Genomic DNA, 115,343 nt, shown 5'->3' with positions numbered 1-115,343 from the left:
CTTTGGGTGCTAGTGGTATCGGTGAGATTCACATGGTTGATTTTGATGAAGTTTCACTTCATAACATTCATCGCCAGATTGCTTTTAAAGTCGGTGATGAAGGTAAAAATAAAGCTGTTATAAATGCTCAGCTTATAGAAGAAAGATGTCCTTACGTTAAAGCCATTGCTCACGAATGTAACTTTGAAGAGTTTTCTAAAAAGAATATTGATGTAGACCTTATCATAGATGCTACTGATAATCTTCCAAGTCGTGGTGAGATAAATGCGTACGCGAAGAGTAAAAATCTACCTTGGTTATACGGAAGTGTTGAAGCTTTTCATGGGCAGGTATGTTTTATAGAAGAATCATCTTTTACGGATGCATTTAAGATTATTAAAAAGACACCAGCTGGGATTGCAGCACCTATAGTTATGCACATTGCATCTCTACAGGCGAACTTGGCTTTAAGATATTTAGCTGGACTAAGTGTTAAAAAAGATACTCTTTACTATCTATTTTTTAACGAAGAAGGAGAGCTAATTACTCAAAAATTTGGACTTCCAAAACAATAGAGTTGAAAGAATTAGTCTTGTTTGTGAATTATTTTAAAAATAGATGATTGACAATCAAGTTTCTTTTTAAGTTTAGTAGCCTCATTTTCAGTAATCATATGATCTTTTAACGCTTCATCTATTACAGTTTGTGAAAGGTAAGCATGTTTCATAATATTTAATTCCTTTATAATAAGTATAAAATTATACTATACTTATTATAAATTCAAGATAAATGGATGAATGATAATTCACAAACAATAAAAGCTAGAGTTTAGATATATAGTCCGCTAGTACTATTATCTGTTCATCATTGAGTTTAGAAGCCTGTCCTTTCATAATGCTCTTCATCGTCCCACCATAAGATCCATCTTTATAGCCGTTTAGTGCCAGTTTAATATCTTGAGGACTCCAGCCTTTTATTATTTTTGATTTTCCAAGGGCTGATTTTTCAGCATTTTGACCATGACAACTTGCACAAGCGTTGAACAATGTCTTAGCATCTAGAGCTGCTGATGCGACTGGAGCATCTTTAACTACAACCTCTTTTGGTGCAGTTAATATCTCTACCATAGGAGCTGATTTTACAGGGGCACTATCTTGTAAAACTGTTTTAGGTTGACTCTTTTGAACTTCTTCTTTAGACTCATTACTACATCCTACTACTAAAAAAAGTGCTAATACTACTGACAATACTATCTTCATAATTGACTCCCTTTTGCTTTTGTATAAGGATATCGTTAAAGTGCTTCTAATACATTTAAGATATAATTGCAATAATTTAAGATAAGCGATAATATATGAATTTTGAACCATATCCATTTGAAAAACTAAATAATTTACTTAAAAACATTGTCCCTAACCCTGACTATGCTCCATCAGCTTTAACAATTGGTGAGCCACAGTTTGAGACTCCGGCATTTATACAAAATACACTTTGCGATAATGTTAGCTTACTCAAGAAATATCCAAAGACTTCAGGTGAAGAAAATCTAATTAAATCTCAAATAAGATTTGTTAAAAAGAGATTTGGTGTTGAGTTAAAAGATGAAGAAATTATTCCTACATTTGGAACTCGTGAAGTACTTTTTAACTTTCCTCAGTTTTTACTTTTTGATAAAGAAAATCCAACTATGGCTTTTACAAATCCTTTTTATCAAATATACGAAGGTGCAGCTATAGCTTCAAAAGCTAAGATGCTGCTTCTAAACATGGATGAGGGTAATGACTTCAAACCGACGATAGACGAAGAAGAACTTAGTAACTGTGATCTTGTAATCATAAACTATCCAAACAACCCTACATCTGCAACACTATCTCTTGAAGAATTAGGTCATTGGGTTTATCTTAGCCTAAAGCATGACTTTGTTTTAATAAATGATGAGTGTTACAGTGAGATTTATACAGACAAGCCAATACCATCACTTTTAGAAGCTTCTATCCATGTTGGAAATACTAGCTTTAAAAATATACTCGTAGTAAATTCTATCTCAAAACGCTCATCAGCACCAGGACTTCGTTCAGGTTTTATAGCGGGAGATGAAAAGATTTTAAAAGAGTATATGAAATACAGAACGTATGTTGGTTGTGCATCTCCACTTCCTCTTCAAAGTGCAGCAGCAGTTGCATGGAGTGAGGAAGTACATGTTGAAGCAGCTAGAAAAATATACAAAAAAAACTTTGCTATTGCAAAAGAGATACTAGGTATTAAAATGCCGGAAGCTACTTTTTATATTTGGTTAAGAGTTGAAAGTCCTTTAGAATTTACAAAAAAACTATATAAAGAGTACAATGTAAAAGTATTACCCGGTGAATACTTAGCAAGAGATGATTCTAAAGGTGAAAATCCAGGAAAAGATTTCGTAAGAATAGCTTTAGTAGAAGACGAAGAAAAAACAAGAAATGCGTTAACAAGAATCAAGGAGTGTTTAGCATGAGTGTAGAAGATTTAAAAGCCAAAGTATTAGAGGCACAAAAGAACTCTGACATAGCTTCACTTTATGTATTAGAGCAACAGGCATATGATACATTTGATGAAGATACATTACAAGGCTTTTACACTAACATCCTTGATCTAGCCTTAGAAAAGCTAACAGATACACTTGAAGCTCATAGAGTAATGGACATAACTGAAGTTCAAGACTTTGCAACTCTAAGAGCACTTTATGAGTACGCTATGGAATACTATCACTCAGGAAACATCTCAGATGCAAGTGCTCTATTTGAAGTACTAAGCGGACTTACAAAAGATGAGCAATTTTCTAATGCATTAAAATTTCATTGGATAGCTTCTTCAGAAAATATTAATCTTGACGATTTTATGACTAAGATAGCAGACATGGATGCTACACAAAACGCGGGTACATTTTATATAAGTGCTTTCACAAAAGAGGCACAAAAATTGCTAGATAAATCCCAAATAGATGGGGAGTAAGCGTATGAAGATTCATTTTATCGGAATTGGTGGAATAGGCATATCTGGTTTAGCGCAATACATGCACTACAAAGGGCATGAAGTTAGCGGTTCAGATATCTCAGACAGTGTAATTACCAAAAAACTCCGTGACTTAGGTATAAAAGTTACCGTTCCGCATAGCGCAGACGCTATAGACTCTCAAGACTTGGTAGTTCACTCAGCAATCATTCGCCCTGATAATCCAGAAATCATAGCTGCTAAAGAAAAAGGCATAGAAGTACTTGCTCGTCGTGAAGCTCTACTTCAAATCCTTGATACTTCCAAAGTATACTCAGTTGCAGGTGCTCATGGAAAAAGTACGACTACTGCAATTTTAACAGCTATCATGGATGGTTCTGCAATTATAGGTGCAGAGTCAAAAGCATTTGGATCAAATGTAAGATATGATGAAACAAATGACATAATGTTATTTGAAGCTGATGAGAGTGATGGAAGTTTTATCAACTCAAATCCTCACTGTGCAATAGTTATCAATGCTGAACCTGAGCACATGGAATATTATGACTATAACTATGAACTTTTCTATGATTCGTATAAAACTTTCATCAACTCCGCACCGTGTCGAGTTTTAAATGCAGAAGATCCTTTCTTAAGTACGCTAAAAAATGATGTTGACGCTCACTGGCTGTATCCAAGCAGTGATATCACAAACATAAAGTTTGTACTTATAAACGATGAACCACACACAAGATTTACTCTTAAAGATATGGGATCATTTGATGTATGGGGATTTGGCAAGCATATTGCCTTAGACGCAGCATTGGCAATTCTAGCTGCAAATGAGTCGATGGACATCGAAGAGATAAGAGCTAAACTTCTTACATTTAAGGGTATAAAAAAACGTTTTGACATTGTTGGTGCTGAATCTGACAGTGTTATCATAGACGATTATGGTCACCATCCTACAGAGATCAAAGCAACATTTGAATCAGTAAAAGAGTATGCAAACCTAAAGGGCTTTGATAAGATCACTGCCATCTGGCAACCACATAAGTACTCTCGTACAATTGATAATCTTGAAGAGTTCATAAAATGTTTTGAAGGTGCACAAGAGCTTATTATACTTCCTGTATGGTCAGCCGGTGAAGCTCCTCGTGACATTGACTTCAAAGAGAACTTCAAAAACTATAACCTTACAATGGCAGATACTATACAAAGAGCAAATAACAACATAACTGTTATCAAAGACAAAGAGACTCTAAAGACTTTAAATAAGGGTCTTATCATCGGTTTTGGCGCCGGAGATATAACTTACCAAATCAGAGGAACTGCTTAAACATGGCATATATAGCGGGACTAGTAATAGTAGGGCTTTTCTTTTTAGCTCTACACTACTTTACAGAACTAACAAAATCTCAAAAGACTATGATTACTGCTGTAATCTTAGTTGTCGTTTTTAGTGCTGTTGCTTTTAACGCATATAGCAACGCACAAAGAGACAAGATGCTAAACGTTGTTATGAAGTTCAACCAGAGCAAAACAGTAAACTGTAATGGCATAGATGTTAACAATTCAGACTATACTATAAGCATCGGGACTTATACTTTTATAGGCAAAGAAAACACTCCCAATTATGGTCAAATGATCAGTGCATCTTCTTGTGAATAGTCAAATTTCAATATTTAACAACACATTTTGTATTATTCAGCTATACTGTTGTCAATGAAAGATGATTCTAGTTACATCTTTAGTCGGCTTTGTATTGATAACTCCTTTGTTAACAGTTAAATTCACCTAAAAATTAGACTTTATATTAGATTTTCAACCACCTTTTCACAAGGGTGTATTAAAACACAAAGGATTTACAATGGCAGCATTAGTAAACGGCACAGTTAAATGGTTCAACAGCGAAAAAGGTTTCGGATTTATCGAGCAAGAAAATGGTGGTAAAGATGTATTCGTACATTTCCGTCAAGTTAACAGCAATGGTTACGATCGTGTTTCACTAAACGAAGGTCAAAAAGTTACTTTCGAAATTGGTGAAGGCGAAAAAGGCCCTCAAGCAGAAAACGTTACAGGTCTGTAATCTTTCTCTATTGAGCAGATTTTTCTGCTCAATACCTTTCAAATAACTTCTTTTCAAAACCCTCCAACTTAAAACTTCTTAATAATCAAAATTTAGCTAAAATTGCAAACAGCAAAGCAACTAATAGGTAAAATAATATAATATGGCAACTGACAAAACTTCTAAACTAGATTTACTAATAACTCAACTCGATTTAACTGAACATATAGAGCAATTTAAAAGCTTTTTCTCACGTCATAGTTCACTATATATAGAGGGTGACCAAGAATTACACTTTCGCTATATAAAAGCACTTGATAAGGTAGAGTTCAAAGCTCCACCGAAAGTTGCAGACTTTTACAACATAAAAGGACATCTTAAAAAAAGAGGTGTACTGAACTTTGAGCAGATATTTGAGATAGTCAAGGTAGTTAGATATTTTCGCTACTTTAAAAACCGTGAGCTTGATGGTATCATCGGTGAGTGGATGAGTAAGTTTGAAGTTCATGAGAAGTTCCATGATGTAGAAAAGTACTTTACTTCCGATGGAAAGTTTGAAGAAAATCTTGATGAAACACTATTTGGCCTGAGTGCCAGAATAAAAGAGCATAAAAATAATATGAGCAGCTCAATGAAGAGAATGATGTCAAGCTCTAAACTTGCAGGCTACTTGGTTGATACTCAGATTCATTATGTAAATGATGAAGAATGCCTTTTGGTTCGCGGTGGATTTAACCATGTTTTAAAAGGTGCTGTTGTTGGAAGAAGTAGCGGTGGTTTCTTTTATGTATCACCAGACAGCATCTTAAAATCAAAAGAGCAGATAAGATATATTGAACAAGAAAGAGAAGCAATCTTCTACACTTATGCAAAAGAATTCTCATCGACACTCTCCGAGATTCAACCTTTTATAGCCTATATAGATAAAGAGTTTACAAAGTTTGACAACTACCAAGCAAGAGTTTTGTTTGCCAGAAGTAAAAACCTACAACTTGTAAAGTCAAAAAATGACTCTAAAATCATTCTAAATAGCTTTACTCACCCTGCCCTTCAAAAGCCTAAACCAGTCGACGTTGACTTTAGTAAAAACATACTTATGATTACAGGTGTAAATGCCGGTGGTAAAACTATGCTTTTAAAGTCGATTTTGTCGGCTGCGTTTATGGCAAAATATATCATCCCTATGTCACTTAATGAAAACAAATCACATATAGGAACTTTTAAAGCAGTTCTTTCTATCATAGATGATCCTCAAAATGTAAAAAATGATATCTCAACATTTGCAGGACGTATGCAAGAATTCTCTAAGATATTTGAGTATAAATCAGCTCTAGTAGGTATAGATGAGATAGAACTTGGAACAGACAGTGATGAGGCGGCAGCTCTGTTTAAAGTCATACTTGATGATCTGGTAAAAAGAGGACAAAAAGTTGTAGTTACAACTCACCACAAACGTTTAGCTGCATTGATGGCTGATCGTGATGATGTAGAACTAATGGCAGCGATATATGATGAAGAACAAAGAGTTCCTACTTATGAGTTTATGCAAGGAATCATAGGTAAGAGTTATGCTTTTGAGACTGCAAGCAGATATGGAATCTCTAATACTCTAGTAAATGAAGCAAAGAGTGTTTACGGTGACAACAGCGAAAAACTCAGTCTTCTTATAGAAAGAGGTTCCCAACTAGAACGTGAGCTAAAGCAAAAGCATAATCAAGTTGATGATAAACTAAGTGAGTTAAGACTTAAAGAGTTAGATCTAAAAGAGCAAAAAGAAGCGCTATTTAAAGAGATAGAAAATCAAAAGAACGAACTTAAAAACAGTTATGCACTTGCTATAGATGAAGCAAAGACAGCAGCAAGAGCCGGAGATACAAAAGCTATTCATAGAGCCATGAATAAGGCAAATGAGAAATTACCAAAAGATAAAAAAGAAATAGTACCAAATGATTATGTATTTCAAGTTGGTGACTTTATTAAGTACAGAAACAACAAGGGTAGCATTATCTCTATAAAAGACAAAAAAGAGGCACTTATAGAAGTTGGAGGCATGAGACTTAGAGTGAAAACAAAAGACCTCAAACCAACTAAAAATATATATGTAAAACCTCAAACAAACATCAAAGTAAATGTAGAGAAAAAAGCAGGTTTAAAATGTGACTTACACGGAATGAGAGCCGAAGAAGCAGAAGAGACACTAGATAAATTTCTCTCAGATGCACTGCTAAATGGCTGGGATGAAGTGATTGTTTATCATGGAATAGGAACAGGTAAACTTTCTTATGCTGTTAAAAACTTTTTAACTGCGCATCCAAAAGTTAAAAAATTCGAAGATGCACCACAGCATTTTGGTGGATTTGGCGCAAAGATTGTTACTCTTTAAACAGTTATTATGATAATATTTTTCTTATTATCATAAAGGCTTTCAATGAAGATACTTCTATCCCTATTACTAACATTCTCATTTGCATTATCTGCACAAATAGATGAGTTTGCATCTGAGGTTAAATACTCAAGAGATTATAATACAGCTCTTAAAACTGCGAAGCAACAAAACAAGCCACTTATGCTTGTGGTCGTCGGTGATTTCTGTCCTTGGTGTAAAAAGTTTGAAAGAAAAACTCTAAACTCTACCTTGATTCAAAACCAAGTAAAAAAAGATTTTATACCTATTATTATCGACAAGACAAAAGACAAAGGCAAGTATCCACCTGAGTTCTACGCTAAACGTATTCCTACCGTCTTCTTTATAGACCCTAAAACACAAAAACATGTTTTCGAATCTATGGGCTATTCGAAAAAAGTAACATTTGCACAAGATATGGATCTAGCTTTAAAAGCTTACCAAAGAGCGCAAAAACAATGAAAAAAATAATTCTATTTTTACTAATTTGCAGCTCACTATTTTCACAATCTTTTTATACTTTAGACAATATAAAATCTCTGAGTCTATATATGCCTAATAAAGCAACTTATATGGATAAAGAACAAAAGAAGAGCTTAAAAGATAGTGTTGTAAATAGACTAACAGACGCAGGTTTTGTGTTTGGTAAGACGGATGCTACAACATTCATGTTAAAAATAGACTCAATCAGTGTTAATGATACTGAGGTGATATATATTCAACTAGGTATAGGAGAAGAAGTTTTAACTTCACGTCCCGGTAAAATACACTCATTTGCTTTTACATACTTAGCAAATGATTTTATAGACTCTGATGAACCTCTTCAAGATACAATAGAATCTGTAAACTTTTTAATGTCTGAATTTCTTGAAGCCTACAAAGATGATAATGAGTAATAAAAAAATAGCAATTATCGGTGGTGGTGCTTCTGGGCTTCTATGTGCCATTCTTTGTGCACGTAAGTCTCTTGAAGTAGATGTTTTTGAGCAAAACTCAAAATGTGCTAAAAAAATACTGGTATCTGGCAATGGTCGTTGCAACATTACAAACAGAAACTTAACTCCACATGACTTCTTTAGTGACAACCCATCTTTTGTCACAGATGCACTTGAGAGCTTTGGTTTTAAAGAGTTTAGCGATTTTGCTTCAAGTATTGGTCTTTTACTTGATGTTAAAGATGACGGCAGAGCTTATCCTCTTAGTAATGAGTCAAAAAGTGTAGCTTCACTTCTTCTGTCTCACGCACAAAACCTTGGTGTTAAAATCCATACAGACACTAAAATAACTGATATAAAAGAACTACTAGAAAAATATGATTCGGTTGTTGTTGCATCCGGTTCAGAGGCAGCTGAGCATCTGGGTGGTAATGGTGACGGATATGAATTTGCAAAAGAGTTTGGACACAACATAGTCCCAACCTACCCTTCACTTGTACAGTTGCACTTAAACTCGGCTATTGCCCACAAGATGAGTGGCGTAAAAACTGTAGCAGATGTAATACTTCTTATAAACAACAAAAAAGATATCTCGACTAATGGTGATATCCTTTTTACAAACTACGGAGTCTCGGGTTTTGCAATACTCGACATCTCTCAAAGAGCTAGTGTAGCTCTGATGGAGTACGCAAAAGTAGATATCTCAATAAACCTGCTCCCCTCTTTTAACGCTCAAAAACTTTCAACTCATATCAGTAATTTAGCCAAAGCAGTGCCTAACTTCTCAGCTCTTGATGTATTGGCAGGACTTGTTCCTCTCAAGATAGCTCAAGGACTACTTAAAAGTCTAGAAATACCACAAGAGACAAGTGCGAAAGATATCCACACCAAGCTTAGTAAAAAAATAGCCAACCAGATGATGAACTGGCGTTTTGAAGTTACGGACACTCATGGCTTTCGTCATGCAGAAGTAAGTGGGGGTGGTGTAGATACACTGGAAATAAACCAAAAAACGATGGAGTCTTTAAAACAGAAAAACCTCTACTTCTGTGGCGAAGTCTTAGATGTTTTAGGTAAACGCGGTGGTTACAACTTCGCCTTTGCATGGGCTAGTGCATATCTATGTGCAAAAGATATAACAAAGTCATAGTTTGATAAACTATTGTCATATATAAAAAAGGACTTTCAAAATGTCAACAGGTCTTATAATTTTAATTATTATTGCTTTAGTCTTAATTCTTATGTACAACTCTTTAGTTGCAAAGAAAAATCAAGTTGAAAATATCTTCGCAAGTGTTGATACGGTTTTAAAGAAGCGTTATGACCTCATCCCAAATCTTGTAGCTACTGTAAGCAAATATATGGAACATGAAAAGTCACTTCTAACTGAGGTTACAAAACTTCGTGCAGAGGCGAACAAGCCAAACATAAGTGATGAGCAAAAGATAGCGCTAGATGCTAAAGTAAGTTCAGCTCTTGGTTCTATCATGATTGCGGTTGAAAACTATCCTGAGCTTAAAGCAAATGAAAATGTTATGCATCTGCAAGGCACTCTGCATGAAGTAGAAGAGCAGATATCAGCAGCCCGTCGTGCTTATAATCAAGCTGTGACTGACTACAACAATGCTATAGAGATGATACCTACAAACTTTATGGCTAGTGCGATGGCTTACAAAAGAAAACAAGTCTTTGAGATAGTAGAGGCTGAGAGAAAAAACGTAAATGTTAAAGAGCTTTTTAAATCTTAATTATGACAAGCACAAGTGAACTAACTGATTTTTACTACAAAACTCTCTACCCTACACTTCAAGAATTAGAACAAGAAAGAAAAAATTTAAGACATAGAATAATCGTCATAGGTGTTATCTATTCTCTTGTTGTTTTTTTACTTGCCTTTGCTCTTCTTCCACTTATAAATGAGTCTCCTGATTTTCTTTTCTTTATAGGTGCCGGATATATAGCACTTGGTGCTATCATTTACAAGTTTCTCATAAAAGACTATACAAAAGAGTTCAAACAAAACATCATAAAACCACTCATACATGCAATAGATGAAAAGCTTTCATATAACTGCGATCATCATGTAACAGAGCATCTATTTAGACGTTCTGACCTTTTTAGCGAACCAGACAGAATGAATGGTAATGACTATGTAAGAGGTAACATTGATGGAACTAAGATAGAGTTTTCTGATATTCATGCTGAAAAGAGACAAAAAGACTCAAAGGGAAGAGAGAGTTGGAGTACTATTTTTAAAGGGCTTTTCATTGTTGCAGAGTTCAACAAGAACTTTCACGGAAAAACTCTAGTCCTTCCAGATACTGCGCAAAGCACTTTTGGAAACCTGATAGGCAACTGGTTACAGTCAAATAATTTCAGTAGAGATGAGCTTGTAAAAATGGATGATAATAACTTTGAGCGAGAGTTTGTAGTCTACTCTTCAGACCAGATAGAAGCAAGATATATTCTCTCACATGCACTGATGAAAAAACTTCTTAATTTTAAAAACAAATCTGAGCATCCGGTATACATCTCTTTTATAGGCAATCATATTCACATGGCAGTCTATTATGACAAAGACCTTTTTGAGCCATCTGTATTTCGTTCACTATTAGAGTATAAAATTGCAATGGAATATGTAAAGACTCTGCACCTGGCTATCGGCATAGTAGATGAACTAAAACTAAATCAAAAACTTTGGAGCAAACAATGAGCGAAAAAAACCTAATCCTACTTAGTGTCAAAGACTTCTTTACAAAGCAGATGCTCAAATACTCTCTAGCGCCTTTTATACTTACTATAGTGATTATGTACATAATATTTTTTGTCGTAGCCGGTATAGGAGTTGAGTCTCTCGGTCAAATGCAAGTTCAGACTACAGAAACCACTATGCAAAACGGTATTCCGCATACCGAGAGTATAAGCACAATGCTTGAAGGTACTGCGATTATTCAGTTTCTAATGAGTTATGCCGTTACTTCCTGGATAGCAACTTTTCTTATCTACGCCATTGGCAGTTTTATGGTTCTCTATGCTTCTATATTTATAGCGATTATAGTCATAGGATTTCTCACTCCGTTTGTTTTAAAAGAGCTTCAACGCAGACACTATAAAGATGTTGAAATGATTGGATATTCCAATATTATCTCTGGACTTTTACTTGTAATAAAGTGGTTCATTATCATGGTTCTTCTTTTTATACTGTTAATCCCGTTTTACTTTATACCGCTGGTAAACATCATAGCTTTTAATCTTCCTCTATATTACTTTTTTCATAAAATGATTACATTTGATATCTCTTCAAATATCTGTACCAAAGAAGAAGATAAAAAAATACATTATTTTTCAGCAAACAAGATAAGACTAAAGACTTTAGCTCTTTATATCATCTCACTTATACCATTTGCTATATTCTTTGGTGCTATCTACTACGTAATATATCTAGGACATACATACTTTTTAGAAGTTAGAAAACTTCGTCTTGAGTATAATGACAACTAAAAATATACCTTCCATTTTAATATCTGCAATTCTTTCTTTCTCGTCACACCTCTCCTGAGGTGTGATGTACAACCAACCTCCCAACCTCGTTCCACCTCTCCCGAGGTGTAACGCAATCTACAACCTAAAAAAAATCACCAAAACCGACTAATCTCGATTAAACCTTCTATACCCTCATAATCTCTAGCGCTACTATATCGCCAATGAATAGATTCATCAACATAACCTCTTTTCACAGGATTTTCATGTATATACTTTATTTTGCTAATCATCATCTCATCTGTTTGTAACAACTTAGGCTGATAACCCTCTTCCCAAACTTGATGACTTTTATCTTTGTGGTGAGCCTTTTTATAAAATGCCAACTGTTCTAATATGGTAGTAACATTTTCTCGTTTTAGCATCTCAAGTATTTTCTTAGCAGTAAATTTTTTAAAAGACTCCATAGTTTTACCTAAATCATCACTCTGAACTACCAGATGCAAGTGATTTTCAAGAACAACATAAGCATAGATTTTTAAATTGTCTTTATCTTTTAAAAACTCCAAGCAGTCTAACACTATCTGAACACTCTCTTTTCTTGTAAAAATCGGTATCCAGTGCAAAATAGTGCATGTAACAAAGTGTGGGTGTGTCGGTTCATATATTTTGTATCTGCTTCTGCCCATAACAATCTCTTTTTTTCAATTGTAATGGAAGTTTTTTTATTTAGTTGATTTTATGGCAGATTGTCATATTTCTATCTCTATCTCGTTACACCTCTCCTTAGGTGTGATGTATAAATGCTATTGTACTATTGTATGCATTCCACCTTGGGAAAGGTGGAACGAGGAACTTGATAAGTCTTTGTAGAGATATTATCCGCATACTCTGCAAAAAACAAACTGTATTGAGTGGAATAAACATTTGAAATGTTATTTTTCTCATACTGATGTTTATAACCAAGTTTTGCATTATCAAGTGGATAGTAATCTACACCCGCACCGTAAGAGTTTTCGTCTCTACTTAACTCATGATATACTCTACCAGCATTTGCCGTAGTATCAATCGTTCCGATGAAACTTTCCCATCTTTTAGCTACTTCTAAGTAAGCTAAGTTAGTTTTTTCATTCTTAACTTCATAGTCAGCACCAACCATAGAACCTTTAAGTTGTGTAACAGAACCACCAATCTCGACATATAAATCATCCATAATCATATAACCAGTACCTAAAGCACCTGAGTATTGATTAACTCTTGCAGTAGAATCATCAGGAGCATACATCTTTTGATTGATATAGTTTGCACCAACTTTGATGTACCAGTTTTCAGTAAAAGGATTGTACTTCAAGACTAAACCAGATTTGATATAATCAGAAGTTCCCTCTACCTTTAACTTAACAATTTCACTGTCAAGCATAATCCCTGCACCAGCTTTTACACTTTGCGTAGAATCCGTTCTTGCACCTACACCGTAAATATTTAGAGTAGTATCTCTTTTACTAGAAGCACTTAAGCTTCCAACTAAACCTAAAATAGCTAAGGCTATTAACAATATTATTTTCATATAAGTCTCTTTTTATGATTTTATGTTAGATTCTACCCCCCCCTTATTGAGAGAGTGCTGAAATTAGGATTATTTAGCATTTTCTTGTTCCACCTCTCCTGAGGTGTAACATATAGATGCTATAGATGCTGTTGTATATCTCGTCACATCTCTCCTGAGGTGTGACGCATTGCTATAAGTGTATTGTAGTTTTATATATGCATTCCATCTCGGGAGAGATGGAACGAGGAGTAGATGCTGTTGTATGATTGCAGGCGTTCCACCTCATCTCATCACTCCTCTCCTGAGGTGTGATGTATAAATGCTATTGTACTATTGTATGCATTCCACCTTGGGAAAGGTATATGCATTCCATCTCGGGAGAGATGGAACGAGGAGAGTAAGAAAGATTCGTAATGATGGAGTAGTTGCCTGACTACTCCTCTTCTTTATCCAGCTCTTTTTGTATCAAGGCTCTAAAGGCTTCATCTTTTGGGACAAGCCCCGCTTCATAAAGAAACTGAGATGCTATAAAGTTTTGTTTTTTTATCTTGTCGTATTTTGCATAACTAAGATACAAGATATCTTTTGCGCGAGTAACTGCTACATAAAAGAGCCGTCTCTCTTCATCTAGTGAGCCACCCCTTTGCATCAGTTTTCTGTTTGGAAATCTTCCATCCATAAGATCGACTATATAAACTTCTTTATACTCAAGTCCTTTAGATGCATGAACACTAAGCAGATTTACACCCTCACCCTGAGTTAGGTCTGAAGAACCAAGTATCATAGCATTTAAAAATCTTTCATGTTCTGAGTAAGGCTTTGACAACTCTTCGAGAAGAACCATTTTTCTAGTGATTCTTGTAAGTGACTCTACCTTTTGCTTCTCATCTATAGAACCGTCTTTGAGTTGCGCTCTTTTGTTTGACAACAAATCAGATATATACTTGAATACTGCAGAAGCAGCTATCTTTTTTACAACTGTTCTTGGTTGTTTGATACCCTTTAAATCACGAAACAGAATATAGAAGTCATGCAAAAATGTTGCACTGTCTTTTGTAAGTTTTGGATGCTTTAAAATAGGGTTTTTCATAAACTTCGCTTCAAAACCAAGCTTTGCAAACTTTCCTACGGCACCAAGCTCTAAAAAGTCATCAAATAGCCCTAACTGATGATTTAGTTTTCTCTTCTCAAAAGGATTTTTTATAGACTCATCAGGAGCATAAAGACCATAAAATATACTTCCGTGTCCTAAAGTCTTTAGAGCTATATATATCTCTTTTGCCATAGCACTTCCGATGCCGCGGGCAAACTCAAAAAGATGTATAAAAGACATCATATCAGCCTCATTAACGAGTAGCGTATAAAAGTCTAAAACTGCTTTAACCTCTTTAGCATCAAAGAAACTTGTTCCGCCTTTTCTTTTACACGGAATATCAAGCTCGCGAAGCCCTACTTCGATACCATCGGCCGAGGAGTTATTTCTAAAGATAACAGCGATCTCTTCATGTGGAGTTTGTGTATCTCTTATTTTTGCAGCTATTGCGTGATACTGATCGAAAAGCTCATCATAAGCCAAAAGTGTAGGAGCTTGAGAAGGTTGATTTCTTGTAACTTCTAACTGTTTAGGATAGATGCGTTCATTATGCTCTATCACTCTTGTGGCTAAAGATAAAATTGGCACGGTAGAACGGTAATTTTTTGTAAGTGTGTGGACTACAGCATCCGGATATTTTGTAGTAAAAGAACCGATTATAGAAATATCAGCACCGTTAAAGGCATAGATGCTTTGGTCATAATCCCCAACACAAAAGAGTGATGGTGGATTCATAGCATCTATGAGTGTACCTTGAAGAGCATTTGTGTCTTGATACTCATCTACTAAAACTTCTTTATATCCAAGTTCTTTTGTTTTACATATATCCCTAAAGTTAAGAAGAAGATCATTAAAGTTTACAAAACCATACTCTTTTTTCAAGCTCTCAAACTCTTCAACTATATCTGCATATATTAGTGCAAAAAGCTCATGCTCAGGGTAAGTCTCTACTATCCAGTCTTCAAAATGTTTTTCCAGCTCTGTATTTTGATAAAAAGAGTATATGTCATAAAGATAGTTTCCGCCATAAGGAGTTATCTCAGCTCCAATATGATCAAAAGAACGCTTCTCAAAAACACTTCTAAATAGTGTTTTTAGTTCACGTTGCTGTTTTAAAACAACTCTTCCATCAACTTTTTTTAGCCATCTGTAACTAACCGCATGGAAAGTTCCGGCTTCTATCTTGCCTGCAACATCTTTACCAAAAAGTTCTGCTACACGCTCAACCATCTCCGCAGCTGCCTTGTTAGTAAAAGTAAGAAGTAAGATTTCTTGCGGTTTTACACCATTTCCCAAGAGATGTCCGATGCGACCGACTATGGTAGAAGTCTTTCCTGTACCAGCAGATGCAATAATTAGATTTTGTGCGTCATTGGAAGTTGCAGCGTTAAGTTGTTCTTGATTTAGACGAGATAATGGCAAATATAAACCCCTGCACAAAATTTTAAGAGTGTGATTATACAGAGATAAACTTCACTAGATTTTATCTCTAAGAATTACACATGCATTTTATAAGTAAAACTAATATAATATTTAAATATTTGTTTAATTATTTAAGACTATAATAATAACAATTTATAATACATATGCCTAGAAATGTTTAACTGACAGTATTCTACAAGGGGTGCGAAGATGGAAAAACTAAATTCTGCCGGGAGAAGATCTTTCTTGCATAAAATCATGCAAGGAGTAGGATATAGTGCATTTGGGGTTATAGCATGGAGTGCTTACCTTTCACAGTCACAAGCAAAGAACCTTATATTAAGACCTCCTGGATCAATTCCGGAAAAAGATTTTGTACTAAACTGTATTCGCTGTGGAATGTGTGTTGCTGCCTGTCCCTTTGATGTTTTAAAACTCTCCACCATATCAGATAATATTTCTATAGGGACTCCTTTCTTTACACCAAGAGAAGAAGCTTGTCGCTTATGTCAAGACGCACCATGTACTTCAGCTTGCCCAACTAATACACTTGATTTAAACTTATTGACCATTGATAATAAGCTATCAATAAACAGTTCAAGGATGGGTCTTGCAACTATAAACACTCAAACATGTCTGGCATACCTTGGACTGCAATGTACAATGTGCATCAGAGCATGTCCACTTGCTGACACCGCTATAGTACTAAAGAATGAGCGTAATCCCCGCACTGATATGCATGCATTTTTAAAACCTGTTGTAAATCCAGACTACTGTACAGGTTGCGGTATGTGCGAACATGCCTGCCCGACAACAGTAGCATCTATAAAAGTATTACCACTCTCTGTATCTAAGGGTGATATAGGATCTCACTACGTAGTTGGCTGGGAAGCAAAAGATGAAGATAGATTAGATGCCGCAAAATCAACAGATATAAAAGTCCAGAGAACTAAGAGAAATGAAAAAAGTGCCATAGACAACGTTAATGATGTAGATGGTATTTTGAGGGGACTTTACAATGAGTAATGTTATATATAGAAATCGTTTTTTAATATCCAGAAGGTTTACTCAAATTCTTATCATTACACTCTATTTTGGTGCGAATGCTTACGGTTGGAATATTGTGAATGGAAACTTAAGCAGCTCTCTTATTTTGGGCTTAATTCCTCTATCTGATCCATTTGCAGTACTTCAGATGTTTGTTGGGGGTGCAGTTATATCAGCCGATATTTTAGCCGGTGTAGTTGTAGTTTTATTTGCTTATGGAGTTATAGGCGGTCGTTTCTTTTGTTCTTGGGTATGTCCTGTAAATATTATTACTGAAACTGCAACTTTTTTTAGAAAAAAACTTGGATTTGCTCAAAAAGAGAAGGCTATTTTATTTAGCCGTAACATCCGTTTTTGGGTTATTGCTATATCTCTATTTTTGTCATTTATGTTCTCTATTGCAGCTTTTGATATGATAAGTCCTATTGGCATTGCGCACAGAGGTATTATATTTGGATTTGGATTTGGCTGGTTTTTTCTTGTAGCTATTTTTCTTTTTGATCTTTTTTCACAAGAGTATGGATGGTGTGGACACATCTGTCCTCTTGGCGGTTTCAATGCACTTATCGGTAAATATTCACTAATAAAAGTTACCCACGACAGAGATAAATGTTTATATTCTATGGCTTGTTTTAAAGCCTGTCCTGAAGTTGAAATACTAGATATGGTTGGAATGACAAGCAAGCCAATCAATGGTGCTGCCTGCATCAAGTGCGGACAATGCATCGAAGTTTGTGAGAACGATGCATTTAAAGTCTCTATTGTAAATATAGTAAAACAAATAAAGGATAAATGATGAAACTATTAATAATTTTCATGCTGATTATTACCTCAACTATTTTTGCAAAAGACATCACTCCATACAAATATATTCAAGCTAGTGAGGCAGTGTCAGATTTTGTAAAAGTAGATGACACTTTGATTGTTGCAACAGAAGAAGGAATCATAGATATATATGATTTGAAAAAAGATAAGCTTATCGATCGAGTAGTCCTTGAAAAACATAAAAATATTCTTGGAAATGATATACGTTCTTTAATTGTAAGTGTTGATTATCTTGATGGTAAACTTATCTTTATTGTACGTTTGCTAAGTACTTTGAGAGAGCTTTATATTTACGAAAATAAAAAAATAAAAAAAATATTGGATGAGTCAAAGAATCTGGCACTTCAAAAGATAAAGTTTGTAGATGCAGATACTATAATGATGGCTACAATGGACAATGAGCTTATACTGTTTGATTTGAAAACTAACAAAGCCATCTATAGAAAACAGCTAAATCTGGCTAGTTTTTCAGACTTTTCATTTAGCGAAGACCATAAGTATCTATTCACATCCGATGAGACTCCACAAATCAGCAAAATAGAAATCAAAACCGCAAAGACAGTAGAGGTATATAATAAAGCCAACAAAAGAGATATCTTTTCTATTGACTACAAAAATGGTTTGCTAATAAGTGGAGGAAAAGACAAGCGTGTGATCCTATATAAAACACCAAAAATATATAAGATGACAAAAGGTAAATTCTTTATATATAGTGTTGCATTAAACCCAGATGCAACAAAGGCCGCTTTTGTTAAAAATGAAAATAGTGAGATTTCTGTTATTGACACAACAACACTGGAAGAGAAATATGTTTTAAAAGGTCACAAACAGACATTACTAAAAATTGATTTTCATAGTTCAAACGAGCTTATTACAGCAGATGAAGCAAATAAGTTGATGTTTTGGAGATTGAAATAATTATGTATTTAAAATGTCAGCCTTTTAAATATATAATTATTTTTATATGTTATAATCATGTATTAAGTAATAGAACTAAGGTGACAAAATATGCAAGCCGCTAGAGATACTCTCAAAATTATATCAAACGAAACAAAAAACTCAATTGATCAACTATCAGTAGTTACACCTAGTATGTATGCTTCAATCTTTTCAAAATACGCTAATAATCACAATGCAAATATAGAAGATGAAAAAGAATTAGCCAAAGAGCTGATGATTATGGAGTGCTCAAATTTAACAGATTTACAGACTCAAGCTTCAAAAAATGCAATGCAACTTAGTGCAAATACAGAAAAAGCCATAGAAGCGATCAAAGAAAAAGATGAAAAGATATTAAATAATATACTAAAAGAGACTGAAGATCTTCGTCGTGAAGTAGAAAAATTAAAAGAATCTGTTTATAAAGATGAACTTACCAATGTACAAAACAGAAAGTGGTTACACGATTACTTTTTAGAAGACAACTCTCAAAACCTTAAAGATGCAGGAACTCTTGCTATCATTGATCTAAACTATTTTAAACTTGTAAATGATACTTTTGGTCATATTATTGGGGATAAAGTACTTATATTTATAGCTAATCAGCTTAGAAAAACAAAGTACAGTGTAGTTAGATATGGTGGGGATGAGTTTATAATAATGTTTTCAAAAAAAGTTTCTTCAGCAAAAGCTATAGCAAATTTGAATACCATCAGAGAAGAGATAATTTCAAAGAAACTAAAAGCACAGAATGACTCCTTTCATGTCAGCTTTTCATTTGGGGTTAGTGAGTACAAAGCTGGTCAAACATTGTCAGATGTTATAGAAGATGCTGATAAGCACATGTATGAAGATAAAATAGAGATTAAAAAAAGAGTTACCGGAATATAAGTATATCCTCACATATTTTTTGCTAGAATTGAGAAAGTGTATATTTAATCATTTTTAACAAGAGGCATATATGACTGAAAAAAAAGATTTGTTTATGCAAACAGGTAAATCTCAAATATCAACAACTAATATGTTAATTGAGAAATTAAAACCCTCCATTGAGTATTTAACCTATAATATCAAACGATATAACGTTCCTATAACTTTGGTTCTATTTTATTCAGAAGAGGATATTTCAGATAAACTACATGATAGTGTAAGATTAACTGACGTAATTGATAGCATCAAAATTGGCGATTCTTACTTTAACTTTGTATTTTTAATATTTACAGATGAGGAAGATAGTTACGCGTTTGTTAAACATGTAGAATATAATAAACTGAGTAATATTGATCACTTTTATTACTACGAGACCTTACAGCCTGAAATATATAACTACTATAATTTTATAAATACCTATCTATTTGAAATAGACGAGAAGAAGAAAAATAACGATTTAGCTTAATCATTCTTTTAATCCAATAATATAATTAGCAAATTTTCTGACACCATTTTCACTCTGAATATCTTTTAATTTTGTTTTATGCATTTTAGTATATATCTTAGACATGGAACTTGAATCATCAATAATATTTTTAAGTTTTTCAGCTAATGACTCTTGGGACAATAAAGCTAATTTTACAGACGAAGATATAGCCTTTTTATCGGCTTTTTTACCGTGACACATAATACAATTTTTATATACTTCTTCACTCTCAAATGCTAACAAAGTAAGAGAACTCAGTACCAATAACCCCAGCATCTTTTTCATCTTTTCCTACCTCATTTATAATTTTTTATAACTAAAGTTTATAACACTTATTCTTAAAATACTATTTAACAGGTTATATATTGTTATCACCCGAATGTGTGATTTAATATCTTTTCTTATTTAGTATACTTCCCTTAATGTTAGAAACTAATTTTAATATTAAAGAAATGAGGAGTCATTATGAATCAAGTGAAAATGTCAATCTTTCTTCCCTACTTATTAGTTTTCATGCTTTTCATAGATAATCTGCATGCTGTTCCTGGTTTTTCCAGACAAACGGGGCTTGAATGTATGGCATGTCATGCAAATAGCCAGCCTTATCTAAATAGTTTTGGTCGTGGATTTGCTCGTTCAGCATACACGATGAGTACAAAAAGCGGTTCTCAGTCTTTAATTGTAGGTGAAGATATTGGACTTTCTCTTCCTGCAGTGCTTAATATATCTTTGATCTTAAAAGCTAGATACGACAAAGGTTATGATGTAATAAACGGAAAAGGAAAAGTCCTGGAAAATTCAAATGGCGATGACTTAGGCGCTAATAGAGGGATGTATGATATATTTAAAACTTCTACTATTAATATTACCGGAAAAGTCTCAGATAATGTCGGATCTCTTTTAGAGTTACGTCAAAAAATAGGAAAAACAGTTTTCGGTGGTAAAGTTGTTGCCTCATTTGAGATGGGAGATGCTTACTCTGGTTTTGTAGTTTATTCTACTAATAACTATGGTCCATTTGCAGGAATGGAGACTTATAGTACCGGATTATACAAACCAATACGTCAATTTGAAAATCATAAACTTACTAATGCAGCCCAAGCCGCAGATTTAGCAAGCGGAGAAGCAACAGGTATTCAAGTGTTTTATGCAGGTGAAAAGTTATTTTTGACAGTTGGGGCATATGTTCCAATCCATAACACTGATGGAATCGATATGGGCGGATCTATGATTTCTTATGGCAGAATTGCCTACGAACAGCCAATCGGTAACATTAATATCATAATAGGTGCATACGGTATTTATGGTAAATCAAAAGCTAGTAATACACTGTTGGATGTTTCACTAGAAGGTAAAGTAACACAAGCACTGGTTGAGCTAGAAAAAGAAGCATACGGTGTTGACTTGCAGATAGATGGTGAACTTCTTTCAAAAAATATAATCATTACAATGAACGCTGTTTTAAAAAACAAGACTACTTTGGATGATCCAAATTTAATGAATTATATTACCGGAAAAAATTCCACAAACATATACGGAGAGCCTGCGGATGCAGATATGGAAGCCTTCTCTGTTTCCTTAGAGTACTACCCGTGGACTCCACTTGGATTAAAATTCGCATATTTGACACTGGACGACAAGGGACCACATACATTTGAACTGGATAAAGTTGATGCAAAAGACAAAGATGCTTATACAGTAGGTTTTGATTATTCATTTAGACAAAATGTTAAGTTTGCTATGGAATATTCCATGGTTAAACCGACAAGACAAGATATTGAAGATTACACTGACTTACTTTCAGTGTTAACAATCTCATTTTAGAATTACAGGAGTATCCTATGAAACACTTAACGAAAAAAATACTTTTACCTCTAAGTATATTATTTTTAATGCTTCCGGAGTCGGCAAGTGCCATACCGAGTTTTACTCGTCAAACTGGAGAAAACTGTATGGTTTGTCATGTACAAAACACACCAAAGCTTAACAGTCACGGACGTGATTTTGCTTTGTCCGGATTCACAAAGTACAATTCAAAAAGCGAGACACAAGCACTAATAGAAGGTTCAGATATCGCACTTGGATTACCGTCAGTTATGAACGTCTCTGCCATTATAAAAGCACGCTATGTTAAAACTTCTGATGACCTTGATACTAACAGCTCTGCTGATATTGTAGGAAAAGAACGTGGAGAACTGCAGGTTTTAGAAAGCTCTGGACTTTACTTTGCAGGACGTATAGCAGATAATGTAGGTGGTGTAGTCTCGATAACAGGAGACCCATCAGCAACAAATGATGTTGTATTCGGAGGGAAAGCTATTTTATCATATAAAGCTTTAAATGGTTTTGCGGGGGCTTCTCTATATTCAACACAAATAAATGGTACATTTTATGGAATGGAAAATTTTAATACTGGTCTAAATACACCACTTAGACAGTTTGAGAATGCGTATGTTACAAATGCAGCTCAAGCGACTGGTATTGCTAATGGACCAGCAACGGGTTTTCAACTCTACTATGGAGACAATAATTTCTTTGTTACAGTTGGACTTACAATTCCATCTCAAAACAATGAAGGCTTAGATGCGGGTGGTAGTTTAATTCCATTTGGACGTTTAGCATATAACCGGACTGTCGATAAATGGAACTTTATGATTGGTACTTATGGATTATCAGGTGAATTAAAAGCGACTGATGAGAGTTTAAACGGTGGAATTATCACTACTCAAGGAAAACTTGTCAACATAAAAAAAGAAGGATATGGTTTTGACTTTGAAATGACTGGCTTCATCAGGAATATGATGACAATGACAACTGCCAATATAGTTATGAAAAATATTATTGAAACTACACCAAATAATTTACTTATAAGTCCTAACTTGCAAAAAACGGACAATAGTGCTGCTTCTATCGAGTTTCAAATAAATCCTATAGAAAAACTTGGTGTAAAAGTAGCTTATTTAAACTATGATAACAAAGATGCGACAGCCGTAAGTAGAGAATTTGTAAAAGCCTATGATTTCGAAGCTTACTCTTTTGGTTTAAATTATCTTATACGACAAAACATTACACTGGATGCTGAGTACAGTTATAACGATCCTGCAGAAAGTACAAGAGATAACTATCATGATATTTATATAGTAGCAAGCCTCGCTTTTTAGGCTTGCATCTGCATTATATGCTAACACTATGCTTACATAGTTAAGTTAGAATAGTGTTATATCAAATAAAGGATTACAAATGAAGAATAAATTTTTACTAAGTATTTTAACTCTATTAATCTTAGGTGTCTCTGCGATGGCTGATGAGAATAAGCAGTTGTATAACCAACTGAATAAACAGGTTCCAAATACTCAGGCTCAGATGAGAACCGGTGGCGATCAAGGAAAGCAGATCAAGCATCAGTATAGACACCAATATAAGTATCAAAAGAGTGGGAGTGATTCTCAGCAGGGAAGCGCTCAAGGCGCTGGATATGGTTCAGGTCAGGGTTCGTCAAAATATGGTAGTGGTTATGGCTCTAGTCAAAGTTTTTCAAAATCCTCCAGAGCAAATGGAAGCGGTGGAAGTCGCAGTGGCGGAAACCGTGGCGGTGGCGGCGGACGTCGCTAAGCATAAATCTTAAGAGTTGGATTGCAGTCTGACAAAAATATTCATAGTGTTGTTTGCATGTCACCCAGTGGGGTGATGTGTTACTTATAATTTTTTTATATAATTAATAATTAATAAACGTTTATTAACCAATGGTTAATTGCTGTTCATTTATAAAAATTATTATATGGGGGATTTCATTATGAAAACTAAACTTACATATTCTATAGCTGCGGCTATAGCGGTAATAGGCATGAGTATCTTTGTTAGTTGCAGTGGTGGTAGCAGTGATGGTTCGACTGATACTACAGCAGCTACGGTTCTTGAAGGTACTTTTGTGGATTCGGCAGTTGAAGGAATAGACTTCAAAGGCAAGTTTTCAGGCAAAACAGATAAAGATGGTCACTACTCATTTGTAGCTGGTGAGAGAGTAGAGTTCACACTGGGTACAGACATCAAACTTGGTAGTTTGCTTGCAAAGACAAGCCCGGTCTCTCCTTTAGATTTTTTTGATGGAACCAAAACAGCCAGTGATCAGGAAGTAATAAATCTTATAGTCTTATTCCAGTCTCTAGATACTGATGGTGATCCTACAAACGGTATTGAAATTCTTCCTCAAACTATTGAAATTTTAGAAGCTGCCATATTAGCCAGTGGTGGTGATCCTGCAACGTTTGACCCTACAACTGAGAGTAGCGCCGATCTTAAAACACTTCTGGATGCTGTAATAGCCACAACACCTTCTACAGATGATATGGTGCCTAGCGAAGAAGATGCAGTAGAACACTTTACTGAATCACTATATGGTCCTCAGCCTCCTGTTGCAGATATAAACGGTACGGCATTGGCATGTACTCCTGATCTCGGAATAACTTATATTAACGATGCAGCAGATTTTAATGCAAGCCAAACAGAAAAAAGAAATATCTCATCATCAGGTTTAGATGATGATAACAGAGAAAGAGGCAACTCACACAATGCTATTGCTCGTCTAAGTACGGTTGTAGACGGTAAACATGCTGATGGGAATGCAACAGGTGAAAAAGTTCACCCTATTGCTATAAGCTATCTTCAAGAAGTTGTAGGTACAGCTTATGAAATGGGTGACGGCAGTGCAGACATCGGTGATCCAAATCAAAGAGATGCTCTTTTCTTTGCACTCTCTTTAGATAATGGTGACTCTTGGAAAAATCAAGTTGTTTCAGACTCTACAACAAAAACATCGACCAAGGTGACTTGGGATGGTACACAAATAGATTACTACGGACATGCACAAAAACCGAAAATGGCTATGCAGGGAAACAGAATCTTAATGGCTTGGCACGACAAATATTGCCCGAGCGGAAATCCTTTTGATTTAGTTCAGGGAGAAGACGGCAATTATTCTGATGACTTTTTCTTTGTAAACGGAGTGCAAGGTTCTATTGACTACACAGAGGATGACGGTACGGTAATGATTGCACCAAACGGCAAAGAAGTCTTTGAAGTTCCATTCTCATGTATATGGACGGCAAGGGGTATTTTTGATCCGGCCGATGGAAACATAATGTGGCATGCACCTGTACAGCTCACAACCGGAAGAAGAGACTCAAATCACATCTGGTTAGAGGCTTCAGATGCAGGATTTGCAATGGCGTGGCAAGAAGACACAACAGGTCTTCGTTCAGGTAAAGGTGCTGGTCCTGGAGACGGATGGAGCGGTGCGACTACAAACCACGGTACGGATATCTGGTATACATCTCTTAAAATAAGTGATTTTGATGATGTAAACGGTACTGATGATGAGACAGCAAAACCTAAGTCTTTACATAACTTTCACTATCCAATGCGTATTACGGACAATGAACAGTGTTCGGTTAATGACACAAAAAGTTACTGTAAAAGCTTATGCGATACTTATGGTTCCCAATCGTCAACAACAAACAACAGTGCGGGAACAGCTATTGAAAGATGTAAAACGTATGATATAGATATGCTTACAAATACACAAGTTGTACTTGACGGAGATACCGGAGCTTCGAGATCAGCAATTAAAATACTGAAAACAGATCAGGGTGAATCCGTAGTAATTCTAAGCTATGAGGAGACAAAAGGTCTCTCAGAAAACACAACAGGCACCGGCGATCAAGACCAAGGAGATGCTGATACTATCATCGAGTTTGAGGGTAAATCTATTTACTTTGAAAGCTTCAACTTTAATGCTATTGATGATTTCAATGCAAGCGACCCTGATATTATACAAAAAATGGCTATGCCGCTTGTAAGTGCCGGTAATATTGTAAATATGAAAGTGCCCGCTCAAGATGATCCAAGCAACATGATTTATGAAAATTCACGTCGTGTTGTGATCGGTACGCAGGTAGATTCCTGTGATGCAAGTAACTTTACATTTGCTCTATTATATAAACAATCGTTTGAAACTCAAGGAGCATCTTCTGATATGTTCGTTCGTGTAAACAATGGCTTTACTTATGATTCATTTGTAGCTCTCAATGATGCAACTGCTGGAGATTTAGATACGACAAATATTAGTTCTTCTGAACCTTTAACTGATATTAATGCATCTGACTATGATATGGATTGGAGTGCTGCTAATCTTGATGACAATACGTATTACCACATGAATGACAACACATTCTCTCCGCGTATTTTCCTTCGTGGAAACAATATATATACCGGATATGTTTACACTCCGGATGCTAATAAAACAGCTTCAGAGAATGGCAGTATGCCTAGTAACTTCTTCGTGCATACATATACAAACGGTGCATGGCAAGGACCCGTGAATGTCACTCGTATAAGTAAAGCTTCAGCTACATCTGTGGATCCAAGACTCTTTACTACACCTAAGGGAAATAGTACAAGTCTTGTAGTTTCAGATCAAAACAGTGATAGAAATGTACTTTTTCTAACTTGGGGTGAGATTGATTTCATTGATTATCAAAACAAAAGCCTAGGTAAATCAGAAACAGATCTCTTCTATAAACGTTCTATTGACGGTGGTCTGACTTGGGATGCAGAACCTAATGTTATAGCTAACAGAGAAGGTGGAATCATTGAGGAAAAAGAAGTAAATAGTTTTGCAAGTCCTGATGGCAAAATGATTTATAACGTATGGTTACAAGAGGAAGAACATTATGACAATACCGATCCATTCTCCGGATTGGACACTTGGTTTGGACGAGTTGATTATAATATCTCGATCCCTTAGTATACCTTCAAATTAGTCTCTACCATACTTGGTAGAGACTAAGCTTTAATTAACATGATCTGTAACCTCTATATTAAAAAAGAAGAAGAGAGAAAGAGGGCTAAAAAAGATAATGATAGTTCAAGAGCCTTAAATATAAAGACACTTAAGGTTCTAATCAATCTGCTATTCTTGCATTTTTGACAAACAAATAAAAAAATATGAGGGTCAATCCCACAACCACATATCGTGCTACAAAATCATGTAAATAGTGAAAACTGTCAGGATGATCTGCCACCCAAACTGTTATGAAGTATATTCTCAAGATATTTACTACTGTCAATACAAAATATCCACCAATTGACCAATCTATCTTATCCAACTTTCTTGCAGGGTATGACAAGACGGCTGCGACGTATAGAAGTATTGGAATCATACCGTTACAGACATTTAAAATCAATAACTCCACCCCATGTTCAAAAAGCATCTTATTACCGTTCATATATACTGGAATGTCAGAATAAGATAACCATAGGTTAGTAAAATATATGGTTAATGACGTTTGAAGTTCATTTAAAGAGTAGAGTGGAGATATGCCCTCAATAAAGATGAGGGCGAAGAGAACTGCGCTCCAGACAGAGTAGCATAGAGCATACTTGAGAACTTTGTCTTTTACACAGGAAACAGTCATATTAGTTTACCAGTTTTCTTCGAACTATCAATCCGCCAATTGTTAAGAATCCAAATATCATAGCTAACATACTTAGATTATCCACGGTTGAAAATATAGAACTAGAGTCACTGCTAGAGCTGTCCGTCACAACAACCGGTGCCATAGGTGTTATTGAGGCTGTAATTATTACAGTAACATTATCTGACACTACTATTTCCAAACTTGAACCTATAGTCAACTCAGGAGAAGCAGCAGGGAATATCGAAATATCTCCAATCTCAACTATATAATTCAAACCTAGGTTAAGGACATCTTCTATTTTATCTATGTTAAAAAGATGACTGCTTGTCCATGTTGCCAAATCCAGACTTGTTACAGTAGCAAAAGCGTCTTCATTGCCTTTCATCCAAGTATAGTTACCATCTCCGCAATCTCCACAAAATGCAATAATCTGTGCATCTGTTGTCGGATCATTATTATCATCCCCAGCTTCTACCATGGTCGGCAACATATTCAGTTTAAAACGCTTATGTGTTTGAAAATCACTGTTACAACGTGTCTCAGTAGGAGTAACAGCATCTAAATAGTCGCCCTTGTGATAAGATGCAGTCATAATACAGTTTGCTCGTTTACTGTTTGATATCGTCGCATCAAATGCCATTTCCATAACCTTGATACCGGCAGGCTCGTCAACAGGACAATTCTTACCGTTAAGATTTACCAATATCCGATCATCTGTAGCGTTAATATCACTCTCAAAAAAGTCTCCCAGTATCATCGCATCATAAAAACCAATAGAGGGAATAAAAGTTTTTCCAATAACATTAAAATCAAGATCCGTAATCTTTACATTCACATTCTCTAGATTCCATCCACTAGGATAACTCGTGGAACCAGCCTAATCTGTAAAAATGCCTATTTTTCCAGCTTCCAGTGAAGAAATTAGACCAACTCACGCAATAAGGATTAAGACTATGCCTCTGCTTCTATTTATTTATATTGTTAGACAGTATATTATATTATGCATACTCTTTCATCACTAAAAAGGGTGATACATATTAAATAATATTTTTATAATTACAAGTGGAATAGTAGTGTTAAGTATTTTCACCGCTTAATTTGTTGTTTAGCTCCATTTTAGATCTCACACCATACTTACTAAAGATGTTCTTCATATGTGTTTTTAGTGTGTTTACCGTGACTTTTAATTCTATGGCAATATCTTTGTAAGTTTTCCCTTGTAAAACACGATAGGCAATTTGTTTTTCTCTTTCAGTCAGAAGTCCCATATTGTTTCCTTTATGCACACACCTTGAATATATTGTTTTTAACTTACTGCTATAGAAGGGGCGAATCAAAGTTTCAAATACAGTTGTCAGCTCTGGTAAATTTTTTTCCAAGATGACTGAATCATTAGAAAAAAAGTATATTACAAATCCTATTTTTTTCTTTTCGTAGTTATACAATGTAAATACATGAGCTTCTTTAAAATTCATCTTTTGCTCAAAATAGAGTGAGTTTGCTTTTGATAGAGTTCCGTGAAACAACTCATAGAGAGAGTTGATTTTAAGATATTTTCTCGAACCGTTAAAACCTGAAATACATCTTTGTATAATCCTACCATCTATTACATCCTCGCTCATCATCTTGTACTCTCTTAACAATGAGAGAAGTATTTTGCTCTCTTCCAACACCAACTCTATCTTTAAATGTTCTCCATTTTCAAAACAAAGGGCTATGGCTTCGGCACCGCTTCTATTTTTAAATATAGCAGTATCTTTTCGCAAAACAGCCTTAATATCGTGTCCTTCGATTATACAAGATTGCATATGCACAATTTTTTCTAGTAATTCTATTTCTTGAACAGCCATAATGAACACACCTTATATAATTAACATTTACTAATACTAACTAAATTAAACTTAATTTATATCTGTTATGAACAATATTGAACTTAATAATGATATGTTATATAACGTTTTAACTGCTGCAAGATATTTTATAAGCAAAGCCTCACTTCTTTTAAGATATAATCGCGAAATTTTAAGCACTCTAAACAAGGCGATATATATGTCAAACGGCTATGAACCAAGCAAAATAGAAAACGAATTTTATAAAATATGTGAAGATAGAAAGTACTTCGAAGTAGATGGGAACAAAGCCATCCAAGAAAAGGGAAAAAACTTCTCAATCATGATGCCACCACCAAATGTTACAGGTCGTCTGCACATTGGTCACGCTCTTACATTTACACTTCAAGATATTATTACTAGATACAAAAGAATGGATGGTTACAAAACTCTTTGGCAACCAGGAACAGACCACGCGGGTATCGCTACTCAAAATGTTGTAGAGAAACAACTTTTAGCAGAGGGTACAACTAAAGAAGAGCTAGGTCGTGAAAAGTTTCTAGAGCGTGCATGGGCTTGGAAAGAAGAGTCTGCTGGGATTATGACAGACCAACTTCGTAAGATGGGTGTAACTCCGGCATGGGAGCGTGAGCGTTTTACTATGGATGAGGGACTTCAAAAATCTGTAAAAGAGGCATTTGTTCATCTTTATAACGAAGGTCTTATTATTCGCGGAAACTACATGGTTAACTGGTGTACACATGACGGTGCACTTAGCGACATTGAAGTAGAACACGAAGACCATGATGGTAAGTTTTACCACATAAAGTATCCTTTTGCAGATGGAAGCGGACATGTAGAAGTTGCAACGACTAGACCTGAGACATACTTCGGGGATACCGCAGTTATGGTTCACCCTGATGATGATCGTTACAAAGACCTAATAGGTAAAAAAATTCGTCTTCCTCTACTTCAAAGAGAAGTAGCTATCATCGCTGATGAGCATGTTGATATGGACTTTGGAACAGGTGTTGTTAAGGTTACTCCTGCACATGACCAGAATGACTACGAAGTTGGAAAGAGACATGACTTGGAGTTCATCACTGTTTTTGATGAAAAAGGTATTTTAAACGATTACGCTGAAGAGTTTAAAGGTCTTGAAAGATTAGAGTCTCGTGACATTATCGTTAAAAGACTTGATGAAGAAGGCTTTATGGTTAAGATTGAAGACCACAAGCACCAGGTTGGTCACTGTTACAGATGTAAAAACATTGTTGAGCCATACATCTCAAAACAATGGTTTGTTCGTAAAGAAGTAGCTGACAAATCTATCGAAAAAACAAATGCCGGTGAAGCTAAGTTCTTCCCTCCACACTGGATAAACTCATACAACTCTTGGATGGGTGATCTAAGAGACTGGTGTATCTCACGTCAACTTTGGTGGGGACACCAGATCCCTGTATTTTACTGTGATGATTGTGACCATGAATTTGCATCTCAGGATGAGAATCCGTCTTCTTGTCCTAAATGTGCTTCGAAAAACTTAACTCAAGACCCAGATGTTCTTGACACTTGGTTCTCTTCTGCTCTATGGCCTTTTTCAACTCTTGGTTGGGGAAATGGTGATGTTGAGATGGATAAACTTTTTCAAAGCGATGATATGAAAGATTTTTATCCAAATACACTACTGATTACAGGTTTTGATATCCTATTCTTCTGGGTAGCGAGAATGATGATGATGGGTGAAAACTTTAACGGTCAGCTACCATTTAACCACATATACCTTCACGCTCTGGTACGTGATGAAAAAGGTGAGAAGATGAGTAAATCTAAAGGAAATGTAATCGATCCTTTAGACATGGTAAACAAATACTCTGCTGATATCTTACGTTTTACTCTTGCTATCTCTGCTGCTCAAGGTCGTGATATCAGAATGAGCCAAGAGAAGTTAGAGCTAAACCGTAACTTTACAAACAAACTTTACAATGCGACTAAGTACCTTCAGATGAATGTCGACACTTTCCCTGACATAAAAGGTTTTTGTATAGAAACTACTTTAGGTCGTTATATGGTCTCTCGTCTAAACTTAGCTACAAAAGAAGTTCGTGCTGCTCTTGATGAATACAAGTTCAACGATGCAGCAACTGTAATGTACCGTTTCTTATGGAATGAATTTTGTGACTGGGGTATCGAGCTTTCTAAAGCTGACAAAGGTTCTATTGTAGAACTTGGCGCTATCTTTAAAGAGGCTATGAAACTTCTTCACCCATTTATGCCGTTTATCACGGAGTATCTTCACCATGAGCTTTCAGGAACTTCTCTAGAGACATCTGAGTCTATCATGATCTCTTCATACCCGAGTAAGACTAAACAGAGAAAAGAAGAGAAAAAGTTTGAGATTATCATGGATGCTATTGTATCTATCAGACGTGCAAAAGTTCTTGTTGATCTGGCTAACCAAAAAATTGACAAAGCATATGTTAAAGTAGATGGAATTTCTGATAAAGATAAAGAGATGATGGCTCCATTTATTATGAAACTTGCAAAAGTTGAAAAAGAGCTTATCTTTACAGATGCAAAAGTTGAAAATGCAGTAAGTGATATTGCTGATAAGTGTGAGACTTTTATCCCTACTGACTCTATAGATTTGACCCCTATTATAAACAAACTTACAAAACAAAATGAAAAGTTGGATAAAGAGGTTGGGAAACTAAGTGGAATGCTAAACAATGAAAAATTTGTTGCAAATGCTCCCCAAGACGTACTAGCTAAAAATCGTGAACTTTTAGCAGATTCGCAAGCAAAACAACTAAAAGTCCAAGAGCAGTTAAACTCTCTTAAATAATATCTTCAAATATTCTCAAGACTAATGCTTCGTTAGCCTTGAGACAACATCATTTATACTATCTGAAAACAGCTCATTTAAAAACGGTTCTAAATCTTTAGAGCTATATGATGGTGATATCCACTTTGAAGCTGAAGGTTTAAAGTTCTGAGTAATAGTCTCATTTCCTTTTTTAATAATAACTTCTAGCTCAATCTGACCTTTTAGATTTTTATCGAAACTCTTATCTTCATGAATAAGTTCTATCTTTTTTATATTGACACTCATAACTAAGTCCGAATTAGCATCTGAGCCAGCTTTAAATCCAGCCATATGAAGTGCGCTAGTTAAGCCATCTTTATATTTTTTTTCAAAATCTTCATTGCTAAAAAGCTTTGTAGTTTTTTCACCGTTTTTAAGTATATAACCTATACTTTTTTTATCGGCTCTAACATCTTTGACCGATTCTATAAAAACACTTTTTTTCTCTTTAGAAGTCTCACCTAAATATTGTGCATTATACGAAGAAAGATTTATCGCTTCATTTTTGTAAGAACATCCACCTAAGAACACTACAACTGCTATCATATAAAATATACTTTTCATACTTCTATATCTCCTTATATAAATTGATTTAGAGTATATCACAGAATGATTTCTAAACATAAAACTATCTAAAGTAATTCTCTTACATATTCATCTAAATCATCACGGATAACTTCTCTGACATCTCTTGGTTTTGAAGCTGCGTCAACAACTACAAACGTAAATATTGCTTTTGTTACACTATACTCTTCATGTGTCTCACGCGATTTTATTTGAACATCCACATCTACTTTTATAGAAGTTCTACCAATATGGACTATTTTTGTATATATAGTAAAGATGGCACCACAATGAATAGGCTTTATAAAGTTCATATCACTTACAGCGACAGTTACAGCAGGCGATATTATAATATTCTCTACAGCTATAGATGCAGCCTTATCCATCTTCCCCATTATCCATCCACCAAAAACAGTTCCTGCATGGTTTAAGTCAGTTGGAAAAACTCTTCCCCTTAGTGCTATCATTTTCATTAAAAATCCTCTTTTATACAATTTAAATTAGTACTACTTTTTTACTAGATGCTCAGGTTTACCCAAGTAAAATCCTTGAGAATAGTCTATTCCCATTTCTTTTACTATAGCATGTATCTCTTGGCTATAAACAAACTCAGCAATTGTTTCTATATTTAATCGTTTAGCAAAGTCTACAATCAGTTCTGTTACTATTTTTGCACCATTATCATGGTCTATATTTTTTATGATTGAACCATCTATTTTAATAAAATCAACATTTAACTTCATCAAATAATCAAAATTTGAATATCCTGTACCAAAGTCATCTATAGCTATTTTACAACCTAAACTTTTTACGCTATCTATAAAAGTACTGACCTCGTTATAGTTCTCGATACCTTCATCTTCAACTATTTCTATTATTAGTCTTTGTCCTAGACCAGTATGCTTCTCAATCTGATCTTTTAATAAGTCTACTATATCTTGATTTAAAATATCTTCTAATGTAAGGTTGATTGAAAAAAAATCTTCTTTATCTTTAAAATAATCAATTGATTTTTCAATTACTATTTTTGTCAGCTCAGGATAGAGTCTTGATTTTTTTGCTATTGTTAAGAATTTAAATGGAGATATAACTGTTCCATCTGTATCTATCATACGAATCAAACACTCATACTTTTTTGCGCACATAGATGTATTACATACTATTGGCTGAGCAAACATAACTATTCTGTCATCTTCTATCGCAGCTTTTAATTTTTTAGTCCAATTTACATTGTTCTCAAGTTGCTCTTTTATCTCTATATTTTCATCAAAAAATACAAATTCTTCATTATTTAACTTAGCATGATTAGTCGCCATTTCAGCATTTATATAGTAGTTTCTTTGCATTGAAGCACCTGACAATGCTCTTAAGTTAAAGCTGTATGATCCTATCTCAAACTCAAATGAATTTATAGTATCAAGTATAGATAACATCAGCCCTCTAAAGCTCTCTTTATCTATACTATCATCTGTTAAAACTGCAAATTCATCAGCTGGAAGTTTATATAGTTTTGTTGTATAATTAACTAGCATTTTTGAAAGCATTGTCGAGAGTTCTACTAGAAGTCTATCCCCTGTATCAAAACCATAATAATCATTTATCTCTTTAAACTTTTCTATATTTATAATGGCAAGTTTTAGCTCTTTATTCTCTTGTAAATCTTCAATAAGCTTTTGTCTATTTGGCAATTGTGTCATATCATCTGTAGTTTGGAACTTGATTTTTTTCTCTTGAAGAATCAGATCAGTAACATCATGTCTAATGGCAAAAAACTCTTTTATCTCACCGTCATAATCAAGAATAGGAACAATAGTAGATTTGACATAATATGTTTTTTTATCTTTAGTCCTATTTTTTATAACACCCTTCCAGATTTTTTTATCCAGTATAGTCTTCCATAAATTACTAAAAACTGAATTTGGATTTTGCGGATGCCTAACGACACTATGAGACTTACCAATAACATCTTCTCTTGCAAAACCAGACATTCTACAAAACTCATCATTTACATAAGTAATAATTCCGTTTATATCTGTCTTAGTTACAATAGCACCTTCATCAACTGCTTTTTTGTATTCATCAAGTAGTGTTGAATTGACAAGAAGCTCTTTATCTTTTTTAGTTAACTCTGTTTGAAGTTCATCACTCTGTTTTTTTTGGTAAGTTATATCTGTGATGTAGCCCTCTATATCTACGACTTCACCGCTATCATCATATAGCCCTATTCCTTGTTCCCAAACCCACTTCAAATTGCCATCTTTGGTATATATTCTATATTCATAACTAAATGGTGTATTTGATTCTAAAGCTTTAGTTACTTCTATATATGTTAGGTTCAGATCATCTTCATGAATTATAGAAGCATATGACATACTTCTATTATATAGTAGTTCCTCTGTTTCATAGCCAGTCAACTCTTTACAGCCTTCACTGACAAACTGCATTGTCCAGTCACTATCATACTTGCATCTATATAACATCCCAGGTAATCTATTTAATAATTCTTCAACATTAGAATTTTTTAAATCATCGCTCATTACCAGCCCTTTAATAACTTATACATTAATTGTATCTAAAAAGTCACAAAATATATGTTTATATATTATACATATATTTTACAAGCAAATCTTCATAACTCTTTAGATATAATCGCGAAATTTAATAATACCACGTTTAAGGCACCTCACAATTGTTTGATTTAAAAAAGTACACATCAGCCAATATCAAAAATGATATTCTATCTGGTCTAGTTGTCGCTGTCGCATTAGTTCCAGAAGCTATTGCATTTTCATTTATTGCAGGTGTAAGTCCGGTTGTTGGTCTTTATACTGCATTTATCTTAGGTCTTATCACTTCGCTTATCGGTGGTAAACCGGGGATGATTTCCGGAGCTACTGGAGCTGTCGCTATAGTTTTAGTTGGTCTGGGGATTGAAGCTACTGCTCTTTTAGAAGCGCAAGGTGCGAGCAGAGAAGCTATTGCCATGGGTGTACTTCACTACATACTTCTTGCAACTGTTGTTGCTGGTATTATTCAGATATCTATCGGTGCTTTAAAACTTGGTAAATTTATCCGCCTTGTTCCAACACCTGCTATCCATGGTTTTGTAAATGGTCTTGCTATCGTTATTGGAACCGCTCAGTTTAAGTTTTTTGAGGGTCAAGGTTACATGATGTATGTTTTAGTATTTGTTACTATGGCTATTATGTATCTGCTTCCTAAAGTTACAAAAGCTGTTCCTGCCGGACTTGTTGCTATAGTTGTTATAACACTGGGTGTATACTTTACAAAGGCTGAGACTCTACTCCTTAGCGGTCTTGATGACATGAGTAAGTATGCAGGTCAACTTCCAAGCTTTGGAATTCCAGAATATATATTTAGCCTAGATGCTATCATCATGGTTCTTCCATATGCAGTCATCGTTGCTCTTGTTGGTATCATCGAGTCACTTCTTACTCTTTCTGTTTTAGATGAGCTTAGCAACACTCGTGGTTCGGCAAATAAAGAGTGTATTGCTCAGGGAACTGGAAATATCACCTGTGGTTTCTTTGGTGGTATGGCTGGTTGTGCGATGATCGGTCAAAGTATCATCAACTACACATCAGGCGGTATTGGTAGACTTTCATCATTTGTTGCTGCTGTTGGACTTATTATATTAGTTGTATCAATGAGCGGAGTTTTAAATGCTATTCCAGTAGCTGTTTTAGTTGGAATCATGTTTATGGTTAGTATCGGTACTTTTGAGTGGTCTAGCTTCTCTCGTCTAACCCGTATGCCTCGTACAGATGCCTTTGTTATGGTTGCAGTGACAGTTATAACAGTTGTAGAAGACTTAGCAATCGCAGTAATCGCGGGTGTTATAATCTCTGCTCTTGCTTTTGCTTGGAAACATGCAAGAATCTTTGCAAGAGTCCATACTGAAGCAGATGGAACTAGAGTTTATGAACTAGACGGTCCACTTTTCTTTGGTTCTGCTACAACATTTGCAGACAACTTTGACATACCTAACGATCCTCCAAAAGTTGTGATTGACTTTAAAGATGCAAGAGTTATGGATAGTTCAGGTGTTGAAGCAATAGATGCTATAACAAAAAAATATGAAGATGCAGGTAAGAACCTTCTTCTTCGTCATCTCTCAGCCGACTGTAAAGCTATACTGAAAAAAGCAGGCCCACACTGTGCATATGAAGAAGATGATCCAACTTATAAAGTTGCTTACAACTACTAACATTATATAAATTTCACAAGAAAAGACAAATCATGTATTTGATTTGTCTTTAGTCAATAAATAGCTTTATCTTATATGATAGAATAAGCATATGAATTATAAATCTTTAAAATATAAAATCTTAATAATATTTTATATTCCGGCTATAGCCCTTATATATTTCTCCTATACATCACTCGCTCATGAGTACAAACAACTAAGCTATAGTTCTGCTTTTAAACTCTCTGCACGTATAACTGATGTCTTATCTACTTTAATTCATAATATTCAGATAGAGAGAGGTTTAAGTGCCGGCTATGTTGTTGTAGATGAAAAATCTTTATATATAGATAGATTAAAAGAACAACATGCAAATACAGATAAAGCATACACAGAACTTCTAAAAATAATTAAACTGAAATCTAAAGATAAAAGAAAACTAGAAATAATCATTGAGCGTAAAGCAAAGCCTATAGTTAGGCAAATAATGCAAGAGTTAGAAAGCTTAAAAGATATAAGAGAGAGAGTTTTAAACTCTAGCATAACTTTTGAAGACGAGATAAACTACTATACTGACATAAACAGAAAACTTATTCTCATAATTAAAATTTTTAATATTGCATTTAAAGATATACAAAAAGACACTCAATCAATAATTCAGTTTCAAAAATTAAAAGAGTATGCAGGTTTGGAGAGAGCCTATACATACAACCATTTGTTAAATGATTATACGAATGATAAAAATCTTCTACAAATAAAAAACTTTCAAGATAAACAAGATGAGCTGATAGAAGATTTCTTTGCCAGTGCATCACTTGAATTAAATACTATATATGACAATTCATACAGTATATCTGCACTAAATCGATTAAACTATTGTAGAAATAACATATCAAATCTATTACTGCATAATACAAAAGAAGCTGATAAATGTTTCAAAGCAAGCACACAATACATTGATATATTTGCAGAAATATCAACAAAAATATTAAACAGATACAAAAATAACGCTAATCTTATCTATGATGAATCACTGAAATCTCTATATATAACATTCATATTATGGTTTATATCAATATTGGCGCTAATATTTTTAACATATATGTTAAAAAAACTAATAGGCAAAGAAGAAAAACATATAAAAGAACTTAGAATAGCCGGATATGCATTTGACGCGCAAGAAGCTATGGTTATTACAGATATAAGTGGTAATATTATCAAAGTAAATAAAGCTTTTACGGATATAACAAAATACAGTGCTTCAGAGGTTATAGGACAAAATCCAAGAACATTAAGATCATTTAAGCAGGATAAAGATTTTTATGAAAATATGTGGAATGATATAATTAATTTTGGCAGTTGGAAAGGCGAAATTTACAACAAAAGGAAAAATGGGGATATCTATCCTGAGATACTATCTATTACCGCTATAAAAAATGAAGATAATGTTACAACTAATTATATAGGTCAGTTTACAGACATTACACAAATTAAACAAGCTCAAGAGGATGCCCACTACCAAGCTAGTCATGACTTTTTAACAGGTCTTTTAAATAGAAAATCACTTATTTCAAAACTTCATGAGGAGTTTATTCGTGCAAAGAGACATAACTTTTTACACGCTTTTTTATTCATTGATATAGATGATTTTAAAAAAATAAATGACTTATACGGACATAGTGTTGCAGATCAGGTTATTATTGAACTCTCCAAACGACTAAATAGTATTTTAAGAGAAGATGATGTATTTGCCAGAATAGGTGGAGATGAGTTTGGAATCATGCTCTTAAATTTTGACAAAAATAAATCAGACGTTGCAAAATGCATAAAAGAGATTTGTACAAAGATTATAAATACTTCATCTGAGACTTTTATAATAAATGAGCAAAAAATAGAGATTAGTCTTAGTATGGGCATTAAACTATTTCCTGATGGTGAAGAGAATAAAGATGATGTAATAGTTCATGCTGATACCGCTATGTATCAGGCAAAGTCTAAGGGCAAAAACCAGTTTGTCTTCTTTGATAGAAAGATTGAAAATGAACTAAAGCAATATATTATTTTAGAAAAAGAGATAAAAAATGCTCTTCAAAATAATGACTTTCAGTTCTACTTTCAACCCAAAGTTGATATAAAAACTGGGAATATAAATGGTGCAGAAATATTAATAAGATGGTTACATCCACAAAAAGGTCTACTCTATCCAGCTTCGTTTATTAAAGTAGCGCAAGAGATAGGTGTTATTCCGGAAATAACTACTCTTGCACTTCATAAAGGCTGTGAATTTATAAAAGATTCTTCAGATTTTTTTGACGGTTCATTAGCAATCAATATAAGCTCACAAGAACTGCTTCAACAAAACTTTGAAGATAAAATAATCTCAATAATAACAAAATATAAAATTGATCCATCTAAAATAGAATTGGAGATAACAGAAAACGATATTATAAAAGATTTTGATCTGGCTATTGTAAAGATTAATAGATTACAAGAATTTGGTGTTAAGTTTTCTATTGATGATTTTGGAACTGGGTATTCGTCTATAACTTATCTTCAAAAATTACCGGTAAATACTCTCAAAATAGACAGATGCTTCTTTGATGACCTATCTCTTGATTCAAATAGAGAACTGATAAAAATGGTGATAAACATGGCTAAAACATTCAATATGAACACCATATCAGAAGGAATAGAGAATGAGGATCAGCTTGAATTTATAAAAGAGTGTGGCTCAGATCAGTATCAGGGATATTATTTTAGTAAAGCGGTAGATAAAGATAGTTTTATAGATCTTCTAAAAGTAAAAGAAAACACTTAAGAGCCAGACAACTATCATAATCGCCTAAGGTATTGATTTAGTCTTTCTTTACAACTACAAAACTCTCTGGTGTTAAAGACTTGTATTTTGGCATACTTTGCCCAATGCTCGCATTAATATAAGTTGGATCAGCTACAACAAACTTTCTTTGTCCTGCTTTAACTATATCTCCTGACATTGGAACATAAAGAGCAGTAGCCATATGATCTTTATACTTAACACCGACTACACCTACACCAAATAGCTCTTTAACGAGATAAGAAAAAAGTACAGCTCTATCTTCACAATCCGATTTGTCAAAATAGAGTGTCTCATAGGCGAACATTACTTTTTCTCTTCCAAACTGCTGATTATCTCTCTCATACTTAAAAGACTTCTGAACAAAATGAAGAACAAAATTCATAGCATCTCCAGCTTTTTTTCCATCGACATATTTTTTTATATCACTTGCAATCGACTGATAAGTTCTACTATCTATTGGAGCATTAAAATAAGTTTCATAATCTGCCTGTGGGTATGTAGCCATAAAGTCTATTAGATTTTGATTATACTCAAATGAGACTTTGTATTTTTTTCCATAGTCCATAAAAGAAAGTGTTTTCTTATGCATTTTTGACATAAGATTAGGAAGTGTTTTCAAAGAAAGATCTAGTGGCTTGTTTGCACCAGGGTAGTTTTGTTTATAAGAGTATAATCTGCCGACACTTCCTTTAGAATAGTTAGAAACTACGTAAAACTTTTTATTTGAAAAGTTATAGTTTGGAGTTGCATATATAGTTTTTTTAGAATAGTGCATGAGTACAATATGTCTCTCAGCTAACCCTACTTTAACTGCATATCCAAGTTTATTAAAGATAAACCAACTTAGAAGATTTGAGTTGTCTTGATTTGAATGAATATGATTTGAAATATCTAAAACCAATAGATAAATACCCCAGTCGTTTAGGTTCATCTCCTCACTGACTCTTTTTATCTCACCTAAAAGATTTTCATAATCACTAGATGCTGCGCTGTCAAAAAAGTTAGTTATACCTTCTTGGTTTTGAGGATAGAACTTTGCACTTTTAATACCTGATGGCACATCAAAACCAAGTGTAGTTCCATAAAAATCAAAACTTATATCTTTGGACGCAACTTCAAGCTTTTTAGGTTCTACTTTAGCAATTTTTACTTCATCTTTTTTAGGAGTTACTACTTCTTTTTTCACTATCTCTTTTTTTGGCTCTATTTTCTCTTTTTTAACTTCAGGTTCTTTATAAATGACAAACTTTTGTGGTGGTTTTGGCTCAACATGTTCTATCTTTTTAACTTTTATACTGATTTTTGGACCGACACTTTTGATTTTTGCAGGTTTTGCAGGAGCTATCTCTCTAGGTTTAGGTTTTTCGTATAAAGGTGTGCCCTTATATACATTATATGCTTCCCATTGTTGCTTTAAGTATTTGTTAAAAGCATTATCCCGCTCATCTTTATACTTAGTAAATGATTCAGCTTGTGATCTTTTGAATTCTTCAAAACTTTGAGCACCTACTGCAGATGCACTAAGTAAAAGTACTATACTAAAATGGCCAAGCAGCCTGAATAATTTTGGTTCCCCATCCTTGTTTTGTAGCACGTTCAACATCCCCTTGAGTTTTATAAAGAATTTTAGCTTCACTCATCTGAGCAGAGTCTATCTTATTATATTGGTCAATATCGTATGGACGAATTACACCACTAATTTGAATAATCTGTTTTTGGTCATCAACTAAAATTTCTCTTTTACCTGAGATAAAATAGTTTCCATTCTGTAAAACTTTCACTATTCTAGCCGAAACAGTTGTAGTAAAAGATGCATCTTTTGTAGCACTACCCGCACCTTTATAAGTATTTGTAGAGTTACCAGTAAAACCTATATTTGCCAAGCCATTGAGCTTATTAGCATATGAGCTAATAGCAGGGTTTCCACCTGTTGCAGTAAAAGTTCCACCGCCTAAAGCACTGGTATCAGCTTCGCTAAGCTCTTTTGAGCCTGTATTTGAACTTTGTGTAGCCTCTGAAATAACTACTCTAACTATGTCATTAACATGCATAGCCTTATGATCGGAGAAAAGAGGATTATCTCCCTGACCAAAAATACTCCCGGTAGAGACATAATCTTTCTTATCTTCTTTGGCCGGCATCTGCTCTACATAAGCCGGTGGCTCAAAATCTATCTCTGGTTCTGTAAGATTTGCTGTACATCCAGTTAAAAAAAGTATAGCATAAAAAGGCATGATGAATATTAAAATTGGTTTTATCATTAGAGTCTCATTTATAGGGCATAGATTTAGCTATAATGCTAGCAAAAATAGTTCCAAAGGATATTTATGACTCTAAGAGAAACAATTAATCAAGATGTAAAAAATGCAATGAAAGCTAAAGATACAAAGACAAGAGATGCTCTTCGTCTTCTTACAAGTGCTTTTAAGCAGATTGAAGTTGATGAAAGAAAAGAGTTAAATGATGACGATGTTATAAAAATTATTCAAACACAGGTTAAAAGAAGAAATGACTCAGCGTCTCAGTACAAAGATGCAGGTCGTGATGATTTATTGCAAATTGAACTTGATGAGATTGCTATATATACTCCATATCTTCCTGCTCAACTGAGTGATGATGAATTAGAATCTGCACTAAAAGATATTATTTCTAAAGTTGGAGCTTCTACTATAAAAGACATTGGAAAAGTTATGGGAATGGCTTCAAAAGAGTTAGCCGGAAAAGCTGATGGAAAAAGAATTAATGAGTGTGTTAAAAGTCTATTAAATTAGTCCGCTAAAGCTTGAGCTTTTTACAAAGCTCAAAATTAAGTTCCTACCCGTTTTTCAATTTTCTTAGAGCTGCTTCTTCGTCATCTTGACGCATTAAAGACTCACCTACAAGAAAAGCATCTACACCTGCTTTACTTAGATCCTCTAACTGACCATGTTCGTAAATACCACTCTCCGCAACAATTATCTTACCATTTGGAATCATTGGAATTAGCTCATAAGATAGGTTCATATTCATCTCAAACGTCTGCAGGTTTCTGTGGTTAATACCTATAATATCACTACCTGCATATATCGCTTTAACAAGATCTGATTTATCATGAACTTCTACTAAAGCTTCCATTCCAAGGTGTCTTGTATATGCTAAAAGCTCTTTTAACTCTTTCTTACTTAATGCTGCAGCTATAAGAAGAATGAAGTCTGCACCATGAACCATAGCTTCTAAGATCTGATATTTTGAAACAATAAAGTCTTTTCTTAAAAGTGGGATGCCGACATATCTTCTGATCCCTCCAAGATAGTCTAGTGAACCTTGAAAGAAGTGAGGCTCAGTAAGTATAGAAATAGCACTTGCACCTCCTCTTTCATAAGATTGAGCAATTGCTAATGGATCAAAATCTTCACGAATAACACCCTTAGATGGAGAAGCTTTTTTAACTTCTGCAATAATTCTATACGGATCTTCTTCTGTCGCTTTTAAGTATGGAAAAACATCTCTTGGAGCTCTTGCATTAAAAGCAAGTGAACGGCCAAGCCAATCTAACGAAAACTCTTTTTCCCTTTTTACTAGATCTTCTTTAGTCTTTTTTATAATGTCGTCTAAAATCATTTTTTCTTCTTATCCTTAACTTTTTTATTTTTACATTTTTTTATGGTTTTAACATGCTTTAGAACCTCAGGATCATTTCCACCTTCTAATTTCTTTACTTTAGAGATGATTTTATAAGCTTTTTCACACTTTCCAAGTCTATAATATCCCCAAGCTAGAGAATCAAGATAAAATGCCGAGTTAGGCTCTAATTTCAATGCTTCTCTAATGTAACCCATCCCGCCTTTTATGTCAATAGAGTGATCTATGAGAAGGTAACCTAGATAGTTCAAGTATAATGGTTTTTTCTCGACACTTACTACTTTTTTTAACTTCTTTATTACTGAGTCTTGCATCTTTTTATCAGCTCTGTTTTTATGACTTTCATACTCAAAAATTGCACTTTGACCCAAATAGTTGATATCGCCGGTATCGTGATATAACTCTTTAGCTAACTTAGAAGCTTGTTTATAATTTTTTGCATTTATATATACTTGAAGAAGAAGTTCATTATCACTTCCACTCTTTTGCAAAAAGCCCATAAGTTTTATATAGTCTTTTTTATAAGCATAAATCTGGACTATTTTCTTTGAAATATCATCACTTTTTTCTAACTCATACATTCTCAAATATACAGACAAAAGACCGTCAATGTCATTTTCATTTGAATAAAAACCTATTAGCCTTGTGCAAATTATTTTTGAGCATCCATGCATTCTGGCATGAGTTTCTAATTGAGCGATAGCTTCTTTATTTCTTTGTAAATTCACATATAAGATTATTGACATTCTATCTAATATTTTTTCATTATAATCTTTAGTATATGCACTCTCCAGATATTTGAGAGCAGTGTTGTATTTTTTTTGTTTTACATATATTTCACTAACTAAAACATAATCATTTACATCTTTTGACTTATCAACTAATTCTATTGCTAAAACTCTAGCCTCTTCATATTTTTGATCACCTATTAAAGCAACTATTTTTAATCTGATTAGTTTAAAGTCTTCGATTTTACCATCTGTCTCACGATCTACTTTAGAGACAACATCTGCATTTTTATGTGCTGCCAAGTCATTTTGTAGAGATTTATATAGGTACTCTTTTTTATCTGATTTTTCATACAATGAATTAAATATGATTGAAGCTGAGTTGTGATCTTTTAACTCTTCTGCTCTTAGAGCAAAGAGTATATAAGCGTCTTCTTCTGCAAAAGCTTTTTCATTTGGTTTTAAAGATTCCGTTTTGGAAACACACCCACTGAAAAGTAGTACTAAAAACAGAGATAAAAATATTTTAATCATTATTACTTCCTATTATTCCCGGACACTCTTGCTTTAACTCAGCTACTTTCTCTTTATAATAATCCCAAAAAGGGAAAGTTATACATTGGGAAGGACGGGCTTCATAAACCATACAGCCGTTTATCTCTCTATCGTAAAATATACACTCATGTGAATCATTATACTTTATCTCTTTTATAGAATACTTATAACCTTTTTTAAAAAGGTATTCATTCACAAAATCTCTAATATCTAAATCTAATAATTTACTAATTGCTTCTATTTCATTTTTGGTTACATAAATGTAACCGCTCTCACCTGTACAGCATCTACCTTCACAAGTGTAACATGCCGACGTGTCAAAAGCGTAACTAAAACCATCTTTTCTAACTACAGATGACATTTTATACTCTGTGTTGAAGCTTTTTTATAGATGCGTGCTGCATCTTGTGAAAATTCACTGCCGTCAAAACTTATCAGCGGTTTATGCACGTTCATAAGAGATGAAGAGCCGTTTCTAACATGTAACATTACTAAACTAGCTCCTCTATCTGCTTTTGGGTGCACAAATCTAACATCGACTACTCTTAATTTTACACGGTCCAGTTCTGCACATATCAAACCAAACTGCGATGCATCATAGCAAAAAATGAAGTGAGACCTGGGCTTTAAGAGTCTTGAAACTTTTTTGAAAAATGCTTTTAAAGGTAAATTGATATTATACCTTGCATTAAATAACATCTCATTTTTACTTACCGAAACATTGTCATGATAAAAAGGAGGGTTGGAAATGATGTAGTCATATTTTACATTTTCATCAAGATCTATGAAATCAGTTTTATGTATCTTATACTCTATTTTATTTACTCTTGCATTAATTGTCGCATACTCGACAAAAGCGTCTTGCTTCTCTACAGCTTCAAGTTCTACTTTTGGATTGTCACGAGCTACTAAAAGTCCTACAATACCACAACCCGCACCAACATCCAAGACCCTACCTTTTGGATTAAACGAGTCTATAAAATCATACAAAAAGACAGAATCACTGTTGTAACAGTAGCCTTCTTGTGGCTGGTAAAGAAGCATAAAACACCTTTTGGATATAATTTTGTTATTATATCTCAAAGGCATTAAATGATTATTATTCCAGCACGATTGGCATCCACAAGATTTCCACAAAAAGTTATAGCAGATATTGGCGGTCTGCCTATGGTTGTTAGAACTGCCAAAGCTGTTTCTCACATTGATAGAGTTGTGGTAGCTGCTGATGATGAAAAAATAATTGCTATTTGTAAAGAACATGGTGTTGAAGCAATGCTTACCTCTACAACTCATAAAAGTGGTACTGACCGCATAAATGAGTGTGCAAATATCTTAAAACTTGACGATAATGAAATAATCATTAATGTTCAAGCAGATGAGCCTTTTATAGAGGCTGAAGTTGTAGAATCACTTATAAGTAAGCTCAAAGAGCTTCAACAAAAAGATGAGCCCTTTATTATGGGAAGTTGTTACAATGCTATAAATGCAGAATCTGCCGAAGACCCAAACCTTGTTAAAGTGGTTTTAGACTCTGATAATAATGCCATATATTTCTCTCGTTCTTTAATCCCATATAATAGAAGTGGAAGAGCAAACTATTTTGGACATATCGGTATATATGGATTTAGTAAAAAAAGTCTCAAAGAGTTTTGTAATCTAGATGATGCGCCAATAGAAGACATAGAAGGTCTAGAACAACTTCGAGCTATTCATCATCAAAAGAAAATAACAATGTTAAAAGTTGCAAGTACAGGTTTTGGTATAGATACACCGGAAGATCTGGCTAGAGCTATAGAAATTTTTCTCTAGCTTCTAGCTTTGATGAAGATAGTGTAATCACCAAATTGCTCAGTAAGAGCGAATTCATGCTTTTTACAAAAAGTAGAGTTCATCTTTTCTATCATTTTCTGAGCTTCATCTTTGGCTCTATCTTGTGAGTCAAATTCTAGATTCTCAGACATTCCACTCTTTAAAAAGCAACTACAAGTATTCTCTACTCTTACTCTATATGCCATGAATCCACTCCTTTAAATTATTTAAATAAGTAATAAAAGTTAATTTTTTTGGAGCATATATTTTCACTAAAAGTCAAAAATATCATCTAAATCATCAAGAGGGTCACCGGACGAATCATTGATCTTAAGCATTCCACCAATCGTCTCACAGTTAACCACAATAGTATCATTCATAAAGTCTGCACTTGGAGCACCGCTATGAAATGACATATGAATCCATGTTGACATATCATTACTAAAAGCCTTACACATTGTTCCTAAATCCGAAGAGTTTTCTATGAACTCATTTGTATGTTGAGACATATCATATGCTAAAGTTGTAAGTGCTTTTGATATTGCATATACTTCACTGTATGTAGAGAGTATAGAACCTAGCTTTTCTAAATAACTATATATCTCCATAACCTCTTCTTCAGCTATATCACCGCTACCAACGACAAGCATTAATGAGCCAAGTTTAGTAGAGTAATCTTCTAACTCGTAAAGATCTTCTCCATCAATATAGTCAAACACAACTAACTCTTGTGATGAATACTCTACAGGAGAAGCTATAATATCATTTTCCTCTACTACTACAGAAGCAACAGGTACATACACTTCTACTTCATTTTCTTCTTTAGCATAAACCTTAGAAAGTTTAAAAGATATTTTAGAATTTTCTATCTTATACTCACACTCAAGTTTATTTTTCAACACAATAAGCTGTGCAATATTTTTTGGTAATTTATCAAGTTTTGTTAATGTAAAAAATTGTAGCTCATCTGACTCTTCTATGTAGATGCCACTCTCAATCGAAAGCTTTACCTGAACTTCTGCAATGCTAAAAATAGTTCTTACAACATCACTTAAAGACTCATTCTTCTTTCTTGCATTTAAAAGAAAAAATTCCCAAAACTCAGAGAGGGAATCTTCAGATTTTATAATAAAGTTTGTATGTCTAGAATATATTTCATTTGTGAATACATTCATGGTTTTAGTGTTTAGTTTTTGATGTCCCCTGGCTTCTATAAGAGTTATATAATTTTCTATCCTACTTGAGAAAATATCAGCATTTACAGGCTTAGCAATATAATCTTCTGCCCCAATATTTAAAATCTTTTTTTTTCTGTCGCTATCATCAACTGCTGACACTGCAATAATCATAACTTCTAAGTTTGTTTCTCTAATAATTTTTGTTGCTTCTATCCCATCCATTTTTGGCATCATAATATCCATTAGGATGATATCGAAATATTTATCTTTACACATCTCTACAGCTTCTAAACCATCTTTAGCTTCATCGATTATAAACTCGACATTATGTTCTTCTTCATAATCTTCAAGAAGAAGCTTTAGTATCATACGGTTGTTTGCATTGTCATCAACTATTAAAATCTTCATGCTTCCATCCTATCTATAAGCTCTTGCACACATTTATTATAATCTTTCATACCCTTTGATCTCTTCTCATCTAAAACAATTGGTGAGCCGGACTCAAACTGTCGAGCCAGTTTTATATCTACTCCTATAGGTGAGAGCAGTTTTTCTTCTCCAAAAGATGTTTTTACTTTCGCAAGGGACTCTTTATGCTCATTTATATGTGGATTATACATTACAGGCAATATTGATATATCGGCAATTTCTCGTCCTAATACAGATGCACTCTGATATACAGCACGTAGCATCTGACCAACTGCAACTACCCCTAAATGATGCGGAACAAAAGGAATGACTACAGCATCTGCGACCTCTAAAGAATTTTTCAAAAGAGCATCAAATGTTGGAGGAGTGTCTATGACACAGTAATCAAAAAAGTCAGCAATACTCTCTCTTTTAAAACGAGTTTTTAAAACACCTCTAAGATCTGAGTACTCATAAACATCAAAAAAAGCCAAGGCTGGGGATAGAGTCAGATTATCATGAACTGTTGGAATGAAGGTCTCGCTAAGAGTATGTCCTGTAAATATAGAGTGTACACCAAGATCTTCACTAGGCTCGCATCCTACACCTATACATGCATGTCCTTGTGTGTCAAAATCTAAAAGTAAAACAGACCCGTGTTTTGCTAAACCACTTGCTATATTTACAGCTGTAGTTGTTTTAGCGGATCCGCCCTTACGATTACTAATTACAATGGTTTTCACTAGTGTCAAATCCTTCCAAAACTTGTTGAAAAAGTTTTTTACTATCTCCAAACTCATAAGAAACAGCGTAGTTTTTCTTATATGCCATTATAAGTTGTATAACTGCTAAGTGAACATCTTCACATTCACTAAAATCAAATTTTAGCTCATCTGGCGCACTGCCTTGTAAAAAATCTCTAAATGACACGACTTCATCTTCATAGATTACAGATGCGAAAGTTGCCGTATTTTTTTCATATGTTATTGCCATTATATACTCCTGATATAAAATCTAACTTGGTATTTTTAATGTTTTAATTACATTTATTAAAACGCCATCTAAGTCCAGTACACCTGAAAGTTCCAAATACTTACTGATACTCTGTTCTTCATCACTATTCATAATTTGAGACTCTTCAACATGTGCTATATCATCAATAGAATCAACTTTTATAGCAAAATTTCCAGAGCCACTTTCATAAAACAATAACTTTAGAGAAGAGTCTTCAACATTTTTATTTTCATCTTCATGAGGAGGAAGTCCTATAACTTTACGAAAGTTCAAAACTTTTACAACACTGTTTTCATAAGACATCATCCCATCTATCAAATCATGAGCATTAGGTATCTCAGTCAATTCAACTATTTGAATAATTCTCTGTATATTTTCAATATTTAAAGCGTATCGACTGCTTCCAACATTAAAAACTATTAAATCCATCATACCTAAACCCTTCTATGCAACAGCAATATCTTCTTTTAATTTCTGTGAAATACCTAAAAGACCTATTGGGTCTATTGCCATAATAATCTGTCCATTGCCAAGTAGTGCAGTACCACTAAATAGAGGATGATTTTCCATGATTCCAACTAGAGGTTTTTGAACTACATCTAACTGTCCCAAGAACTTATTAACAACAACTGCTAAGAGATTATTTTTAATATTCAATACAACAATTGAAAGTGGTTCATCTTTCATAACTTCTTCATTCAACATAGACTTAACAAAAAGAAGTGGAATAACTTCACCTCTAATGTAAACAAACGGCTCATTATGAAGATACTCTATTTCAGATCTGTCAAGTTTTACTGTTTCACTTACACTATCCATTGGAAGTCCATAATGAATATCATTCATCTGAATATGTAAAAGAGATGTAACGGCTAAAGACATTGGAATAGATAAAGTTATAAGTGTTCCTTGGTTTGCTTTAGTTTTTATACCTATGCTGCCACCGAAGCCCTCAATAGACTTTTTAACAACATCCATACCAACACCACGTCCACTAAACTCTGTAATCTCATCTGCTGTTGAAAGACCAGGTAGTAAAACCAGTTCAGACATCTCATCTTCACTTAGTGCATCTATCTGTTCAGGTGTCATAAGACCTTTCTCTAGAACTTTACCTGCAACTCTATCAACATTTATACCTGCACCGTCATCTTTGATTTCTATAATGATTTTATCAGATTGTGCAAAGGCTTTAAGCGTAACATTTCCGCTAGCACTTTTACCCTTTTGCTCTCTAACATCTGGCATTTCAACACCATGATCAAGAGAATTTCTCATAATATGAATCATTGGATCAGCCAGCATCTCAATCATATTTTTATCTAACTTAGTCTCTCCACCTTCCATCTCCAGCTTAACTTTTTTACCAAGCTTTTTAGAGATATCACGTACTAGTTTAGGATATCTGTCAAAGACATAAGATATAGGTAACATTCTCATACCCATAATCAAGTCTTGAAGTTGCTCAGAGAGACGATTAATGAAAATATACTTATCCATTATTTCTCTTTTAATAGTCTCATGAGTCATGCCTACAACATTGTCAGCTAAGTATGGAAGAGAATTTTTAGCGACTAAAAGTTCACCAACAACATTCATAAGAGAGTCTATTGATTCTTGGTCTATTTTAACTGTTTTACCGACTACTGCTTTTTGTATATCAGCTTTTTTAGTCTCTATTTGTTGAGTAGATTTAGGGACTACTTCTTCTTGAAAAAATTCTTCTTCAACTACTTCAGCTACAACTTCCACAGCTGTTTCTAATTCATCCTTTACCTCTATCTCTTCTTGTGGCTCCAATTTTTCTGGTGCTTCACCAACATGCGACTCTAGAAAAGCTTTTATTTCTTCTTTATTATTAAACGCTGATGGCATGTCCGGCACAAATTTTCTGATTTTGTCCATCATCATAATTACACGTTCTAAGTCATCATCATTCTGTACTTGATCAACGGCTAAGAGTTGCTGATCTTTTATATTTTGAACAGTGTTAGCTATATCTTCAGTCATCTCTATAGTAGATTGAGCTTCTTCTTCAACTTCCACTCTAGGTGACTCTTCAGACTCAATTTGTGCTTGGATTTCAGCTTCAATCTCTTCTTCTATATTTTTTTCTTCAAGTTTAATTTCAATACTATTTACTTCAAGATTTTCATCAGCTTGATATACATCACCCTTATATATATTATCAAAGAAACCACAAAGTTTTGTTGTGTCATTATCATCTATCAATCCACTGATATCTAAAAATCTTTGTAGTTGAGCATATTGAAGGGTATCTGCACCAACCAATTCCATAGATCTTTTTACTTCTTCTATGATGCTAGCTAAGTCTAAGTCCTCAGCAATATTTTTAAGCTCTTTTAGTGAGTCTATCTTGTGTCCTGCTTCACCAACATTTACTGCTAACAGAGTAGAAACATCTAAAGGAAGAAACTGAAGTTCATCTATAAAGTTAAACAGTGCATCTTCAATCTCTTCAAAAGTTGCTTTTATAAATGCAGTAAGTTGAACCCTTAAAAGAAGTCCATCTTCATCTTCAGTACCACTTAAAACTGATTTAGCATTTTCATCACTCATACAAGAATAAACACCGAGTACTTTATCTCCTAAAAGAGATAGAGTATAGATTGGATCATTTCCATAAACCATACATGATTCATCTATATCAAACACAACAGCGTAAAAATTCTCGTTTGAACAGAACTCTTCATCAAGATCACTATTTTTGAAAGCTATCTTTTGTGATGAAGTACCATTTAGAGTATTTAAAGGCATATTTACTACAGAAGCAGCATCTTCTAGCACTAAAAAGCCAACTTCCCAACCAGTTTCAGCTTCTACATTTTTACCCATCTGTTCGCTTAGAGATGTAATAATTTCATTCAATCTGTCTTCATCAGCTTTTACTATACCTTCAGTCTCTTCAGCTGCTTCAACAAGGTTTAGAACTTCATCAAAAGCATCATAAAGAGCTTCTCTCATGCTATCAGCAAAGTTAAGTCTTCCATCTCTAAGCATATCTAGTAAGTCTTCAGCATGGTGAGTTATGTCTCTAACACTATCAAAACCAACAATACCACTGCCACCTTTTAAAGTGTGTGCAGCACGGAATACTGAATTTAAAAGTTCAGGATCGGCTCCCCCAATATCTTCGATATTTTGGTCTATAAATGCTAAGTTTTCTCTAGCTTCGTTTAAAAACTGTTCTAATAATGGATCCATAATAAACTCTCCTTCTCTTAACTTTTAACTAAAATATCTATATATGACTGAAGCAAATCAGGTTTGATAGGCTTTGTTTCAAATAAATTTGCACCAACTCTATAAGCAGAAATTTTATCTTCGAGTTTCGCCTGTGTAGTAACCATAATAACCGGAACAGTTTTATGATTAGATTGCTTACGAAGATCACTGATAAAGGAGTAACCATCCATTATTGGCATATTAACATCTACTACATACATATCTATCTCTGCATCTAGACTCTTTTCCAATGCTTCCATACCATTTTCTGCTTCTATCACATCAAGTCCTTGTGACTTGATAATAGCTCCATGATAATTTCTCACTGTTTTTGAATCATCTACGACCATAATTGTTGGCATAATATCTCCTAAAAAAATTCTATCTCGTCAGTTTCATCTTCAGACCCAAGTTTACCAGAAAATGCGTCTCTTCTATCTTTTGCTGTTTGAAGCGTGCTCGATAGCTTAATATGAAGCTTTTCGATACTATCACTAGCTATTTTCTCATCAGAGTCATATGCATTTTCAAAAATCTTTATAGCTTTTTGAACACTATCAATAGCTTCTATTGTTGCAGTTAACTGTTGAGAAATAATATCTTGGTACTGCAAACCTTTAGCAGCACTCTCATCTAATTCAATAGCATTTTTCTCAATAAACGCACTAAGCATCAACATAGAATCTTGAGACATTTGTATAGTCTCTTCTTCTACTTGTTTTATATGCGCAAGAAGTTCATTTATAGAAGATAACATATTCATCTTTTTCTCCACTACGCTAGCCTTAACACTCTTGTTATGGCTTGCTTTAACTGAGCTGGATTAAACGGCTTTACTATCCATCCCGTAAGTCCTAAGGCTTTACCTTTTTGTTTTAATTCTGCTTTTGTCTCTGTTGTTAACATCAGACATGGTGTTCTTGTAGTTGAAGGTACTTTTCTCAGAGCTTCTAAGAACTCAAAACCATTCATTACAGGCATATTGAGGTCTGTAATAATAAGGTCAGGTATCATTCCTGCTTGAATTTCTGACAGAGCAACTGTAGCCTCTGTATATTGTTTAACTTCTATTGGCATAGAGTTTGTAACCATTCTCGTTGACGCTAAAGCTGTCTCACTATCATCTACAAATATTACTAATGGCATATTAATTCCTTATTTTAAATTTTATTTCTGGTAAATCAGGGTGTTATCTATTTTTTTAGCCTTAAAAACAGATACTATCCTACTCATATATTCAGCGTGTCCTAAAAGAACATAACCACCTGGATTTAGCATGTCATAAAATGTCATTGCCACCTCTTTTCTAGATGCATCGTCAAAATAGATAAGCATATTTCTTGAAAATATGACATCAAATTTTCCAAGATTTCTCATCTGTGTTTTATCAAATACATTTGCCACCTGGAAATCAACACTTCCGTGTAAATCTTCTCCAAGCTCATAGCCTAAACTCTTCTTTTTAAACCATTTAGATAATACATCTTTAGGTATTGCATGAACAGAACGCTCTGTATACTTTGCTTTTTTAGCTTTTTCTATAACAGTAGAGTCAATATCTATACCTACTACTTCAATATCCCTCTCCTCTACTACCGTGCCCTCTTCTACTATATGTAGGACCATTGAGTATGGTTCTTCTCCTGTAGAGCATGGTGACGAAAGTATTCTAAGAGTCTTTGAAGCGGGCAAAGTCTTATGAAGTTCAGGCAATATTTTATTTACTAAGACTTCAAACTGATCTTTTTCTCTGTAAAAATATGTCTCGTTTACAGTAACACCATTCATTAATTCTTGAAACTCTTCTCCATCTTTATCTTCAAAACGAAGCTTAAAGAAGTACTTTCTAAAATTATCAACTTCCAATGCAGCAGATCTAGAATCTATATACTTAGCTAGTTTTTCATAGTGCTTTTCTTCTTCTAAGTATATACCGCTCTTTCTATAGATAAACTCACTCATCTTTAAAAAGTTTTCTTTTGATAGAAGATAAGCCATCATTAGCCCTTAATCATCTTAATAGCACCATCAACTGCAAACTCAACATAGAATTCGTTGTTAAATCTTGCTTTTAAAGATTCTAAAAGTTCAATATCTTCTTCTTCGCCTATTTCGCCCATATAATCTACTGCTGTCATAGCAACATTTATATCCTCTTCATCTTCTAAAAGTTCAATTAGCATATCTCTAGATTCTGCAAAATCAACATCACCTAAAACATTTATAGCAAAGATTCTCAAGTCTCTATCATCACCGATAAGAAATTTAACTATGTAGTACTTAATAGCATCTCCAAAATCTCTAAGTATAGAGATACCAAGGTTTCTAACATATGCGTTATCTAACTTTAAAAGTTCCATAATAGACTCTATCGGCGCACTCTCAGGATCCATATTTGATATAGCTGCTGCTATCTTTGTTAAAAAACTCTTATCAATATCTTCTCTATTGATGCAGGAAACTAGGTACTCACCAGCACCGTCAAATTTTGCTATCTCTTCTATGGCATAATCTTTATTATCATGATTGTCACTTGATTCAAAATAGGCAATTGCTTCTTCAAGAGTAGAAAATTTTGGTAACTCTTCAATATCTTGTTTAACATGTTTTTTAATTAAAGCCATAAATATCTCCTCTTACTTTAGTGTTACAATCTTTTTGAGTATATTTGGAAAATCCAGCTGTTCTGATACTCCACCACGCTCATAAGCTTCTTTTGGCATACCGTAAACTGTAGCACTCTCTTCACTTTCACCCAAAGTATATGCACCGGCATTTTTTAGCTCAACCATACCATCAGCACCGTCATCACCAATCCCCGTAAGAATAACACCTATGATATTTTGAGCCTCAAAAACATCCAACGCACTATGCATCATATCATTAGCACTTGGCTGAAAAAAGTTATCACCTTTGTTTAAATCTTCGCGAATAACTATTTTTCCGGATGTTTTTTTAGAAAAATTCATATGAACTCCACCACGAGCTACGTATATATTTCCAGGGAGTAGTTCCATATTATTAGAACTTTCGTGAACATTCAAAATACAAGAGCGATCAAGTCTAGCTGCAAATGTTTTCGTGAATTGTTCTGGCATGTGCTGAACTATACAAACAGGGTACTTGTAATTTTGAGGTAAAGATGAACATATCTGTTCAATTAAACCAGGTCCCCCGGTGGAAGACCCGATTAGAACTACTTTTTCTATATCTCTAGAATCAGTTGTTTGTTCAACGTCCTTTATTACTACTCTTCTCTCTCTTTGAAGAGGTTTGGAACTCTGTCTTTGAAGTCTTCTTTTTGGAATCCTGCTAAGAGATTTTACCTTTTGCAATATCTCTTCTCTATTCTCATTTTTACCAACATTCATAGTTCCAGGTTTTGATATATAATCGATTGCTCCCAAGTCAAGAGCGTCCATTGTTATACTTGCATTTTCTGTTGTTAAAGAACTAACCATAAGTATGGCAGATGGCTGTTTTTTCATTATTTGTCTTACGGCTTCTATGCCATCCATAACTGGCATATTTATATCCATAGTAATTACATCATACTGAGTCTGAGTTGCCTTATCTACTGCTTCTTGACCATTTTTAGCAATTTCAATCTCATAATCTAATGTTGATATAATCTCTCTTAACTGTTTTCTAACAAGTGCAGAATCATCAACAATCAGTACTTTTTTTGCCACTATTTCTCCTAGTTTGAAACTATCTTTTGTATATCCATAGATAGAATTAATCTATTACCATCTTCTAGATGTAATACATTACTAAAGAGCTCATCATCATGAGTTCTTAATTCATCAGTTTTTACATCCATAATATCACTTATACTATCCACAACAAAACCTATTCTTGCTTCATTTATATCACAAACTACAATCTTAGAATCTTCATTGATTTGTGTTGGTATACCCAGCTTTTTAAATAGCGACAAAATCGTAACTATTTGACCTCTGATATTTATAACACCATCTACATTTTCATCGCTATATGCTACTTTAGTAGAATCAACTATATCTATAATCTCTGCTACATATTCAACATCAAAAGCATATTCTTTACCGGCAAGTTTGAAAATTATTACTTCTTGTGCGATCATAGAACTATCTTCTGCTTCTATTTCACTTTTAGATGTTGAATCAATATAGGCTCTATTCTTAGAAAATATTGTTTTTAAGACTTCTTGATCAAAAAAAGATATTAAAGAGTCATCATCATGAATAACACCAGAAATTTTATTTTCTTCAAAACTATCTTTCATATACTCTATATCCCTATCAGGAAAGCTTTTTATATCTATAATATCATCAACTAGAAGCCCTATTGTTTCTTCACCACATGAACTAATCAAGATACGATTTTTTTCACTTTTATCGCTGTTAAATCCATAATAAGAACGTAGATCTATTACTGCAATCAACTCTTCTCTCAAAGTTATAAGTCCAAGTAGATCTTGTGAACTACCGGCTATATCTGTATAGTTTACATCTGAGAGTATAATTTCTCTTAAGTAGTCAATATTGAGCGCAAACCTTTCTTTTGACATTGCAAAAATTAAGAATTTTGTAGAGTTTTCTTCTTTTGTGTCAAAATGTTTTACTTTACCACTCGGTACGTCTCTGGACTCTATTTTAACTTTAGAAATTTTAGATATCAGAGTTTCTAAAGATAAGACTTGAACTAGAGAGTCTTTGTATTTATATATAGCTATTACCGGGTCATTAGGATTATCAATATACTCTATGTTTGATTCTTCAATGTCAATAGTATTATAAACTTCACTAACTAATAATGCATTTGATGATAGATTTCCGTTAAGACTTAAAAGCCTACTGTCACTAGATTCTAAATCTACTTCTTGCATATCTAATAAGAGATTTACATCAACAATACTCACTATGTTTCCACCAACACCGCAAAGTCCTCTGGTCCCTTTAGGTCTCAGAGGAAGGTCCATTAACGATGGAACTCTAGAAATCTGGTTTATATCTTCTGTTGAAATACCATAATTCTCTTGAGAATTTTTAATAATTAAAATCTCTTGGATCTTCATCTTAAATTACCCCTGCTGAAGCTCATCCGCCATTACAGCCAACTCTTCTACACCTTCACCAATGTGTGAGACTGTCTCAATAATCAGCTCACTTGCTTTACGAGATTCCATCGCATTTCTAGCACTAAGCTCTACTGCCTTTTGAATCTCACTAATACCGATAACAACTTGGTTCATGCCTTCAAGATTTTGATCATTGATAGCTTTAAGACCTGTATATCTATCTAGTAGATCTACAAGCATATCAGTAATTTTTACAATATCACTTATTAATATATCAATTAATGACTGTTCATTTCCCTGAGATGCTAAAAGATTGTTCCAATCAGTTCTAACCGTATCAATCTCAGAGTTCATTGATTCTACTATATCATTGATTTTGTCAGTATTTGACTCTGAATCCTTTGCCAAGTTTCTAATATCAGCACTTACAACTGCAAAACCTTTTCCAAAGTCACCTGCACGCGCAGCTTCAATTGAACCACTAATAGCCAGCATATTCAGTTGAACAATTGAGTTTGATATATTTCCAACTGTTTTATCAACATTTCTTGTCTCTTTTATTATTACAGTTAATTCACCGGCTGCGCTGTTACCTTGAGTAATAGAATCACTAAAAGCTCCTCTAATCTCACTTACGGTATTTTTAACAACATTAAATGACACTTTTAAAAGATCAAAGTTTCTTCTTGCAATCTCTATAAGTTTATCAATATCTTTAGCTGCATCTATACCAGCTTCTATTAGTTCTTTATTTTGAAGTGCGCTTTTATTTGTAGTGTGAGAAGATGATTCTATCTGGTTTAGTGCAGTTGTAACATCTTCAAGAGCATTTTGAATATCTTCCATTGAACCACCGATAGTATCAGCACTAAGTGCGATATCTTCAGCAGATTTCATTGTGTCTGTAGAGTACTTTAATTCTTCTGCAAGGTTTGATAGTTCTTTGATATCGTCTTCTGTTTGAGCAAGAGCATCTGATTGGATATCTATACCGTTTAAAGTCTTCTCAACTGAAAGAGCTATTTCACTGGATGCAGTAGCAATATCTTGAGAACCTTTATTTATCTTAGCAACAAAGTCTCCAAGTCTTTGAGTATAAGTATTTACACTTCTAGCCGCTTCAACAGAATAAACAGCTATTTTTGTAAGCTCTTCCATCTTTGCACTTAGCATATTACCTTTGGAGCCGTTATCTGAGATAGTTGTAGTCGTCTCACCAATACTTTGGATAATATTGTCTATACTTCCTTGAATCTTTGTTACAAGTTCAGAAATAAATTCAGCATTTTTCTCACTCTCTCCAGCTAAAGCACGAGTCTCATCAGCAACAACTGCAAAACCTTTACCATGCTCTTTAGCACGAGATGCTTCAATAGCAGCATTTAGTGCAAGAAGGTTTGTCTGATCTGCAATCTTAGCAATAAACCTAACAGCATCTCCAATATTTTGAGATGATATTTTCAACTCTTCACTCTTAGTAGATGACTCTTGTGCAACTTGAACAGCTCTTGCCATTCTTCCCACAGAATCATTAACTTTTCCTACAGATGCCATAATATTTTCACCAGTAGAGAGTGTAGATGATATAACCGTATCTATAGTAGAGTTCATTCTAACAATATTAGTATCTATATCTTTTACATTTGCGAGTGCTTGTTCACTTGCACCACTGTTTTCTTCAGCAGCAGTTGCAATTTGTTCCATAGAAGACTTTAATTCTTCAATAGCACTTACGCTCTCTTGTGCATTTTCTAGAATTGTCATAGATACACCAGCTATACTCTCACTTATTTGTTGTTGTTTAGCCAGTGTTCTTTGTCGTCTTTTATCTCCACCGCCGCTGGCTTGTGCTACTACTGCAGCTGAAGATGAACCTGAAGTGTTTTTTTTCATTAATGCCATTATAAATTCCTTTGGATTCTAATCTAGAGTTGCGTAAAGCTCTTGAGCTTTTTTGATATCTTCACGAGACGGTTTAACTCGAATGGAAACATATTTAGTTTTTCCATTTTTATCAACTGAGCGAAGAACTGTAGCATATACCCAATAGTACCCACCACCTTTTCTTGCATTTTTAACATAACCAGTCCAAAAACCTTTCGATTGAACATCATCCCAAAGAGACTTAAAAGCAGCGCGAGGCATATCTTGATGACGAACAACATTATGAGGCTGACCAAGTAGTTCATCTCTATGTAAATTTGCTATTTTTAGAAAAGAGTCACTGGCGTATTCAACTATACCTTTTTCATCTGTTTCGCTTAAAAGATATAAATCATTATATAATACTTCACCATCTTCTAAAAAAGTTAAACCATCTGTGCTTATTTCACTATTGTTTTTAGACACACTAAACCTCCCAAAAATCTTTAATAGCATAGCTTACAGTGTGGGTACTGAAATTAAATTTAAAGAAATGAGTTTTTGTTAATATGTATAGGATTATTAATAGTTGTGGTTGTTTTTGCAGTTTTGTTATAATGAAAGGTTATATTTATTGTAAAAATAAAAGTAAGCTTAAAGCCCTCATAAAAGAGGGATTAAGTTAGATAATTAAGATTAAAATTAGATATTATCTCTAATACCTAAATCTTGTACTAGTTTAAGATAAGCGTCTTTATCTTTTCTTTTGAAGTATTTCATTAAACGACGACGTTGACCAACTAATTTAAGTAGACCTAGTCTAGAAGCGTGATCTTTTTTGAATATTTTTAAGTGCTCTGTTAACTCTGCAATTCTTGTTGTTAAAAGTGCGATTTGAACTTCACTTGAACCTGTGTCACTCTCTGAGCGACCATATTTTGTTACAATTTCTTGTTTTTTAGCCGAATCTAAAGCCATAATAGCCTCCTGATGGGTATAATAATCTAACGTTCATACATAAAAGTATAAAGTTGAAATGGGATTATAGCAAAACTATATTAAAAATGGTTTAGGCTCACTAAAGTAGTAACCTTGTGACTTTTCAATTCCCAACTCTTTAACTTTATTAAATATTTCTTCATTCTCTACAAATTCCGCTATTACTTGAATGTTCATCTTTTTAGCAAAATCAACTATTACGCTTGTAATAATCTCCGAGTTTTTATTTTCTAAAATTTCTTTTATGATAGAACCATCTATTTTGATGAAATCTGCTTCTAGTCTCATTAGGTACTCAAAGTTTGAATAACCTGTTCCAAAGTCATCTATAGCAACTCTACAGCCTAATTCTTTTACACTTTTAATAAATTTCTGAATCTCATCAAAATTCTCAATACTCTCAGATTCAACTATTTCAAATATTACTCTATTAGATATATTGTATATGTCTAACATTTCTAATATATATGCATTTATCTCTTTATCTAAAATATCATCTATACTTAGGTTTATAGAAAATTCAAAATCATTCTCTCTAAAGTTCTCGAAACTCTTTTGGACTACAATTTTTGTTATCTGTTTATAAAGCTTTGCTTTTTTCGCAATCTCTAAGAAAAAGTATGGTGTTATAACTTTGTCATTTTCATCAATAAGTCTTACTAAAGACTCATATTTATTAATTTCTCCATTGGCATTATCTACGATTGGCTGAAAGTATAAAACTATCTTGTCATTCTTTATTGCTTCTTTTATTTTTTTAGTCCAGAGCATATTATTTTCATACTCTTTATCAAGATTCATTGCTTTATCATAGACAATCAGATCCTTAGCCTCTCTTCTTGCAATTTTTAGAGCCATATCTGCAGTTATGAGCAACTGTTCTTTCTTTTCTAGTGAAATACTAACTGTTGCATTTAATTCTACTGTTTCATCTTCTACTTCATATACATGTGAGTTAATAAATTTAACAATTGATTGTGCCTTTTGTACAACACTGTGAGCCGGCATATCTACTGTTAATATTGCAAATTCATCACCACTGACTCTAAATAGTTTTAGTTCTTTATTCATACTGCAGCTTTGTAGTAATTTAGATGCAAATTCAACTAAAATAGAGTCTCCCAATTCATGTCCGTAAAAGTCATTTATCTGAGAGAAACTGTCTATATTTACTAAAATCAGAAATATATTTTCACTATTATCAATCTCTTCTTTGAGTGCATTTCTATTTCCAAGTTTTGTAAGAGAATCAGTATTGGCAAAAGTTTTTAATTCATTTTTTTGATCTATTAGCTGAGTAATGTCATGTCTTATTGAAATGTACTCAGTTATATCTCCCTTAGCATTTATAATCGGAGTGATAGTTGCATCTACCCAGTAAAAGGAGCCATCTTTCTTTACATTTCTTATTCTGCCATGCCATGTTTCTCTTGAGACAATAGTTGACCAAAGTTTTTTATACATTGCTTTAGAAAAAGATTTATCTCTTAAAATACTATGATTCTTTCCAATAACTTCTTCACGGGTATAGCCAGTAATCTTGCAAAAAATATCATTTACGTATGTTATATCTCCATTCAAGTCACTTTTAGAGACTATAAGATTACTATCAATTGCATCTTTATAACTTTCAAGAAAAGATAGAGAGTTTTTTAACTCATGTGTTCTATCATCAAGTTCATCTTCTAACTGTCCTTGTAATTTTGAAAAAAATCTCATTAAATAAAATGCTATAAGAGAAACAAATATCATAAGGAGTAAATCATATAATACTGAACCTAGGAACTGTTTATTGATGATTTTATTTACATGAAAAGTTGGGACTTTAATACTTAAAATACCCCTTATATCACCAATTTTATAGTCATACGCCTTATCATATTTGTCAGATATGAATTTTGGGGCTTTAGATTTTTCTCCATGACAAGTAAGACATTTTTTCTCAATTTTCAGAGGAGTAGCATATTGATAAAAATCGCTCTCTAGACTAAAGTATTCTTTAGCATCTGCATTATTTTTAAAATACTTTATAGCTTCGAGTTCATATACATCAGCTTGGTTTTTGGGGTTTCTGGCTCTATCACTAACTGTCTGCATTGTAATTTGTAGTCTATTTTGTTCTGAGAATGTTTTAGAGATTTGTGCAGCAGAGAATGCAGGAAGTCCAGCAAGCGATTTTTCATTTAAGTTTATGATTTTATTTAGATAAAGGTTTTGGTAATAATCTCTATGTGTCATGTATAGAGAGTCTACAAGTTTTGACTGCTCAGAGATAAATTCTTCAACACTCTTTTTATTTTCAAAATAATTAAGAGAAATTCTAACAAATGCGATGATAAAAAACATAATAGGAACTATTATGATTAGTTTTTTTGATATCACTTTATAAGACATGAAGACATTATACTTACTTTTCTAATATTTGAAACTTAAATTAAATTCAACTTCTTTGGATATAATCTTTTTCAATATTAAAATCTTAATTTAAAAGTAAACATTATGTTAATAACTCGTGCAAGTGAATACGCAATACTTTCTCTAATTGTTTTATCAAAAGCTGATTCACCTATGGATAGTGAAACTCTTTCTAATCAGCTATCTATACCAAAAAGCTTTTTAGCTAAGATTCTACAAGCTCTGGCAAAAAATGGCATTTTAAAGTCGTATAAAGGTGTTAACGGTGGCTTTACACTGCTAAAAGATGCCAAAGATATTAGCATGCTAAGTGTCATGAGCGCAGTTGAGGGGAAAGCACCTGCTGTCTTTGACTGCTCACCATCTCAAAAAGATTGTCCTAGTGATAGAGCTGAGCTTTGTTCTATCTGGCCATTTTTAAATAAACTTCAAGGCAAAATAGATGACTTTTTAGCCGACTTATCACTTGATGATATTTTAGAGTAACACATTGGCAAGAAAACTTACTACAAGAGAGCAGATTGGAACAACACTAAACTTTCTTATTGGACAAAGAGATTTAAGTGTAGTTGTATTTGTAATGGCTATTTTAGCTATTATTATCGTTCCTCTTCCTTCAAGCCTGCTTGATGTACTACTAACTATTTCTATGGCTTTGGCTGTTTTGATTTTACTTATATCACTCTATGTTCCAAAACCAACAGACTTAACAACTTTTCCGACACTCATTCTTATTTTAACACTGTTCAGACTTTCTCTCAATATTGCCACAACAAGGATGATTCTAAGCCATGGTCATGAAGGACCGGGTGCTGTAAGTAGCATCATAACAAGCTTTGGTGACTTTGTTGTAGGTGGTAACTTTGTTATCGGTATTATAGTTTTTTCCATTCTTGTTCTAATTAATTTTATGGTTATTACAAAAGGTTCTACAAGAGTTGCAGAGGTTGCTGCTCGTTTTACACTAGACTCAATGCCTGGTAAACAGATGGCAGTAGATGCTGACCTTAATGCTGGGCTTATTGATGATGCTGAGGCTAAGCAACGTCGTGCAGAAATCCTTCAAGATGCAAACTTTTATGGAGCTATGGATGGTTCGTCTAAGTTTGTAAAAGGTGATGCTGTTGCAGGTATTGTTATTACTCTTATCAATATTATCGGTGGATTTCTTATAGGTGTATTTCAACATGATATGACAGTTGGAGATAGTGCTTCAACTTTTACACTTTTAACTATTGGTGATGGTCTTGTTGGTCAGATCCCTGCACTTATCATCTCTACTGCTACAGGTATTATGATTACCCGTTCTTCCGGAGAGGGAGATAACTTTGCAGAAGGTACAATCAACCAGATGATGGGTAATGCAAAAATCCTTATGATAGTTGGTTTTATCATGATTTTATTTGCACTTGTACCAGGACTTCCAACTGCTTCAATGGGCTTCGTTGGAATCCTGTTTGCACTTCTTGGCTGGTCAGTTTACAAGTATGAAAAAGGTGAACTTACCATACTCGATGTTGAAAATATTCTCTCCCCTAAAGCTAGAGAACAACAAGCCAAAGAAGAAGCTCAAGCTAAACCGGTAAAGTCTAATGAAGAGATAGCAAAAGAAGAAGAAACAGCTCTAGAAGATATACTAAAAGTAGAAATGCTTGAACTTACCCTTGGTTACCAACTTATACGACTAGCAGACAATTCTCAAGGTGGTGACTTACTAGAACGTATTCGGTCAATGAGACGTAAGATAGCATCTGATTTTGGTTTTTTAATGCCTCAGGTTCGTATACGTGACAACTTGCATCTGCAACCAGAACAGTATCAGATTTTACTCAAGGGTATCTCTATTGGTGAAGGTTTTATTAAGCCTGATAAATTCTTGGCGATGGATAGTGGAATGGCAACCGGTGAGATAGATGGAGAAGCTACAAAAGAGCCTGCTTTTGGTCTAGATGCAATTTGGATCACACCTGATCAGAAAGAAGATGCAATTATCAACGGATATACTGTTGTTGACCCAGCTACAGTTATCTCTACTCATATGAGTGAGCTTGTTAAGAGGAATGCTGAAGACTTACTCACTCGTCAAGAGGTTCAAACTCTTATTGAGAAAATTAAAACAGATTTTCCTGTTATCGTGGATGATGTTCAAAAAGTAGCATCTATCGGTCTAATTCAGCGTATACTAAAAGGTCTTTTACACGAAAAGATTCCTCTTAAAGATATGCTCACTATCTTAGAGACAATAGCAGATATTGCAGAGTTTACTAAAAATGTAGATCTTATAACAGAACAGGTACGCTCAAAACTTTCTCGTATTATAACACAGATGTATTCTGGTGATGATGGAGTTATACGTCTACTGACTTTTGATACTATCTCAGAGCAGATGATGCTTGAAAAGTCACAAGAAAAAGATGGTGTCAGAAATCTTCTACTAAGTGTAGGAGAGATAAATCAACTCATACAAGCAACAAGTAAAAAAGCACATGAACTACTACAAAAAGGAGTTTCTCCTGTTGTTATCATCGTAGATCCTCAGCTTCGTCGTGGTGTAGCCGAAATTTTTGAGAGATTTTCTCTAGATGTTGTAACACTTTCACATGCCGAGATTGATTCAAGTGCAACTTTTGAAGTAATGGGCTCTATTTCTATAGAGTCATAAATATAGTATAATAAGTTTAAGGAATATAATGAACAATAAAACAATTTACCATTTATCGCATATTGATTTAGATGGTTATAGCTGTCAGTTAGTGATGAGATTCACTCCGTATAAAATATTTAATTATAATGCTAACTACGGAGCTGAAGTTAAACAAAAACTAGAGCTCATACTGGAAAAGATAAATAAGAGTAATACTGACTCTCTTATATTAATTACAGACTTAAACCTTACCTTTGATGAATCAAGATGGCTCAATAATGAAGTTAAAAAGATGAACGATAATAAAAAAGATGTTACCCTAACTCTTTTGGATCATCATGGTAGTGGAGAAGACAGTGCTAATAAATATGACTGGTACTTTCTAGATACATCAAGATGTGCAACGAAAATAACTTATGACTATGCATTGGAACACTTTGAACTTAATGAACCTGAGTGGATGAATAAATTTGTAAACGTAGTAAATGCTGTCGATTTGTGGAAACAAGAAGAAGTAGAGAACTTTGAGTATGGAAAAGTTTGTATGAGACTAGTAACTGAGACAAGAGAGCTTAACAAAATTATGTTTGCAGATGTAGATAATAACTATAAATTATCTCTACTTCTTGAAGCTACAAAATACATAAATGAAGAAAATGCTCCTATAGTTTTAGATGAAAAAATCCACCTTATAAAAAAAGAGTTTTTTAGAGAAGACAAGAATGACACTCTTGATAATTTAGCAACAAAATATATTGTAAAACTATTGGGTGAATCAAGAGATGAGAAGACTATTTACTACAAAGGCTATAGAGGCTATTTAAGTTATGGTGTTGGAAATACATCTATTATAGGCAATGGTTTTTTACTTGCTTATCCAGAGTATGATTTCATTGTGGATGTCAGCTACCGTGGAACTATGAGTCTAAGAGCAAATAATCAAGTTAGTGTTTCTCAAATCTCTAAAGAGTGGGCAAATGGCGGTGGACATCCAAATGCCGCTGGTGGAAGAATAATAGGGTTCAAAGAGCAGTATCGTTATGACAGAGTTAAAAAGCAGATAGAAAAAATCATTAATGATAAAGAAGCTGTTGCTGGTGACTTAGAATATAAAAAGGAAGATATTTAGTACCCTTGTCTCTTTTTCAACTTCAGTAAACATTTTCTACGAAAATATTCCTTGCGTTGGAGACAAGGGCATTAATTCTTAGCGAAATATCTCTCAATTCCATTTGCCAAGCCTAAAGCCATCGTTTTTCTATACTTAGAATCTACTAATCTTTTTGCTTCTGTTGGATGAGATATAAAACCTACTTCTACTAAAACAGCCGGCATCTGAGCCCCCACAAGAACCCAGAAAGGTCCTTCTCTAACTCCACCGTCCTTTACCTTATACTTTTTATTTAAAGAGCCTAACATTCCTCTTTGCAGATCTATCGCGAGTTTATTAGATGCCACTATCTTATGACTATTTAAGAAATTTAAAAAGGTGTCTTTACCATATCTATTCATTTCACTTAAATCTGCTGAATTCTCTTTTGCAGCAACTCTTTCAGCCCGTTTTGAACGCGACGGAGATAAAAAGTAACATTCAATTCCATGAACTTTATTTGCATTTTTTCTGCCAACAGCATTTGCATGAATACTTACAAAGATATCTGCATTTTTATTATTTGCATATTCTGTTCTTTTGCTTAATTTTACATACTTATCTCTATCTCTTGTCATATATACTTTATAACCGCGAGAACGAAGTATTCGCTTTAACTCTTGTGAAATCTTATATACTACTACTTTTTCTCTATAGTTTTTGTATCCGACTGCACCAGGGTCTTTTCCACCATGTCCGGCATCTATAACTATTACTTTATCTCTATCAGCTCTTTGAGGGAATGTCGTCTTTGGAATATCATTAGATATTTTTGCTTCAGATTTAATAGTTGAGGATCTCATATTAATTACTAACTGTGTTGACTCTTTTTTAAATCTAATTTCTACTTTTTTACTATTTTCAATTACAAGTCTTAAAGTATTAGTATCATATTGTCCCAATTTAATTCTATTTATACCTTTTTTTATAAGGTTTTGAGACTCTGTTAGCATAGATGCATGAATGTCAAAAATATATCTATATCTTTCATTCTCACCATCATATAATGTAAAATAATTTATTTGATTACTTCGTAATTTTTTATCAAATTTCAAAACAAGTTTATCATCTTTCCATCTTACAGATTTTAGCTTATGTGATGATTGTACTTTAATGTTTTTTGATTTTGATTTTTGAATTGGTTTTGATTTTGGAGCTTGATAAGAAGTTTTTATTTTTATTTTTGAAAGTTCTTTTGAATATTGAGACACATCTATATGAAGCTTATTGCCACTTTTAACAATGCCTTTCAAAGCACTTGCTCTAAGCTTACCGTCTTCTGCCATTATAGCACGAAGATAGAGGTTCTTATAGTCGTTGTATGCACGAAACTGATTCGACTTTGAACCACTTTTCATAAACCCATCAGCCCGTTTTAAAAGCTCACTATTACTTTGCGCATATAGAGAGATTACAAGAATTAAAAACAGACTTAGAAGACGAACCATTCTCTGTCTATTCGCCTACCATCAATTTGTCTATTAACTCTTTTACTGAGATAATCTCATTTAACTTATAGCCATTCGTTCCGGAGAAAAACAGACCTGTTTCAGTATTTCCTAAAAATGCGTCACTTAGTCTATCTGCTATACAAAAACCAACTTCTTTTGCTTCTTCACCACGGTTACAAGGAGCAACACAGTTTGAGATACACTTAATAGCAGGACCTTCTCTTTTCTCAACTAAGTGAGTAAGATTTGTAACTACACCTTGAGCTGGATACCCAACAGGTGACCCCATTAGTTTGATATCTTCTTTTTTAGCATTTATAAGAACATTTTTAAGATTTATGTGTGCATCACATTCATGCGTACCAATAAAACGAGTTCCCATTTGAACACCAGATGCACCAAGAGACAACATCTCTTGGATATCATTTTTATCCCAAACACCACCGGCAGCAATTACTGGTATATCACCCCATGTGGCTGCTTCTTCTACAACAGGACCGACAATATTTTCTAATTGGTTCTCAGGTAATTTACACTGCTCATAAGTAAAACCTTGGTGTCCACCACTTTTAGGACCTTCAACTATTACAGCATCAGGGATTCTGTTATATCTCTTTTGCCATCTTTTACAAATTATTTTAAGAGCTTTAGCAGATGATACAATAGGAACAAGTGCTACATCTGGAAAACCTTCAGTAAATTCCGGCATATTTGTTGGAAGTCCAGCACCTGTGATAATGATATTTGCACCTGCTTCACAAGCATCTTTTACAACACGACCATAATCATTCATAGCGTATAAAATATTTGCAGCTAATGGCTTGTCACCACATACTTTTCTAGCATTTGCAAATATTTTGTGAAGAGCTTCTGGAGAGTAGAAGTTAGCTTCACTTAGAGGTCTATCTGCAACTAATTTCTTTGAGTATGTCTTATCTTCGTAGTAACCGGTACCAACAGCACTTATAACACCTAACCCACCCTCTTTTGATACATTGCCGGCAAGTTGATCCCAACTAATACCAACACCCATACCACCTTGAACTATAGGCTTCTCTATTACATATTTTCCAATTTTTAACGACTCAAAACTCATCTAATTAACCTTTAATTTTGCAAACTTTCTTTTTCCAACTTGAAGTATATATTCACCGCTCGAGAGTTGTAACTGCATATCCGATATCTTTTCTTGATTTATTTTAACAGCACCTTGCTTAATATCTCTTCTTGCTTGTGAAGTAGATGGCTCAATGTTACAATCTACTAAGGCTTGCGCTATCCAAATCTCTCCATCACAACTATATTCATCTATTTCTGTTGGTATTTGACTTTTAGCGTGTACTTTATCAAATTCTGCTTTTGCCCCAAGTGCAAGGGAGTCTGAATGATATCTAGCCGTGATTTCTATAGCTAATTCTTCCTTAACTTTTTTAGGGTGCAGAGAACCATCAAGAACTCCATTTTTAATAGCGGCTATTTCATCCAAAGATTTTGTACTTAATAGTTCGTAAAATCTCCACATAAGATCATCAGAGATACTAAGTACTTTTCCAAACATATCATTTGGTTCATCAGTTACACCAATATAATTATTAAGTGATTTACTCATCTTTTGAACGCCGTCAAGACCTTCTAAAATAGGCATCATTAAAACAGCTTGTTGTTTTTTCACATCGTAAGCTTTTTGCAGTTGTCTACCCATTAAAAGATTAAATTTCTGATCAGTCCCACCTAGTTCTATATCTGACTTCAGATGAACACTATCATAACCTTGAAGAAGGGGATACATAAACTCGCTTACTGCAATAGGTGTTTGTGCAGCATATCTCTTAGAAAAATCATCACGCTCTAACATTCTTGCAACTGTCAAGTTAGATGCAAGTTCTAGCATACCAACAGAACCAAGAGGTGCTAACCAGTCGTTATTGTAAACTATCTCTGTTTTACTCTCATCAAGAATTTTAAAAGCTTGCGTAGTATAACTAGAGATATTCTTTTTAATATCTTCTTTACTTAAAATTTTTCTAGTAATATTTTTACCGGTTGGATCACCGATTGAAGCAGTGAAATCACCTATTAGAAATTGTACCGTTGCGCCATACTTTTGAAATGTTGCAAGCTTTTGTAGAAGTACTGTGTGACCAAGGTGTAAGTCAGGGGCAGTTGGATCAAAACCGGCTTTTACAGTGTATGTTTTCCCCTCTTCAAAATACGCTTTTAATAACTTTTCAATTCTTTCACTATCAATTATTTCAGCACTGCCTCTATTTATTTCTCTTAAAGCTTCTTGTAACATATATATCTTTCCCTCATTAATTTTATCGATAAGCATCATCAGTTCGTATGAGATGTATAACTTTTATTTTTTGTTCCATTTTAGCACGAAGAGAGTTAATATCGGCTTCTTTTGACTCAAAGCCAAGCTCACAATATCTCGATGACTCACTCTTATTTTTACCAAGTTCTATAGAGTTTATGTCTATATTTAATTTTACCAAAAAGTTTAAAAAGTCTGCTAAAGTACCTTTTCCACTTGGAAGAGAAACTATTACATTGTAGTTATAGACATTTTGCTTTTCCCATCTTACAAACAGCATTGGTTCATTTGCTTCTAGTTTTTTAACAGCACTTTTACACATTTTATGATGAATGTGAGCTTTGCCTTTTTCTAAAAATGCCACTATCTCATCACCGGATTTTGGGTGACAACAATAGTCAAAAACAATATCACTAACATGCGAAGTACTATATATTTCGGTACCTCTGATGTTATACGGCTTTAGCTTAAATCTGTGACGAGAAAGAAATCTTTTAAACCTGGAATTTTGACTTATCTCCATAGTATATTTATGAATTACATCACGAAAGTGTTCTATATCAAAAGGTATAGATGCTCTCTTTTCGCAGTTGTGTCTATCAAACCACTCTTCAACTCTTGAATGGTTCAGATTCATTGCTGCAGCTACGATATTTACACTAGACTTTGCATTGATATCTCTAACTCTTGCATTACAGTTAAATCTCATATTTGTTTTTGCTTTGGATGTTTTTACAGCATCTATCCAAGAACATCTTGTAATAATATCATCGGCTACGTTGATCTTAACAATATCACCATTTTGCAGTTCACTAAGAAGTGGTGTTTTCACTTTGTTTACAAGTGCAGATTTTGCTGTGTTTCCAACCGCTGTATGTACAGTGTAAGCATAGTCCAGGACAACTGCACCTCGAGGAAGTGTAAATGCTTCTCCTCTTGGAGAAAATACAGCTATATCTTCAGAGTATAGATCATTTTTTATAAGAGCATAAAAATCTTCTACAGACTCATTTTGGTAACCCAAGTTATGTAACCAATCTAGCTTTATATTGTTTCCGCCACTTTTATATTTCCAGTGCGCAGCAACTCCAAGTTCAGCAGTTTTATGCATATCAAAAGTTCTGATCTGTACTTCAAATATAGCAGTTTCATAAAATACAGTAGTATGAATGGTCTGATAACCATTATCTTTTGCAACGGCTATGTAGTCTTTAAATCTTGAAGAGAGTGGCTGAAAATGCAGATGTATCAGACCTAAAATATTATAACATTTTACAGGATCGGTAGTTAATATCCTAACGGCTAAAAGGTCTAAGACCTCATCAATAGAAACTCCCTTTCTCTGCATCTTCAAGTAGATAGAATAGCGGTGCTTAACACGTGATAGTATCTCAAAATCATCTTCACAAAAACCATTCTTAGATAAAAGTTTATGTATAGATTCTTTAAACTCATCCAACTTCATTTCTATCGCATGATAGTTAGTATCAAGATAGTTGTCTATATGATGCTTTTCTTCTTTAAAAAGATATGAGAAACTCAAATCTTCTAATATGTTTTTCAAAAAAGATATACCAAGGCGGTGAGCGATTGGAGCATATACAACGAGTGTCTCTTCAGCAATTCTAACTTGCTTATGATCAGGCAAAGCATCTAGAGTAAGCATATTATGAAGTCTGTCACAAAGTTTTACTACTAATACTCTCACATCTTCTATACTTGCAAGAAGCATCTTTCTAAATGAAAGTGCTGAAACGACCAGTCTTTCATTAGAAGTTGAAGGTATCAGCTCAGAATCTCTAATGTTATCAATTTTAGTCAAACCTTCAACTAAATGAGAAACATCGGAACCAAACAGCTCTGTTATTTTTTCAATAGTAATATCTGTATCTTCAACAACATCATGCAGTAGAGCTGCTATCGCCATCGATTCATCATCTGTAATAGATGAAACAATGCTTGCTACTAAGATTGGGTGGATTATATATGGTTGTCCGCTCTTTCTAAACTGCTCAGTATGTGCAGTTTTAGAATATTCAAGAGCTTCACGAAGTTTATCACTTGGAGTGATCTGTGAAAAAAGGTACTCTTGTGCTGAGTCAACATCATGTATATGTTTAACTTTCTCTATATCTACTTGACTCAGACTCAACTGAACTATCTTTCAGCGTCTACAAAACCTTTAACTCTTACAAGGCCTTGTGCAATCTCCATTAAAGCTAAATCTGCTGCTTTAATACTTTTGGGATCAATATTTAATTTACTTGTAGCACCATTTAAAAGTTCATCACTTCTTTTTGCTACGGCAAGTGCCAACTGATAACGATCCATATTTGGATTTTCTTTTAAAACTTTTGCTGTTAATTCTTCAACTTTCATTTTACTATTTCCTTGAGTTTTATTTTACTATTGAACAGTTGTCCATGTTGCCATTTAAGATATCTAATAAGTTACCTTTTTTAGACATATCACATACAATTATAGGCAACTTGTTATCTTTTGCAAGTGCAATAGATGTATCATCCATAACTTTAATGTGGTCATTAAGAGCTTGCTCATAAGTTAACACTGGTAATTTCACTGCATCACTATATTTTGCCGGGTCTTTGTCATAAACACCATCAACTTTCGTCGCTTTTATTATAACCTCAGCACCTATCTCAACTGCTCTAAGCGTTGCCGCTGTATCTGTTGTAAAGAAAGGGTTACCTGTTCCTGCTGCAAAAATAACAACACGACCTTTTTCTAAATGACGCACTGCACGACGATTAATATACGGTTCTGCAATCTGTTCCATTTTTATAGCTGTTTGCATTCTCACCTGGAGACCTGCATGCTCACACGCTTCTTGCATAGCAACACCGTTAATTACAGTTGCTAGCATTCCCATGTAATCACCAGAAGTTCTCTTGATAATTCCATCTTGAGCTGCTGTTACACCACGGATGATATTTCCACCACCGATAACAATACCAACTTCAATACCAGCTTCTACGAGAGACTTTATCTCCTGAGAGATATAGTTTAAAATCTGTGTATCGATCCCATGACCTGCTTCACCTGCAAGAGCTTCACCTGAAAACTTAACCAATACCCGTTTGTTAGCCATGAAATTCCTTTATATCTAAATCCGCGAATTATATTCAAAAATGTCTTTGATATTGCTTTGAGTCTATTTGTTTAACTATAAATTATTAATTTATACAATCATATTTTCAAGCTTAGCTTCTATCTCTTTAAGTAAATCATCTATTTTAGCAGTAACTTTAACCTCTATAGAATTTTGAATAGGCATATAAAATATACTACTTTTATCTCGTTTAATATTTTCTTTATCATCAGCAATAGATATATAACCTATTTTTCTTATTGCAGCGTCAACTATATCTTTTTTATCTTTTTCTCGTACAAATACAAATTTATTATGTCCATAGTATGCTGCAAACACTCCATTTTCATCGAGTGTTTCCTTCTCTTTTTTAAGTATACCTCCAACATTTTCATCAACATGGTTTCGTACTTCTCTTCCGTGCCATTTAACCATTTTATCAATATTTTCGATTCTGACTAAGTCAACTACAAACTCTATGCCTTTAGCGATACGATATTCTATATCTGAAGTCATTGCAAATATGTTTGGCAGCCCTGTCTTAGTATTAATATTTACTAACTCTTCTTCTTCTGTAATATCAGTAAAAGAAATAACATACTTATCTTCATTTGGAACTTTCTTGTGTTTTAATAAGTAAATATTTTCTTTTAAATCTATCTTCATAATGACTTTATGTATCTCTTCTCTACTAGACTCTAAAACTTCAATAAGCTCTTTATTCGTGTTTACATCGATATAACCTTTATGTGGTTCAAAAAGCGAAGATACATTACTAATTTCTTGATAAAACTCTTCTTGGGTATCATAACCTGCCATTTTTAAAAACTGCTCATTAACCTGCGTAACTCTATAATGATCAATAACAACTATACCATGCTCAATCATATTTACAATGGTCTCTATTTGAGACATCTTTTTTGATATTTCTTTTTGAAGTAATTGATTTTGTTTTTTATTATAAATATATTCACTTATCTTATAAAGTACATGTAAAAACTGCTTATTGTTAAATGGCTTGAGAACAAATTTATCAACCCCATTGTCAATGAGTTCCATAAGATATTTTGGCTCATTATATGCAGAAGTGATAATGACTTTCTGTTCTTCATTTATCTCTTTTATAGCATTAACCATCTCTATACCATTCATCTTTGGCATATTTATATCACTGATTACAATATCATAATGACCTGTCTTATATAGTTGAAGTCCCTCTTCACCATTATCAGCTAAAATTATAGTTGGGAAAAAACGGCCCAAAAAATCATGTATCTCATGCTGAATCGCTTTATCGTCTTCAACATACAAAACTCTTATATCTGCTGCATACTCTTTTAGTTTACTTACAGTAATCATTTTCCTTCCTATAAAATCTTTATATGCATCTTAGCATAATGAAATTTGTACGTATATTATGTTATCATTTATAACATTTTACATTAAAATAATAATATTTACTTATCTAAGTTGTTAAGAAGGAGAATCTACGTGAAAAAACTCGATACATCATCCCTTCGCAAAAGTGTTACCTTCTCCATAGTTATAACTATGTTTATTCTTATAGTTGTAATAGTGGCAATAACAAATTTTGTTTATGAAGACAGGGATAAAAGTTATGAAAAAAAGCACTCTCTTCAAGTTCATAGAAGTATAGATCAAACTATAAACCATTATGTTAAAGAGTATGTATACATAAATAAACGTATTATTCAGACAACTAAACTGGCAACACTTTTAGAAAAAAAAGACCGTGAATCAATTTACAAACTTTTAAAACCTAAATGGGATTTAATGCGCGAAGAAGAGAGTACTCTTAAAACCATGCATTTTCATCTTAAAGATGGGCACTCTTTTTTAAGAATGCATATGCCAAACATTTACGGTGATAAACTTACCCATATTAGACCTATGATAAAAGAGATTCATACTTCACATAAAACAATATCTGGTTTTGAAACAGGTACACACAACTCACTCTATAGAATTATTACGCCTATATTTGATAGTAAAAATAAATATATAGGTGCTTTAGAAGTTGGTTTAGACCTTAACTTTATAATAAATGAGTTAAAAGATATCAATGGTGTTGATGGACTTGTATTTATTAAAAATGACAAGTTATCCCTTCCTAAAAGTATTAAGAATAAACTTTTAGATGGCTATGAGATACAATCTACTCCACATGGAAATCTCGACTTGATATATAGATCACTAAAAACTCTAGATTTTAAAAGACAAGATGTAACTGTATCAACCGCAAATAATGACTATAAAGTGCATATTTTTTCATTAAATGACTTTGAGAATAAACCAAAAATAAAAATTCTAATTTTTCACGATATTCTCGAATCTTTTACAGAAGAAGATTACTTGTTGATTATTCAACTGTCGTTTATTTTAATATCACTTGCTATTTTGGTATGGTTTATTTACACTCGAATCAAATCATATGAAAATTGTGTAACAGAGGTTTACAGAAAACAAATTTTAAAGATTCACGAGAGTCAGCATCTACTTGCGAAGTCACAAAAGATTACTCATATAGGAAGTTGGAAATTAAATATAGCCTCAAATAGACTCATCTGGTCAGATGAGATTTATAATATCTTTGAGATAGATCCTAAAAAAATCGGTGCTACCTATGAAGACTTTTTAAATGCTGTCCATCCGGATGACAAAAAGGCTGTAAACTCAAAATATTTAGAATCCTTGGAAAACAAAACACCCTATTCTCTCGAGCATCGCCTTCTAATGAAAGATGGGCGAATAAAATTTGTAAAAGAGCGATGTGAGACTACTTTTGATGAACTAGGTAATGCTTTAGTATCTATAGGAACTATAGAAGACATTACCAAACAAAAAGAGCTTCTAAACGAGCTAGAGTTTAACCGCGATTACCTTCAAAACATTATAGATGTCCTTCCTAATATCGTTATCGTGACAGACGGTGAAAAGATAAAAAGAGCTAACCGTACTATGCTTGATTTTACAGGATATCAGACACTCGACGAGTTCAAAAAAGATCATGATTGTATCTGTGATTTTTTTATAGAAGAAGAAAACACTCTTATGCCTTTTGTTGATGAGCTGACTTGGCTTGCTTATATCTTTGCAAATCCAAACCAAATACATGAAGCTTCAATGGTGCATGATGGAAAAGTTCATCGCTTTATAGTCCAAGCGCAAAAACTGCCTATAAGTAAAATAAACACTCAAGAGAGTCTTAGTGTTGTTACTTTTGCTGATGTAACGGAGATTGAAGTTATTAGGAACAAACTAAACAATAGCAATAAAGTTCTATTGGAGAATGAAGAAAAACTAAGAGCCATAACAGACTCTGCTCTAGATGCAATTATAATGCTTGATAATGATGGTAAGTTTATATTTTGGAATCCTAAAGCAAAAGCGATACTTGGCTATGAAGAAGATGAACTCTTAGGAAAAGATTTTCACAAAATAGTTGCTCCAAAAGCCTTTCATGAAGCAGCAAAAAAAGGATATAAAAAATTTGCGAAAACTGGAGAGGGAGATGCACTTGGTAAGATCCTTGAACTCTCAGCTATTAAAAAAGGCGGTCATGAGTTTCCTGTATCACTTTTACTAAATGGTGTTTTAATAGATGGGAAATGGCACGGAATAGGTTTTTTGCGTGACCTCTCTGAAACTAAAAAGATGGAAAATGAGCTCAAACAAAAAGATGAGATAATGCTAGCTCAATCACGCCAAGCAGCGATGGGTGATATGATTAGTATGATAGCTCATCAGTGGCGCCAACCCATAACAGCCATAAGCATGGGAGCTCAAAATATGCAACTTGATATTGAGTTAGAAGACGTTGACTATAAGAGGTTTAATGAGAAACTTGCCAAGATAGTAGAACAGACATCTTTCTTATCCAAGACTATTGATGACTTCAGAAACTTTCTAAAACCTAATAAAAAAGCAGACAGTTGTATGCTCTCAGAACTAGTAGAAGGTACTCTAGGACTTATTGGAAAAAGTTTAGAGAACAATAACATCACTCTTAATAAATCATTCAAAAATGATATTGAGATCATCACTTTCTATAGTGAAGTTATACAGGTGCTTCTTAATATTATAAACAATTCCAAAGATATAATACTTTTAAAAAATATGAGCGATGGGACTATAGAAATAAAAATAGATTCAGATGCACAAAACGTTTATATAGAGATTTGTGATAATGCCGGTGGAATTTCAGATGATGTTCTACCTAGAATATTTGAGCCGTATTTCACGACAAAAGATGAAAAAGGAGGTACAGGTTTGGGTCTTTATATGTCACAGATGATTGTAGAAAAACATCTTAAGGGTACAATAGTTGCACAAAATATTAATGGTGGAGCATGTTTTAAATTATCTCTTCCACGAAAGAGCACTGATGGAGAGTAAAATGGTTGATTTAAAAAAGCTCAAAAAGTACACTCAGGATATGCGTGTACTGTATGTAGAAGACGACTTAACAGTTCAAACGGAAATGGCAGAATTTTTAAAGAGATTCTTTCCTACGGTAGTTTTGGCAAATAACGGAAAAGAAGGTCTTGAGGCTTATAAACAAGGGAACTATGATCTAATAATCAGTGATATAAATATGCCTATTATGAATGGTATAGAGATGTCTAAGAGTATCTTACAAGAGGATCAAAACCAATCAATAATAATCATTTCTGCATATAGTGACTCTGAATACCTTTTAGAATTAATTAACTTAGGTATTGAATACTTTGTACTAAAACCGGTAGGCTTGCAGCAATTGACAAAAATCATATATAGAGTTTCAGAAGCTCACAATAATGAAAAACTTGCGCATCTCTATCATGAATCTATAAAAAACCAAAATATTCAACTAGAAAAGAGTCTTGAAGAAAAAAGCCAAATAATAAACACTCAAATATATAGAGACTCTCTTACCGGTTTAGATAACCTATGTGCTTTTATGTACAATACTAATAATTATAAACATCTAGAGTTTACGGTACTTATGCTCATAGATATAGACAAACTAGAACATATTAATGACCTTTATGGGACTGCTACCGGGAATCAAGTTCTAATAAGCTTTTCCAAACTTATAAAAGAGTTTTCAAAAGAGTATTATTATGAGCTTTACCATACATCAGGTGATCAATTTGTTCTTCTTGATCAGGTAGCTTATATAGATACTGAAAAGTATGAGATAGAATTTAATATTTTACTAAATAGGATTAAAGAGTTCACATTTTTTATAGATGACTTGAAAAAAGAGATTAGTGTCAATGCAACTATTGGGATGTCCTTAGGACAAGAGCATCCTCTAAGACATGCTGATATGGCTCTGAAAAATGCAAAAGATAACAACAAGATATACTCTGTATACAATACTCTAATTGATACGACAAAAGAGATGCAAGAAAAAATGGAGTGGAGACACAAGATAACAAGTGCGCTTGAAAACAATCGAATTGTTCCTGTATACCAGCCTATAGTTGACAGAGAAGCAAATATTATAAAATACGAATCTCTAATGCGGATTTTAGAGATAGTAGACAATCAAGAAATACTGATATCACCTGAGAAATTTTTAAACATATCATTAGAGACAAAACAATATAGTCTAATCTCAACTATGATGATTTACAAAGTTCTAGATTTTTTGCAAACAAATGAGCATACTATCTCTATCAATCTGACATATTCCGACATTACAAACAAAAGCTTTATGGAGAGCCTTTATAAAAGAATCTCAAAAGAGAATATCGGGGATAGACTTATAGTTGAGATTACTGAGAATGAAAGTGTACAAGACTATAAACTTCTAAAAAAAAGTATTAAAAGGTTTCGTAGTTTAGGTGTTAAGATCGCCATTGATGACTTTGGAAGCGGCTATTCTAACTTTAGTCAGATTTTAGAGATTCACCCTGAATATATAAAAATAGACGGAACTTTAATTGAAAATATAGACATTGATTCACACGCTTTTATATTAACAAAAGCTATAGTTACATTTTTCAATGAGCTTGGAATCAAAGTAATTGCGGAGTATGTACATAGTGAGAAGATTCATGAAATACTACAAGGGTTTAAAATCGATGAATTTCAAGGCTACTATTTCTCTGAACCACTCAGAGAAATATAATTCCCTTTAACTCTCGTAGAGTGATATGAAAGGAGTTATTTCAGAAAAAACAACAGCTCTGTTTTGCTCTTTTTCATCTAAAATATTCTCTAGCATCTGAGATATATTTTCATCCATATCAGGAACTATGTTTTTGATACTCTCCAACTTCTCATTTTTCAATACATTTGTAAATCTATCATAAGCTGAATATGCTTCTTTCTTTGATAAAGCATAATAAAGTCTTCGACCTATCTCGAAAATTTCAAACTCTTCATTTTTACCAGTGTGTGTCTTATCACTAAAACCAAAATCTATGTCTATCTTTTTTGCTCTTAGATAAGCTCCTAACTTCATCATAAAACCTATAGATGCAGGAGTGTATTGTTTTAAGATTCTGGTGTGAAACTGCTCAAAATTCTCATCTGTTTTCTTATGCTTCTTATATTCCAACATCAAAGACTCTACATAAAGTTGCGCAAACTCAAGAGGAGCAGATTTTAGTACTGTATAGCCTTCAACTCCTTCACTTACAAGCTGCCCTCCTAAAGAGATGTTTACACCGCTAACGGCTTCACCGTCTACTTTAGTCTTACAACCTTCAAAACCTATATCTCCCAAACCATGGATACCACAACCTTTTACACAAGCTGACCAGTACATTCTAACTCTGCCCTTCTCTAATGGTACTTTTTCATCTAAATATTTAGACATATTAATGGCATCATTTTTGTTCTCTATAACTCCAAATGGACAGTGCTGGGTTCCTGCACAAGCTATGAGGTGGTTAAAATATGGAGAGTTTACACTCTTGTATTTTTCAAAAAAACTTTCACTTAATAAAGCCGAAACATCTTTAACACCTAAGATATAAAGACTCTGCTCCATATCAAAGCGTATTTCTTTATTTCCGTAAGTCTCACTAAGATTCGCGACTTCAACAAGCCCTCTACCACTAAAGACTCCGGATGGAACAACTACATGAACACCAAAAGAGCCGTCACGAAGTTGTACTTTTCCCTGATCAGGATCGTTAAAATCCATCTTAGTCATAGTCTCACCGGCACTAGCAAAATCAATCCCTGCATTTTCACGTATGGCACTTGATATCTCGTTCATTCCTACTGCATCTATAAGAAAGTGAAGTCTATTTTTATTTCTGTTATCTCTAAAACCAAATCTTTTAAACAAGTCAGTAATTGACTCAAATGCTTTAACAACTTCATCTTCATTTGCTAAAAATATGTCTGCACTCTTTGCAATCTTTCCAACCTTACCACCAAGATACATGTTGTAGCCGTAACAACCATCTTTTTGAGCAAGTACGAAACAGCAGTCGTGCCCAAAAACATTACACCTGTTTGATAGTGAACCAGTTATAGAAGTATTAAACTTTCTAGGAAGAGTTGATATCCACTCAGGAGAGTAAAGAAAAGTCTCTTGTAGTTTTAAAAGTAAGTCATATGATGGAAGAACATTATCGAATCCAAAAGCGTCTAATGGGTCTGTCATAATATTTCTAAAATTATCCACACCTGTCTGATAAGAGTCTATGCCGACACTTTTAAGTCTTTTAAGGATTGTAGGAATATCTTTTATATCTAAATATCTAAGTTCACACTGGCTTCTTGTAGTTAGGTCTATATAATCTTGACCGTAAAGTAAAGCACACTCACCAATCTCTCTTGCTTGGATGGAGTTTAGATATCCACCAGGGATACGAAGTTTAATCATAAACTTCTGGGGTGTAGCAACTCTATCGTAGATGCCAAAACATTTTAAAAAGTATTTTTTATCTTCATCTGGGATAGATGCATAACCGTTTTGGGAGTACTCTTCAAGTTTATCAAAAGCCTCTTGAGGATTTTTAAGTTCTTTAACTTGTTCTATCTTATTAAGTTTTTTGCTTCTTGCGTCATAAGCTTTTTGAAGGGAGTGCATATCAAAGCTCCAATATTATTTATATATATAATATTAGCCACTTTGAAGCCATGAGTGGGCAGTTTTATGATTACTTTTTATACAGTTTTTTCTTTCTCTTTGACCTTTATTCCCTCATAAGCAGTTTTAACATGTTCTATATGAGCTATTATTTCTCTCTCTTTAAACTCTAAACCCTCTGGTCGTGCATCTGAGTGAAGCTGAATAGCAGTCTGCTTAAAGTTTGGCTCACCGGACTTCGGACAAAAGCTCTCATTTGTCAGAGTATTTACCAGTTGAGTGTTAAAGTGAAAAGGAACAAAAACATTTCCGGACGAGACGCTGTTAGTCACTCGAACAACTACGTCATTAACCATGCCTCTGGCACTTGAAAGCGATAGTCTGTCTCCACTTTTAACTTCAAGCTTTCTTGCATCTTCAGGGTTTACATCGACCCATGCCTCTGGGGCAAGGTTATTCAGTATCTCAATTGAGCGAGTTTTTGTACGTGTATGCCACTGCTCAACCGTTCTGCCTGTATTTAAGATGAGAGGAAATTCTGCACTAATAGGTTCTGCCATAGGAAACCAGTCTGCACATATAAGAGTTGCTTTTTCATCTTTAGTTCTAAATGGCATCTCAGGAGTATAGAGTCTTTTAGTACCCAGTGGATTTTCTTCGTTACAAGGCCATTGCAAGCCACCGTGTTCTTCCATCAACTCATAAGTCATACCCGAGTAGTCACAAAGCTGTCCGCGGGTAAGTTCTTTAAACTCATTAAATGCATCTAGAGGCTTTTCCCAGTTATGAAAAAGAAGTTCATTCACACCATCAAAGTACTTTGAAAAATCCACGATAATGTCAAAGTCACTTTTTGTATTTCCTAACGGTTCAACAGCTTTGTTTGCACGGTTACATCTACGCTCTGAATTGGTGTAAGTTCCCTCTTTTTCTCCCCATGTAGCGGCTGAGAATACAACATCAGCTATCTCTGCTGTGTCAGACATAAATGCATCTTGGACTACAAGAAGATCAAGTTTGCCAAGAGTTTTACGAAGTTTTTCTTGGTTTACAAAACTAACAAGAGGATTTGTAGCTACAATCCAGAGTGCTTTTATCTCACCTCTGTCTATTGCATCTATAATCTCTGCATACTTATATCCACGCTCTAGTGGAACTATATCCTCTGGAACATTAACAATCTTTGCATAATCTTGTAAGGCATTTTTATCACCAAAGTTTCTATATCCAGGAAGTGAAGATGTAAAACCACTCTCTCTTGTACCCATGGCATTGCACTGTCCTGTTATAGAAAATGGCCCTGATCCCTCTTTTCCTATCTGACCTGTGAGTAGATGCAGATTAACTATTGCACTAACAGTATCAGTTCCCATGAAAGACTGGTTTACTCCCATGGTCCAAGCAGTTAAAACTGCATCTCCAGATGCAAACTGACGAGCAAGTTCATAAAGAGTCTTTACATCAATGCCAGTAATGTTTACAACCTCTTGTGGAGGATAGTTTTGAAGATGTTTTTTTAGCTCTTTATAGCCATTTGTATTAGCTTTTATGTAGCCTTCATCTTCCCAACCCTGCTCCATGATTATGTAAGCCAGACCATTAAAAAGTGCCAAGTCTGTTCTTGGCTTCAGCGGTACAAATATATCTGCCATCTGTGCTGTTTTAGAACTACGCGGGTCTATCACTATTATCTTAGGCTTGTTTTTGTTTTTAGCGATATGCAGTTTTAGTATGGGGTGATTATCTGAAATATTTGCACCTACTAAGATTATAGTATTTGCTTTTTCAAAATCCTCATAAGAGCCTACAGGACCATCACTTCCTAAAGACTGCTTATACCCAGTAACGGCAGATGCCATACATAGAGTCGTGTTTCCATCATAGTTATTTGTTTGCAAACCAAGTTGGACAAACTTACCAAGAGTGTAGAACTCTTCTGTCAAAAGTTGTCCAGTTGAGAGAACACCAACAGCTTTTGGGCCATGTTCTGCGCTAATGCGTTTAAACTCATCTGCAACTTTAGTGTATGCATCTTCCCATGACGCATAAACAAGCTCTCCATTCTTTTTGATAAGCGGAGTTGTGACTCTCTCAGTAGAATTTATAAGTTGATGCTCACTCAAACCCTTTGGACAGAGTGTACCTTTATTTACAAAGTGTTTTGGGTTGCCTTTTGTATATACAGCGCGTCCATCTTTTACACCTATGTAGAGACCGCATCCAACTCCACAATAACCACAAGTAGAAAAAACCCATTTGTCTGGTTTTTTCTCATCACTAATCATTCCAAACTGAGGATCACTTGAGAGCTTATATTTCTCTGCTTTTATATCAAAACCTAAAAAATCTTTTATTTTATCAATCATTAGCTACTCTTTATTTAAACTTTACTTATTCTAACAAAAAAATACTATTTAATATTCTTGTGTTGTATATTTATTAATCATTACTATACTTTTGCCATGAAAAGTTTACTATATATATTCACAATCGTTTTAATAACAAACCTAGGTGCTTCTGCTACAGATGAACAAAAAAAATCATTTAAGACAGAATGTAGTAAAGGCGATACTCTCTCATGTTACAACATGGGGCTAATGTATGACTATGGAGATGGCAGTACTGCCGAAGATGACAATAAAGCTATTGGCTTTTATCTAAAAGCTTGCGATAAAAACTTTTATGAAAGTTGTTCAAAAGCTGCTCTTTTATATGAAGAGGGCAAAAATGTAAAACAAGATATGAAAAAGGCTTTTAAACTCTATTCTAAAGCTTGTGGTGGTGAAGATGGATTTGCATGTCATAATGTAGCTGTTTATTATTCAAAAATGAAAACAGAAGCTCTGAAAAAAATCTCTATTGCTTTTTATGATAAAGCTTGTAATGCTGGTTATTCTGAATCATGTATATATCTTGGAAGAATGTATAGGGATTCAAGGTCAGTAAAACGCGATCTTCAAAAAGCTAAAGAAAAATTCGATTTAGCCTGTGAAGCAAATAACTATTTGGGTTGTAAAGAGTTAAGAATATTGGAAGAGTTGGAAAGAGCAGGTTATTAGACCTGCTTAGCTTCTTTGTTTTGATACAAAGAATCCACCTGCCATTCCAAGAGGAACAACAGTCGAATAAAATAAAAATCTATCACTTATCTCACTAGCAAATATCAACAACAGTGAAAGGCTAAGTGCTATAGAAGCAACTCCAAATGAAGACGAGCTCAAAAATACAATTGAGAGTAGTGGAAGAAAAACTCCTCCTAAAACTATAGAGACAAAACGAAACAGTTTTATATTTTTGAAGTTCTCATCATATAGTCTAAGAGTTCTTTTTAACTGATACTCATTTCTACCTTCGATACTAAGCGTTCTAACATCTTCATAACTGAAAAATAGTTGAGCAAGTGCGCCTAACATTCCAAGAGACACTAAAGGAATAGCAACTTCCAGCATCCCAAAAACCACAGCAACAAGACTAAGCATAATAGCACCTATATAGGTAACTCCAAAGAACTTCATATTTGTTGTTACCCTGTCCCAAGCCGGTCTTGCTTTTATACGGTAAATCATGCTCTGAGCGTAGATGCCATAGACTCCAGAGGCAAGTGTTGCTAGTTCTACAAGAACTCTTATAGCTTGCGATACTTCTAATAAGTAAAGGATCACAACAAGGTTCATCAGAGCGGTAAAAACTCCAAGAGCAAGTGCTTCACGAGATAACCATGATGTTTTTATGTTCTTCATCGCAGTGAGAGCTAAAAATGGTCGTCCCAGATGCAGAGCTGAAAGAGGAAGTCCGAGTGCAGCAGGTAACATAACTAAAAGTGCCATTACCCAGTTAACATCTTCAAAACCAAAAAGGCTCATGACATCACCCATTAAAAGAACTGCAAATCCACCAAGAGATATCTGAGTTAGTACTGTCATAAAAACCAGCGGCAACTCAGGATGAGCAGGTTTTAGTATATGCTCATCTAGCTCTTTCATAGAGTCAGGAATTTTTTTCGGTAGCGTATATCTTGTAGTAGAGTTTGTAATTCTAGCATCTGGCAAGAAAGGCATGTTTGCATTTTCATCTATATCTTTTTCTAACCATTTATTTACATTTACCACTTCTATTTCTATCGCTCCAGATGGACAAGCTTGAACACAAGCAGGAGTCTGACCGACATCAAGTCTCTCGTGGCACATATGACACTTAGTTACTATCTTTCTCTCTTCATGGAAAATAGGAACTTCATATGGACAGTTCCAAGTACAGTACTGACAACCTATACACGTATCATCATCATGGACTACTATTCCAGTTTCTTGGATTTTTATGTAAGAATTTGTAGGACACCCTGTTAAACATTCAGGGTCGATGCAGTGATTACAGCTCATAGAGTTAAAGAGTTGAGTAAAGGCAGGAAATTCTCCACCCTCCATTTCACCAACTCTTCTCCACTTGATATCGTGCGGGTTATTGTTTTGCTCATTACATGCAACTTCACAGCATCTACAGCCTACACATGCAGTTGCATCAAAGTGAAACCTGTATTGTTCACCCTCTTGTAACTTCGGTATGTTTATGGAGTAATTACCACACTGCATTCCAGTATCAGCTTTGTAATCTATAAAACTCTCTAATGGCGTTTGCATATTTAATCCCCATATACTTTATTTATGGAAAAATTATACATAAATTAAATATTAGATAAATAGATAGCATGATTAAATTTTAAACATACTACTTTTTATAGATGATTACATTTTAATCTTGCTAATACTATTTTAAAGTTGGTCAGCATGTCCAAAAAATATCTCTTGCTCACTATTCTTTCTCATACTCTCTAAAATATTTTTTGCTTTTATTTTTGTCGGTGCATCAAAATATATAAACATATTTCTTGAAAAGATAAAATCAAATTTTCCAATATTTACAAAAGATGGATCGAAGAGATTTTCAAGTCTAAAAGTCACATGAGATTTTATACTGCTCTTTAGTGCATAAAGTTCACCATCTCTGTCAAAATATTTATCTTTAATCTCATCACTCACATTTCTCACATTTCTCTCTTTATAGACAGCTTCTCTTGCCTTTGCTAAAGCATCTGAATTTATATCTATACCGACTATTTTAACCTTGCTAGGAAGTACTCCTGCTTCAAAAAGTGCTATAGCTATACTGTACGGTTCTTCCCCTGTTGCAGATGGGGCACAAAGAATCTCTACAGCATGTTCACAGTTCTTAACAAGTTCTACAAGTTGGGCTATTTGTCTAAACTCTCTATAAAAAAATGTCTCATTTGTAGTTAGGTAGTCTATCAATTCTTGCTTAATTACTGCATCTTCATCCACCATTTTAAGTAATTTTGAAAATGAGCTGATCTCTCTTTGCCTACAAAAAGTCATAACTTTATTTGTCAGTATACTGATTTGATTGTCAAATGTCACACCCGTTTCATTTTTAAAGTACTCTGCTATTGGTTCAACATTTGTATAGTCAGTTGGTTCGACAACTTTTTCCTCTTCTACAATAGATTTCTTCTTCTTTTTAAAAAAATCAAACATTAGTTACAAAACTCCTTTATTGAATCTACTATTTGAGCGATATCAAGCACTTTAATATCTTTCACTTCTTTTCTAGCACGACTAGGCATCCCATCGACTATGGCACTACTCTCACTCTCTGTTATACACGAAGATCCATTTTGACCAAGTGCCTTACAAGCTTCTACACCATCATTACCAATACCTGTTAAAATAACACTTAAAATATCAAAATCTTCACTATAAGGTATAAAAGAGTTAAACAGAGTATTTATATCTGGATTAAAAGCATTTACAGGTGACTCTTTTTGAGAGAAAATGTAGCCAGAACTATCTTTACTTATTGCTGTAGCTCCACAACACACATATATCTTTGCATTTTCCAAGTACTCTTTATCTCTAGCAACTGATATATTGTTTACATGATTTTCCTGTAGACGTTTTGCGAAGCTTTGCATAAAACCAACTGCCATATGCTGCGCAATTACTATTGATGTAGAGTGTAGAGCTGGAAGAGCATTAACAATCTTCTCTATTTGTCCAGGACCTCCGGTAGAGGCACCTATTAGGACAATCTTTCTAGGTATGGAATGTTTCAAGTTTAGAGTGCAGGTCATCTGTCATAGAGTTTAAGTGATCAGCTGCAGCAGCAATCTCTTCAACATTACGAGCATTAACTAAAGAGATATCATTTATCTCTGTAATCTGAGTAACTATAGACTCAACATCATTTCCAGTTTTTTCAAAATCCGTTACCGTTCTGTCACTTGCATTTACTGCTTCATCAACAATCTGAACACTAATATTGATCTTCTCTTCAACTTCGATTGCCATATTTGCAAGTTTTTGAATATCCTCAGAGTTACTACTCATCTGTCCACTTACATCTCCAATAGACTGAACAATTACATTGATAGTAGCGTTGATTTCAGTAAGAGATTTTTGAGTTCTCTCTGCAAGCTTACGAACTTCATCGGCAACAACTGCAAATCCACGTCCATGTTCACCTGCACGAGCTGCTTCGATTGCAGCATTAAGTGCAAGAAGATTTGTTTGATCTGCAATATCTGAGATAACTTCAAGGACATTTTTAACTTCATTTGCATCTTGAGATACTGTGTTCATCTTTTCTGCCAACTCAACTTCTAATTCAGCACTTCTTTGTACATCAGATGTAAGTTTGATTACATCTTCACGAGCTTCTGTAAGATTTGCATTTGCTTTAATGATATCTTCTTTACTCTCCTGAGCATCTGTGATTGCCTTGTTGATCTCATCTTTAATTTGAACTGCTTTTTGAGTAGCCGCGTCAACAACGTTTACAGATTTCTCAACATTTTCTCCAACACCCATAGCTGTAGTAGAAAGCTCATGAGATATAGAAGCATTCTCTGAAGAACTCTGTTTTGAAGTCTCTATCAATTCTTTTAGTGAAGTCATAAGACCATTAAAACTCATAGCGATCTGAGAAAGTTCTAATGGTGCGTTTTCATCTACTTTTAGAGTAAGATTTTTATTATCACCAATATTTAAAAGAGTTTCTTTAAATTTGCTAATAGGTCTGATTATACTTATATTAACAGCAAAAACAGATATTGTAATCATTATTATAAGTATAATTACAGACCACATTACGATAGTGTTTCTAATACTATCAGGAACGATAAGAACCTCTGCCTCGTCAATTTCCGAAAGTATCACCCACTTAAAATCTTTACCAATATTAATAGTAGAGAATGAAGAAAGAACAGGATTTCCATTATAGTCAGTTACAATCTTAGTATCTGTCTTACCTGCTAATGCTTCACGAGAAGCTTCAGTATCTACAGAACCACTTGAAGGATTAGCAAAAGAAGCTTGAAGCGAGTGCCCTTTTGGATCTAAGAAACTATCACTTCTCATAAGCTTATCTTGACCTACTAAATAATCTTCTTGTGAATCACCATACCCTTGTCTAAATTGCATGATTTTATTTATAGATGCATCTGATATTTGAAATACTAATATTGATTTAAAGTCACCATCAATATAAACAGGAGCACCTAAAAACATTGCAGGAGCACCAGCAGATGGGGCATATGGTTTCATATCTACAAATACTGGTCGTTTAAGCTCTTTAACTTTTCTATAAACTTCTCCAAGTCCACTATCTTTTAAAGAACCTGTTCCTACATTTTCTCCATAGTCTGATTCTTTTGCTTGTGAATACATAACATGCCCATGTTTAGCACATACGATAAATACATCATAATATCCATACTCTTTTGCATAAAATTGGAAAAATTCATCACTTATCGCTGTTTTTTCTTTAGCTAGTGGATTTGTCACAGGATAATTATCAGTAGGTTGTACACCTAACTCTTTATGCACATAAATTAAATCATTTGTGAGATTTTTTACATTATCATTTACTGAGAGAACATTTATATCCCCTACTCTCTCACTAAAAAATGATTCAATAAAGTGTTTTTTCATATCCCTTACAGTAGTAAGCTGTGAAAAGCTGTTTTTCATCAAAGCATCTTTACTTTGTGAAACAGATATATTAGTTGTTATCAAAGCCAATAATATTAACGACAACGCTGTCAACAATATTATTTGAATTCTTATTGATAGTCTATTCACTATAAGATTCCCCTCTTTTTATTTCCTTAAATGTAAAGATATTGTATCAAAATTTTTAGACATATGTTTAAGAAATCTTTACCAATAAAAATATAAAAATATCATCTACAGTAAATTGAAGCGTGCATATATTTGAATCAATTAATATTTACTAACTGATTATTATTTAATCATAAAAGAGATTAACTTACCCTCATCTTCTATTATAATTTTGTCATATAATTTGTTTAGGAGACATTATGGCAGGATTTAAAGATTTAAAAGGTCAAGGACATGCACCGACATTGTTCATGGCTTTTTTATATTTTGATATGAGTTTTATGGTTTGGACGATGCTCGGTCCACTTTCTACAGAGATAGCAGAAGCACTAGCACTTGGTGGTCATATTATGACTTCAGGCGAAAAAGCAACTCTTCTTTCACTACCTATTTTATCTGGTGCACTGCTAAGAATAGTTCTCGGGTTTGGTGTAGATAAACTTGGAGCAAAACTAACTGCTATGATGGCACAAAGTGTTGTAATTATTGCACTTTTAACTGCATACTTTCAAGGTAATTCAATCACTTATGACACACTGCTTCTTGTAGCATTAGGTCTTGGTTTTGCAGGAGCTTCTTTTGCCGTGGCACTTCCACAAGCCGGTCAATGGTATCCGCCAAAACTTCAAGGTGTTGTACTTGGAATCGCTGGAGCTGGTAATATAGGAGTCGTTATAGACTTCCTGTTCGCTCCAAAAATAGCTGAACTTTGGGGATGGGAGTCTGTATTTGGTGTAGGTGCTGGTATGGCTATCGTTGTTCTTATTGCTTATGCTTTTTTAGCTAAAAATGCACCATCTGAAGTTTACACGGCTCGTCCTAAAAAGCTTAAAGATTATGGAAAACTTCTAAAAGATAAAGATACTTGGTGGTTTAACCTTTTCTATGCAGTTAGTTTTGGTGGATTTGTTGGATTTGCAGGATATATGAAAGTCTATCTTATGAATACATATCAAGCAGATATGAGTGCTTTTGGATTAGACGTATTTAACGAGGAAAATGTAAAAGTAATAGCTGGTTACTTCGGTGCTCTTTGTATATTTGCAGGTGCTGTTCTTCGTCCTGTGGGTGGAGCAATTGCAGATAAACTTGGAGGTATAAAATCTCTATATATCTTCTTTGGTCTTGTATCACTATTGGTGATTTTAAATGCTACTGTAACCCTGCCTTTTTGGTTTGCTATCTTTGTACTGTTTTTAATCATGGCTAATCTTGGTATGGCAAACGGTGCAGTGTTTCAGTTAGTTCCACAAAGATTTGGTAAAGACATAGGGATAATGACGGGTATCATCGGTGCTGCCGGCGGTCTTGGAGGTACAGCTCTTATCAAAACTCTTGGTTGGTCTAAAGGTGCATTTGACGGTTACTCAGCAGGTTTCATGATATTTGCAGCTGTTGTTCTTGTAGCACTTATGGGAATAAGCTTAGTAAAAACTAGATGGAGAACTACTTGGGGTGTTGCAGCAGGCGGTAGAATCTAATTATTAAAGCTAGATGAAGCAGTTTTATCTAGCTCCCATACTAATATTTCCAATAAATAAACTTTGATATAATTGTTCTTTATATTTTTACTAGGGTTTATTTTGAATATTCTACTTTTAACATCTATTGGTCTCTTTTTAATACTACTTTTTATAATCTACAAAAACCAACAACTAAAAAACTCAACCAAAATTTTATATAAGCAAAAAGAAGAGTTAGAAAAGCAAAAAAGTCTTCATGAGTTAGTTCTCAAAAATTCTTCAAACAGCGTAGTCATATATGATCTTAAAACAAAGAAGTTTATAGAGTGTAATGAAAATGCAGTTAAACTACTTGAGTGTGATTCAAAAGAAGAGATGTTTGCACTAAATCTTGATGACTTATCACCTGAATATCAACCAAATGGAGAAAAAAGTTCTAACTTATCAGCTGAAAAAATAAAACTTGTTATCCAAAACGGTACTGATTCTTTCGAGTGGTTACATTTAAGCAGTAAGGGAAATCAATTTTGGGTTGATATTACATTGACTTACTTTATACTTCAAGGAAGAAAAATACTCTACGGTACATGGAAAAACATTACTGACAAAAAAAAGATAGAACAAGAAAATATAAAACTACAAGAACGTGTTGAACTTGCTCTTTTAGGTAGCAATGATGGTCTATGGGACTGGAATATTCTTGATGACACTATCTATTTTTCTCCTCGTTGGAAAGAGATGCTAGGCTTTAATGATTATGAACTTCCCAACGAGATGTCATCATGGGAAGATCGTGTTCATCCTGATGACATCCAAAATGCTATAAAAGATATAGAAAAAAATATACAAGGTGCTACAGATTATTATGAAAATATTCATCGTATTAAACATAAAAACGGTAGTTGGATTTGGACTCTAGATAGAGGAAAAGTTCAGTTTGATCATAATGGAAAAGCCATCAGAATGATTGGTACTCATAGAGATATAACAAATATACAAGAGATGCAATTAAAATATTCTCAGCAAGTACAGATAATCGAACAAATACATGACTCAGTAATCACTACAGACTTAGACGGTTATATAACTAGCTGGAACAAAGGGTCAGAGCTACTTTTAGAATATACAGAAAGTCAAGTTCTTGGTAAACATATCACTATGCTCTATTTGGAAGAAGATTATGAAGCTCTTAAAGAGAGTATAGATCAGCTAATGAAAAATGGCGAGTATTATGCTGACAAACGTTTAGTTAAAAAATCAAAACAAATAGTATATATAGCCCTATCTCTATCTATATTAAAAGATTCAAATGGAAAACCAACTGCTATGGTAGGATATGCTCAAGATATAACTGAACGTAAAATAGCTGAAGAAAAACTCCATGAACAAAAAAATATATTACATCATCAAGCACATCATGATGATTTAACACAACTTCCAAATCGTGCTTTTTTTAATGATAGACTGGAACAAGCTATACAAAGGGCTAAGCGTAACAAAACACTAATAGCACTCTTTTACATAGACTTAGATCACTTTAAACAGATCAATGATTCTCTTGGCCATGAGATAGGAGATAAAGTACTCCAAGTGACTGCAGACAGACTTAAAAACAACATTCGTAAAGAAGATACTCTATCTCGTCTAGGTGGAGATGAGTTTACGCTTATCGTTGAAGAGTTAAACATTGCAAAAGATGTATCAGTTTTAGCACAAAAAATAATTGAAGATTTAGAAAAACCAATACACATAGATACTCATACTCTTTATATATCTAGCAGTATAGGTATCAGTATATACCCGAATGACGATACAGATGCCAAAAATCTTCTAAAATATGCAGATTCTGCTATGTATAAAGCTAAAGAAGAGGGACGTAATAACTTTCAATTTTACTCTAGTGAGATGACAGAACTTGCATTTGAGCATCTAGCTATGGAAGTGAGCTTACGCCAAGCATTAGCAAATGAAGAGTTCGTTGTTCATTATCAGCCACAAATAAATGGTTCTGATAATAGTCTAATAGGGATGGAAGCCTTAATAAGATGGAATCACCCAACATTAGGTATGGTACCTCCATATAAATTTATCCCTATTGCAGAGAAAAATGGACTTATTATACAAATAGACCAATGGGTAATGAGATCCGCCATGACTCAGCTATCATCTTGGTATAAAGAAGGTCTAAATCCAGGAGTTCTTTCTATGAATCTTGCTATTAAACAACTGCAGAAAAAAGATTTTATAGAAGTTATGCGTAGTTTATTAGAGGAAACTCGATGTAAGCCTGAGTGGATTGAGCTTGAAGTCACAGAGGGTCAAATCATGACAAATCCCGAGGAAGCCATCAAAATTCTAAATCAAATAAGTGATATGGGAATCGAGTTGGCTATTGATGACTTTGGGACAGGTTACTCTTCACTTTCATACTTAAAAAAACTACCTTTGGACAAACTAAAGATAGATCGTTCATTTATAAAAGATCTTCCTGATGATGATGAAGATATCGGAATAACTAAATCAGTCATAGCTCTATCAAAAAGTTTAAATCTAAAAGTTATAGCCGAAGGTGTTGAGACAAAAGAGCAAAAAGATTTTTTAGTGGAAAATGGATGTCATAATATTCAGGGCTATTTTTATTCAAAACCAATTTCAGCAGATGAGATATACGAAAGGTTTTTAAAGAAATCATAGGTTATAATAAACGTAATATATTAAAAAGTATTAAAATGGAGAGTTAATGAGCTCAAAAAAAATAATATACTTATTACTATTTTTTCTTATTTCTCCAATATTTGCCAACAGTGCAATAGTCTTTATGTACCACCGCTTTGGCGAATCAAAATACCCTTCTACAAATATAACACTTGAACAGTTCCAATACCAGTTAGACTATCTTGAAGAACATGATTACAATGTCTGGCATCTCTCAAAAATACTAAGTCATATTAAAGAGAAAAAAACACTTCCTCCAAAAACTGTTGCATTGACCATAGACGATGCATATATGAGCACCTATATAAATGCTTATCCAATGCTAAAAAGTAAAAGATTTCCATTTACAGTAGTTGTAAGTACTAACCAAGTAGATAGCGACTCAAAAAACTACATGTCATGGGATCAGCTTCGTACTATGAAAAAGGATGGTGCAGAGTTTGCAAACCACTCCCGTAGCCATGACTTTCTTCTTACAAAGAGTAATGAGACAGAAGCACAATGGAGAAAAAGAATAACTGCTGAGATAACAAATGCTCAATTAAGACTTCATGAAGAACTTGGCTCAGATGCAAATGAAAATCCGCGTCTTTTTTCTTATCCTTTTGGAGAATATGACATGAAAACAGCAGATCTTATAAAAGAGCTTGGCTACATAGGTATAACACAGACTTCAGGGCCTATTGGAGAGAATAGTGACTTAAGAGCAGTCACAAGATTTCCTATGGCGGAAGCCTTTGCAAATCCTAATAGCTTCATAAGCAAGCTAAATACACTACCGATGCCAATAGAGTCAGTTTCGCAAAATGAGCCATACATCAAAGAACAAAACCCACCAAAACTTCGTATAAAACTAAAAGAACCACTTGAAAATATAGGATGCTACATATCAAATGGTGATGCAATAGAGTTTAAATGGATATCCAAAACAGAGATTGAAGTCTGTGCAAATGAGCCTTTTAAACAAGGTAGAGAAAAGTATACCTGTACCGCACCAAGTAAAAATGGAAAGTGGTATTGGTACAGCCATCTGTGGATAGTTAAGAAGTGATTGGCTAAAATACGTAAAACTATTTTAGGAACTCTTCAGATGCCATTTTCTTCACTTAAACTCTCTTTTGCCATAAAAAAAGCCCTTACAAAAAACAACTTTATAAATCCGACACCCATTCAAGAAAAAGTTATTCCTCATGTACTTGAGGGTAGCGATGTTATGGCTAAAGCTAAAACAGGAAGCGGTAAAAGTGCGAGTTATATTCTGCCTATCTTAGAACTTCTACAAAAGCGTAGAGGTGAAGGAAAGGCGAAGATAAAGGTTCTTGTACTAACTCCAACTAGAGAGTTAACTCTTCAGATTGCTGCTGCTTTTGAGATATTTTGTGAATTTATACAAAAGAGTCCTAAAGTCGTAAGTCTTATCGGCGGTGAAGGCATTGGAGATCAACTATACGATATCCAGCAAGGGTGTGACATCTTAGTTGCTACATCAGGTAGATTTTTAGATGTTTTGAGTAAAAAACAGATGAACCTCTCGCATCTAGAGTTTTTAGTTCTTGATGAAGCAGACAAGATGCTAAACCTTGGTTTCGCACAGGAACTTGACCTTATACTAGATGCTATCCCAGATAAACGTCAAAACCTTCTGTTTTCAGCTACTTACCCTGATAAGATTTTAAGCATTGCATCTAAGATAACAGAAACAGCTGTAGAAGTTAGCATCCAAGAAGATGTACCTACAGTTGACACAATCAGCCAAAGAGCAATAGAAGTAAATATTAATAACCGAAGTTCACTACTTAAGCATCTCATCAAGACACTAAAGCTAAAAAATGTATTGGTATTTATGGCTAACAAAAGAGCAACAGACAACATTGCTTATAAATTTAGAAAGTATGGTTTTGCAGCTGAGTCATTTCATGGAGATCTACATCAAGAAGACAGGACTTATACACTAAATGAGTTCAAAGATAAAAAGATAAATATTCTATTTGCAACGGACATCGCAGCAAGAGGTCTAGATATAGACAACATCGAGTGTGTTATAAACTATGACCTACCCCGCTCTCCAACTGACTATATTCACCGTATAGGGCGTACTGCTAGAGCCGGAAAATCAGGATTAGCTATTTCATTTATCTCTCACGAAGATCAAGCTCATTTTGGAGTAATTGAAAAAAAATGTAAAGTAAAAATAGAGAGAGAACAGATAGAAGGCTTCGAGCTTACAGGTGAAGCTCCTAAAAAAGAAAAAGGCCCTGCTCCCATAAAAGGTAAAGGCAAAAGTAAAAAAGACAAACTTAGGGAAAAAGCCAAAAAAGATGCACAGTAACATTTAAATGACATTTTTATACATACATGAATAAATAAGTATTTACTGAGTAATTCTTACGTTATAATATTTTTAACATAAGTAAATATTGTTAAAGGTAAATAGTCACAATGGATTTTATAGCCGCATATGACATCGGAGTAAATAAACCAGAAGTCTCAAATGACGTTTTAATTGTCTGGCAAGAGATGGTTGACTCACTATCTATTTTTGCAAATGTTCCAGCATCTTTAGTCATGCACGTATTAGCAGACAAAATTGAAGTTGCACGCACATCTACTCCACAAAAAAATCCTTACGAAATTGGTGCTTCTGAACATTTAGGCTGTGGTCTATACTGTGAAACTGTTATGAATACTAAAAATTTTCTACATGTTCCAAACTCATTAAAAGATGAGTACTGGAAGGACAACCCTGATATTGCGCTTGGTATGATAAGCTACTACGGTCTACCTCTACTTTGGCCTGATAAGACAGTATATGGAACTATTTGCATCTTAGATTCTAAAGATTTAGAAGTGTCTGAGAATATAAAACAGATAATGTCCCTTTATCGCCAAGCAATAGAAAATGATTTAAAAATTTTAGAACAGACGAAAGAGCTTATAGAAGCAAATAAACGTAACGCAAATAGTAAACTGCGTGTGTCCAGTAAAGTACTTGAGACAACAGCGGAAGGCGTTATAATAACAGATGCACAGCTCAAGATACTTTCTGTAAATAACGGTTTTACTAGGACTACAGGTTATAGTGAAGATGATGTAGTTGGAAAATCTCCAAATATTTTAGCTTCACATCTTCAAGATAAAGCGTTTTATAAAGAGATGTGGAACTCTATAAACACTACAGGAAAGTGGCAAGGTGAGATTTGGAATAAGCATAAAAGCGGAAGAGTATATCCTGAACTGCTAAACATATCTAAAATAAATGATGAAAATGGAAACCTTGAATACTATGCCGGAATATTTTCTGACTTAACACTTCAAGAAGATAATAAACAACGTCTATATGAGCTTGCTTATTTTGACGAACTTACTTCACTTCCAAACCGTAGCTCACTTACGAAAGATATGACTGATCAAGAAGAAGCCTATATTGCACTATTAAATATCAGAGGCTTTACACATATAAATGATGTTTTTGGTTTTGAAGCGGGTAACTTTGTATTAAAAGAGTTAGCATCACGTTTTAAGACTGATGTTCTTCAAAGAAGTCTATCTATTTACAGAGTAGGAAGTGATGAGATAGTCATACTAAATAACCGTATGACTTCTAAGGCAGAGTTTGTAAACTATATATCTTCACTTACAAAGCAGATAGAAAATGAGGTTTTTCACTACCCAGAAGAAGAAGTAGATATCTCAATAACTATGTATGCAGGAATCTGCTTTGATACAGACAGAAGACTTGAAAAAGCAGATATGGCACTTCATCAAGCTCAACGAGAGCATAAAGACTATGTAGTCTATTCAAAGGACGAAGATACAAAGTCTATCCAAGAAAAAAATATAGAGATTATCAATAAAATAAAATATGCTCTGCAAAATGACAATATAGTTGCATATTATCAGCCTATTGTAGGCTTAAACTCACAAAGAGAGAAATATGAAGCACTGGTTCGTCTAAAAGATAATAATGAAATTTTATCTCCTTTTGCTTTTTTAGAAATTGCAAAAAAGACAAAATTTTATCATCAGATAACATATAGAGTTATCACTAAGACTTTTGAACTATTTAAAGATAGAAAAGAGTCATTTTCTATTAACTTAACAGCAGAAGATATTTTAAACCATGAAGTCGTCTCTTTTATCAAAACTGAGCTTTTAAACTTTCCAAATCCCCAAAGAGTAATATTTGAAATAGTAGAGTCTGAGGATATTTATAATATATTAGAGATCGAAGAATTTATATTAGACATAAAAAAAATGGGTGCTAAAATTGCCATCGATGATTTTGGCACAGGTTACTCCAACTTCTCATATATGATGAAGATTGAACCAGACTATATAAAGATAGATGGTTCAATGATTAAAAATATTGACAAAGATGACAACTCTAGAAAAATAGTTAAAACTATTGTTAGCTTCGCGAATGAGCTAAATATCAAAACGATTGCCGAGTTTGTACACTCAAAAGAAATATTTGAGATTTGTAAAGAACTTGGTGTTGATGAGTTTCAAGGTTACTACTTTAGCGAGCCACTATCTAAACTATAGTGATCTATATATCACTTTTTGTTTACATTTTACATCTCTTAACAATCATTTTTCAAAGACATGTCAAAATAGTAGCTTAATTAAAAATCTATCGCTATAATTTTTTAACAATAAACTTTCAAAAAGAATAAGGATATTTATGATAAAACTTTTACCGACAATCATTGGTTCTGTAGGACTAATAGCAACTAGCGTGTGGGGGAGCACACTTACAAGTCAGGAGCAAAAAGCTAGTTATGTGATAGGAATTCAACTTGGAAAACAGCTTATGATTTCTAAAGATGATATCAACTTAGATGCTATGAAACTTGGTATGAAAGATGTATTTTCTGGTAGTAAACCAAGACTTAGTAACGATGACATGCGTATTGCAATGGTAAACTACCAAAAGAGTAAGCAAATAAGAGAACTATCTATGATGAAAAAGTTCTCAAGTCATAACAAAAAAGAAGGTCTTGACTTTCTTGAAGCAAATAAAAACAAACCAGGTGTTAAAACTCTTAAAAGTGGTCTTCAGTACAAAGTACTTAAATCAGGAACCGGAAAAGTTTTTCCAAAACCTACAGATAAAGTTGTTACACACTATCACGGTACTCTAATAGACGGAACTGTATTTGATAGTTCTGTAGAGCGTGGAGAAGCAGTAAGTTTTCCTGTAAATGCTGTTATCCCAGGCTGGACAGAGGCTCTGCAAAAGATGAAAGTCGGAGATAAATGGCAACTTGTCATTCCATCGGCTCTAGCATACGGCGAACAAGGAGCTCCTCCAAAAATCGGTCCTGGTGCTACACTTATCTTTGATGTAGAACTGTTAAAAATCAACTAAAAAACTCTCTCTCTTAGATGATGATAAATTTATCATCATCCAAGTCTTCTCTCTAAATAATCAACTCTAATTTAGTATATTAATAACAGCTTATAGAACTACTGGTTTACTTTACATACACTATATTGTATATATTTTAATCAGTTAATTGTACTTAATTTCTCTTTTGTGTCTTATAATTTTCCTATAACAAATTACTTCAAGGAGAATTAGATGCTAAAGAAAATAGTAAGTATAGGATTAGGTTTGTCATTGGTTGCAACATCATTGTTGGCAGAAGTAGAGAAGAAGAAGTTGACTATAGGTTTTATTGCTCTGACTGACTGTGCGCCTATCGTAATTGCAGAGGAGAAAGGTTTTTTTGACAAATACGGTTTAGATGTTCACGTTGTTAAAGAAGGCGGCGGATGGCCAGGGATCCAACAAAAAGTCATCTCTGGAGAGTATGATTTTTCCCACGCTCTAGCAGGTATGCCTATTGCAGCGACTTTAGGTATCAACGGTAACGCTAATCTTCAAGCTGTGCTTTCTCTTGATTTTAACGGTAATGGTATTACATTCGGAAACAAGATTATTAAAGAGATGGAAAAATACGGAATGGACAAAACTGCTCGTCCATTAACATCAGAAGCTCTTAAAAAATATATAGATGCTAAACACAAAGCTGAGGGTTCTAACTATCAGCCACTCTCTTTTGGTATGGTTCACCCGGTTTCTACTCACAACTACGAGTTAAGATACTGGATGGCAAGTTCTGGAATCGTTCCTGATCGTGATACGACGATTAAGCCGTTTCCTCCACCGACAATGCCTTCTAACCTCATCGCTGGAAACATTGAAGGATACTGTGTTGGTGAGCCTTGGAATGAAAGAATTGTTTTAAAGAAAAAAGGTTCTACTCTTGTAACAAACTACGATATATGGAACAACAATCCTGAAAAAGTTTTACAGACTCGTGCTGACTTTATAGAGAAAAATCCAGAGACTACAAAAGCTGTAATGAAAGCGATTTTAGAAGCTCAAATGTGGCTGGATGCTTCATGGGAAAACCGCAAAGAAGCGGCAAAAATCCTGAGTAAACCAAACTATGTAAAAGCTCCTGTAAGTGTTTTAGAGAAATCAATGACTGGTACATTTCAGTACCTTAAAGGTCAAAAATCTGAGCCAAATCCTCAGTTTAATGTTTTTGCTAACTACTATGCTGCTTATCCTTACTACTCTCACGGTATGTGGTTCATCACTCAGATGTACAGATGGGGTCAGATTGACAAAGCTGTTGATATGAAAAAAGTAATCGAGTCTGTTTACCGCCCTGACCTGTTTGCAGAGGTTGCCAAAGAAGTTGGTTATAGCCTTCCTCCGAGTGCTTGGAAAAAAGACGGTGTAGATAAGTACAACATGTTTATGGATTCAAAAGTCTGGGATCCAAACAAAGCTGTTGAGTATATATTCTCTACAGGCATTGATGAATCAAAAGTCTCAAAAGAAGAACTTTTAAAAGCTAACAAGTGGAGTGTAAAAACTGAACAACCAAATTATGTGTGTCCATACGGTCCAGCTGGTTGTGCAGATCCTAAGTATGTTACAAAGTAAAAATTAGATTGATAGGTATCTATGAAAATAGATACCTAATGAGTTTAACGTTTAAAGGAAAAATATGAATAAAGAAACAGTAAAAAAAATTGTACTGCCACTATTGGTTTTGCTTTTTATAATCCAATTTTGGTCTAGCTTATCCAATATAGTTGAAGACTTTCCAACACCCAGTGATACTTATGTAGCAGCATTTGGTGGAGTTAATGCTGATGGTGATGAAATAGTCGGTGTTTTATCTGACCCTTTTTATGTAGAAAACCAAGATGTTAAAGGTCTGTTTTGGCAAGTTCTAGAGTCGCTAAAGAGAGTATTTGCAGGTTTTGTTTTAGCAATACTTGTAGGTGTTCCATTAGGTTTACTAATAGGGATGAGTAAGAGTGCTCAGTATGCATTTGATCCGTTCATTCAGATATTTAAGCCTGTTTCTCCACTAGCTTGGTTGCCACTGCTTCTATTTATATTTCAAGATATAAATATGACGGCTATCTCAACTATTTTCATTACGTCTATCTGGCCAATCATTATAAACACGGCTTTAGGTGTTAAGAGTGTTAGTGAAGACTATATGAATGTTGCAAAGGTTCTTAGGTTCTCTCCACTAGAGAAGATTGTCCAGATTATCCTGCCAGTTTCAGTTCCATATATCTTTACGGGGATGAGACTATCTCTTGGTATCGCATGGTTAGTTATCGTAGCAGCTGAGATGCTTACAGGCGGTATTGGTATCGGTTTTTGGATTTGGGATGAGTACAACAACCTCAACTATCATAACATCATCATCGGTATTATCGTAGTCGGTCTGATTGGTTACTTACTGGATCTTATTATGGGAAAACTTGCAGATTATTTTGATTATACAAAAAAAGGTAGAGCGTAATGAGTGAAAAATTTTTAAGTCTAGAAAATATTGAAAAAAGATTCCCGATTCCGGGAAAGGATGATTATGTAGCGGTAACAGATGTAAATCTAGAGATAAAGAAAAATGAGATTATCTCTATCATCGGACATAGTGGATGTGGTAAAAGTACTCTTTTAAATATGATCTCTGGTCTGGATGCACAGACAGAGGGGCATATTCTTTTAGAGAACAAACATGTACAAGGACCTGGACCAGAACGTGCGGTAGTTTTTCAAAACCACTCACTTCTTCCTTGGCTAAGTGTATATCAAAATATAGAGATGGCAGTAAAAAAAGTTATGCCTGAATTAAGCTCGGCAGAACTTAGAGAGAGAGTTGAGAAGTTTGTATCTATGGTAAATCTTGACCATGCAAAAGACAAACTGCCAGACGAGATAAGCGGTGGGATGAAACAGCGTGTCGGTATTGCAAGAGCACTCTCTATCAAGCCTAAAGTTTTACTGATGGATGAGCCTTTTGGAGCACTGGATTCTCTCACTCGTGCAAACCTGCAAGAGCATCTGATGAGGATTCAGCAAAATGTTAAAAACACTGTAATCATCATTACTCATGATATCGATGAAGCCGTACTTCTAAGTGATAGAGTAATTATGATGACAAATGGTCCGGATGCGACTATTGGAGAGATCTTAGAGGTAAATCTTGAACGTCCCAGAAACAGAGTTGAACTTCAAAGTGATCCAGAATATATTAGATGCCGTGAAGCGATACTAAGCTTCTTGTATGAAAAATTTGCAAAAGATGATGAATAAAAAATTATAAAGGAAAATTACGTGCAAGAATTTATGAGCACTTATAAGGAAAATATTATTGATATTGAGAACTTCTTAGTTGAGACAGTTTTCAATCTTGGAAGTCTAGAAGATAGAGAGAGGGACAACTATAAAAAAGTTTTCAAAGTCTTTCCATCTTTGGAACTGATCTACACATGTGATGAAGAGTCTATGATTCAAACATCTCCAAATATTTATAGAAATAAATCAAGTCACATACCAATAGGTCGAAACAGAGAATACCTGCTAAACAAAATGGATTTTGAAGATAGTGATATTGCAATCACTCAACCATATATAAGTAGTGCCACAAGTGAGACTTGTATAACTGTGGCAAAAAAAGAGAACGGGAAAATCTACTTTCTTGACTTTAATATTTCTATTTTACTGCAAAGATTAGGTCTAGTAGAGATACATAACGGTTTCAACTTTGTTAGTAAAAGCTTTTATTTTTTAACTGCAAACATCATGATGATATTAGCACTATTTACGATTGGATACTCGGTATATGAATTTATTTATTCATTACTGTTTAAAGACGGACTCTCAATAGAGGCAATTTTTAAACCAGTGATAGCCCTTACACTTGGACTTGCAATCTTTGACCTTGCAAAAACTGTTTTTGCTCAAGAAGTAGTATTTAAAAGTTATTCCAAAAACTCTCATGAAGAGTATAAAGTTTTAACCAAATTCTCTATTACCATACTTATTGCTTTACTAATAGAGTCCCTTATGGTAGTATTTAAAATTGCTATAGATGATTATTCTCAGATGATTCATGCTTTTTATCTCATAGGCGGTGTATCTATCTTGATGATAGCACTGGGAATATTTATATATTTTACAAAAAAGAAAGTTTAACATGCAAAACAACAACATCAAAACATCAGGCTTTTCACTTGCAAAAGGGAAAGACTTAACAGGCGATGATTTTTACGACATAAAGACTATCGGCAACCTTACTGTAGGTATAGTCTGTGATGGTGTTGGCAGTGCAGATGCAGGTGCAGAGGCTGCCCAAAGAGTTACGACTTATCTTATGAACAACTTTAAAATACGTCCAAAAACATGGAGTATAGAAAAGTCTATAATCACATTTGTTAAGTCAATAAACTCAATTTTGTATGAAGAGTCAATGGTAAATTATGAGAGAACAGAGTTAGTCACGACTCTTACTATGGTAGTCATAGAGGGAAACAGACTCTACGGTGCAAATGTTGGAGACTCTAGAGTATATCTATACAGAGACAAAAGCATTAACCAACTATCTTTTGACCACGCAATGCAAGAATCAGGGTATGAAAATGTTCTCACTCAAGCCATAGGAATTGAAAAAGATGTAGAGCCTTACTACTTTGAAAACATCATTCAAAAAGACGACAAAATACTTCTATGCAGTGATGGACTATACACTATTATGAGTGAAAATCGTCTTGAGACTGGCATCTCTAACGGTGCTTCTTACCTAGTAAAAAAAGCTTCTAAACTAGTAGAAGACAACCTCCCTGATGATACTACAGCTGTAGTTTTGGAGATATCCCAAGCGAATGAGGTAGAAAAACTAAAACAACAGAACCTTATGATTCCAGAGTATTTAAAAGTTGGTCAAGTCGTTGATGGCTACACACTTCAAAAGTCACTCATTCAAAATGACCGAACTTGGTTGTGTTCTAAAAAAACCAAACAGTATGTAGTCAAGTTTGCTCCAACTGATGCCATAGATGATGAGATAATCCTAGACCTTTTTGTAAAAGAGGCTTGGAATGCAAAAAGACTAAAAGCCGACTTCTTTCCAAAAGCAGTAATTCCAACAAATAGAACTGCCCGCTACTACGTGATGCAACTCTTTCACGGTGAAGATTTAGACTCATATCTCTCACATAAACAGATAACTATAGACGATGCTGTCGAGTTAGCATCTACACTTTTAGACATGTCACAGTTTTTACTAAAGTATGACCTAGTACACGGAGATATCAAACCTCCAAATGTGATGATAGCAAAAGATGATGATGAGAACTTAGAGTTTAAGATCATAGACTTTGGAAGTATTACAGAGATATTCTCTAAAAACACAAAAGCCGGGACTCCTAGTTTTCTTTCCCCTGAAAGATTTAAAGGTGAGTCCATAAGTGAGTCAAGTGAGATCTTCTCTATCGGTATAACTCTATACTTGTCTTTAACTGGAAAATACCCTTATGGAGAGATAGAACCTTTTCAGACACCAACTTTTAAGCAAGCAAAGAAACCAAGCTTTTTTAACAACAACATTCCTGATTGGCTAGACAGTGTCATACTTCGCTCAATCGCTATAGACAAAGAGAACAGATATGAGCACTATTCTGAGATGAATTTTGAACTTAAACGTCCAAAAGAAGTAAAACCGTTTTTTCCAAAAGATGCTACTCTTATTGAACGTTCACCACTCACTTTTTACAAGAGTGGATTTATAATAATGTTACTATTTAATTTTGCACTACTAATCTGGATGAATTCATAAAGAACTAAAATTAACATTGTGCTACAATGATGTATATAAGTTAATTTTTAAGGAGATTTTATGCAATCCTCTTCAATGAACGCGGTATTTTCCGGTCTACTCTCAGAGAAAGATTTAACTATCAGTGATGAGCTTTTTAGCAGTATTTTGGAAAAGAAGATAATCACTCAAATAATGGATAACAAACTGCATCCGTCTATAAACATTTTTGCCACTAGCCAACTGTATCTGTCTTCAATCGTACCGATTTTACATGACTTTGGTTTTACTATTATCGATGAAGTCGCTTATAAGATAAAAAAATCTAAAAAAGATGTTTATATCAATAGGTTTAACCTAAAGATTGACGATACAAAGAATATAACCGTATCTAAATATAATATTGAAAATGTAATATCAGATTCACTCAATGGGTCTATACTACAAAGATGCAAGCTCTTTTCACTGGTCTATAATCAAAATCTTTCTATAAGAAAAGTTCTACTGCTTCGGGCAATGATCGAGTATATTGACCAGTCTGTCATAGCCCTGAATCAAGAGACGATATTACATACAATAACTCTATACCATGAGATATCAAAACTCTTTGTAGACTACTTTATAGCTAAGTTTGATCCTCTTGTAACTAAGCGTGAAAAGATGATGAAAGATATTGAGACAGAGATAGAAGAGCTGATAAAAAATGTTCCAAATATTATGGACGATAAGATTTTAAAACTCACTTACGCACTTATAAAAACTCTCACTAGAACAAACTATTTTTTAAATAATCCTGCCATATCCTTTAAAATAGATACGGCAACATACTCAGAAAATCTAAAAGGTCTTCAGCCAAAGATAGAAGCCTTTGTATATCACCCTGACTTTAGCGGTCTGCATCTTAGAATGAGTAAGATAAGTCGCGGAGGGCTTAGATGGAGTGAAAGGCATGAAGACTACCGTCAAGAGATAAAGTCACTAATGATTACTCAAGAGGGGAAAAACTCCATCATTATTCCTGATGGAGCAAAAGGCGGATTTGTTATAAACAAAGACATAGCAAACATTACTCCGGATCTCTTCACAACAATATACAGCGCATTTATAAACAACATGCTTGATTTAGTTGATAACAGAGTAGATGGTGAAATCATCAGACATGAAAATATCATAGCTTATGACGGTGACGATCCATACTTTGTTGTTGCAGCAGACAAAGGAACAGCTTCCATGAGTGATGTTGCAAATGAGATAGCCGTGAGTCGCGGTTACTGGCTCGGAGATGCTTTTGCCAGCGGCGGAAGTAACGGTTTTGGGCATAAAGAGTTAGGAATCACAGCCCGCGGTGCGCTTATGTCATCTGAGAGGTTTTTTATAGAAAAGGGTATAAATATACAAGAAGAGTCCATTACCGTCGTTGGTATTGGAAGTATGAAGGGTGATGTATTTGGAAACGGCATGATTTACTCCAAAAAGTTTAAACTTTTAGCGGCCGTATCTCATAAAGAGATATTTGTAGACCCTGACCCAGACCCATTAACCAGCTTTGAGGAGCGTTCTCGTCTGTTTAATGCAAAAAACGGCAGTTGGAGTGCTTACAATAAAGAGCTGATCTCACAAGGCGGAGGAGTGTTTTTACGATCTCAAAAAAGTATAGAATTAAATCCTGAAATCAAGAAGATGCTCTCGACTACAAAAAAAACTATGAGTGGTGAAGAACTTGCCAAAAGAGTTTTGATGATGAAAGTAGACATGCTCTTTAACGGCGGAGTCGGTACTTATGTCAAGAGTTCTGATGAGTCAAACTTAGACTTGGGTGATAAACAAAATGAAGCAGTTAGACTAGATGCCCATGAAGTAAAAGCCAAAGTTGTATGTGAGGGCGGAAACTTAGGCTTTACTCAAAAAGCACGTATAGAATATGCAAGAAACGGAGGAGAGATAAATATTGACGGCATTGACAATGCTGCCGGAGTGAATACTTCAGACCATGAAGTAAATCTAAAAATACTTCTTAACATCATAAAATCAAAAAATCTGCTGGATGAGGAGGGGGCAAAACAGACTCTTCAAAGCCTCACTGAGCAGGTGGTAAACCTTGTTCTTTGGAGCAACTATCATCAATCTCTTGCAATCTCCAGAGATTCTAGCTTAAGTAAAAAATATCTTGATGACTTTCTCTCAAGCATTGAAGTTTTAGAGACAAACCTCTCTAGCTTTTCAAGAAGAGAATATTACATCCCGAAAAACGAAAACATACATGAGGTCTTATGCGCCGGGGGTTCTATGGTAAGACCAATCATCAGTTCAATAATCTCTTACTCTAAGATATTTATTAAAAATGTCTTACTTGACTCTACCCTCATAGAGGAGACCTTCGCCAATCAGTTCCTGTTTAAATACTTTCCAAAATCTTTTCTCGTTGCGTATGAGCATGAAATAGTGAATCATCCCTTACGCAGGGAGATCATAGCGACTGTGATGGCAGACACTATTGTAAATCTTCAAGGTGCTACTTTTATTGCTGACTACAACAGAAGAGGAAAAGAGAGTTTCTTACTAAAAATAAAATCTTACCTAATCACAAACCAGCTCTTTGATGCCAATGACATTAGATTTGAGATATATAGAAACGACTTTAAAATGGATATTAAACAGCAGTACAAGCTTCTCGATGATATAGAACGTACTCTTGGGTTTAGTACCAGATGGATGCTGAAATACCTAAGTAAACACAAAGTGGATGTAAATCATATACTCGATTATAAATCAGACCTGTTTGAGATATTGGGAAATATAAAAGATGAAAAAATCGTTAAAATCATTGATGACAATGATCAGTTCAATCTATTTTTTAGTGCTATAGACTATTTGAAATTTGCAGTCGCTGCCATCATGGTAAAAGAGAACTCTTTTCACACATTTAACAATGTTACCGTACTATTTTATCTGGTGGTAAATGAGTTTAAGATCTTAGAGATGATGAACTCACTAAACACTATAGAGATAACGTCAAGTTCTCAGAAAGTTCTAAGACATCAGCTACTTCAGTATATCGAGTATATCGTAGTTCACTATACAGAGCAGGTTCTGGAGTTTCAAAGAGTAAATGAGACACCAATAGATGCATTTGAAAACTACATGGAAAATGGTAAAGAGGATTTTCAAGAGATACAAAGAAACATTGATTTTTTTATGTCAAAAGAGGTAAAAAGTATAGAAGAAGTAAGCATAACCGTAAATCAGATTATGACCTCTTTGATTTAAGCAAAAAAACATTGCTAGTTATAAGTCTCAATTCAATATAATCATAATAATAAATTTAATACTATGATTTGGAAATATACTTGAACTGGCTTAACTTTTTTGACACTAAAATAACTCAACTGCGCCACCCGTTTGGAAGAGGCATAAATGCCACCATAGCTCCAGACGAGGAGAAGCTTTTCAACAAGTCGTACGAGGCATTTGAAAAACATGAGATCATAAAGGCTTATGAGTACTTTTTTAAGTCTCTTGAGAACTACTCGGGCGAAGATTCAAACCAAAATATCATTACTAAACTAGAAGATGGCATACTGAAGTTTGAAATATATCAAGGCAGTGCCAGAATAATAGGGGCAGTCACGCAGAAGAACCTTTATGCTGAAGCCATTATGATAAAAACGGCAGATGCCCAAGTCGCACTCAAACGCTACATACTTGAGAGAAACTACCAGCTCACCTATGCTTATTATTTCAGTGACAAAGAGTATATAAAACTAAAACTTTACCATGACAACGCTACTGTATCTCCACAAAAGATATTTTTTCCTCTTAGGGAGATAGCACTAAATGCAGACTTTGATAAAGAGTACATAAAGACCGAGTTTCCTGATATCACTCTTCAAGACACAGGGCATCTTGTAAAACTTGACGATGGAGAGCTAAAGATAAAGTATGGTTTTTTACATAACTGGATAGACGAACTGGATGCAAAAATACTAACACTTCCTACAAATGACAACTCAGGGATGCAATCATTTTTATACCTCCAGCTTCTTTTTAAAATAGACTACCTTTTGGTTCCAAAATGCGAGATATATCAAAAGATTAGTAAAAAAGTACAACAATACTTTGCTGATGAGACCAACCCAACCGAGTTTAAGAATGAAGAGCTAAAAGAGTACATAGTGAAACTCAGAGAGATGAATTTCGAGGACTTTAGCACTAAATTTTATAGTTCAAAATATACTTTCAATCCTATGGAGAAGACTTCTCATGAAGAGATAAGTAACTTTATAACTGAATCACTTATGAAAATACGTTGGTACAAAAATAATCGCTACACGCAGATAATACCGACCATATACAAATATATCTCTTTTTACATTCTCTACAACTATGGGCTAAACCCTGTTAGCAAGGCACTTGTGCATACACTGGTTGAGATTCAGAATCCGGCTTTTTTCAAAGCTCTGGACTACATTCCACTTTATGATGAAGAGAGAGGAACATTTGCTAAAAAAGCGATTATTGCAAAAATAGAAGATGCCATCACTCCACACCTGAATCAGTATAAAGAGCTCGAACCTTTTGGTGATGAGTTAAACTTTTCATCTCTGAACGAACTAAGCAACAGTTATCTTCTTCAGCTGAAACATCTGAACTTTGAGGAGATATAGAGATGAATACTCAAATAATTCTTGATACATATGTAGACAATATCATCCAAATAATGACACCATACGGGAGTGGCAGCGGTTTTATTATCGGTGATTTAATCATTACAAACTCTCATGTTGTCGGTGGACTTAAAGAGGTGGTTATAAGTTCAAAACAGATAAAAAGAACTATCGCCCAAGTGATATATGACGATCCCGATTACGATCTGGCATTCATACACTCAGACTTTGTGGTACTTAAAAATCCTCTCATTCTATCAAACAAGATCGTAAAAGACGGTGACACCACAATAGCAATCGGGCATCCGTACGGATTAAACTATACCTCTACTGAGGGAATAGTATCAAAAGCTTCAAGACTTTATGAAGATTTAGAGTATATACAGATAGATGCAGCCATAAACCCTGGTAATAGTGGCGGACCACTGCTCAACGTAAAGGGTGAAGTCATAGGTGTAAATACTTTCATCATCCAAAATGCAAACAACTTAGGCTTTGCACTTCCATCTTTTTATGTTCAGGAGACACTTGAAAACTTTAAAAAGTTAAATGATGTAAACATTATCAAGTGCCCATCTTGTAAAAATCTTATAAAAGAAGAAGAGATCAAAAATGACTACTGTCCGGAATGCGGTACAAAACTTGAAGTTGCAAAACAAAGAAGAAAAGGATATAACCCTACCGGAGCAACAAAACTTATGGAAGAGATTTTAGCTTCTCTTGATGTAAATGTCACATTGGCAAGACGCTCACAAGCTTCTTGGAGAGTAGACCACGGCAGTGCGAGAGTAGAGATAAACTACTATGAAAACGGAATCATCATAGGTGATTCAAAACTATGCAGAATTCCTCAAGAGAACATTGAGAAGCTTTATGACTATCTGCTTAGTGAGAATGAAAAGCTCACTTACCTGCAGTTTTCCATAAATGAAAACAGCGTCTATCTCTCTTATCTAATCGTAGACTCATCACTTACATTTGATGAGGGCAAGATAGCATTTGACAGACTCTTTAAACTTTCCGACAAGTATGATGAGATACTCATAAACGAATTTAAAGCCATAAAACTAAAACGAGACGAGGAAGACGAATAATGAGCAAATTTTTAGAGTTCAGAGTAGATCTGGACAACTTTATAAATGATTTAAACAACAAACTGAGAACAAACAATCAAAAGATCCAAGAGCTGTTAAAAATAGAGGGTAAGACCTATGCAAACTTTGTAAAACCGTTACAGATGCTAGAGGAGCGACTAGAGATGTTCTTTACTCCGCTCTCGCATCTAAACTCCGTAAACAACTCGGATGAGACACAGAAGATATATGCTGAGAGCTTACCGATAATCACAGAGTATTCTACAAAACTATCTCAAAATTTAGACATTTACAATGCTTACAAAGAGATACAAAAAGATGAAGCGGACTCTCTTAACTTTGAGCAAAACAGAGTTTTGGAGCTTAATATCCTGCACTTTGAACTAAGCGGTGCTCACTTGGATGCTGTGTCCAAAGAGAGACTTCAAGAGATAAACATAAAAAAAAGTGAACTCTCAAACAACTTCTCCCAAAACCTTCTGGATGCCACAAATGCATATGAGTATGTGACTGAAAACGAAGAAGATGTAGAGGGTATGCCAAAGAGCGATTTGGAGAGTGCCAAGTTCGAAGAAGACGGGGTAACAAAATATAAGTTTACATTACAGATGCCGTCATATATCGCATATATGACGTATGGTAAAAATGAAAAGATCAGAGAAGACCTTTATAAGGCTTATGTGACAAGAGCACCGGAAAATGCAGCCATCATAGATGAGTTACTATCACTTAAGAATGAGATGAGTAAAATACTGGGATTTGACAACTATGCAGAGTATTCACTGGCTTCTAAAATGGCAAAAGATACTGCGAGTGTAGAAGATTTTCTACAGACTCTGGTAACAAAATCAAAACATCAGGCACAAGAAGAGTTAAAAGAGGTTCAGAAAATGGCTCCAGCTCCTCTACAAAGCTTTGACACTGCCTACTACAGTGAGATACTCAAAAAAGCTAAATATGACATAGATGAAGAGTTGTACCGTCCTTACTTTGAACAGACAAGTGTGGTAAATGGAATGTTTGAGTTTTTAAACAAACTCGTAGGTATTAGTTTTAAGAAAGTGGATGAGAAGCTTTGGGATGAAAAAGCGACTTCTTATGATATTTTTATCGATAATGAGTTAAAGGCAAGGATCTATATTGACCTTGAAGCCAGAAAAAGCAAAAGGGGCGGAGCTTGGATGCATAACTGGCAGGCTCACTGTAAAGATGAAAACGGTAATATTCAGCTTGCTTCTGCATTTATAGTCTGTAATTTCCCAGCATCTAGCGAGACACAAAAATCTCTTCTTCGCCATGATGATGTGGTTACGCTTTTTCATGAGATGGGTCACGCTGTTCATCATCTTCTTAGCACTGTACATGAGAACGAAGTCAGCGGGGTAAACGGAGTTGAGTGGGATGCTGTTGAGTTTCCATCCCAGTTTTTAGAAAACTTCGCTTATGAGCCTAAAGTCTTAAAACTCTTCGCATCTCACCATGAGACAGGAGAAGTCATTCCCGATGAGATGATAGAGAAACTTGTACGAGCCAAAAACTTCTTATCGGCATCCGGGATGCTGAGACAACTCGAGTTTTCTATCTTTGACTTTAAGCTTCACACTAAACTTTACCAAGGAGATGAAGTTCAAGAGCTTCTAAATGAGATAAGAAAAGATACTGCTCTAATAAAGACTCCTGAGTACAACAAGTTTCAAAACGGTTTTGCACATATCTTTGCAGGCGGTTATGCAGCGGGATACTACAGTTACAAGTGGGCTGAAGTGCTGAGTGCAGATGCATTTTTCAGCGTTGTAGATGAGGGAATTTTTGGCTCTGAGACTGCCAAAAAATATTTTAGCATCGTTTTAAACGGCGGTGGAGCAAAAAGTATGGATGACTACTTTAAAGAGCTTATGGGCAGAGAGCCAAACCCTGAGAACCTGCTAAGGTTAAACGGCATTAAATAGTGAAAGCACTTTTACTGCTTGTTGCCCTTTGGGCTGCACTTTTTGGAGATAGTATTTTGAAGATAGCGACTTACAATGTAGAGAACCTTTTTGACCTTGAAAAAAAAGGTTACAAGTACAAAGAGTATGAACCAAATACTAATAGTAACTGGAATCAAAGAACGTACAAGATCAAACTGCAAAATATTGCCAAAGTCATTAAAGAGATAGATGCAGACATAATAGCCTTACAAGAGGTACACTCCTTACAAGCCCTAAAAGACTTAAGGTTTACTCTAAAACAAAACGGCTTATACTATCAGTACTACTCCATAGCAGACAAAAAGCATACGGCTACTAAAGTAGCATTTTTAAGTAAGCTTCCATTTACGTATTCCAAAGAGTTAAGTGTTACCTCAACCTATAAATATAGAAACATTCTAGAGAGTAAGTTTAAGATAAACGGAAATGACTTGTATATCTTTATAAATCATTGGAAAGCCAAATCTGGTCCTGAGAGCATGAGAATAGTATCTGCAAAGACTCTCAGAAAAAGAGTTTCTGAGATAGGCTACGATAAAAATATTGTTTTGCTTGGAGATTTCAACTCACACTATGAAGAGTTTTTAATATTTAAGAGAAACAGAAAACATAATGATACAAATGGAAAAACAGGTATCAATCATGTTTTAAGGACTCTAAAACAGATACACAGAGCAAAAGATGTTAAGTATGAAAAAGAGAACTTCTACAATCTTTGGTATGATACAGATGCTTCTAAGAGGTATTCATATATCTTTAAAGGTAAAAAAGAAGCACTGGATAATATCTTAATCTCTCAGCCTTTACTCGATAAAAAAGGAATTTCATATATAGATGATTCCATAACTAACCTTGATAAGAATTATCTATTTAAAAAGAAAAATATCTACAGATGGCAAGTCTCTAAAGCAAGAGTCTCAAAGCATAAAGGAAAAGGCTATTCAGACCACCTACCTGTAATGGCAAAGTTTAGAGTTAAGTAAGACACCAACTTATCTCTTCTTTTCCATGAGCCTTTAGGTACTCATTTGACTTTGAGAATGGTTTAGAACCAAAAAAACCTCTATAAGAAGATAGGGGTGAAGGATGTGGAGATTTTAATATAAGATGTTTAGCCGCATCTATGAGCTTCTCTTTTTTCTGAGATGGATTTCCCCATAAGACAAAAACAATATTTTCATACTCTAGAGATAATTTCTCTATAACAAAATCCGTAAACTTTTCCCAGCCATTATTCCTGTGAGAGTTAGCCTTTGCGTGCTCAACCGTTAAGACGCTGTTTATAAGTAAAACACCCTGCTCTGCCCACTGTGTCAGGTCACCTGAGCTTGGATAGTTACAGCCAATATCATCAACCAACTCTATAAATATATTTTTCAGTGATGGCGGTATTTTACACTCATTACAAACAGAAAAAGCAAGACCGCTTGCTTGTAATTCACCATGATATGGGTCTTGACCAATGATGACAACTTTTACATTCTCTGGTGATACAAGATTGAAAGCTCTAAAGATATTTTCATACTTTGGATAGATAATCTTTGAAGCATACTGGGCATCTACAAACTCTTGTAGTTTTGTAAAATATACCTCTTGCATTTGGGATGATAAAATTATAGACCACTCATTTGTTAAAATCATTAAAACTCCTACTTTGATACTTATATGATAATTTTTTCATATTATATAAGCTTATTTGTTATATTTTTATAATAATAAAAAACACTTATATTAAATTTACATAAAATACTTATATTTAATAAAATTTTAATTTTACTTTAATTATACTCTTTGTTGTCAATATATTAGCCAAACTTATTGTGAAATAAGGACGGAAAGCTGTGAGTCTTAGTTTTTTTAAAAAACCAAAGATTGTCTAGTTGCACTTCTCTTGCATCCCCTCCTTTTTTAACCAGCATTTGGCTCCAAACTTAAGGATATAAAATGCTAAACAACATGACAATTAGAAATAAACTGATTTTTCTAAGTATTGTAGTGCTCTCTGTTATTATAGTTTTTTCTGTAAAATCATCTTATGATAATTGGAATAGTCATAAAAATATAAAAGATACCGCTTCTCTTATACAACTCTCGGTTAAAATGAGTGCCGTTTTACATGAGCTGCAAAAAGAGAGAGGTGCAAGTGCCGGCTTTTTAGGTTCAAAAGGAACAAAGTTTGTAGATATTCTTCCTAAGCAACATAATTCCAGTGACTCAAAGATTAAAGAGCTTAGAACATATATATCTGAGAACCCTTCAGATGCAGCCTCTAAGGTTAGTAAAGAGATAGCTCTTGATACTATCCCTGCAATGAGAACAAAAGTAAAATCTCAAAGTGCTCAGGTTAAAGATGCCGTAGTGTTTTATACCGCTTTAAATAAAAAACTAATTGATACTATCTCTCACTTCTCAACAATACCAAAAGATGCGACATTAAGAACCAACTTCAACAGCTTTGTTGTGTTTATTTCTTCTAAAGAGAGAGCCGGAATAGAGAGAGCTGTACTATCAGGTGTATTTGCAAAAGACAAATTTACAAGAGAAACTGCTGCAAAGTTTGCTTCTTTGGTTTCT

Annotated in this window: 99 protein-coding genes and 1 riboswitch (2 of these 100 cut by a window edge); of the genes, 50 read left to right on the top strand and 49 right to left on the bottom strand. The window is 34.2% G+C overall.

What is annotated here, in order from left to right:
- Positions 1–554: the 3' portion of a ThiF family adenylyltransferase gene (locus tag ABZC13_RS02155; protein ID WP_372999338.1), read on the top strand. The gene continues 118 nt to the left of window position 1, outside the view; 554 of the gene's 672 nt are visible here — the last part of the coding sequence; its start codon lies beyond the left edge, outside the window; its stop codon occupies positions 552–554.
- An 11-nt stretch (positions 555–565) separates the two neighbouring features.
- Here ABZC13_RS02155 and ABZC13_RS02150 read toward each other — a convergent pair whose 3' ends face one another.
- Complete coding sequence (locus ABZC13_RS02150) at positions 566–706, bottom strand: hypothetical protein (protein WP_372999335.1); 141 nt, start codon at positions 704–706, stop codon at positions 566–568.
- A 94-nt stretch (positions 707–800) separates the two neighbouring features.
- On the bottom strand, positions 801–1,238 hold the full coding sequence (locus ABZC13_RS02145) for a cytochrome c (RefSeq protein WP_372999333.1): 438 nt from the start codon (positions 1,236–1,238) through the stop codon (positions 801–803).
- 95 nt (positions 1,239–1,333) lie between these two features.
- On the opposite strand from ABZC13_RS02145, the gene ABZC13_RS02140 reads away from it, so the two are divergent.
- From ABZC13_RS02140 to ABZC13_RS02085, 12 genes are all read left to right on the top strand, one after another.
- Positions 1,334–2,470, top strand: a complete 1,137-nt coding sequence (locus ABZC13_RS02140; protein WP_372999329.1) for a succinyldiaminopimelate transaminase — start codon at positions 1,334–1,336, stop codon at positions 2,468–2,470.
- Entirely contained in the window at positions 2,467–2,967 is a 501-nt protein-coding gene (locus ABZC13_RS02135; RefSeq protein WP_372999326.1) for a hypothetical protein, read from the top strand. The genes ABZC13_RS02140 and ABZC13_RS02135 overlap by 4 nt, the downstream gene beginning before the upstream one ends.
- Before the next feature lie 4 nt (positions 2,968–2,971).
- Positions 2,972–4,285, top strand: a complete 1,314-nt coding sequence (murC, locus tag ABZC13_RS02130; protein ID WP_372999323.1) for a UDP-N-acetylmuramate--L-alanine ligase — start codon at positions 2,972–2,974, stop codon at positions 4,283–4,285.
- Positions 4,286–4,287: 2 nt separating this feature from the next.
- A complete protein-coding gene (locus ABZC13_RS02125) occupies positions 4,288–4,617 on the top strand; it encodes a hypothetical protein (RefSeq protein ID WP_372999320.1) in 330 nt (109 codons plus the stop codon).
- Positions 4,618–4,816: 199 nt separating this feature from the next.
- Positions 4,817–5,035 carry a cold-shock protein gene (locus ABZC13_RS02120; protein ID WP_294963258.1) on the top strand — a complete coding sequence of 73 codons (219 nt, stop codon included), beginning with the start codon at positions 4,817–4,819 and terminating at the stop codon, positions 5,033–5,035.
- A gap of 142 nt (positions 5,036–5,177) precedes the next feature.
- Positions 5,178–7,397: an endonuclease MutS2 gene (locus ABZC13_RS02115; protein ID WP_372999316.1), complete on the top strand. Its 2,220-nt coding sequence runs from the start codon at positions 5,178–5,180 to the stop codon at positions 7,395–7,397.
- Positions 7,398–7,442: 45 nt separating this feature from the next.
- A complete protein-coding gene (locus tag ABZC13_RS02110) occupies positions 7,443–7,880 on the top strand; it encodes a thioredoxin family protein (RefSeq protein WP_372999313.1) in 438 nt (145 codons plus the stop codon).
- On the top strand, positions 7,877–8,314 hold the full coding sequence (locus ABZC13_RS02105) for a hypothetical protein (protein ID WP_372999310.1): 438 nt from the start codon (positions 7,877–7,879) through the stop codon (positions 8,312–8,314). The genes ABZC13_RS02110 and ABZC13_RS02105 overlap by 4 nt, the downstream gene beginning before the upstream one ends.
- Positions 8,307–9,503: an NAD(P)/FAD-dependent oxidoreductase gene (locus ABZC13_RS02100; protein WP_372999306.1), complete on the top strand. Its 1,197-nt coding sequence runs from the start codon at positions 8,307–8,309 to the stop codon at positions 9,501–9,503. Before ABZC13_RS02105 ends, ABZC13_RS02100 begins: the two co-directional genes overlap by 8 nt.
- A 40-nt stretch (positions 9,504–9,543) precedes the next feature.
- Positions 9,544–10,101 carry a LemA family protein gene (locus ABZC13_RS02095; RefSeq protein ID WP_372999303.1) on the top strand — a complete coding sequence of 186 codons (558 nt, stop codon included), beginning with the start codon at positions 9,544–9,546 and terminating at the stop codon, positions 10,099–10,101.
- A 2-nt stretch (positions 10,102–10,103) separates the two neighbouring features.
- Entirely contained in the window at positions 10,104–11,066 is a 963-nt protein-coding gene (locus tag ABZC13_RS02090) for a DUF3137 domain-containing protein (protein WP_372999300.1), read from the top strand.
- Entirely contained in the window at positions 11,063–11,854 is a 792-nt protein-coding gene (locus tag ABZC13_RS02085) for an EI24 domain-containing protein (RefSeq protein ID WP_372999297.1), read from the top strand. Before ABZC13_RS02090 ends, ABZC13_RS02085 begins: the two co-directional genes overlap by 4 nt.
- Positions 11,855–11,988: 134 nt before the next feature.
- Here the strand turns inward: ABZC13_RS02085 and ABZC13_RS02080 are convergent, their stop codons facing one another.
- From ABZC13_RS02080 to ABZC13_RS02070, 3 genes are all read right to left on the bottom strand, one after another.
- Positions 11,989–12,522: a transposase gene (locus tag ABZC13_RS02080; RefSeq protein ID WP_372999293.1), complete on the bottom strand. Its 534-nt coding sequence runs from the start codon at positions 12,520–12,522 to the stop codon at positions 11,989–11,991.
- A gap of 125 nt (positions 12,523–12,647) precedes the next feature.
- Entirely contained in the window at positions 12,648–13,400 is a 753-nt protein-coding gene (locus tag ABZC13_RS02075) for a hypothetical protein (protein WP_372999290.1), read from the bottom strand.
- A gap of 415 nt (positions 13,401–13,815) precedes the next feature.
- The gene (locus ABZC13_RS02070; RefSeq protein ID WP_372999287.1) at positions 13,816–15,897 is read right to left on the bottom strand and encodes an ATP-dependent helicase; all 2,082 of its coding nucleotides are present in this window, start codon (positions 15,895–15,897) and stop codon (positions 13,816–13,818) included.
- Between the two features lie 210 nt (positions 15,898–16,107).
- On the opposite strand from ABZC13_RS02070, the gene napG reads away from it, so the two are divergent.
- From napG to ABZC13_RS02045, 5 genes are all read left to right on the top strand, one after another.
- The gene (napG, locus tag ABZC13_RS02065) at positions 16,108–16,923 is read left to right on the top strand and encodes a ferredoxin-type protein NapG (protein ID WP_372999284.1); all 816 of its coding nucleotides are present in this window, start codon (positions 16,108–16,110) and stop codon (positions 16,921–16,923) included.
- Positions 16,916–17,740 (top strand): quinol dehydrogenase ferredoxin subunit NapH, encoded by an 825-nt coding sequence (napH, locus tag ABZC13_RS02060; protein WP_372999281.1) that lies wholly within the window; start codon positions 16,916–16,918, stop codon positions 17,738–17,740. Before napG ends, napH begins: the two co-directional genes overlap by 8 nt.
- Complete coding sequence (locus ABZC13_RS02055) at positions 17,740–18,687, top strand: hypothetical protein (RefSeq protein WP_372999278.1); 948 nt, start codon at positions 17,740–17,742, stop codon at positions 18,685–18,687. Before napH ends, ABZC13_RS02055 begins: the two co-directional genes overlap by 1 nt.
- Before the next feature lie 90 nt (positions 18,688–18,777).
- Positions 18,778–19,599 (top strand): GGDEF domain-containing protein, encoded by an 822-nt coding sequence (locus ABZC13_RS02050; RefSeq protein WP_372999275.1) that lies wholly within the window; start codon positions 18,778–18,780, stop codon positions 19,597–19,599.
- Between the two features lie 70 nt (positions 19,600–19,669).
- Positions 19,670–20,104, top strand: a complete 435-nt coding sequence (locus tag ABZC13_RS02045; RefSeq protein WP_372999272.1) for a hypothetical protein — start codon at positions 19,670–19,672, stop codon at positions 20,102–20,104.
- On the opposite strand, the gene ABZC13_RS02040 is transcribed toward ABZC13_RS02045, so the two are convergent.
- The gene (locus ABZC13_RS02040; protein ID WP_372999269.1) at positions 20,105–20,410 is read right to left on the bottom strand and encodes a hypothetical protein; all 306 of its coding nucleotides are present in this window, start codon (positions 20,408–20,410) and stop codon (positions 20,105–20,107) included.
- 180 nt (positions 20,411–20,590) lie between these two features.
- Here ABZC13_RS02040 and ABZC13_RS02035 point away from each other — a divergent pair, with 180 nt between their 5' ends.
- The 4 genes from ABZC13_RS02035 (at position 20,591) to ABZC13_RS02020 (ending at position 26,927) form a co-directional block, all read left to right on the top strand.
- Positions 20,591–21,949, top strand: coding sequence for a hypothetical protein (locus tag ABZC13_RS02035; RefSeq protein ID WP_372999266.1), 1,359 nt, complete (start codon positions 20,591–20,593; stop codon positions 21,947–21,949).
- Positions 21,950–21,966: 17 nt separating this feature from the next.
- Complete coding sequence (locus ABZC13_RS02030) at positions 21,967–23,286, top strand: hypothetical protein (RefSeq protein ID WP_372999263.1); 1,320 nt, start codon at positions 21,967–21,969, stop codon at positions 23,284–23,286.
- A gap of 79 nt (positions 23,287–23,365) precedes the next feature.
- Complete coding sequence (locus ABZC13_RS02025; RefSeq protein ID WP_372999260.1) at positions 23,366–23,737, top strand: hypothetical protein; 372 nt, start codon at positions 23,366–23,368, stop codon at positions 23,735–23,737.
- A gap of 181 nt (positions 23,738–23,918) precedes the next feature.
- Positions 23,919–26,927, top strand: a complete 3,009-nt coding sequence (locus ABZC13_RS02020) for a choice-of-anchor O protein (RefSeq protein ID WP_372999257.1) — start codon at positions 23,919–23,921, stop codon at positions 26,925–26,927.
- A 157-nt stretch (positions 26,928–27,084) separates the two neighbouring features.
- Here ABZC13_RS02020 and ABZC13_RS02015 read toward each other — a convergent pair whose 3' ends face one another.
- From ABZC13_RS02015 to ABZC13_RS02005, 3 genes are all read right to left on the bottom strand, one after another.
- Positions 27,085–27,597, bottom strand: a complete 513-nt coding sequence (locus ABZC13_RS02015) for an exosortase/archaeosortase family protein (protein ID WP_372999254.1) — start codon at positions 27,595–27,597, stop codon at positions 27,085–27,087.
- 1 nt (position 27,598) lies between these two features.
- Positions 27,599–28,435, bottom strand: coding sequence for a hypothetical protein (locus ABZC13_RS02010; RefSeq protein ID WP_372999251.1), 837 nt, complete (start codon positions 28,433–28,435; stop codon positions 27,599–27,601).
- A gap of 241 nt (positions 28,436–28,676) precedes the next feature.
- A complete protein-coding gene (locus tag ABZC13_RS02005) occupies positions 28,677–29,450 on the bottom strand; it encodes a helix-turn-helix transcriptional regulator (RefSeq protein WP_372999248.1) in 774 nt (257 codons plus the stop codon).
- A 199-nt stretch (positions 29,451–29,649) separates the two neighbouring features.
- On the opposite strand from ABZC13_RS02005, the gene ABZC13_RS02000 reads away from it, so the two are divergent.
- Entirely contained in the window at positions 29,650–32,274 is a 2,625-nt protein-coding gene (locus ABZC13_RS02000; protein ID WP_372999245.1) for a valine--tRNA ligase, read from the top strand.
- Between the two features lie 21 nt (positions 32,275–32,295).
- Here ABZC13_RS02000 and ABZC13_RS01995 read toward each other — a convergent pair whose 3' ends face one another.
- The 3 genes from ABZC13_RS01995 to ABZC13_RS01985 all read right to left on the bottom strand — a co-directional run bounded on the left by ABZC13_RS01995 (position 32,296) and on the right by ABZC13_RS01985 (position 35,396).
- Complete coding sequence (locus ABZC13_RS01995; RefSeq protein ID WP_372999242.1) at positions 32,296–32,859, bottom strand: YajG family lipoprotein; 564 nt, start codon at positions 32,857–32,859, stop codon at positions 32,296–32,298.
- 68 nt (positions 32,860–32,927) lie between these two features.
- The gene (locus tag ABZC13_RS01990; protein WP_372999239.1) at positions 32,928–33,332 is read right to left on the bottom strand and encodes an acyl-CoA thioesterase; all 405 of its coding nucleotides are present in this window, start codon (positions 33,330–33,332) and stop codon (positions 32,928–32,930) included.
- Between the two features lie 33 nt (positions 33,333–33,365).
- Positions 33,366–35,396 (bottom strand): EAL domain-containing protein, encoded by a 2,031-nt coding sequence (locus tag ABZC13_RS01985; protein WP_372999236.1) that lies wholly within the window; start codon positions 35,394–35,396, stop codon positions 33,366–33,368.
- 152 nt (positions 35,397–35,548) lie between these two features.
- Between ABZC13_RS01985 and ABZC13_RS01980 the strand changes: the two genes are divergently transcribed.
- Together ABZC13_RS01980 and ABZC13_RS01975 are read left to right on the top strand one after the other, a co-directional pair.
- Positions 35,549–37,087 carry a SulP family inorganic anion transporter gene (locus tag ABZC13_RS01980; protein WP_372999233.1) on the top strand — a complete coding sequence of 513 codons (1,539 nt, stop codon included), beginning with the start codon at positions 35,549–35,551 and terminating at the stop codon, positions 37,085–37,087.
- A 91-nt stretch (positions 37,088–37,178) separates the two neighbouring features.
- Positions 37,179–39,884, top strand: coding sequence for an EAL domain-containing protein (locus tag ABZC13_RS01975; RefSeq protein WP_372999230.1), 2,706 nt, complete (start codon positions 37,179–37,181; stop codon positions 39,882–39,884).
- A 37-nt stretch (positions 39,885–39,921) separates the two neighbouring features.
- Here ABZC13_RS01975 and ABZC13_RS01970 read toward each other — a convergent pair whose 3' ends face one another.
- Together ABZC13_RS01970 and flgH are read right to left on the bottom strand one after the other, a co-directional pair.
- Entirely contained in the window at positions 39,922–41,499 is a 1,578-nt protein-coding gene (locus ABZC13_RS01970) for a hypothetical protein (RefSeq protein ID WP_372999227.1), read from the bottom strand.
- Positions 41,444–42,163 carry a flagellar basal body L-ring protein FlgH gene (flgH, locus tag ABZC13_RS01965; protein ID WP_372999442.1) on the bottom strand — a complete coding sequence of 240 codons (720 nt, stop codon included), beginning with the start codon at positions 42,161–42,163 and terminating at the stop codon, positions 41,444–41,446. The genes ABZC13_RS01970 and flgH overlap by 56 nt, the downstream gene beginning before the upstream one ends.
- 69 nt (positions 42,164–42,232) lie before the next feature.
- Here flgH and ABZC13_RS01960 point away from each other — a divergent pair, with 69 nt between their 5' ends.
- Complete coding sequence (locus ABZC13_RS01960) at positions 42,233–42,676, top strand: GatB/YqeY domain-containing protein (RefSeq protein WP_372999224.1); 444 nt, start codon at positions 42,233–42,235, stop codon at positions 42,674–42,676.
- Positions 42,677–42,719: 43 nt separating this feature from the next.
- Here ABZC13_RS01960 and trpC read toward each other — a convergent pair whose 3' ends face one another.
- The 4 genes from trpC to ABZC13_RS01940 are packed head-to-tail and all read right to left on the bottom strand — an operon-like array spanning position 42,720 to position 45,853.
- Positions 42,720–43,505: an indole-3-glycerol phosphate synthase TrpC gene (trpC, locus tag ABZC13_RS01955; RefSeq protein ID WP_372999221.1), complete on the bottom strand. Its 786-nt coding sequence runs from the start codon at positions 43,503–43,505 to the stop codon at positions 42,720–42,722.
- Entirely contained in the window at positions 43,502–44,788 is a 1,287-nt protein-coding gene (locus ABZC13_RS01950; protein WP_372999218.1) for a hypothetical protein, read from the bottom strand. Before ABZC13_RS01950 ends, trpC begins: the two co-directional genes overlap by 4 nt.
- Complete coding sequence (locus ABZC13_RS01945; RefSeq protein ID WP_372999215.1) at positions 44,781–45,170, bottom strand: YkgJ family cysteine cluster protein; 390 nt, start codon at positions 45,168–45,170, stop codon at positions 44,781–44,783. Before ABZC13_RS01945 ends, ABZC13_RS01950 begins: the two co-directional genes overlap by 8 nt.
- Complete coding sequence (locus ABZC13_RS01940) at positions 45,158–45,853, bottom strand: tRNA1(Val) (adenine(37)-N6)-methyltransferase (RefSeq protein ID WP_372999212.1); 696 nt, start codon at positions 45,851–45,853, stop codon at positions 45,158–45,160. Before ABZC13_RS01940 ends, ABZC13_RS01945 begins: the two co-directional genes overlap by 13 nt.
- 48 nt (positions 45,854–45,901) lie before the next feature.
- On the opposite strand from ABZC13_RS01940, the gene kdsB reads away from it, so the two are divergent.
- Positions 45,902–46,618 (top strand): 3-deoxy-manno-octulosonate cytidylyltransferase, encoded by a 717-nt coding sequence (gene kdsB, locus ABZC13_RS01935; RefSeq protein ID WP_372999209.1) that lies wholly within the window; start codon positions 45,902–45,904, stop codon positions 46,616–46,618.
- Here kdsB and ABZC13_RS01930 read toward each other — a convergent pair.
- The 17 genes from ABZC13_RS01930 to ABZC13_RS01850 form a co-directional block, all read right to left on the bottom strand.
- Positions 46,615–46,824 (bottom strand): hypothetical protein, encoded by a 210-nt coding sequence (locus ABZC13_RS01930; RefSeq protein ID WP_372999206.1) that lies wholly within the window; start codon positions 46,822–46,824, stop codon positions 46,615–46,617. The two genes, kdsB and ABZC13_RS01930, sit on opposite strands and share 4 nt — an antisense overlap.
- Before the next feature lie 66 nt (positions 46,825–46,890).
- Entirely contained in the window at positions 46,891–48,204 is a 1,314-nt protein-coding gene (locus tag ABZC13_RS01925) for a response regulator (RefSeq protein ID WP_372999203.1), read from the bottom strand.
- On the bottom strand, positions 48,201–48,947 hold the full coding sequence (locus tag ABZC13_RS01920) for a ParA family protein (RefSeq protein ID WP_372999200.1): 747 nt from the start codon (positions 48,945–48,947) through the stop codon (positions 48,201–48,203). Before ABZC13_RS01920 ends, ABZC13_RS01925 begins: the two co-directional genes overlap by 4 nt.
- Positions 48,928–49,197 (bottom strand): hypothetical protein, encoded by a 270-nt coding sequence (locus tag ABZC13_RS01915; protein WP_372999197.1) that lies wholly within the window; start codon positions 49,195–49,197, stop codon positions 48,928–48,930. The genes ABZC13_RS01920 and ABZC13_RS01915 overlap by 20 nt, the downstream gene beginning before the upstream one ends.
- Before the next feature lie 21 nt (positions 49,198–49,218).
- Entirely contained in the window at positions 49,219–49,650 is a 432-nt protein-coding gene (locus tag ABZC13_RS01910; RefSeq protein WP_372999194.1) for a chemotaxis protein CheW, read from the bottom strand.
- A gap of 12 nt (positions 49,651–49,662) precedes the next feature.
- Positions 49,663–52,443, bottom strand: coding sequence for a chemotaxis protein CheW (locus ABZC13_RS01905; RefSeq protein WP_372999191.1), 2,781 nt, complete (start codon positions 52,441–52,443; stop codon positions 49,663–49,665).
- 17 nt (positions 52,444–52,460) lie between these two features.
- Positions 52,461–52,826, bottom strand: a complete 366-nt coding sequence (locus tag ABZC13_RS01900; RefSeq protein ID WP_372999188.1) for a PleD family two-component system response regulator — start codon at positions 52,824–52,826, stop codon at positions 52,461–52,463.
- 8 nt (positions 52,827–52,834) lie between these two features.
- On the bottom strand, positions 52,835–53,227 hold the full coding sequence (locus tag ABZC13_RS01895) for a hypothetical protein (RefSeq protein ID WP_372999185.1): 393 nt from the start codon (positions 53,225–53,227) through the stop codon (positions 52,835–52,837).
- 11 nt (positions 53,228–53,238) lie between these two features.
- Positions 53,239–53,610 carry a response regulator gene (locus ABZC13_RS01890; RefSeq protein ID WP_372999182.1) on the bottom strand — a complete coding sequence of 124 codons (372 nt, stop codon included), beginning with the start codon at positions 53,608–53,610 and terminating at the stop codon, positions 53,239–53,241.
- A gap of 21 nt (positions 53,611–53,631) precedes the next feature.
- Positions 53,632–54,462, bottom strand: a complete 831-nt coding sequence (locus ABZC13_RS01885; protein ID WP_372999179.1) for a protein-glutamate O-methyltransferase CheR — start codon at positions 54,460–54,462, stop codon at positions 53,632–53,634.
- Between the two features lie 2 nt (positions 54,463–54,464).
- Positions 54,465–55,088: a HEAT repeat domain-containing protein gene (locus tag ABZC13_RS01880; RefSeq protein WP_372999176.1), complete on the bottom strand. Its 624-nt coding sequence runs from the start codon at positions 55,086–55,088 to the stop codon at positions 54,465–54,467.
- 12 nt (positions 55,089–55,100) lie between these two features.
- The gene (locus ABZC13_RS01875) at positions 55,101–56,156 is read right to left on the bottom strand and encodes a chemotaxis response regulator protein-glutamate methylesterase (protein ID WP_372999174.1); all 1,056 of its coding nucleotides are present in this window, start codon (positions 56,154–56,156) and stop codon (positions 55,101–55,103) included.
- A gap of 8 nt (positions 56,157–56,164) precedes the next feature.
- Positions 56,165–57,523 (bottom strand): chemotaxis protein CheW, encoded by a 1,359-nt coding sequence (locus ABZC13_RS01870; RefSeq protein ID WP_372999171.1) that lies wholly within the window; start codon positions 57,521–57,523, stop codon positions 56,165–56,167.
- Between the two features lie 6 nt (positions 57,524–57,529).
- Positions 57,530–59,428 (bottom strand): methyl-accepting chemotaxis protein, encoded by a 1,899-nt coding sequence (locus ABZC13_RS01865; RefSeq protein ID WP_372999168.1) that lies wholly within the window; start codon positions 59,426–59,428, stop codon positions 57,530–57,532.
- An 18-nt stretch (positions 59,429–59,446) separates the two neighbouring features.
- The gene (locus ABZC13_RS01860; protein WP_372999165.1) at positions 59,447–59,875 is read right to left on the bottom strand and encodes a PAS domain-containing protein; all 429 of its coding nucleotides are present in this window, start codon (positions 59,873–59,875) and stop codon (positions 59,447–59,449) included.
- Positions 59,876–60,091: 216 nt separating this feature from the next.
- A complete protein-coding gene (gene rpsO / locus ABZC13_RS01855) occupies positions 60,092–60,367 on the bottom strand; it encodes a 30S ribosomal protein S15 (protein WP_008340111.1) in 276 nt (91 codons plus the stop codon).
- Between the two features lie 75 nt (positions 60,368–60,442).
- Positions 60,443–62,782, bottom strand: a complete 2,340-nt coding sequence (locus tag ABZC13_RS01850) for an EAL domain-containing protein (RefSeq protein ID WP_372999162.1) — start codon at positions 62,780–62,782, stop codon at positions 60,443–60,445.
- A gap of 105 nt (positions 62,783–62,887) precedes the next feature.
- Between ABZC13_RS01850 and ABZC13_RS01845 the strand changes: the two genes are divergently transcribed.
- From ABZC13_RS01845 to ABZC13_RS01835, 3 genes are read left to right on the top strand one after another with little or no spacing between them, the layout of a single operon-like run.
- Positions 62,888–63,289, top strand: coding sequence for an Rrf2 family transcriptional regulator (locus ABZC13_RS01845; RefSeq protein WP_372999157.1), 402 nt, complete (start codon positions 62,888–62,890; stop codon positions 63,287–63,289).
- Positions 63,290–63,293: 4 nt separating this feature from the next.
- Positions 63,294–65,465 (top strand): flagellar biosynthesis protein FlhA, encoded by a 2,172-nt coding sequence (flhA, locus tag ABZC13_RS01840; RefSeq protein ID WP_372999154.1) that lies wholly within the window; start codon positions 63,294–63,296, stop codon positions 65,463–65,465.
- 28 nt (positions 65,466–65,493) lie between these two features.
- Entirely contained in the window at positions 65,494–66,576 is a 1,083-nt protein-coding gene (locus ABZC13_RS01835; protein WP_372999150.1) for a DHH family phosphoesterase, read from the top strand.
- A gap of 71 nt (positions 66,577–66,647) precedes the next feature.
- Here the strand turns inward: ABZC13_RS01835 and ABZC13_RS01830 are convergent, their stop codons facing one another.
- The 7 genes from ABZC13_RS01830 to ABZC13_RS01800 all read right to left on the bottom strand — a co-directional run bounded on the left by ABZC13_RS01830 (position 66,648) and on the right by ABZC13_RS01800 (position 74,833).
- Positions 66,648–68,045 carry an N-acetylmuramoyl-L-alanine amidase gene (locus tag ABZC13_RS01830; RefSeq protein WP_372999147.1) on the bottom strand — a complete coding sequence of 466 codons (1,398 nt, stop codon included), beginning with the start codon at positions 68,043–68,045 and terminating at the stop codon, positions 66,648–66,650.
- Between the two features lie 7 nt (positions 68,046–68,052).
- The gene (locus tag ABZC13_RS01825; protein WP_372999145.1) at positions 68,053–69,144 is read right to left on the bottom strand and encodes a nitronate monooxygenase; all 1,092 of its coding nucleotides are present in this window, start codon (positions 69,142–69,144) and stop codon (positions 68,053–68,055) included.
- A complete protein-coding gene (gene tyrS, locus ABZC13_RS01820; protein ID WP_372999142.1) occupies positions 69,145–70,344 on the bottom strand; it encodes a tyrosine--tRNA ligase in 1,200 nt (399 codons plus the stop codon). It abuts the gene before it with no gap.
- 22 nt (positions 70,345–70,366) lie between these two features.
- A complete protein-coding gene (locus ABZC13_RS01815) occupies positions 70,367–72,517 on the bottom strand; it encodes a bifunctional (p)ppGpp synthetase/guanosine-3',5'-bis(diphosphate) 3'-pyrophosphohydrolase (RefSeq protein ID WP_372999139.1) in 2,151 nt (716 codons plus the stop codon).
- Positions 72,518–72,522: 5 nt separating this feature from the next.
- Complete coding sequence (locus ABZC13_RS01810) at positions 72,523–72,744, bottom strand: DNA-directed RNA polymerase subunit omega (RefSeq protein WP_372999136.1); 222 nt, start codon at positions 72,742–72,744, stop codon at positions 72,523–72,525.
- A gap of 19 nt (positions 72,745–72,763) precedes the next feature.
- Positions 72,764–73,474: a UMP kinase gene (pyrH, locus tag ABZC13_RS01805; protein WP_372999133.1), complete on the bottom strand. Its 711-nt coding sequence runs from the start codon at positions 73,472–73,474 to the stop codon at positions 72,764–72,766.
- Positions 73,475–73,564: 90 nt separating this feature from the next.
- Positions 73,565–74,833: a response regulator gene (locus ABZC13_RS01800; protein ID WP_372999130.1), complete on the bottom strand. Its 1,269-nt coding sequence runs from the start codon at positions 74,831–74,833 to the stop codon at positions 73,565–73,567.
- A gap of 132 nt (positions 74,834–74,965) precedes the next feature.
- On the opposite strand from ABZC13_RS01800, the gene ABZC13_RS01795 reads away from it, so the two are divergent.
- Both ABZC13_RS01795 and ABZC13_RS01790 read left to right on the top strand, forming a co-directional pair.
- Entirely contained in the window at positions 74,966–77,890 is a 2,925-nt protein-coding gene (locus ABZC13_RS01795) for a PAS domain S-box protein (protein WP_372999127.1), read from the top strand.
- Positions 77,820–79,613: an EAL domain-containing protein gene (locus tag ABZC13_RS01790; protein WP_372999124.1), complete on the top strand. Its 1,794-nt coding sequence runs from the start codon at positions 77,820–77,822 to the stop codon at positions 79,611–79,613. Before ABZC13_RS01795 ends, ABZC13_RS01790 begins: the two co-directional genes overlap by 71 nt.
- A 6-nt stretch (positions 79,614–79,619) precedes the next feature.
- Here the strand turns inward: ABZC13_RS01790 and ABZC13_RS01785 are convergent, their stop codons facing one another.
- Positions 79,620–81,533: a ferredoxin--nitrite reductase gene (locus tag ABZC13_RS01785; protein WP_372999121.1), complete on the bottom strand. Its 1,914-nt coding sequence runs from the start codon at positions 81,531–81,533 to the stop codon at positions 79,620–79,622.
- 77 nt (positions 81,534–81,610) lie between these two features.
- A complete protein-coding gene (locus tag ABZC13_RS01780) occupies positions 81,611–83,899 on the bottom strand; it encodes a molybdopterin oxidoreductase family protein (RefSeq protein ID WP_372999118.1) in 2,289 nt (762 codons plus the stop codon).
- Positions 83,900–83,995: 96 nt separating this feature from the next.
- Between ABZC13_RS01780 and ABZC13_RS01775 the strand changes: the two genes are divergently transcribed.
- Positions 83,996–84,592 carry a tetratricopeptide repeat protein gene (locus ABZC13_RS01775; protein WP_372999115.1) on the top strand — a complete coding sequence of 199 codons (597 nt, stop codon included), beginning with the start codon at positions 83,996–83,998 and terminating at the stop codon, positions 84,590–84,592.
- A gap of 6 nt (positions 84,593–84,598) precedes the next feature.
- On the opposite strand, the gene ABZC13_RS01770 is transcribed toward ABZC13_RS01775, so the two are convergent.
- The 4 genes from ABZC13_RS01770 to ABZC13_RS01755 form a co-directional block, all read right to left on the bottom strand.
- The gene (locus ABZC13_RS01770) at positions 84,599–86,170 is read right to left on the bottom strand and encodes a DmsC/YnfH family molybdoenzyme membrane anchor subunit (RefSeq protein WP_372999112.1); all 1,572 of its coding nucleotides are present in this window, start codon (positions 86,168–86,170) and stop codon (positions 84,599–84,601) included.
- 132 nt (positions 86,171–86,302) lie between these two features.
- Positions 86,303–87,082: a protein-glutamate O-methyltransferase CheR gene (locus tag ABZC13_RS01765; protein WP_372999109.1), complete on the bottom strand. Its 780-nt coding sequence runs from the start codon at positions 87,080–87,082 to the stop codon at positions 86,303–86,305.
- Positions 87,082–87,660 carry a CheB methylesterase domain-containing protein gene (locus tag ABZC13_RS01760; RefSeq protein WP_372999106.1) on the bottom strand — a complete coding sequence of 193 codons (579 nt, stop codon included), beginning with the start codon at positions 87,658–87,660 and terminating at the stop codon, positions 87,082–87,084. The genes ABZC13_RS01765 and ABZC13_RS01760 overlap by 1 nt, the downstream gene beginning before the upstream one ends.
- On the bottom strand, positions 87,641–89,575 hold the full coding sequence (locus ABZC13_RS01755) for a methyl-accepting chemotaxis protein (protein WP_372999102.1): 1,935 nt from the start codon (positions 89,573–89,575) through the stop codon (positions 87,641–87,643). The genes ABZC13_RS01760 and ABZC13_RS01755 overlap by 20 nt, the downstream gene beginning before the upstream one ends.
- A gap of 350 nt (positions 89,576–89,925) precedes the next feature.
- Between ABZC13_RS01755 and ABZC13_RS01750 the strand changes: the two genes are divergently transcribed.
- The 16 genes from ABZC13_RS01750 (at position 89,926) to ABZC13_RS01675 (ending at position 113,752) form a co-directional block, all read left to right on the top strand.
- Positions 89,926–91,206 (top strand): nitrate/nitrite transporter, encoded by a 1,281-nt coding sequence (locus ABZC13_RS01750; RefSeq protein WP_372999098.1) that lies wholly within the window; start codon positions 89,926–89,928, stop codon positions 91,204–91,206.
- A gap of 102 nt (positions 91,207–91,308) precedes the next feature.
- Positions 91,309–93,882 carry an EAL domain-containing protein gene (locus tag ABZC13_RS01745; RefSeq protein WP_372999095.1) on the top strand — a complete coding sequence of 858 codons (2,574 nt, stop codon included), beginning with the start codon at positions 91,309–91,311 and terminating at the stop codon, positions 93,880–93,882.
- Positions 93,883–93,928: 46 nt separating this feature from the next.
- Positions 93,929–94,954 carry a polysaccharide deacetylase family protein gene (locus ABZC13_RS01740; protein ID WP_372999092.1) on the top strand — a complete coding sequence of 342 codons (1,026 nt, stop codon included), beginning with the start codon at positions 93,929–93,931 and terminating at the stop codon, positions 94,952–94,954.
- Between the two features lie 39 nt (positions 94,955–94,993).
- Complete coding sequence (locus ABZC13_RS01735) at positions 94,994–96,232, top strand: DEAD/DEAH box helicase (RefSeq protein ID WP_372999439.1); 1,239 nt, start codon at positions 94,994–94,996, stop codon at positions 96,230–96,232.
- Between the two features lie 110 nt (positions 96,233–96,342).
- Positions 96,343–98,448: an EAL domain-containing protein gene (locus ABZC13_RS01730; RefSeq protein ID WP_372999089.1), complete on the top strand. Its 2,106-nt coding sequence runs from the start codon at positions 96,343–96,345 to the stop codon at positions 98,446–98,448.
- A 139-nt stretch (positions 98,449–98,587) separates the two neighbouring features.
- On the top strand, positions 98,588–99,274 hold the full coding sequence (locus ABZC13_RS01725; RefSeq protein WP_372999086.1) for an FKBP-type peptidyl-prolyl cis-trans isomerase: 687 nt from the start codon (positions 98,588–98,590) through the stop codon (positions 99,272–99,274).
- A gap of 213 nt (positions 99,275–99,487) precedes the next feature.
- A complete protein-coding gene (locus ABZC13_RS01720) occupies positions 99,488–100,867 on the top strand; it encodes a CmpA/NrtA family ABC transporter substrate-binding protein (RefSeq protein WP_372999082.1) in 1,380 nt (459 codons plus the stop codon).
- A 64-nt stretch (positions 100,868–100,931) separates the two neighbouring features.
- Positions 100,932–101,747, top strand: a complete 816-nt coding sequence (gene ntrB / locus ABZC13_RS01715; protein ID WP_372999079.1) for a nitrate ABC transporter permease — start codon at positions 100,932–100,934, stop codon at positions 101,745–101,747.
- Positions 101,747–102,541, top strand: a complete 795-nt coding sequence (locus tag ABZC13_RS01710; protein WP_372999076.1) for an ABC transporter ATP-binding protein — start codon at positions 101,747–101,749, stop codon at positions 102,539–102,541. The genes ntrB and ABZC13_RS01710 overlap by 1 nt, the downstream gene beginning before the upstream one ends.
- Before the next feature lie 21 nt (positions 102,542–102,562).
- Complete coding sequence (locus ABZC13_RS01705) at positions 102,563–103,423, top strand: hypothetical protein (protein WP_372999072.1); 861 nt, start codon at positions 102,563–102,565, stop codon at positions 103,421–103,423.
- Between the two features lies 1 nt (position 103,424).
- The gene (locus tag ABZC13_RS01700; RefSeq protein WP_372999069.1) at positions 103,425–105,062 is read left to right on the top strand and encodes a protein kinase; all 1,638 of its coding nucleotides are present in this window, start codon (positions 103,425–103,427) and stop codon (positions 105,060–105,062) included.
- Positions 105,063–105,122: 60 nt separating this feature from the next.
- On the top strand, positions 105,123–108,308 hold the full coding sequence (locus tag ABZC13_RS01695; protein ID WP_372999066.1) for an NAD-glutamate dehydrogenase domain-containing protein: 3,186 nt from the start codon (positions 105,123–105,125) through the stop codon (positions 108,306–108,308).
- 80 nt (positions 108,309–108,388) lie between these two features.
- Positions 108,389–109,705, top strand: coding sequence for a hypothetical protein (locus ABZC13_RS01690; protein WP_372999063.1), 1,317 nt, complete (start codon positions 108,389–108,391; stop codon positions 109,703–109,705).
- 2 nt (positions 109,706–109,707) lie between these two features.
- On the top strand, positions 109,708–110,799 hold the full coding sequence (locus tag ABZC13_RS01685) for a trypsin-like peptidase domain-containing protein (protein WP_372999060.1): 1,092 nt from the start codon (positions 109,708–109,710) through the stop codon (positions 110,797–110,799).
- Entirely contained in the window at positions 110,799–112,748 is a 1,950-nt protein-coding gene (locus ABZC13_RS01680; RefSeq protein ID WP_372999057.1) for a M3 family metallopeptidase, read from the top strand. Before ABZC13_RS01685 ends, ABZC13_RS01680 begins: the two co-directional genes overlap by 1 nt.
- Entirely contained in the window at positions 112,748–113,752 is a 1,005-nt protein-coding gene (locus tag ABZC13_RS01675; RefSeq protein ID WP_372999054.1) for an endonuclease/exonuclease/phosphatase family protein, read from the top strand. The genes ABZC13_RS01680 and ABZC13_RS01675 overlap by 1 nt, the downstream gene beginning before the upstream one ends.
- On the opposite strand, the gene ABZC13_RS01670 is transcribed toward ABZC13_RS01675, so the two are convergent.
- Entirely contained in the window at positions 113,745–114,410 is a 666-nt protein-coding gene (locus tag ABZC13_RS01670) for a uracil-DNA glycosylase (protein ID WP_372999051.1), read from the bottom strand. The genes ABZC13_RS01675 and ABZC13_RS01670 overlap by 8 nt on opposite strands.
- 157 nt (positions 114,411–114,567) lie before the next feature.
- A riboswitch (cyclic di-GMP riboswitch) is annotated at positions 114,568–114,657 on the top strand.
- A 56-nt stretch (positions 114,658–114,713) separates the two neighbouring features.
- Here ABZC13_RS01670 and ABZC13_RS01665 point away from each other — a divergent pair.
- Positions 114,714–115,343: the beginning of a nitrate- and nitrite sensing domain-containing protein gene (locus ABZC13_RS01665; protein WP_372999048.1), read on the top strand. The gene runs 1,605 nt beyond the window's last position; 630 of the gene's 2,235 nt are visible here — the first part of the coding sequence; the start codon lies at positions 114,714–114,716; its stop codon lies beyond the right edge, outside the window.

It is taken from the genome of Sulfurimonas sp. (assembly GCF_041563035.1).
Taxonomy (GTDB): domain Bacteria; phylum Campylobacterota; class Campylobacteria; order Campylobacterales; family Sulfurimonadaceae; genus Sulfurimonas.
The sequence above is the reverse complement of the archived record's forward strand: the minus strand, read 5'-3'. Positions and strand labels throughout refer to the sequence as shown.

Coding starts and splice junctions, on each gene's coding strand:
- ABZC13_RS02055 (WP_372999278.1), top strand. CDS start 17,740: ATGAAACTATTAATAATTTTCATGCTGATTATTACCTCAACTATTTTT.
- ABZC13_RS02105 (WP_372999310.1), top strand. CDS start 7,877: ATGAAAAAAATAATTCTATTTTTACTAATTTGCAGCTCACTATTTTCA.
- ABZC13_RS01765 (WP_372999109.1), bottom strand. CDS start 87,082: ATGTTTGATTTTTTTAAAAAGAAGAAGAAATCTATTGTAGAAGAGGAA.
- ABZC13_RS01960 (WP_372999224.1), top strand. CDS start 42,233: ATGACTCTAAGAGAAACAATTAATCAAGATGTAAAAAATGCAATGAAA.
- ABZC13_RS01755 (WP_372999102.1), bottom strand. CDS start 89,575: ATGAAAAACAGCTTTTCACAGCTTACTACTGTAAGGGATATGAAAAAA.
- ABZC13_RS01925 (WP_372999203.1), bottom strand. CDS start 48,204: ATGAAGATTTTAATAGTTGATGACAATGCAAACAACCGTATGATACTA.
- ABZC13_RS02110 (WP_372999313.1), top strand. CDS start 7,443: ATGAAGATACTTCTATCCCTATTACTAACATTCTCATTTGCATTATCT.
- ABZC13_RS02120 (WP_294963258.1), top strand. CDS start 4,817: ATGGCAGCATTAGTAAACGGCACAGTTAAATGGTTCAACAGCGAAAAA.
- ABZC13_RS01930 (WP_372999206.1), bottom strand. CDS start 46,824: ATGGCATATAGAGTAAGAGTAGAGAATACTTGTAGTTGCTTTTTAAAG.
- kdsB (WP_372999209.1), top strand. CDS start 45,902: ATGATTATTATTCCAGCACGATTGGCATCCACAAGATTTCCACAAAAA.
- ABZC13_RS02020 (WP_372999257.1), top strand. CDS start 23,919: ATGAAAACTAAACTTACATATTCTATAGCTGCGGCTATAGCGGTAATA.
- ABZC13_RS01810 (WP_372999136.1), bottom strand. CDS start 72,744: ATGAAAGTTGAAGAATTAACAGCAAAAGTTTTAAAAGAAAATCCAAAT.
- ABZC13_RS02125 (WP_372999320.1), top strand. CDS start 4,288: ATGGCATATATAGCGGGACTAGTAATAGTAGGGCTTTTCTTTTTAGCT.
- ABZC13_RS02115 (WP_372999316.1), top strand. CDS start 5,178: ATGGCAACTGACAAAACTTCTAAACTAGATTTACTAATAACTCAACTC.
- ABZC13_RS01735 (WP_372999439.1), top strand. CDS start 94,994: ATGCCATTTTCTTCACTTAAACTCTCTTTTGCCATAAAAAAAGCCCTT.
- ABZC13_RS01885 (WP_372999179.1), bottom strand. CDS start 54,462: ATGGCTTATCTTCTATCAAAAGAAAACTTTTTAAAGATGAGTGAGTTT.
- trpC (WP_372999221.1), bottom strand. CDS start 43,505: ATGATTTTAGACGACATTATAAAAAAGACTAAAGAAGATCTAGTAAAA.
- ABZC13_RS01720 (WP_372999082.1), top strand. CDS start 99,488: ATGCTAAAGAAAATAGTAAGTATAGGATTAGGTTTGTCATTGGTTGCA.
- ABZC13_RS01670 (WP_372999051.1), bottom strand. CDS start 114,410: ATGATTTTAACAAATGAGTGGTCTATAATTTTATCATCCCAAATGCAA.
- ABZC13_RS01950 (WP_372999218.1), bottom strand. CDS start 44,788: ATGATTAAAATATTTTTATCTCTGTTTTTAGTACTACTTTTCAGTGGG.
- ABZC13_RS01990 (WP_372999239.1), bottom strand. CDS start 33,332: ATGAAAATGATAGCACTAAGGGGAAGAGTTTTTCCAACTGACTTAAAC.
- ABZC13_RS01695 (WP_372999066.1), top strand. CDS start 105,123: ATGCAATCCTCTTCAATGAACGCGGTATTTTCCGGTCTACTCTCAGAG.
- ABZC13_RS01865 (WP_372999168.1), bottom strand. CDS start 59,428: ATGGCATTAATGAAAAAAAACACTTCAGGTTCATCTTCAGCTGCAGTA.
- ABZC13_RS01710 (WP_372999076.1), top strand. CDS start 101,747: ATGAGTGAAAAATTTTTAAGTCTAGAAAATATTGAAAAAAGATTCCCG.
- ntrB (WP_372999079.1), top strand. CDS start 100,932: ATGAATAAAGAAACAGTAAAAAAAATTGTACTGCCACTATTGGTTTTG.
- ABZC13_RS01975 (WP_372999230.1), top strand. CDS start 37,179: ATGAATTATAAATCTTTAAAATATAAAATCTTAATAATATTTTATATT.
- ABZC13_RS01945 (WP_372999215.1), bottom strand. CDS start 45,170: ATGTCATCTGTAGTTAGAAAAGATGGTTTTAGTTACGCTTTTGACACG.
- rpsO (WP_008340111.1), bottom strand. CDS start 60,367: ATGGCTTTAGATTCGGCTAAAAAACAAGAAATTGTAACAAAATATGGT.
- ABZC13_RS02150 (WP_372999335.1), bottom strand. CDS start 706: ATGAAACATGCTTACCTTTCACAAACTGTAATAGATGAAGCGTTAAAA.
- ABZC13_RS01750 (WP_372999098.1), top strand. CDS start 89,926: ATGGCAGGATTTAAAGATTTAAAAGGTCAAGGACATGCACCGACATTG.
- ABZC13_RS01850 (WP_372999162.1), bottom strand. CDS start 62,782: ATGTCTTATAAAGTGATATCAAAAAAACTAATCATAATAGTTCCTATT.
- ABZC13_RS01740 (WP_372999092.1), top strand. CDS start 93,929: ATGAGCTCAAAAAAAATAATATACTTATTACTATTTTTTCTTATTTCT.
- ABZC13_RS02040 (WP_372999269.1), bottom strand. CDS start 20,410: ATGAAAAAGATGCTGGGGTTATTGGTACTGAGTTCTCTTACTTTGTTA.
- ABZC13_RS01845 (WP_372999157.1), top strand. CDS start 62,888: ATGTTAATAACTCGTGCAAGTGAATACGCAATACTTTCTCTAATTGTT.
- ABZC13_RS02145 (WP_372999333.1), bottom strand. CDS start 1,238: ATGAAGATAGTATTGTCAGTAGTATTAGCACTTTTTTTAGTAGTAGGA.
- ABZC13_RS01995 (WP_372999242.1), bottom strand. CDS start 32,859: ATGAAAAGTATATTTTATATGATAGCAGTTGTAGTGTTCTTAGGTGGA.
- ABZC13_RS01730 (WP_372999089.1), top strand. CDS start 96,343: ATGGATTTTATAGCCGCATATGACATCGGAGTAAATAAACCAGAAGTC.
- ABZC13_RS01770 (WP_372999112.1), bottom strand. CDS start 86,170: ATGCAAACGCCATTAGAGAGTTTTATAGATTACAAAGCTGATACTGGA.
- ABZC13_RS02050 (WP_372999275.1), top strand. CDS start 18,778: ATGCAAGCCGCTAGAGATACTCTCAAAATTATATCAAACGAAACAAAA.
- murC (WP_372999323.1), top strand. CDS start 2,972: ATGAAGATTCATTTTATCGGAATTGGTGGAATAGGCATATCTGGTTTA.
- ABZC13_RS02030 (WP_372999263.1), top strand. CDS start 21,967: ATGAAACACTTAACGAAAAAAATACTTTTACCTCTAAGTATATTATTT.
- ABZC13_RS01910 (WP_372999194.1), bottom strand. CDS start 49,650: ATGATGGATTTAATAGTTTTTAATGTTGGAAGCAGTCGATACGCTTTA.
- tyrS (WP_372999142.1), bottom strand. CDS start 70,344: ATGTTACAAGAAGCTTTAAGAGAAATAAATAGAGGCAGTGCTGAAATA.
- ABZC13_RS01870 (WP_372999171.1), bottom strand. CDS start 57,523: ATGAAGATCCAAGAGATTTTAATTATTAAAAATTCTCAAGAGAATTAT.
- ABZC13_RS01895 (WP_372999185.1), bottom strand. CDS start 53,227: ATGAATATGTTATCTTCTATAAATGAACTTCTTGCGCATATAAAACAA.
- ABZC13_RS02015 (WP_372999254.1), bottom strand. CDS start 27,597: ATGACTGTTTCCTGTGTAAAAGACAAAGTTCTCAAGTATGCTCTATGC.
- ABZC13_RS01785 (WP_372999121.1), bottom strand. CDS start 81,533: ATGCACTCCCTTCAAAAAGCTTATGACGCAAGAAGCAAAAAACTTAAT.
- napH (WP_372999281.1), top strand. CDS start 16,916: ATGAGTAATGTTATATATAGAAATCGTTTTTTAATATCCAGAAGGTTT.
- ABZC13_RS01700 (WP_372999069.1), top strand. CDS start 103,425: ATGCAAAACAACAACATCAAAACATCAGGCTTTTCACTTGCAAAAGGG.
- ABZC13_RS01800 (WP_372999130.1), bottom strand. CDS start 74,833: ATGATTACTGTAAGTAAACTAAAAGAGTATGCAGCAGATATAAGAGTT.
- ABZC13_RS01890 (WP_372999182.1), bottom strand. CDS start 53,610: ATGCCATTAGTAATATTTGTAGATGATAGTGAGACAGCTTTAGCGTCA.
- ABZC13_RS01915 (WP_372999197.1), bottom strand. CDS start 49,197: ATGGCAATAACATATGAAAAAAATACGGCAACTTTCGCATCTGTAATC.
- ABZC13_RS01725 (WP_372999086.1), top strand. CDS start 98,588: ATGATAAAACTTTTACCGACAATCATTGGTTCTGTAGGACTAATAGCA.
- ABZC13_RS02140 (WP_372999329.1), top strand. CDS start 1,334: ATGAATTTTGAACCATATCCATTTGAAAAACTAAATAATTTACTTAAA.
- ABZC13_RS01835 (WP_372999150.1), top strand. CDS start 65,494: ATGAACAATAAAACAATTTACCATTTATCGCATATTGATTTAGATGGT.
- ABZC13_RS01825 (WP_372999145.1), bottom strand. CDS start 69,144: ATGAGTTTTGAGTCGTTAAAAATTGGAAAATATGTAATAGAGAAGCCT.
- ABZC13_RS02135 (WP_372999326.1), top strand. CDS start 2,467: ATGAGTGTAGAAGATTTAAAAGCCAAAGTATTAGAGGCACAAAAGAAC.
- ABZC13_RS02045 (WP_372999272.1), top strand. CDS start 19,670: ATGACTGAAAAAAAAGATTTGTTTATGCAAACAGGTAAATCTCAAATA.
- ABZC13_RS02085 (WP_372999297.1), top strand. CDS start 11,063: ATGAGCGAAAAAAACCTAATCCTACTTAGTGTCAAAGACTTCTTTACA.
- ABZC13_RS01900 (WP_372999188.1), bottom strand. CDS start 52,826: ATGCCAACAATTATGGTCGTAGATGATTCAAAAACAGTGAGAAATTAT.
- ABZC13_RS01680 (WP_372999057.1), top strand. CDS start 110,799: ATGAGCAAATTTTTAGAGTTCAGAGTAGATCTGGACAACTTTATAAAT.
- pyrH (WP_372999133.1), bottom strand. CDS start 73,474: ATGGCTAACAAACGGGTATTGGTTAAGTTTTCAGGTGAAGCTCTTGCA.
- ABZC13_RS02090 (WP_372999300.1), top strand. CDS start 10,104: ATGACAAGCACAAGTGAACTAACTGATTTTTACTACAAAACTCTCTAC.
- ABZC13_RS01830 (WP_372999147.1), bottom strand. CDS start 68,045: ATGGTTCGTCTTCTAAGTCTGTTTTTAATTCTTGTAATCTCTCTATAT.
- ABZC13_RS01685 (WP_372999060.1), top strand. CDS start 109,708: ATGAATACTCAAATAATTCTTGATACATATGTAGACAATATCATCCAA.
- ABZC13_RS02075 (WP_372999290.1), bottom strand. CDS start 13,400: ATGAAAATAATATTGTTAATAGCCTTAGCTATTTTAGGTTTAGTTGGA.
- ABZC13_RS01880 (WP_372999176.1), bottom strand. CDS start 55,088: ATGGCTTTAATTAAAAAACATGTTAAACAAGATATTGAAGAGTTACCA.
- napG (WP_372999284.1), top strand. CDS start 16,108: ATGGAAAAACTAAATTCTGCCGGGAGAAGATCTTTCTTGCATAAAATC.
- ABZC13_RS02080 (WP_372999293.1), bottom strand. CDS start 12,522: ATGGGCAGAAGCAGATACAAAATATATGAACCGACACACCCACACTTT.
- ABZC13_RS01780 (WP_372999118.1), bottom strand. CDS start 83,899: ATGATTGATAAAATAAAAGATTTTTTAGGTTTTGATATAAAAGCAGAG.
- ABZC13_RS01985 (WP_372999236.1), bottom strand. CDS start 35,396: ATGAGCGATGATTTAAAAAATTCTAATGTTGAAGAATTATTAAATAGA.
- ABZC13_RS01775 (WP_372999115.1), top strand. CDS start 83,996: ATGAAAAGTTTACTATATATATTCACAATCGTTTTAATAACAAACCTA.
- ABZC13_RS02095 (WP_372999303.1), top strand. CDS start 9,544: ATGTCAACAGGTCTTATAATTTTAATTATTATTGCTTTAGTCTTAATT.
- ABZC13_RS01940 (WP_372999212.1), bottom strand. CDS start 45,853: ATGCTTCTTTACCAGCCACAAGAAGGCTACTGTTACAACAGTGATTCT.
- ABZC13_RS02100 (WP_372999306.1), top strand. CDS start 8,307: ATGAGTAATAAAAAAATAGCAATTATCGGTGGTGGTGCTTCTGGGCTT.
- ABZC13_RS02000 (WP_372999245.1), top strand. CDS start 29,650: ATGTCAAACGGCTATGAACCAAGCAAAATAGAAAACGAATTTTATAAA.
- ABZC13_RS02005 (WP_372999248.1), bottom strand. CDS start 29,450: ATGGCTGTTCAAGAAATAGAATTACTAGAAAAAATTGTGCATATGCAA.
- ABZC13_RS01905 (WP_372999191.1), bottom strand. CDS start 52,443: ATGGATCCATTATTAGAACAGTTTTTAAACGAAGCTAGAGAAAACTTA.
- ABZC13_RS02035 (WP_372999266.1), top strand. CDS start 20,591: ATGAATCAAGTGAAAATGTCAATCTTTCTTCCCTACTTATTAGTTTTC.
- ABZC13_RS02025 (WP_372999260.1), top strand. CDS start 23,366: ATGAAGAATAAATTTTTACTAAGTATTTTAACTCTATTAATCTTAGGT.